We start from the raw sequence: 89,616 nt of genomic DNA, 5'->3' as shown, positions 1-89,616 counted from the left end.
GGTGACCTTGGTCTCATAAACTGTTGTGGTCGCTGACGCGTATACTTGACCCTGGACGAGACTCGCGATGGATGTTGATCAATCGGTTACGAGGCCGACCAGCATTCCACTAGGGCAGATATTATTTGCCAGGGTTTTGGGATATCGTGAAAACATTTTTTATCGATAGCGCAACCCCTCGTCGGTAAACTCCTTGTCTATTATTACTTTTCCGGAGCCTACAGAATGGATCATGTCATTTCAGGTGTCGCTAAGTTTCAGAGCGAAGTCTTTCCAAAAAACAAAGCGATTTTTAAAAAATTGGCTAACGGACAAAATCCACAGGTGCTTTTCATTACCTGCGCGGATTCCCGTATCGATCCAAACATGGTGACTCAGACCGGGCCTGGTGATCTGTTTATTTGCCGCAATGCGGGGAATATTATTCCGCCCCACTCGAATGAGACAGGTGGTATGACAGCATCTATTGAGTTTGCTGTCGCGGCATTAGGCATCAGTGAAATTATTGTGTGCGGTCATACGGACTGTGGTGCGATGAAGGGCGCTTTGAATCTGGATAAGCTTGATCATCTTCCCCATGTGCGCGAGTGGTTAGGTCATTGTCGCGTCGCGACGGAGATTATCAAAGAGCGTTGTGGTTGCATCAATGAGTCACATATCGATGATCTCACGAAAGAGAATGTCGTTCAGCAGCTCCAACACTTGCGAACGCATCCTGCTGTGGCGGCTAAGTTAGCGACCAAACAAGTGCGACTGCACGGTTGGCTTTACGAAATAGAGACTGGGAATATTCTCTGTTATGACCAAGTGCAAGAGACTTTTGTACCTATGTCGGAACTCTATAGCGACAAACCTTTCCAAAGTGATTCTGCTCAACAAGAATCCACTGAATAAGTTCATTGATCTGCGAGTTTTAATGACAAATTTTCTTGGCCTGTGAACAGGCCTTTTGTTTGCGCGAGGTTATCACAGCAGATTGAGAACACGTAACGTTTCTCAGTGCCTTGCGTTTCACCCAAGATTGGCGCCCATCACGATATGTTCGAAATTCCTACAATAAATGTTATCGGAGCAAGGCGTGAATTTGATACGATGGGGTAGGGCTTCTGGTGTTTGCGTAAATGAATTGCCGGGCGGAAAAAGCAATTGGCGACGCAGCCCTGCGAAAAATCGCATGGAGCACGAGTGCTACCTGCCTGCTGTGGCGCTTGGCATATATTCTTGTGTTGGGCGTGAAGAGTGTTGTCCTATCACGTACCGGGCGCCAAGCGTCTAGGGAAGCTGGAACTGCTGCATGAAGATTTCAGGAACCTTTGAGGTTAAGTTGGATCCTCTGGATTTCTACACCCGTGGTGAACAGGGGATTAAATTCAGTCGCAAGTCATTGCGGAAACGCTTTTATGGTGAACTTAACGCGACCAGCAAAGGGGAAATGTTGAGTGCAATCGCGCCAGTCAAAGGTTCTGCTGGCTACGTCGCCATAGAGCAAGTGGTGGGGACGCTCGCCGGCCGCAGAGGCAGTTTTGTGCTGCAACACTATGGGATACGTGAGCGGGGCAGCGAGCTGGTGATTCTCGATGTGCTGCCGGATTCTGGGACCGATGCCCTCAGCGGAATCTGCGGCACTATGACCTTGGAATCCAGAGACGGAGGCCATTTCTACGAGCTCGACTATGAGATCAAACCTCCTGCACCGGAAATTGTTGACACTCTCAGTGCGGATTCGCAGCCGCCTTTGTCTCAAAGTGGTTAGCCTCAAAGTGGATAACGGGTAGACGGGGGCGTCATAAAGGAGAATAATTCGTCTTGATGTTGTCTGAGGGAAAGTGCAGCGGCATCGTCTTTCCTTAAGACAGGTCAGTGAGCTCTTCGATGCTAGCTTACGGCACATTGAGTTGATGCGAGTCAATCCGTTTGGGGATACAACGGTCAATCTGTCGGTCATTAAGAGTATTCTTGTTTCGATAAGCTCCGCTGAAGCAGTGTTTTTGTTTCGGATTAACGGCTCGCAGCGGACAAATAGCTACTATAATGTCGTATGACAGGCTGCTGGATTCTGGCTGTTGTTATTGTCGAGTTCTCTTGAAAAATCTGTCTGCGTGATCCGCACTGACCTGACATCGAAAACACCGGATGTTAACTCCATAATTTATCGCTACTTCATACAGTTACAATGAAAAGACTCTTATCTCAGTTATTGTTGACCTCTATTTCCTCCTATCAGGCAAAGTTGGCGCCGGTACCGAAAATCCGAAAGAGAAAAGCCTATGTCTACCACTGGGATAGAATACTCTTGGCATCATTTGCGGTGGTGTTCGTTGCCGTGACTCTGGCTTATGCGTTGCGCCTGGTATTTGTTGATCAGTCCTCGACAGATACAGTGTTAGACCCGACGAATATCGTGCAAGAAGAGGCTCCGCGGCCTGAACCCCTGGTCGATCAGCAGCTGGCTGTCGCGGCTGAGGAGCAGCAGCTTGCTGACCAAGTCGAAATGCGGTCGCCTGAGCAAGACGCTGCGCCTGAAGTATCGGAGCAGGGGCTCAATAGCCCAAGTGACAGCTTGCTGAAGGAATCTCTCGCTGTGGCGGAATCCAAGCCGTCTGCACCAGCCGTTGAGGATCCAGCTGTTGATGATATGGCTCAGAGCGAACCCCCTGAACCTCAATTGGCACAACAGGAGCCTTCTGATCAAGACTCAACCTCTGTAGCAGCAATGAATAGCAAAGCGTCGCTGTCTGATGATGCGTCTGAGGCTGAGGAAGCTACTGCTATGCAGAGCAGTCCGGCGGAAGAGCCCTCGGTCGCGAGCGATCTCAGTGAGGCGGGGGCAACTGAAGACTTCGCGGAGGTTGCGCCGCAGAGCACAATGCCGTCTTCTTCTGTACCGTCATCTCCTCAGCCCGCCAGCGAAGTAGACGCTTCTGCGTCTCCAGGGACCTTTCGCGAAGATTATGTGGATGTGGTTTCTGAGCAGATCTCCCGCTTTGTGCTCGCATCTGGCGTGAACGATCTAGAGCCTGAAGGGGATTTAGCCGAAGTAGAGGTGCCTGCTGCAGCTGCGCCAAAACTCTATGTTTTCTCCGACGTTCGTGACATGAAAGATGCCATGCTTCATTATGTTTGGAAGCATGAGGATCAAACCATTGCAACCGTCGATGTGGGCGTTTGGTCAGACCGCTGGCGGTCTTATTCCAGCAAATTTATTGAGGCGCGCATGACCGGCGCCTGGGAAGTCGAACTGCGCGATCAGGAGAATAACCTGCTCGCGAAGGCGGGCTTTACATACTCTCCAAATTACTGAGCAAGCTCACCATAAGGGGTGAGCACGCATACTTGGCGTGGTCACTCCCTTCGTTGTTCATCGACCCTGGCAGAAGCCTCTTACCAACATTCAAATTTCGCGCTTAGACGCAACCCGTTTATAATCGGCATTCACTGACAGAAGAATTCCGGATTTATGCGGTATGCGGATTTTCGACAGCCATTTTCATATTTTTGCCCCCTCGTTCCCTCTGCAAGGCGACGCCCCTCAGCTGCCTGCAGCCTTTCCCGTCGAAGAGTACAGGCGTCAGGCAACCCGTCTTGGCATTGACGGCGGCGTTTTGGTGTCTACTTATCTGCAGGGCGTAGATCAGACCTTTCTCTACGATGCTTTGCCTCGCTTAGGCCCAAATTTTGTCGCCGTCACACAGTTACCGAATTCTGTGTCAGACAGCGAAATCCATGAGCTGAATGGTGTTGGTGTGCGAGGCGTGCGCTTTAATCTTCAGCGTGGCGGAATGGAGAATACCCGTGAGTTGTATACATTTGCGCGTCGAGTGTACGACCTGGTGGGGTGGCATGTGGAGTTATGTGTCGACTCCAGGCACTTGGAAGCGTTGATGCCGGTCATTCTAACCTTGCCCGCGATAAGTATTGATCATATGGGGATCTTCGCTTCCGGTTTAGACGCTATCTTTAAGCTGGCTTCTGAGAATGTAAAAATCAAGGCTACCGGTTTCGGCCGGGTTAACTTTGACGTCCTTCCCGCGATTAAGAAAATTGCTTATTTCAATGAGGAGGCATTGATGTTCGGGACAGATCTTCCCTGTGCGGGGGCTTCTCGCCCCTTTACGGATGCCGATATCTACCTCATTAAAGATGGGTTAGGCGAGCCGCTGGCCGCAAAGGTTCTTTGGCAGAATGCCCGTCAATTCTATCGGCTTGAGCCTTATTGATAACGAATTTGACGACAATTTGTCGCGATTAAAAATTCCTGATTTCTGACTGGCGAAGCGCGCATTTATAGACAAAACTAAAATTCCGACCCGGAGAAACTCTTCCACTGCTGTGTTCTTCGGGCGGGTGCGTTTCCTTACCTGCCGGGAGTCAAATCATGGTTTACAAGAGTGGTGCTAGCCGTCTTAGAATTCTATCTTCCACTCAGTCTGCCTCCTTACAGGTCGAGTTTTCCCAAAAAACCTGCATGCGTCTGTTTCGAGGTGAATCTCTAAAGCTGAATGGCCGCGCTGGAACAAGCCGCAATACACTTTGGTATTTCAATCAATCCAGGCCAGGCTCTATCCTTATAACCAATCGTGAGGGTAAAGAGCTTTTCCGAGGTTGTTTTAACCAGCCACGAGTGGAGATTACCCATGATCCAGCGCCTGAAAAGCCTTTGCGGGACGCGTCACATCAATTTTATAAGCGTATCGCTACCTGGTATGTGGCGTTTACTGACGAATCGACAGATGACGGTGTCACTTCCTCAGAGTTCGTGATTGAGACATTGACCACTAAGCGGCCTAAGTCTGAGTTGGTCACCGTGCGCCGTCTTTATCGGTGGAATGATGTTCGGGCCTTTATTCATCGCAATCGATCACTCATTCATCAAATGAAGCAGCACCACTGACCATTCATTAAATCTCAGATTTCAGCTCATGGCCTTTGGATGTGATTCGAAGGCTCTCAAAACGTCTCATGGTCCATTTATTGTGTGGCTGCTGTTGTTTCACTCCTGCAGTCATCAACTGTTTTCCTTCTGCGTCATCGCGCCCTCTAGTCGTAAAAAAAATAACCCTCGTTTCATAACCTTTCATTTCAGACAGCATACGTTTGTGTTCAGCGATGTCGTTCTGGAGCGAATATTGCCAGTTACTTGTTATGCGTACGTTAGTTTGCATAAAAAAGCTGCTGAGGGGTGTTATTTCTGTAAGAGTTACATCCACAACAGAATCAATTACACCAAATTACAGCCGCAACGGCTGAATAGATGATCAGAGAGGAACGTCCAATGTCGGTTCGTATCGGAAAGCTGAGTTTTAAAACCGTCCGTGTACTGTTGTTAAGTGCCTTGTTTGCAACTCTGGCTGCCTGTGCCAGTAACGGCGAGATGCCAACATCATTAATGGCGCAAGCAAAAACAAATTTAGAAACTGCGAAAAGTATGAATGCCGCAGATTTTGCGCCTTTGGAATACAGCCAAGCTGAAAAATTCTTTAATCAGGCTGAGTCAGCTGCAGATGAAGGACAGTACACTGTTGCAACAAATCTTTTAGAAAAGTCGCTGCTAGAGTCACGCTTGGCAACGGTAAAGGCGGATGCGGCTAAAGCAGAAAAAGCGGCAGAAGAAATTGAACAGAACTTAGATACCTTGCGACAAGAAGCGAGTAATCAGGCCACTGCGCAGTAATCACGTCGCAACAACATCGTTTGAATATTGAGGAAAGAGAGATGAATAATTCTACACATCAGGGTTTCATTAAAAAGCCATTAACCGCAATGATTGCGACAGGCTTGGCGACGGCGATTCTTGCTGGCTGTGCGTCGGCTCCGCAAAAGAATGCTGAAGTTGAGCAGCTCAGAAGCAACTATGAGCAATTGGCGGGAACTGAGGGAGGGCAGCAGTATGCACCTGTCGTCCTCAAAGAGGCGGAAGATTCTTTAGAAACGTTGGAAGGGTTGGTCGCCAAAGGGGCGGAACCTGATGCAATTGCCCAGCAGCAATACGCCACAGAAAAGAAAATGGATATCGCTCGGGAAACGGTGCGCATGAAAAAGGCTGAAGAAGTTGTTTCTAATGCTGAAATTGAGCGCAAAGATTTATTGCTGACTCTGCGGGAGCAAGAGGCCGATGAGGCGAAACAGCAAGCTGCCGTTATGAGTGCGAAAGCCGCTGCGGCGGAAGAGTATGCGGAAATGATGGAAGACAAAGCAAGCTCGCTGGAAAATCAGGTGTCTGATCTGACAACTGAACAGACAGACCGCGGTCTTGTGTTGACATTAGGTAGTATTCTCTTTGAATTTGATTCAGCTGATTTAAAACCGGGTTCCAAAAGAACGCTTGAGAAAGTCGCGAGTTTTCTAAACGATTACGAGCAGCGCGATATTCGTATCGAAGGGTTTACTGACAGTACTGGCGCTGAGAACTATAACGAAAAGCTTTCACAGGATAGGGCCCAGGCGGTGAAAGATGTTTTGGTCGACAGTGGTGTTGCAGATAATCGGATATCTGTGAAAGGTTATGGCGAAGAATACCCCGTCGCCTCAAATGATTCTGATGCTGGCCGTCAGGAAAACCGTCGTGTTGAGATCATTGTCTCGAATCAAGACGATACACCGGTAGAAGAGCGTACGGCAGGCGTGTTTTAAAAACCTCTGAACGTTTGGAAGACGTGAAATGTTGTTTTGCGGCATTTCGCGGCAGTGGGGGCCAACTCACATCTCTGGGTTGGCCCCTTGGTTTTATCTGAATGTTAAGGTCATTCGTCGGCAGGTCGAAGTCTGAGTAATTGGCCGCTATCCGTGCCCAGATATAACCAGCCTTCAGGGCTTTCTAGAAGTGAGCGTATACGTTCTCCCCGGTCTTTCAGCAGTTGTTCTTCGCCGATGATTTTGCCGCTATCGTCTAGCTGTAGACGATTGAGGTGGGTCATCGCCAGCGCTCCCGCAAACAGGCTGTTGTCCCAGCCGGGAAAGGCATCGCCATCGTAATACAGCAGGCTGCTGGGGGCGATGGAAGGAATGTAGTACCACTCCGGCTGATCCATACCCTCTTTTTCTGTGCTCTCACCGACAGCGGCGGGAGACGTGTATTCTTTGCCGTAGGATATCACCGGCCAACCGTAGTTGTGTCCAGCACTGATCAGGTTGATCTCGTCTCCACCTCGCGGCCCGTGTTCAATTTCCCACAGTTGTTTGCGCTCAGGATCATACGCCAACCCCTGAGGGTTGCGATGACCATAACTCCATATCTCGGGAAGGGCGCCCTGGGTGGATGCGAAGGGATTCCCTTGAGCGGGACTGCCATCCATTTCAAGGCGTAACAGACTACCTGCATGTTGCGAAAGGTCTTGGCCATTAGGCCTCACGCCACGTTCGCCGACAGACATAAACAATTTATCGTCAATGAATAACAGCCGGCTGCCGAAATGGCGGCTGGTGTCTGTGCGCGACTCGGTCTCAAGCAGGTCACTCCAATCCGTTAACGTAGATGGGTTAGTCCCTGGTTGGTAGCGAGCCCTCGCTAGGACAGTCGCAGCCTGTCCATCAATCGATTTGCTGTAAGTAAAATATAGCCAGCCACTGTCTTTGAAGTCAGGTGCCTGCACGATATCGAGGAAGCCGCCCTGGCCAATAGCCCAGACGTCTGGAACCCCGCCAATTTCAGAGACAGCCCCCGTGTCGAGATCAATGCGATTGAGTTTGCCCACACGATCGGTCGCCAGAATGGTCTTGTCGTCAATTTGAGTCAGCCCCCACGGGATACCAAGCCCATCGGCGACGGTATCGACGGTATAGTTAACGTTTGAGGTCACCTCTGGGCGGGGCTCTGCACTACAGGCGCTGGCAAGACTTATCATTAGCGTCGCAGCCAGTAAGCGGTGCATTGTTTTCAAAATGAAACTCCGGTCATAGTTTGTGGATTCGATGCGTGATTCCTGATCTGCCGCGGCTAGCGACCTTTACGAAACAGCGCTTTCACGAGGCTTTTAGCGAGACGTCTTCCCAATTGTGAGCCGACGCTTCTCAAAACGGACTTCCCCAAAGCTTCCGCGTAACTCTGTCGATTGCTACGCCGCCCTGATGAGGTTTTTTCCTTCGGTTTTGGGACTGCCTCAGACGGTTGTTCCGTTGGTTGCTGTTGGCGCTGATTTAGACGCTCGTGAGCAGATTCGCGATCAATGCTCTTGCGGTACAGGGATTCCATCGCAGAGCTATTAATTAAAGCTGAACGTGTTGCTGGATCAATCGGCCCGATTTGCGAATGCGGCGGACTCAATAATGTCTGTTCCACCGGGGTTGGAATCCCGCTTTCATCCAGTACGGACACCAGTGCTTCGCCAACGCCCATGCTGGTAATTGCTTGCTGTACATCGATCTCAGGGTTGGGGCGAAAGGTTTCCGCCGCTGTGCGAACGGCTTTTTGATCTCTAGGAGTAAAGGCACGCAGGGCATGCTGGACCCGATTGCCGAGTTGTCCGAGAACATCGTCCGGGATGTCTGCGGGGCTCTGAGTGACGAAATATATACCAACGCCTTTTGAGCGTATTAAACGGACAACTTGTTCAATACGCTGTAAGAGCGCCGGTGTTGCTCGGTCAAACAGAAGATGGGCTTCATCGAAAAAGAAGACTACTTTGGGCTTTTCGGCATCACCGACTTCGGGCAGTTGCTCGAATAAAGCTGACATTAACCAGAAAAGAAAGGTGCCGTATATATCGGGTTGCAAGATAAGCTTGTCACCCGCCAGAATGTTAACGATTCCTTGGCCATTGGCGTCGCAGCGCAAGAATTCGGAGACATCGAGAGCGGGCTCGCCGAAGAATTGGTCTCCCCCTGATTCTTCTAGCGTCAACAGGCGGCGCAATATGGCTCCGACACTTTGGCTAGAGACGCGACCGTAAGACTCCATCACTTGATCGCGATTGTCGTCAAGCCAATTTAACATGGCGCGCAGATCTGTCAGGTTCAGGAGTGGCAGCTCTCTGTCTTTAGCAACTGCGAAGGCGATTGCCACCACGCCAGCTTGGGTGTCGTTGAGCCCAAGTAGGGTAGAGAGCAGCAGTGGACCCATGTCAGCCACCGTTGTTCGTATCGGTGTACCCAAGGCGCCGAAAACATCCCAAAACTGAACCGGGCAGGCCTGGAATGCAAATTGATCTAGCCCGATTTTGTCTGCGCGTTCATCAATTTTTGCATGAGGACTCCCCGACGCTGCAAGACCAGATAAATCCCCTTTGACGTCGACGAGAAAGACGGGGGTCCCAATCTGAGAAAACTGCTCTGTCAGCACTTGCAAGGTTACGGTTTTGCCGGTGCCCGTGGCTCCAGCAATTAACCCATGGCGATTCGCCATACGGGGATAGAGTAAGATTTGGCGCTGGCCGTTGGTGCCGATAATAAAAGCGTCTGTCATGAGGGCTGCCGCGGCGACGTATTGATGCGGAATGCCCTGGCGAGTCAGTTTGCATGACTTCGCCAGGCGTGAGTGTCCCGAGTTATCCGAGAGGGAAGATGCGGATAAGTGGTCTAAAAGAACTTGCCAAAAAGTTTGCCGGCAGCGCCGAGAAGTTGTGTTTGCAGCTCGCCACCACTGCTGGCTTTATCGACCAGGTCGGGAATCATATCCGACAGTCCAGAGGCGGCTGTATCGGTGTTGAGTCCCAGCTGGCTGGCAAAATCAGCGACGCGACCTTCTCCAAAGAGATTGAGTGTTTCTGCAACGGAAAAATTCGCGTTGGCACCATCGCCGAGCCAGGAAGAGGCGAGGGCCGCTAAGCCACCACCTTCTCCGGTGAACTGGCCAATTAAACCTTGAATGTCGAGCTCGCCGTTGTTTGTGGGGAGTAAACCCTGCAGGCTGCTGACAATACTGTTCAGATCAAGGTTACTGCCCTCGGAACCAAGTTTGTCTTTAAACAGTTGCGCTGCGATGTCGATAAGGCTCATAGATGCTCCTTGCTTGCTAGTGGCTCTGGGCCGTGGAATCTCGCCCATACCGTCAGGTTCATGCTGGGCGAAACAGGTCGTCACTGCTGTTTGTTTCGCTACGAACTGACGTGCTAGGCGAAGAAGGGGCCTCGAGACAAGAAGCCCTACGTTTTTGGTGTCTGGGCAGGATAAAAGTGCCAATCATCAAAATCAACTGGCAAGTTGTTATTTGGATTCATCTCGAACAGATGATCATTGTGGTTCGTTTAATGCCTCTGCCAGTGGAGGTAACTGCGAGAATCCTTCAAGCAGCTTGGCGTTCCATGTTTGATTCAATTGCTGCAGATACTGGCTGTTGTCGCCAAGGTGATAGTAGTTGCCGAGCTGCAGAGAATCCTGTTGATAGAGCTGGACTTCAATGGGTGGGCCGACCGTCAGATTACTGCGCATGGTGGAATCCATAGAAACCAGACAGCAGAGTGCCGCGGTGTGCAAGTCGGTTTCCGGTCTCACAATGCGATCCATCATTGGCTTGCCGTATTTGCTCTCACCGATTTGTAAAAACGGAGTGTCCAGTGACGTGGAAATATGGTTGCCCTGGGGGTAGATCAAATACAGTCCGGAGGGTCGCCCGGCGATTTGGCCGCCGAGAATAAAGCTGGATTCGTACATAGGACCGCCGCCGGTGCGGGATTGCTGGGCGACACTCAGCTCGCCGAGATAGTCGGCAGCTTCCAACATATCTGTCACGGTATTGAAATTGATTGGCGCGCCGAGCTCGATGTCTTTTTGTGCGCGAGCGATGACGCCCTGAGTCGTGGCGAGATTGCCAGCGGACAAAATCACGAATTGCCGTTGGCCGTCGATTCCAAAACGAAACATTTTGGAGTAGGTATTTATTTGATCGACACCTGCGCTGGTGCGGGAATCCGAGCAGAAAACAAGGCCTTGATTGACGGCGACGGCGACACAATAGGTCATTGGCATATCCTGAAGCTTTGAGGGGATTATCCGGTTCTGTGCCCGGTTGCAGGCGGCACTTTACCGGTGTCGGCAGCCGGGGACAAGCGTCTCAGGGGGCCGTCACATCGGGTGTTGTTTCGGCGCTAGGCAGGCAGGTCAAAGGCTGTATGGAATAGTGTTGCAGGTAGTCAACGATTGGTCGAATTTGTGGCAGTCGATTGGCGTCCAGGTTGATGACCGCATAGATTTCACGGCTGATGCTCTCCACATCGATGACGGGGTGAAGCGCGCCAGATTGAAGATGAGGCTGTACGACATTGCTGGGCAGAAAGGCTGCGCCGCCATGACTCAGCAAAAATTCCAGGGCGATTTGACTCTGGCCGGTATGCAGCACGGGGATTGCCGGTTTGGGCAACAGGCGCGCCAACGCCAGATTGAACGCTGTGCCCCAGTCTACATGGATATAGCCTGCGGTCTCGAGCTCCGATAACGTGAGATGAGGGTGATTGCTGACCAGTTGCAGCTCAAAAGCGCCGATTTGCTGAGCTTCCAACTCGCTGGTACCGGGAGGGTCCAGTGTGACCGCAAGATCCAGATGGCCAGATAATAGGCCTCCCACGAGCTCCTGCGAGGAAGTGATCTCTGTTCGCAAAAAAAGGTTCTCAAAATGTTCTGCCAACGCTGGCAGCATGGCTCGCATAAAGTTTTCCCAAAGGTTGGAAGACGCGCCCAGCGCCACTTGCAGTTCGTTGTTGTTCGAGATGGCGACTTCGTTGAGAGTGAGCTGCCAGGCAGCGAGGATATTCTGTGCGTGTGGAATCAGGCGCTCGCCAGCGGGCGTTAACATCAAGTTGCCACGCTCCCTCACAAACAGTGAGGTGGCAAAGGTATCCTCTAACTGTTTTATGCGAAGGCTGATCGCAGACTGGGTTAGAAATAGGTTTTGCGCCGCGCGACCAAAGTGGCGGGTACGGGCAACTTCAAGGAATGTTCGCAGCAGTTCAGTGTTCACAGGTGGCGATAAAATTTATTCATTGGATTCACAAGAATTTCTCATTGTACTGAGATTGACACCCTAAAGATAATCGGCCTTTACTGAATTTGCTACGGTTTACGAGGTAATCATTCGACATGGAAACTGCAGATTTCGATCAGGGTAATCGCGTCTTCTTTGATGCCCAACACTTTCCTTACGGACTTGGCCGCAGCGGGGAGTTTTCCCGCGATCAAGTGGCATTGTTGGAGGCACATGGATTTGCTTATAAAGCACTGGCGTCTGGTGATCGTTCACCAACGACGCCTTTGGAAGAGGAGTTTTTGGAATTCTGCCGCGTTGGCCGTGACGCCAGAAACTCCCATGAAAAAACGTGGCAGAGATACTGCGCCAAACTGAATAAGCCGCCGAGTTTTACCTTGGGCAGTTCCGCCAGTTACGGTGATTCTGATGGTGAGGTGGTTATGGATGTGGGCGATTTCGACGAATAAGTGATGGCTTTTTAAAACGCGACACGGGAGATATTTCGTGGCGCGAAAATCACTTGTTGATTCCTCTCTGCTGAACCCCAGAGCATGGTCTCTATGTTCTGAGGTTTTCCCTCGTTTTATGCATGATTTCGTATTCTTATCTCTTTCATTTTTCTCTCTTGCGAGTCTTGGTTAAATCATTGTAATAAGCATCGACTTTTCTACACTTCTGTGCATACTCACGCAATTTCTTGATCCCCACCGTTACGCTAACCGCCTTGTTCAGGCCGCACTTTTTTTGATGTCTCGGAGCATACTTTTTTGGTCGCCCAAACCCTAATTATTACAGACGCTGAAACCGATGAATTCGCAGGTATCAGCAATGTTGCCACCTTGACCTTTGAGCGTTATCTCAAAGAATATCCCAAGCTCAATGAGCCCAAGACCCGGGTCATCAATCTTTGCGACATTAATCTCTATCTCAGTAGAGGCTACTACTGCTCTCTGTTGGGTGAAGCGCGCCAGCATCGAGTGCTGCCAAGCGTTAAAACCATCAATCAACTACGGGGTGCAGAACAACCCAGGCACCTACAGCGATTGATGGACGTTCGGGAGGGGGATCTGGATGGTCTGCCGGAGACCGCTGAATTGGTTGTGTGTTTCGGCGCGGTGGAAGATCCTACCTTTCGACGACTGGCGGCACGGGTTTTCCGTAGGCATCCAGCTCCGCTCTTGCGAGTAGGACTCCAGAAGCAGGAGGGGGGCTGGTTTATCAGCTTACAGCGCATGACCCTCGCTGAGCTGGATGATTCGCAAAAAGCCTTTTTTGTCCAGGAACTGGCCCGCTTTACTCAGCAGGTTTGGCGCACGCCCGCGTCCAAGAAACGCTATCGCTGGGATATGGCGATTCTGGTAAATCCTGATGAGCCGACACCTCCCAGCAATACGGGTGCGATAAAACGCTTTATCAAAGCTGCTCGAAAATTCGGTATCTATGCGGAAGCCGTCAGCGCGACAGACATTCTTCAAGTCAGCAACTACGATGCGTTGTTTATTCGTGAAACCACATCGATTAATCACGTGACCTATGACCTAGCTCGTCGGGCAGAAGATGCCGGATTGGTGGTTATCGATGATCCTGATTCTATCCTGCGGTGTTGCAACAAAGTGTACTTGCACGATGCGTTCAGTTATCAGCATATTCCGAGTCCGAAAACGCGTATCGCGGTCGATAGCAGTAAAGACACTCTTGCGTCCCTGGAGGCTGAATTAGGCTATCCGATGGTATTAAAAATTCCTGAAAGCTCTTTTTCTAAAGGGGTTTTTAAGGTGGCTGACCGGGCTGAATTGACAGCTAAGTTGGGGGAACTGTTTGAGGAAACAGCACTGGCCTTGGTACAGGAGTTTCTCTATACCGAATTTGATTGGCGCATCGGTGTTTTAAATGGCAGAGCGATCTATGCCTGCCGTTATCATATGGCGCGCAATCACTGGCAGATATACAACCATGGGGCGAAACGTTTCTCCTCTGGTGGCTTCGAAACGCTGCCGACTTTTGAAGTACCAAAGCGCGTTCTGGATGCGGCGGTGAAATCTGCGCGAATTATTGGTAATGGCCTGTATGGGGTAGATATCAAGCAAAAAGGCCAGAACGTCTATGTGATTGAAGTTAACGACAATCCGAGTATTGAACACAAAATTGAAGACGCCTATCTGGGTGATGAACTCTATATGTTGATTATGGCGGAGTTTCAAAGACGCCTTGAATTGCGAGGCCGTTAATTGCGCGCATCTGCAGATGGAATAACACTGCGGGCTGCAGTCTTGGCAGACCTCTCCGCTTTGACACGTTTGGAGGAGCGCAGTTTCAGTGGCGATCGGTTAAGTCGCCGCAGCTTTCGGCGTTGGATTGATAGCGACAAGGGGCTGCTATTGGTGGCTGAGCGAGAGGGCAATTTGCTTGGCTATGGTTTGGTTCTGCTGCACCAGGGCACGCGTCTGGCTCGCTTGTATTCGCTGGCTTTGGATGCCTCTGCGCGGGGCTTAGGGCTTGGCAGCAGGCTGTTAGAGGCTCTGGAGGCGGGAGCGAGTCAGCGACATCGCTTGTACATGCGGCTGGAAGTCGAGGAGGGCAACCAGCCGGCAATCGCTTTGTATGAGCGTTTTGGTTACCGTCAGTTTGGTGTTTATCCCGATTATTACGAGGATCACGGGACAGCGTTGCGTATGCAGAAATGCATTCGCAAGCCCAGTCAACAGCAGGTGTTGCATCCCGCCCGTTGGTATCAACAGACTACGGAGTTTACCTGTGGACCGTCGGCATTGTTGATGGCGATGTGCAGCCAGAGAGAAGCCTATGTACCAGAGCGACGTGAGGAACTGGATATCTGGCGTCAGGCGACGACAATCTTTATGACAACAGGTAACGGTGGCTGTCATCCAATCGGTTTGGCATTGGCCGCGCTCCGGCGTGGATTCTCAGCAGAAGTCATCGTCAATACGGCGGAACCGCTCTTTATCGATGGGGTAAGATCCAGCGATAAAAAGTCTGTGATCGAACTTGTGGACCGAGAATTCCGTTCGGCGGCAGCGAAAGATGGGATTCCCGTTACCATTGTGCAGCTCAATGTGCAGCACCTGCGGGATTGGTTTCTGCGTGGTTTCGCCATTTTACTATTGATCAGTACTTATCGTTTGGCTGGGCGCAAAGCGCCTCATTGGGTCACGGTAACCGCCATGGATGACGAGTGTCTCTATGTTCACGACCCAGATGTCAACGATGATGAGGACGCTCTGGACTGCCAGCATGTCCCCATCGCACTGGAGGATTTCGCCAGTATGGCGAGTTACGGTGCCAACAAAATGCGCACGGCGGTGGCGATTAAGTCCACACAGTGAAATCCTTTGGCTCACTTTAGAAACGCGCGAATATCAGCAATAAAACGATCGGTTTGGTCGTGGTGCAGCCAGTGTCCGGCTTTAGCGTAAGTTTTAACGTCCGCTTGTTTGAAATAGCTGGCTCGTCCATCTTCCAGGGGATTGGGAGCCCAGCTTTCCTCGCCCCAGAATAACAGCGTCGGACAGTCAATGGCTTGATACAGTGCCATCACTTCATTGTCGAGAAACCCGTTTGGCGCCATAAAGCGGGTGTAATTGTCGAACTTCCAGCTGTAAGTGCCGTCTTCATTTTGGCTTACGCCGTGAATGGTCAGATGTCGGGCTTGAGCTTCTGTCAGATAGGCGTTGGCTTCCTGCATTCTCGCCAAGGCTTCTTCAACCGATTCGTATTTTCGATGGCTGCGGCCTGATGCAACGCGTTTTTTGTCTACCCATTCTCGCCAGAGCTCACAGACACTCTTTTTTTCAAGCAGTTGTTGCATTTCAATGGGAAGCCCTGTGCCCTCAATCACTGCCAGGCGGCGGACACTCTCTGGATAAAGGCCTGTATAGCGTAGGGAAATAGCTCCACCCATGGAGTGGGAGACAATGTTGAGAGGTTCCAGGCCAAGTTGGTGAATTAACTGGGCAATATCGTAGACGTAGGACATCAAGGAGTAGTTACCGGCGGGAGCCCAATCACTGTCGCCATGACCACAGAGGTCTGGAGCAATAACATGATAGTCCTGACTTAAATTCTCGGCGATCCAATCCCAGTTGCGGCAGTGGTCCTGGCCGCCATGAATGAGTAGTAACGGTGGGGCGTCGGGATTTCCCCAGTCAACGTAGTGAAGATTCAGTCGTTGAGAAATATATCGGTAAGAGGCGGGACCTAAAGCCATCATGAATTTCCTTCTGTAAAACGTGAGGAGACCATGATGAATGGGATGTTTCTCACAGACTCCTCAGCCATTACAGCAGGAATCGGCCCGGCCGGCAATTTGTCGACCGGGCTCTTCTATGATCTGCTGTTAGTGATCCTGTGGAGCGAGTGACTCGCTGGGCGCTGTTTCTTTGTCCGCCTGAATGGGCACTTCATTGAGTTGAGAAGCGACAGGCTCTAGGCTGGCAAAGATCTCGTCCAATTCTGAATACACGCGATTGATCCAGATTTTTACTCTCTGCCTTTCCATTAACGTCAGGTGAGGAAGCTCGCCGCCGCGAATGTTTTGAGCCGCCCAAAAACTGAAATTCAATTCATCGATTCTGGCCATGGTGTCACTGTGCAGCGCTGGCAGACTCATGGCTTGTAGAGTGGCGCCCTGCAAGCTGGCGTCTTGAGCGAGGGTTGTGGTGTCATCAAAGTGTTTACCCCGGCCATGGTTTGAGACAGCCACGCAGTGGAGTCGTTGGCCATGTCGCTTGAGGAATCGACGCAGTAATTCCAAGGAATCTTTACCATCATCCAGCGTATACCAGTAAACGACGCCGATGTTCATTTCCTCACAGAGGCTTAAAACGCCACTTTCTTCCAGCCAGGTTTCGAGAAAGCGCTCGCTTTGTGCTGGCAGGTCGATGACAACATTAATGTCTTCTTCGACGGCGGTTTCAATAATTTCATCGGTGCTTGAAAAGTCATCGAGCCGAATGGTCCGCGTGAAGTCTCTGTAAAAGCGGCTCAGCGTTGTATGTGATTGATCGGCATCTAAACCCAGGTATCTCTGACCATTGTCGAGGAAGTATTGAGACAGCAGGCGGGCTACTACCGATTTACCCACGCCGCCTTTTTCACCCCCGATAAAATGTATATTGCTCATTCTTAAAGTCCTTATATAAGCTGGGGAAACTCTGATTAATGCTGGTAATGGCAACGCTCATGATTCATCTGAGCTTCCCGAGAAAAACAATGAATGTCTCTGCCCGTGAAGGCTAACGGGACAATGTGGCGAATAGATGACATCTTTTCACCAAACTAATAGTTAACATCTAATGGGAAATAAGAGGCTCCCGGAGCGGAAATGTATCGCAAAGCTGGGTGGCTAGACTAGGTGTAAAAAATTTTATTTTTGTGCTGCTGGTCTGAACATAAAAAGGCAGAGATTTTGATGCCAAGACCTGCCCCTCTGGCGTTTATCTCTGCATTGTTACCGGTTGAGGGGCGCTCAAGAAAACAATTATAAGAATAATCGTCGCCGGGCAACAAAGGAAAGAGTATGGGTGTTTTTCGTTGCGATTCACCGTTGATGCGTTAGCCGATGATCCATTCCTTTCCCGATGTCTGGTTTGCGATAAAGTTGTCAAGATTGCGTCCGGTAATCTGTGCAATTGCGGCGAGTGCTTCTCGCGTAAAAAATGCTTGATGTCCGGTGATCAGTACATTGGGGAATGTCAGCAGGCGGGCAAAGGTATCGTCTTGCAGAATGCTGTCGGAATTATCCTCGAAAAACAGGTCGGCTTCTTCCTCATAGACATCCAGCCCAACATAGCCAATTTTTCCAGTCTTCAAACCCTCAATGACCGCGGGAGTATCAACCAGACCGCCTCGGCTGGTGTTGATTAACATGACGCCAGTTTTCATCGTGGCGATGGCCTTCCTGTTGATGAGATGATGAGTCGCCTTAAGTAAAGGGCAGTGGAGGCTTATGATGTCGGACGCCTGTAGAAGCTGTGTTTGGTCGACGTAGGTGACAATTTCCCTGAGTTCTGTTGACGGGGTGGGGTCATAGGCGAGTACCTGGCAACCAAAGCCCGACATGATCTTGGCGAAATGAACGCCGATTTTACCTGTCCCCATGACGCCAACGGTTTTGCCATATAGATCAAAACCCATAAGGCCATTGAGCGCATAGTCGTTTTCCCGAATACGGTAGTAGGCTCGATGGATGTTGCGATTTAAATCGAGAATCATCGCGCAGGCGTGTTCGGCGATCGCGTGGGGTGAATATTCCGGGACTCTGGCGATACGAAATCCGAGGGCTTGCGCCGTGTCAATATCGATATTGTTGTAACCCGCACATCGCATCACGATGAGTTTTACATTTAGGGCGTTGAGCTTTTTCAGCACTGGGGCGGAAAGGGTGTCGTTGACAAAACAGCAAACGGCATCTACATCGGTGGCGAGAATAGCCGTTTGTTCGTTGAGGTGGGGCTCTAAAAAAACCAATTCGTGATTGTTTATGGCATCACTGAGATGTGACCGGTCATAGGGTTTACAGGAAAATACAGCGACTCTCATTGGCATCCCTTTAAACTGCTGTGGGTGGAAAGCAAGCACCTTGGCGACAATTGAAGCAGTTTTTCGAATGAGTTGATAGAAAAAGTGCCTGAATTGCGGGATTGCATGGCGTGATGTCTTGGTCTGAATTACACTTTCCGGGTGGTCGGAGACGTTTGCTTAGAGAAGATTGCAGGATGCGGACTCTGGCCTCTACCTTTACGGTTAAAATTCAAGGAAACATTTATGAAAAAACTTATCGCCAAGGTTGCATTTGTCAGCTCGTTTGCCTTCGCTTCAACCCAAGCTTTTGCTGTGGCCCCAGGTGGTCCAGATTGTGGTTGGGGCAACATGCTTTTTGAAGGTTCTTCAGGTCTGGGATCTCACATTGCCGCTTCCTTTACCAATGGCACCAGTGGTAATGCGACTTTCGGTATGACTTCCGGAACAAACGGTTGCTCACATCAGGGTACGCTGACCTACAGTGGCAAGGCGATGATCAATTTGTCTTCTGTGATGGACGAATTTATCAATGATGCGGCCAAAGGCGAAGGCGAAGCCATGACAGCCGTTGCCGTATCAATGGGTATCGAAGGTGAAGACCGCGAGCACTTCGCTGCGACCATTCACAACAACTTCGACGCAATCTTCGCGAGCGAAGATATGACCGCAGAAGAAGTTTACAGCAACATCAACGTCGTATTGAAAAACGACGCTCGTCTAGCTCGCTACGCAGTCTGACGTAAAATACCAATGGCGGCTTCAGCCGTCATTGGCCTCTCTTAGATTCTTCCCTCACTTTCTTCGAACTTCTCATCGCGTGTTTTTACGATTGTTTTTTATTTGTCTCTGTGCGATTTTGGCTACGGATGCCAAGGCTCGTGCATCGATTTCTCAACAGCAGCTGGCTGGCATAGCTAACTCACCAGAATGGTCGCGATTGCTGCATTATCGTGAGTCTGCCATCGGTGGCGCTCGCTCACAGGTGGATGGCGACACCTTTTTTCTGTCTTCTCAAGGCTATGAGTTACCAGATTCCGAGTTGTCAGCAACCTTGTCTGCATTACAGTTACCTCCGTCCGAAAACCTCAATGAGCATGCGGTGTGTCGTTTTCCTGAGCGTTGGCGATTTTTGAATGATCGTGTGGGGACGCTTGATACTGAGGTTACGCCAGCAGACTGTCCGGAATTTCAGGAGTGGTTAGGGCGTGTGAACCCCCACAGTGTCAGTTTAATTTTCGCCTCTTATTATCTGAACAGCCCTTCGTCCATGTTTGGGCATACGTTTTTACGAATTGACCCTGAAGATGTGGAGTCTGGCTCCACTTGGTTGTCCAGTGTTGCCAACTTTGGCGCTCAAGTGACACCGGGTGACAATTCGCTGTTGTATTCCTACCGTGGTCTCTTTGGTGGTTATCCGGGCTATTTCAGCGTAGTGCCTTACTATGAAAAGATTCGCGAATACAGTCGCTTGGAAAATCGTGATCTGTGGGAATATCGATTGAATCTTTCGGCGGAGGAAAGTCGGCGGTTAATTTGGCACTTGTGGGAACTTCGCGATATCCGGTTCGATTATTATTTTTTTAAAGAGAACTGCTCCTATCGCCTCCTTGAACTGCTGGAGTACGCTCGACCCTCGGTCGTCTTGACAGAAGACTTTCATGTACGAGCCATTCCAATCGATACGGTACGGGCAGTTGAAGATGCTGGTATGATCGCCGATGTTCATTATCGCCCCTCGGCGTCGGTAAAACTCAGTGCAGATTTGGCGTCTTTAACCTCAGAACAGCAGCAGATTGCCTATCAATGGGTTGAAACGGGCCAAGCGCCTGAGTCTCTATCCCGATCCAACCCCAGGACGCGAGCAAAAATTGCCAGAGCGGCCTATGGATATACACGTTTTCAGCAGTTGGATGCCCGTCGTGACTCAAGCAAGGCTCGATTGTCGCTGGCATTGCTGCGTGAAATCAATGCAGGTCCGGCGTTGGAAGATGCTGATATCGAGCGCCCTTCTAACCCAGAATCCGGGCATGACAGCCGCATGCTGTCATTGGCCGGTGGTTCGAGTGATCATAACGCACTCGGCGATTTGGAGTTTCGTTTTAGTTACCATGACCTTACCGACAATCCTCGTGGTTACCACCCTGGCGCAGCTATCAATCTGGGGCGTCTACGACTGCGGCAGCGGGAGGGGGAGTCCGTTAAAGTTGAACGCTTGGTGTTGGCGCAGATTGAATCTCATTCGCCGCAAACATTATTCTTTGACCCACTGACGTGGCGGGTAAAAGTAGGCGCAGAACGTCTCTACTCGGCGACGGACTCTGGATTGGCTCCTATGGTTGATGGTGGTGCGGGGATCACACTGCCCCTGTCGGACGAATGGTTGGGATATGGTCTGGGGATGGCAAGAGTTGAGCACCATCAGACTGATAGGTCGCGTTTTGCGCTGGGTGCCGGTGGTTTGTTGGGGGTATTGTGGACCGGTGAATACTTGTCGCTTCAAGCTGAATCTGAGTGGTTGGCGATGTCTGATGGCGATACACGAGGCCGGACACAACTTACTTTGTCACATCCCTTAAGTAAAAACCTGGCATTGCGATTTAATATCTCGCGCCATCGTCAATTTGGGCACGACTACAACGAAGGCCTACTGGAGATTCGACGTTTTTTTTAAGAGGGAGAGGGCGACAAATTGGTGTTAACAGGGGGGAGGATGTCTCGCATCAAGCGCAGGTTGGCGCAAACAGCGGTCACGGTAAGACTAGGGCTCTTTTCTCTGCGAATTTCACTACTCCTACTGGGTGCAATGATGCTGACGGGGTGTACTGGATTGTTTTTTTACCCCCAGTCCAAGTTGCTCCAAACGCCTGCTGCCTACGACATTTCTTGGCAAGATGTATGGCTAAAGACTGCCGATGACGTCAAGTTACACAGTTGGTGGCTGCAGGCCAAATCGCCCTCGAGGGGGGTGATATTGTTTTTACACGGCAATGCCGAGAACATCAGTACGCATATCGCGAGTGTCGCCTGGCTGGCCGATGCCGGGTTCGATGTGCTTGCCTTGGATTATCGCGGGTTCGGGCAATCGGAGGGGGATCCGTCTATACCGGCGGTTTATGCGGACCTGGATGCCGCCTATCACTGGTGTTTGGATTCTGCGGATAAACGCTCTCTGCCTGTCTTAGTGTTGGGGCAAAGCCTTGGGGCGGCGTTGGCAACCACTTGGCTAGGAAGCCTCCCAGATGATGCTCAATTGCCCAATGCTGTGGCGTTAGATGCTGTATTTTCCAGTTATCGTGGAATTGCCCGCCACGCCGTGGCTCAGCATTGGTTAACCTGGCCATTACAAGCTTTGGTGCCTGTTTTGGTGCCCGGTCGGTTTGACCCCATTGATTTTTCGAAAGATATCCAATCTCCGGTGCTTTTTTTTCATAGCCGGGAAGACCAGGTGGTGCCTTTCGATGATGGTCGCAGAACTTTCGATGCGGTGCGTTCTCAAAAGGTGTGGATTGAAACCCAGGGGCCTCATATCAGCACTTTTCACGATACCGTTAATCGGCAGCGACTAGTAGACTTTTGGATCGCTAATAGCTGAATGACTCAGACGTCTTATGCCGTAAGAGCAAAGACATCGAATCGATACCGGCAAAAAAGCGTAAAATTAACTGTCAGTGACTCAGTCTTTCGTATGGCAACTTTTGCGTCGCCCAATACGTAGATACCGCTATTGGTTGGAATCGACGCCAGGAACTACACACGATGATATTTGTCTCAGCAATAAATCTTTACGCAAGTTTACGTGTCAGGCAAGATGGCAACTTTTCGCTGAGAGACGCCTAATACTCTGTGATGGCGACAACCGATGCGTCTGACGCCCAGAAAAGATGGCGTTAGTTAGCGACATTACATTCCTCTGCGTTGCCGATGTCTGTGACGGCGCAGCATAATCAGGAGATTGTTGAGACACTATGTCGACGAACAAACCACTTTTTTCCTCCAATTACGATGCGCTCAGTTCACAGCTCTGTGCTTCCAAGAATTTATTGATTATTCAGGATCTGGATGGTGTCTGTATGGGGCTGGTCCAGGACCCTCTTTCACGCCAGATCAGTACTGACTATGTTTTGGCTGCGGCTCAATTGGATCGCCACTTTTTCGTCTTGAGCAATGGCGAGCACATTGGCCGCAGAGGTGTCAACGGGATCCTCGAGAAAGCCTTTAAGGATAGACGCAAACCCCGCAATTCGGGCTTGTTATTGCCGGGTTTGGGTGGTGGTGGTGTACAGTGGCAAGACCGCCACGGTACCGTGGCTCATCCCGGTGTCAGCAAGGAGGAGTTGGATTTTTTACGTTCTGTTCCCAAGACGTGCATTCAATTCTTCCGTCGCACACTTCATCGTGCGCCATACAACATTCCCGATAACGTTCTCGAATCATTGATCGCCGCCAGCATACTGGACAATTTGGTTTCACCCACGGTGAACATTAATAATTTCTTTATGCATTTTCAGGAATCGCCCGAACTGTATCGACATCTACAGAAAGATATGGAACAGCTCATGGCGAGCTTGCTGCAAAGTGCTTCACAGAGAGGATTAAATGACAGTTTCTTTGTGCACTATGCGCCGAATCTTGGCCGCGACGAGCACGGCGAGCGAATTAAATACTGTTCCGGTGAGGATTCCGGCACGACGGATTTTCAATTTATGTTACGTGGCGCGGTAAAAGAGGCGGGCGTTCTGGTTATCTTAAATCATTACTACTACGTGCATACCGGACATTACCCTTTGGGAAGAGAGTTTAATGTGCGTGTGGCTCCTTCGGATCCCGCTGAGCTACTCAAGCTGGTGCAGGATCATTTTGACCCTGCGGCCATGCCAACGATTCTCGCGGTTGGAGATACCATCACCTCTCAAGAGGTTGACCTGGGTGAAGGCAATCAAGTTTTACGCGGAGGCAGCGATCGTGGATTTCTGACGCTGGTACAGGACATTGGTATCAGTTTTGGTGCGGATAATGCTGTGGTATTCATTGACAGCAGTGGCGGTGAGGTTCGCCGACCATCAGTTGGCAAGCTGCCTTTCCCTGCCGTTGCAACAGAGTGGAGCGATAGCCACTGGCAATCTCTCAAGGGAATCAGCGATCCTGCTGATCCCTTGTGGGTTAATTATTGTTTCAGTGGTCACGAGCATTACGTTGACTGGTATTGTGGTTTTGCTGATCGTTTCGCAAGCGCCTAATCGATAAGTTTAAAAATTTCTACGTTAGGCAGTCTGCTGCTCATCGATGTCGTCATCCTCGTCATCGATGGGTGTTAAGTCCATTTCGAGTTCTGACGCCGGTTCATGTTGATAAGGTGTCAACTTATTCCAGGCATTGAGCGCGGCAACTTTGTAAGCTTCCGCAAGTGTGGGGTAGTTAAAGGCGGAGTTAATAAAGTAGTCCAGTTTGCCGCCTAGGGTTAATACGGCCTGGCCGACGTGGACTAGTTCTGTGGCACCTTCGCCCACCACATGTACGCCGAGCAGGCGTTGGTCTTCAATACAAAACAACATTTTTAACATGCCATCTCTTAGCCCAAGGATTTGGCCGCGAGCCAGTTCCCGAAAGCGCGCGACACCAGTCTCATAGGGAATGCCTTTTTCCTTAAGCTCTTTTTCTGTGGCGCCAACCATGCTGATCTCGGGTACGGCATAGATGCCGTAGGGGAAATAATCGAGCTGGTTAGTGTATTTGTGCCCAAACATATGACAAGCCGCCAGACGTCCTTGCACCATCGAGGTTGCTGCTAGACTGGGAAACCCGATGACATCACCAGCCGCATAAATGTTATCTACACTGGTTTGGAAGTAGTCATTCACGGTGACGCGACCGCGTGCATCGGCTTGTAAACCTGCGTTTTCGATGTGAAGTAAATCGGTGGCTCCCGATCGACCTGCGGCGTAAAGCAGCATATCTCCCTGAATTTTTTTGCCGCTGACAAGTGTGGTTACGACCTTTTTGCCTTGTCGCTCAATTTTGGCAACCTGTTCTTCCAATTGCAGAACCGTACCTTGGTCTCTGAGTTCGTGTTGAAATTCGTCGATGATTTCTCTATCACAGAAACCCAATATTGAAGATCGTTCTTCGACGAGTGTGACGGCAACATCGAGCGCTGAAAAAATAGTTGCAAACTCAACCCCAATGACACCGCCGCCTATAACGGTCAGAGAGCGAGGCATTTTTTCGAAATGTAGAATTTCATCGCTGTCGAATATCATTTCACCATCGAAGGGAACATGGTCGGGCCGATGAGGTCTCGTACCAACAGCAAGCAAAACATATTCACTTCTAACGTGGAAGGTCTCTCCGGAAAATCGTGAAATTTCCAATGTATGGGCGTCGAGAAAGCGCGCTTCTCCATTGATAACGTGAACACCATTGCGAGTCAGTTGAGTCCGCATGACCTCCACTTGGTTGTCCAGAGTGATTTTAACCCTTTCCAGAACATCGTGTGGTGTGATGATGTCTCGCTCACGATGGCTGATTCCGTAGAATCCCCGCTGTTTAAAACCAGTAAGATAGAGTACGGCTTCGCGTATGGTTTTACTGGGTATGGTGCCTGTATGAACTGATACGCCGCCCACTTGATAATTGCGTTCAACAATGGCTACGCGTTTGCCTAGCTTGGCTGCTTGTACGGCCGCGCGCTGGCCTGCGGGGCCGCTACCAATCACAACCAGATCAAAATCTTTCATTACCTTACCTCAACATGACACGGGTCACCTCTGGCGGGTTTAGTTGCAGAGGTGGCAATCACTGTGAGCCAGTAGGTCAACGACAGATCTTGGCTGACTCTAGAGATGCCTGAAAAATAAACACTTCTTACTTTATAGTAGCTTAGGCGTTGGCGTCGTGCTGAGCAGTTGGGGTTTTTGGGTGGTGGGTGCGAGGTTTCCAATCAGTTTAAGTGGATAAATTTGGCCGGTCGAGAAGTTGGCGAATATCATCGGCAGCATTTTGTGTATCAAAATCCAGAAAACCATGGCCCCATTGCGGCCGGTCATGGATAAACCCCAGTTGTAGATAGTCGGAAATCCGCCAGGTTGCTTTTCGCAGATCGTCGTTAGGATTTATAACGTCAATCCGTTGACTGAGTTGTCGAACAACGTTGGGAAAGTTCGGTGCGTATTCAAATGCAGCGTGATGACCCCATTCGTAATTTTCACCTCCGCGTAAATTTTCCGCAAAGGATTCGGCCATCATCTCAAATGTATTTCCCGGTGCGGCGTATTGTTGAACTTTTTGCCAGAGCGTGTGAAAGCGGGTGCCCTCTGCATCCAGGGGAATGGGAGCAAAATAGGTTTTTGCGGCGTCTAGTTCAGCCGATAAGAAGACCGGTGCGCCGATCATAACCATTCTCTCCACGGAGAAACCTCGCAGACGCGCCATTTCAGCGGCAACCAGTGACCCTGTGTGATAGCCCAAAATGTCGACGGTGGTAATGTCGAGCTGGTCCAGCAGTTCCCATATGCTTTGTGCGTAGTCGGTAATAGTAACTGCAGGCGATACCGGAGGTGGGTCTGACTCTCCGTAACCTGGATAATCCGGCGCAATAACGCGTCGATCAACGCCAGCCGCAGCCATAAAGCGAGCAAAGATTCGTCCTGATTTTGGGCTCATGTGCAGGCACAGAAGTGGACGCTTGGCCGGCTGGGTGCTGGCTACAGCTTCCGACAGCCGAACGTGAATTTGCCCGTAGTCATTGTCGAAAAAATATCGCCTGACATTAACCTTTGTTACCTGCGTCATTACCACCTCCGTTACTTGACTCTGGAGAGTGGCGTGTAATCAGATTAACGTCAAGCGGTTAGGCCTGATTAAAAATCAATCAGTTTGTTAACTAACGATAACTTGCAAGGCAGGGGTGAACTTTTTAAGCATCGCACGACTCTACGTCTCAACTTTCAGTATGGCGCAGATGTCCAGTCAGCTCGTCTGTCTGAGGCGTTCTTCTGCCAGGTCCCTGTAATCCATAACAGTAAGAAGAGGTGGATGCGGATGTTGGACGTCACTCAGCTTAGCCGTAAGTACGGCGACTTCACAGCTGTAGACAATGTCAGTTTTACCATTGGAAAAGGTGAAATCGTAGGGCTTCTCGGCCATAACGGTGCTGGCAAAACAACCATTATGAAAATGCTGAGCGGTTATCTGGAGCCCGATTCTGGTTCGGTCGTCGTGGACGACCTCGCTCTGCACCAATCTCCCGAAGCGGTACAAAAGCAGCTTGGCTATTTACCGGAAAGTCCGCCGCTCTATCCTGAAATGACGGTAGCCGATTATATGGATTACGCGGCCGAGCTCAAAGGTCTGCGTGGCGATACCAAGTTCGAAGACATCAAACACGCTTTGCGCGCTACCGACCTTCTTGAAAAAATACTGGAGCCTATTGCGACTCTGTCGAGAGGTTTCAAACAAAGAGTCGGCGTCGCACAAGCGCTATTGGGGCGCCCAAGATTATTAATTCTTGACGAACCCACCAATGGTTTGGACCCCGAACAGACGCGCCTTATGCGTCAGCTTATTCGCGATATTGCGAAAGAGGCGACGGTGATCCTGTCGACTCATATTATGCAGGAAGTCAGCGCCGTTTGTTCCCGGGTCTTGATTTTGAGATCCGGGAAACTGGTGGTGGACTCCCATTTGGATGATTTGCAATCCAGTGTCGGAATCTTGGTTGATACCAGCCTTTCGGCGACTGAACTGCAAAATATCATGGCCGGAAAAATCGGAGCGACAGTGACTCAAGTTGGGGGTGAGTCGAATGGCATTCGCAGCCTGCGAGTCATTCTCGAGGATGTGACCAACGTCACGGAGACTCGGTCACGTTTAGCTCAGCTCATTGTTGCTGCTGGTGGGCAGCTTTACGGATTGCGTTCAGAGCAAAAAGATCTGGAGGCCTTGTTTCGCGAGGTCACAGAAGTCGGCGGGCAGGAGGTCAGTCACCATGCAGCCTGAGGTTAAACCCGCAATCACTTCGCACAAAACTGCAATAGCTCGTATTGCGGCAAAAGAAATCGCATTGTTTTTTGCGTCTCCCATTGCTTGGTTATTTTTAGCGGCATTTGCCGCGGTGACTCTGTTTGTCTTTTTTTGGGGCGAAGCCTTTTTCTCGCGCAACATTGCTGATGTGCGGCCATTGTTTGAATGGATGCCGGTGCTATTGATCTTTCTGAGTGCCACCTTAACCATGCGACTGTGGAGTGAAGAACGTCGCTCCGGGACATTGGAATACATTCTGACGCGAGGGGTTCCTCTGTGGCAGTTCGTGGTGGGAAAATTTGTCGGGTGCTTGGCTCTGCTGGTGATCGCTCTTTTTATCACGTTGCCGCTGCCATTAACCGTCGCCAATCTTGGCGATTTAGATTGGGGGCCGGTGCTGGGTGGATACCTGGCTTCGTTGTTGTTGGGTGCGGCTTATTTATCGATCGGTTTATTCGTCTCTGCTCGTAGCGATAATCAAATCGTCAGTTTAATTTCTGCTACGGCATTGTGTGGGGCTTTTTACCTTATCGGTTCTCCTGCGATAACCGATTTGTTCAGTGGTAATGTGGCGGATGTTTTGCGCCAGTTCGGAACCGGCTCTCGGTTTGATTCCATTACCCGAGGCGTCATTGATCTACGAGATCTCTATTATTACCTGAGCATTATTCTCGTCTTTTTGACATTGAACGTGCTGGTTTTAGAAAAAGATCGCTGGATTAGCCAGCGTCGGCCAGCGCATCGTCGTTGGTATGCGATTTCGCTTCTGGTTATTGCCAACGCGCTTGGTGCCAATCTTTGGCTGGGGCAGATTTCCGGGTTGCGAGTTGACGCCACCCAGGGAAGCATCTATTCGATTTCACCAGCAACACAGGCATATTTGGACCAATTGAAAGAGCCGCTCTTATTGCGTGGATATTTCAGCAGTAAAACGCATCCGCTGTTGGCGCCACTGGTCCCGCAACTCAAAGATCTTTTACGAGAGTATGAGGTCGCCGGGCACGGAAAAGTTCGGGTTGAGTTTGTCGATCCGCAATCGTCACCAGAATTAGAAGAGGAGGCTTCCAAAACTTACGGTATTCAACCCGTGCCTTTTCAGGTTGCCGATCGCTATCAGTCTTCGATAGTAAGTTCCTATTTTAATGTTCTTGTCGAGTATGGCGATGAGGATAAAGTACTGGGGTTCCAAGATCTGATTGAAGTTCAGGCTCGTAGTGAGTCCGATTTAGATGTCCAGTTGCGCAATCCAGAGCATGACTTAACTCGGGCTATTAAGTCGGTGATGAACTCGTGGCAAGGCGGTGGCAACCTATTTGATACTGTCAAGGGAGATATCACGTTTAATGGCTATTTTTCCAGTGACAGTGAACTGCCGGAAGCGTTGGTTACATTGAAGAAAGATATTACGAACGAGCTAGATACCATGGCTGCAGAGGCGAACGGGCGCTTTAAGGTGAATCTGGTTGACCCTGCCGCTAACGGTGGTGCGGTCGCGCAAGAGATTGAAGAGAACTACGGTTTTCGACCCATGGCGACCAGTTTGCTCAGTGAGGATCAGTTCTATTTTTATATGACGCTGTCTCGTGACGACCAGGTCATTCAGGTACCTCTAGATGATATGACTGCTGAAGGATTTCGCCGTAACCTGGAATCTGGTGTGAAACGTTTTGCCAGCGGCTTCACAAAAAATGTCGCTCTAGTGGTTCCAAACTCGGGTGCGGCTCAGGATCCTTACGCGCAAATGTACGGACCTACGGGGCCGCAGTTCAATCAGTTGCAGAGCTTTCTGGGTGCAGATCTGAATGTGGTTCAGGAAGATCTTTCCGACGGCAAGGTTAGCGGTGATGCCGATATTCTGATGTTGGTTGCACCAGAGTCTATGGATGAAAAATCCCTGTTTGCTGTTGATCAGTTTCTGATGCAAGGGGGGACTGTCATTCTGGCGACTTCGCCTTTCAGTGCAGATCTTACTCAGCAGGGTTTGTCCTTGGCAGAAAAAAACAGTGGATTGGATGACTGGTTAAAGCACAATGGTTTGACCATAAGCCCGCAGCTGGTGATGGATCCACAAAACGCTGCCTTTCCTGTACCAGTAACACGGGATGTTGGTGGCTTCCAAATGCAGGATATCCGTATGTTGGATTACCCCTATTTCGTGCAAGTCCGAGGGCAAGGGCTGAATGGTGAGAATTTAATTACCTCTGAATTGCCTGAGGCAACGTTGGCTTGGGCGTCACCTATAGACGTTAGCTCAGAGCAGAACTCCCAAAGGACGATTACGGAGCTGTTACGCAGCTCCAATGATGCTTGGTTGTCGGAGTCGCTCGATGTTATGCCCAAGGTTACTGATCAAGGGCTTAGCGCGTTCTCGCCAGAAGGTGAAACCGGCAGCCAGCTGTTGGGTGTAATCAGTCAGGGCAAGTTTGACTCTTTCTTCGCTGGCAAAGCATCGCCATTGGCGGCAGCGGCAGCTGCTGCGAACGACAAGGCAGCCGAAGACGGTGCAGAAGAGGACGCTGAAGTCGATGCGCCGACCGAGGAGGGGGGCTTGCAGGTTAATCGGGTTATCGATCATTCGCCGGAATCCGCACGCATTATTCTGTTCAGTTCCAATGATTTTCTCCGGGATCAAATATTACAGCTGGCGGGATCGGCGCAGCGGTCTGAGTATCTGAACACGGAGCAAATGATGGCCAATGCGGTGGATTGGTCGCTGGAAGATTCTGGCTTATTGAGCATTCGTTCTCGTGGACATTTCAATCGTACCCTGGTGCCGATGGAGCGCGGGCAGCAGATGTTTTGGGAGTATTTGAATTATGGTTTGGCGATTGCGGCCATTGTGATCATCGCATTGTTCGAGAGACGCTATCGCCGTGGAAAGGCACGCCGCTACGCGGCACTGCTGGCTGAATGAGCGGAGGAGTAGTTATGCCAACAACCGTTAAAGTTTTGAGTGGTGTATTGATTGTACAGATCTTGCTCGCGGCGATCCTGTTCTGGTCCGATCAGCAGGCAGAGTTTTCAGAACAAAACCAAGCTTTGGTAGCCTTCGATGCTTCGGCAGTCGATCGGATGGTTATTGGTGGTGAGGGCAGTGATGTCACGCTTGTTCGCCAAGGGGGGATTTGGCTGGTGGATGGAGAAACCCAACTACCGACTCCGACCGGTAAAGCAGCTGCGGTAGTTACGCAGTTGGCTTCTGTGCAGCGGGGTTGGCCAGTGGCTGCCACCGAATCCAGTCAGTCGCGTTTCGAAGTGGGGGATGATTCCTTTCAACGGCATATTCAAGCTTACCAGGGCGACAAGGTGTTGGCGGACGTGTTTCTCGGCAGTTCTCCTTCTTTTCGACAAGTTCATGCCCGGCTTGCTGGAGAGTCGGACATTTTTTCAGTGAAGCTGGCGAACTTTGATTTTCCGAGCGCAGCGGATGACTGGCTGGATCACAGTCTGCTGGCGGCTCCCCAGCCCGTCGAAATTCGAGGTTCTAAATTTACCCTATCGAAAACCGATGCTGGCTGGCAGGCAATGACTGTAGACGGCGTTAAGGTTGAGGCGGATTCCAGCAGCTTACAGCAGTGGGTGGATCGATTTAAAAACCTGTCTGTTCTAGGCGTTGCCGCGAAAGCACCGGCAGAATCAGAAAGTGTTGAGTATGCGTTGACGGATGCTGACAACAAGGTCGTGAATTACAGTTTCGCCCACACGGGAGATCAGTATCTGGTGCGCTCTGGAAAGCGGCCAGAGTGGTTTACCATCGATAAAGTGATTTTTGACGCCGTGCAGATGCCAGCATTTGCTACCGATGACACGACGAATGAGGTATCTACACCCGAAATCGCTGTACCCGCGAGCTCAGATGAGTCTGCAGAACCTCAAGACCCAGAGGCGGAGTAAACTGTCGTTCAAAACACTGTTGGCGCCGATGGAGAGCTTGAATATCATTCCTCGCTCCCCCACATAATAAGTAAATAAGATGTGGGAGCGACAATGAGTCATCTGATTATTACCTGCCCGTCCTGCTTGCAGAAAAATCGCGTCAGCAATGAGCGTTTGAATGACAGTCCTCGCTGTGGCGGTATTGCTGGATTGTTGGGCTCCCTGGTGCGGACCTTGTCGCAATTTCGCACCCGTCTTTGCTCAGGCCGCCGCTCGCTACGAGCCCCGTTTACGTTTTGTGAAACTGAATACCGACGAGAACCCTCAGAGCGCGGCTCGATTTGCGATACGATCTATACCAACTTTACTGTTATTGCGCCAGGGGCGGGAAGTTGCTCGTGTGAGCGGTGCCCTGGCTCCCTCACAGCTAGATCAGTGGTTGGCAGAGCAGTCTGTTCTCGGAAAAGCAGCGTAGCTTTTTCGCCCGCGAAGCGAATCCAGCGCTAAACTTATGAGAACAATAAACTCTCAAGGGGCGTTGTCAACGGCTCCGTACTATGAGCGAGGGGATAAAAAAATGACCATCTACAAAACACCGCTGGATGACCTGTTATTCCAGCTGGAACATGGCCTTCCATACCAACAGATCGCGTCGCTACCTGGTTATGAGGATGCGGATTTCGAAACCGTCAAAGCGATATTGTCGGAAGCCGCGAAGTTTTTCGAACACGAAGTTGCGCCGACCAATCATCCCGCCGACAAGCAGGGCAGTCAGTTGGTCGATGGGAAGGTTGTGGTTCCCGATTGCCTGCAAGGAGTCTACCAGAAAATGGTTGAGGGTGGCTGGTTAAGCATCGGTGCGCCCACCAAGTATGGCGGCGCAGGCTTTCCAGAGGTCATCAATGCGGCAGTGAGTGAAATGCTGCAATCGGCCAATCTTTCCCTGGGTTTATTGCCACTGCTCACACAGGGGGTGGTCCATGCGTTGGATCTCTATGGCAGCGACGAGCAGAAAAACGATTATCTACCAAAACTGGTGAGCGGCCAATGGTCCGGTACGATGAATCTGACCGAGCCTCAAGCGGGAACCGATCTCGCTGCGGTAAAAACACGGGCAGAGAGAGAGGGGGATCACTACCGAATTACCGGACAAAAAATCTTCATCACCTGGGGTGACCATCAAGAGGCGGAAAACATCATTCATCTGGTTTTGGCCAGAACCCCGGACGCGCCAGAGGGCGTAAAAGGCATCTCCATGTTTTTGGTGCCGAAATTTCTGTTGGACGCTGACGGTAACCCTGACGCTCGTAACGACATTAAAACAGTTGGGGTCGAACATAAGCTGGGTATTCACGCGAGTCCGACGTGCGTGTTGCAGTTTGGTGACAAAGGCGGCGCCGAGGGCTACCTCGTAGGGGAGGAAAACCAGGGCTTGGTGTACATGTTCGCCATGATGAACGCCGCCAGGCTGGCGGTTGGGCAGCAGGGGATCTCCGTCAGTGAGCGAGCCTATCAGCAGGCGGTGATCTACGCTCAGGAACGTCTGCAGGGAAATCTTCCCGGTTCACCTGATCGGGTAGCGATTATTCAGCACCCGGATGTAAAACGCATGTTGATGACCATGCGTGCGCTAACTCAGGCTGGACGCGCTATGGTGCTAGAGGCCTATGCAGCTGCGGATATCGCGGCGCGTCATGAAGGCGCAGAGCAGCGAGCGGCCGCTAACACTCGGGTTGAAGTCATGACGCCTCTGGTGAAAGGCTGGTGTACCGAAGTTGCCCAGGAGGTGACCTCCTTGGGCATTCAGATCCATGGTGGAATGGGGTTTATCGAAGAGACGGGGGCAGCACAGCATTATCGGGATGCCAGAATCCTGGCGATTTACGAAGGCACCAATGGTATTCAGGCGTTGGACTTTATCGGCCGTAAAACACTGCGGGACAAAGGCGCCGGTGTGCAAGCTCTGCTTGCGAGTATTGCGACAGATACCGCTGAAGCCGGTAAGGTCACTGAGCTGGGAACCTTGGCAAGCCGTATGAACGCATCAGTCAGATTGTGTGAAGAAGCGCTGTCACTCTTGGCACAAAAACCTGAGCAGGCAACGGCCGTTGCCTTTCCCTTTATGATGTTGTTTGCTAATACCCTGGCAGCATCCTTACTTCTCAAAAGTGCCGCTGCTGCGACTTCCTCACCAGATATTCCGCACAGTCAAATCAAGCGTGAGGCGGCCAGATTTTTCGTCGAGCAACTGCTACCGCGTAACGAATCGGCGATTGCTTCCGTGAGAGCGGGTGCAGAAAGCTTCCAGGCGTTCACACCGGAAGCTGATCTGAACGTTAACTAAAAAGGTAATGATGGCTCGACAGCGGCGATTGTCGAGCCTGTTATCACTCCTGGAAATTTCTTCACGTACCGCATATGGCTTTCCTATTAATTGAAGGCCTTAATTAAATGTCATCCCCCGCAAGGTAAAGAGACAGAGGTGGCACGCCAGCAGGGCTAATACTCCTGTCCCATCCTTTTTTGTAGGGAAAATTCTATCTCAGGCTCGGTTAACATAAACAATTGTTTGTGAATGTTAACAGGCGCTTACCGCACTTCTATTGTTTCACCGAGTCCTAACGAAAGAAGGGGCTGTGAGCCAAACATACAGCCCATAAAAACGAATACAGAGAGGTCAGGTTATGTCGAGTCTTAATGGAAAAGTTGCTTTAGTAACTGGGGCTGCCGACGGTATTGGCGCAGCCAGTGCTCGCGCTTTGGGTAGCGATGGCGCCATCACAGTGGTGACGGATATTAATTTGGATGGCGCGCAGCAAGTGGCGTCGAGTATCGGTGACAATGCGCTGGCGTTACATCTGGATGTTTGCGATCGAGCCGCTTGGAAATCGGTCATGGATGAAATTCGTGAACGCTATGGGCGCTTGGACATTTTAGTCAACAATGCTGGCGGTGCCGGAGCTGGAACTATAGAAGATACCGATATCGATTTTTACCAGCGCTGCATGGCCTTAAATGTGGATAGTGTTTTTATTGGCTCACAATTGGCGATTGAGCTGATGAAATCTGAGGGTGGCAGTATTATCAATGTTTCGTCGATCCATGGGTTGCGAGCGGCACCTCACGCTGCGGCTTATACTGCTGCAAAAGGTGCGGTTACCATGTTGAGTAAATCGATTGCTCGCTATTGTGCCGATAAGGGTTACAAAATTCGCTGCAATTCGGTTCATCCCGGTTATATTCTGACGCCACAGATGGAAAAATGGGTCAGTGAGCAAGACGATCCCGAGGCAATGATGCAAGGTCTGGTCTCTCAGCATCCCATTGGGTTTCTCGGTGATCCAAAAGACGTTGCCCATGGTGTTCGTTATCTTGCCGGTGAAGCCGCTCGATTTGTCACCGGATCAGAATTGGTGATTGATGGTGGTTTTTGCCTTTAAGGGCGCGTCAAGAAAAAGTGATTTTGAGGTTCTGGCAAGGAAGGGGTGAGAGCGCTCAGCCCTGCTGACGCCAGAATGCAGAAGTTGTATTTTTGAGATGCCAGCGTCAATCAACAATCGACTGAATAAGGTCAGTGTCGAAATAGAAAGGAACGATCTCCAGTAATTTGTCACCTTCGAATTTGAAGGTCTCGATCATTTGGGTATTGATGGTTTTACCGCTTCGCAAACCGGTCATTTTCATGTTTACCCAAACCATCACATAGCCGTCACCTTCACATATCGCCGTTGGAGTCGGTTCGAATTCACTGAATTGACTGAATACGATTCCTACCAGTTCTTTTAATCCGTCCATTCCGTGAAAGGTTCCCTTGTACGGTATGCTGTCAGCTTCGATAACGCGAAAATCAGGGTGTAAATGGCTGGCATAGGTTTCCCAATCCAACGTGGGCAGGGCGTTGTATAGTGTATTAACGATTTCTGTAAGTGATCTGCTCATAATCCAGTCCTTATCGAACTTCAAATATTTACGCATAAGCAAACAAGGTTTGCTTATTGGCATCTATCCAGGCGGTTGGTTTTCAATCTACATGGCCTCTATGGCGTTAAAAGCGGGCTTAATTTGGCCTTTCCTCACACGTAGATTCTCTTGTTTTTCTGGTCTTGGCCTTACAGAACCTGGCTCGAAAATGAAAATCAATGGACCGCTAGGGGTTGTTAAGCTATCTCATTCGGTAACCGTGGGTAAGTGTTCAGGCGGGGCACCTATATAAAATGGTAGGCAGGCAGTATGCCTGGGTATTGCGAGAATAAGATGTCATTTTTGAAGATGCTGTGCTGTACCCATAATAAAAATCAGAGAGCTAATCGACAACGGAGCTGCAATGAAGACCGAAACGGCCGAGCGCGTGCGCAAACAGATTCAAACGGAGCTCATTCGAGATCACCATCCCGATGGCTTTCCAACGCTCCCCGAAATTCCAGGCGCAAGATACACGAGCTCGACTTTCTATGATCTGGAAATGGCAGAACTCTGGAAAAAGTCCTGGCTTTGTGTGTTCCGCGCTGACGAACTTCCAGAGCCGGGTTGCTATAAACTGGTCAAGCGTTTGGGGCATTCCGTTGTCATAACCCGGGGACGAGACCACACGATTCGAGCTTTTCATAACGCTTGTCGTCACCGTGGCGCGCCAGTGGTGACCGAAGATGGCAAGCGTAACCTACTAATGTGTAAATACCATATGTGGAGTTACAATTTGAACGGCGAGCTGATTCGTGTACCGGAAGAGCACGATTTTGGTGATTTTGATCGCTGTAGCCACAGTTTATTGAGTGTTCGTTGCGAAGAATGGCAGGGCTGGGTTTTTATCAACTTTGACAGTGGCGCCGAAACTTTGGCGAAAAGTTTGGAGTCGGTTACAGGGGATCTAACGTCACTTGGCATGAACGACCTGACGTTTAAAGGACGTTTGCACTACAAAATTCAGTGTAATTGGAAGGCGGCATTAGACGCATTCAGTGAAGCGTATCACGTGCCCGCTATCCATCCACAAACGGTCGATACGTTATTGGATGGCAAAGGAACTGCTATTGCTCTGTTTAAGGGCGGGCACAGTCGAATGGCGATGCCCAAACGGTTTAACACGGGCGGTGGCACTTGGGCTGAGGGCGCCGATCAGTATGATGTGGCAGGCGCTCATGACATCTTTCGAACGGAGAGTTTAGCCTACGGATTCTTCCCCAATTTTGTCTGTCCTTTCGACCCTTCAGGTTTTCCATTTATTATCTTTTGGCCCGATGGGAAAAGTCGGTGTGACTGCGAGGTTATATTTGTCGGTGGAGGAGATCCTTCAGAAAATTGCATCAATTCCGCTTATTGGAAAGAACTGCTCGAAGGTTACGATGCCATCATGCAGGAAGACATTCAGTTTTTAAGTGGGATTCAAGAGTCGCTGGAGTCGGGCGCGTTTCCGGGTATGACACTTTGCCACCAAGAGCGCAGAATTTACTGGATGCACGAAGAAATTGATCGTCGAATTGGCCGAGAGAAAGTTCCTGCTGAGTTGCGCGTCGAACCGGTGCTTTCACAATTTGTCGAGCGTTGATCTTTTGGCCTCCGTGCAGTTTTTTGTAAAAAGGATTGGCAGCTCTTATCTGAAAAACGCGCGTGCTTATGGTATCGAGACAAGAGCTGTATAAAGGCCGACTGAGTTACCAGTAGATACCCGCAATATGCCAAGCTCCGACGACGGCAAACAATAGTGCTGCAATAACACGAGTCGCGTTAAGTGGCAGCCTTTGCATGATGTATTCACCGGCAAACACTACCGGTACATTTGCGGCGAGCATCCCCAACGTTGTACCCATAGTTACCAAAATGATCGAGTCAAATTGCGCCCCTAGTAGCACGGTGGCAACCTGCGTTTTATCACCGATTTCTGCGAGGAAAAAGAGTACGGTGGATACGACCAAAGCACCGTACTGGTCAAATCGTGTATCCGCCTCTTCGTCTTTATCGGGAATCAAAAGCCACAGGGCGAGGGCAATAAAACTTCCTCCGACCAGCCAGCGTCCCAATTCGCTTTGAAAAAATTGGCCAATCCAATTGCCGATCCACGCAGAGACCCCGTGATTCAACAGTGTTGCCAATAAAATGCCAAGGATAATTGCCCACTTATTACGGAATCTAGCTGCGAGCAACAGAGATAATAGCTGAGTTTTATCGCCGATTTCGGCCAGGGCAACGGTAAACGTAGAGGTAAGAAAAGCATCCATAAACAGGCTCCGGTGGGCAAACAAACCAATAAGGCAAACACCAGCCGCCCACCATAGGGACTGTTGTTTGCCTCAGGTCTTGCCAATGCAGCTGGGGGCTGCACGAAACCGCCATAAGCCATTGTGGGCTCAAGTATGTTGACGATCTCTCTTCCGGATCGGAGAAGACTACTCCCCTAAGACGTGGCGCAGAGTATCGTTTTTTGTCGGTTGGGGCAATAGAGTTGCCACGATGCACGATGCACGATGCGTAGACGGCAATCATCGGTAAAAACAGTTGATTGTATTGCTATCATTGAATTGTCAACATCCCACCTCACTGGCCACCGGTTCCCCAGATCGGTTTTTCAACATAAAACAAATCAAAAGAGCGCTGGCTGGCATCAGTGCGGCCAGCCAGGGCAGCGACTGTACTGATAAGCCTGCGCTTAATAACCAGCCTCCTGCAGCAGCCCCCACCGCGTTGCCGAGGTTGAACGCGCCAATATTGAAACTGGCAACCAACGGACGAGTGTTCGGGGTTGCCTGGTTAAGTAACCAGCTTTGCAAGGGGGCAACCGTGGCAAAGGCGGTAAATCCAAGCAAGAGACAGCCACCGAGCATCGCTGCTTTAAATGACATCAAGACTGGCAGAGCGACCAAGGTCAGCGTTAGGGCTGCCAGCGTCTGTATCAGTGCTCGATAGGTGTTCTTATCGGCAAGTCGTCCTCCGATAGGATTTCCCAAGACCAGGCCGATACCAAACAGTAGCATCGCGTAGGGCAACATGCTTTCGGAGAATTGCGACACCTGTGTAAGCATGGGCGCAATATAAGTCAAGGTTGCAAAGGTGCCTCCGAAGCCGAGGGCTGTCATGGTAAATCCGCTCAGAATGCGCGGCGATGTTAAAACCGATTTTACATCCTTCCATGGAATCACAGGCATGGGGCCATCACCTTTTGGCAGCCACAGATTTAGAAGCAGCAGGGCGATAAGTGCGAGGGCGAAGACCGCAACGAACAAGCTGCGCCACCCCCAAGTCTGGCCTACCCAGGTACCAAGCGGTACGCCCAGGACATTGGCCAGGGTGAGTCCGGCGAACAGAAAAGCGATGGCCGATGCTTGGCGTTCAGGGCCGACGAGTTTTGCAGCGATGACGGAACCTACCCCAAAGAAAACCCCATGACTGATCGCTGCGATGACGCGGGTCATGACGAGCATTGAAAATGGATCTGCGATGGCAGACAAACCGTTGCCGACGACGAAGATTGTCATCAGGGCGATGATGAGTGTTCTTTCACTGCAGCGGCCAGAGAGTAGTGGAATAAGCGGTGCACCTAATACGACACCCAGTGCGTATCCCGAGACGACCAAGCCGGCATCACTAACGGATACGTTTAAATCCCTTGCAATGTCGAGCAACAGACCTACGGGTGCAAACTCCGTGATCCCAATTGCAAAGGCACCGAGCCCCAGTGCTAATAATGGTAATTGCATGCTTTTCATTGAGTGGCCTCCTGTTGAGTAAACAGGGGCTGCGTTGCCAGATAGTCTGCCATTGCGCGATAGCCGGTATCGTTGGGATGCAGAAAATCGTCCGAACGATAGATCTTCCGGAGTCGCTGTGGATACGCTGGATCTTGCATAAGTTTGTCAAAATCGATCACTAAATCCACGGGGGCGTCTTCTCGCAGCCATTGGTTAAAAGTCTGCCGCTGTTGTTCTTTGGCGCTTGAGTAATAGTCTTTTACATAGGTATTTTCCAGCGCACCCGCAAAGGGGGTTAGTGTGCTGGCGATGACTCGCACACCTTGAATTCTGGCGCGGCTCGCGAGTTGTCGGTAGACAAGTTCCATTTCGGAAAGATCTGCTTTCGATGCATCGGGTGCGTGCAGTGTGCCGGGCCAGCCAATATCGTTGATTCCCAGCATAACCAGCACACTGTCGACATTGGGCAGTGATAGTAAGTCACGGTTCAGTCGAGCGAGCGCATTGTCGCCCATCTTGGAGTTGACCAGCTGCGCGCCTGAAATACCCGCGTTGATAATGGCGATATGGTCCTTGACCAGCAGATTATTCAAGTGGTCTGTCCAACGATTGTATGTATTGGGAGTGGACGCGTTGCCATCGGTGATTGAGTCGCCCAGGGCCACCAGAGTTTTGATTGGCTTATCGCTGGAGATCAATAGAGCTTGTACAAACAGTTTGACGTCCAACTCGCTCGCCGACGTGAGTGTTTGGCTGCCCGTTTGGTCTCCTGTAGCGAGATAGCTGGTTTGAATTCCGTCCCAATGAAAGGTCGAGGGCGTGGTGGGTTCCGGGAGATAAAGATCCAATGCTAGGGGGGTGAGATCCGCAATCTTCTGGTTTAGAGCGTCTGAGATAACATCCGCCCCCGGAGGAATCGTCACCTGAGTCTCGCCAGAAAACGTCAGTGTCACAGAGGATTCCGGATCGATTTTGCCATTGTGCGTCACCGTCGCAAGACTGGCGGCTCCGATCACCAATGGCTGCGTACCGTAGCGATTTGAGAGGATGATCCGCGCGTTGTCTCCGCCAATACTGCTGCGAAAGATTTGTCGTAACGTTTGATCTCGCAGCTGAAAAGGCAGTTTGGTGGGAAGAGAAAAATTTCCATCCCAGGTGGGTTGAACACTGCTCATCCAGCTGGTGTACCAATCCGAGCGCTGGTTTGGTGGCTTAGTATCTGCGTGCAAGGCGCCGCTGGTGATGAAAGGTATGACCAGCGCCAAGGCCAGCCATAGCTGTCGATATCGAGACATTGTCTGTTCCTGTGAGGTATGAGGTGCACAGTGTGTCTGGATATCCTTAGGCTGATAATATAGATTTTCTATAAAATAGATTTTTGGAAATATTGAAAATGTCTCAACTCGACGATTTACGCCTTTTTGTGGCAGCCGTTGCCGAGGGCAGTCTGTCGGCGGCGGGCAGGCGTTTGGAGCGCTCCCCGGCGGTGGCCAGCGCCGGTCTTAAACGTTTGGAGCTGACATTGGGGGTGACGCTCTTTGCTCGTAATACCCGACGTCTTCGACTTACACCTGCCGGTGAAATCTACTATCGACGAATTGCGCTGGCACTGAATGAAATTGATCAGGCGGCGATGGAAATCCGTGATGATAGTGGGCCGCTGAAGGGTAATATCGCTGTTACCGCGCCGGTCGATTTTGTGCATTTGTACTTGGCGCCAGCAATACAGCATTTTCGAGAAGTGCACTCTGAGGTTCGTTTTTCAATCATTGCCAGTGACGGCCCCATGGATCTTGTAGATCGACCTTTGGATATGGCTGTACGCTATGGGGTGCTTGCAGATTCCGGACTGGTTGCCAGTCGCCTGTGCGAAAATGCCAGGGTGCTGGTGGCATCTCCTGATTTTATCGAGCGCTTCGGTGCGCCTTCAACCCCTCAGGACCTGGTTAATTTCGCTTGTCTTACCTATGTACGTAATAACGTCGCGCAGCGCCGCTGGCAATTTGAACGTGATGGAGAAACCACAGTAATTTCCATTGCTCCCGCTGTGGTTTGCGATAACGGCGCCATTGTTCGGGAGATGGCTCTGCAAGGTGCGGGCATTGCGTACAAAAGTGAAATTGATGTTCGCGGAGAATTGCAGGAGGGGCGATTGCAGCGCCTGTTGCCGGATTGGCGGGGCGAATCGTCACCAGTACAGCTGGTTTATCCTACCGCAGGGCCGCGACCCCGTCGTGTTTTAGAGTTTGCGGCATTTCTGAAATCAAGGATCCAATCATAACCGCCATCGTTTTTGACGTGCTGATCTCCATGCTGGCGCTTAAAATATTATAGGATTTAGAAAACCCTCATGATAAAAAATCTTTACCTAATCAATCTTTTTCTGGTGCCATGAATTCGCTATGTTTAGCGAAGGTTTTTCATTCACGAGGGGCGTCTGATGAATGCCGAAACCGGCAAATTGAATTTGCGTGCGCCACTGTTTTTGCAGCAGCCGGTGACGCTGGCTCAGCTCGAGATTTTCTACGCTCCGGCACAGGACCTCGCCCCCGTAATTTCGAAGCTGCAACAGCGCCTGCAGCCAGATTTCGACGAACTCGTCATCGCTGAAGATACGCGTTTATCACCAGATTACGAGTCCGATCAAAGTGTCTCCGAAATCGCCCCGGGAAGTTGGACGTTAATTCACTCGTCTCGTCAAAGCGCGATACAGTGGCGACGCGGCTATCTGTCGGTGTTTTCTTCAAGCTTTGAAGATCCTTTTGAATTTTGTGATATCTGCGCCACAGCGATTCAACAGACTCGAGAAACTCTCCGGCCAGATCATGTGTTTGGTCTCGGCTTGCGCCAGAGTAATTTGGTTGTAGGATCGTCTGAAAAAGCTGCACGTCAATTGGTACGATCCTTTGCGCCGGATATCACTCCAGTCGCACAGAGTGATACCACAGAATCAATGGTGCGAGCATCAATTCCAGAAGGCAGCCTGGTGTTGAGATGCGCGTCCGGACAGCAGGGGTGGCTCGTCTACCCAGATCGCCAAGGGGCGCCTTTATCCTCGATTGCTCCGAGCTGGGCGAGAGACAACAAGGACCGAATTCTTATCGACATCGAATGCCTTTGGCAGGCGGGCATGTCAAGTGATGAACTTGTAAAGTCGATGGATGACGAATCGATATTGCCGTGGATCTTGAGCGCCGAGCGACGCTCCAGTGAGGTTTTTCAACGCTTGCTCAGCGACGCAGGTATTCGGCGCTATCAATTGGTGGAATTGTCATCGCAGTCGAATTGACTCGGCGCTCAGACAGATTCGTCCATCAGTGCAGCAAACAGGTTGACCAGTGCCATTTGCTCTGGGGTGGCAACTGGAGTTGCGGCCAGTGCCGGATTGGCGACGACGATTGCCAGGCTTTGAGCCCTAGACAGGGCGACGTTGAGTCGGTGTTTATCGAATAAAAATTCCAGCCCTCGGGGGGATTCGCCTGCGTCGCTGGCACACATACTCAGGAAAACGATGGGTGCTTCCTGCCCCTGAAATTTATCTACGCTGCCCACTTTGGCGTCATCACCCAAGGCCTGCTTTAACTTGCTAACCTGATGATTATAGGGCGCCACAAATAATATGTCTGACCAGTCAATCGGACGGGTCAACTCTTTTTGAGAGCCAGCTTTGCCCGTTTGGAAGGTGCGCCCAAGTAATTCCTTGGCCAGCGTCTGAATGATGTCAACTTCCTCCTCTGCCGCCTGGGTATTGCCCTCATGTACGACAGGAATAAAAATAATCCCCGCCTCTTTATCGAGCAGCCCTTGGTAGTCGCTAGGCACAGCAATCGTACGTAAATCATTACTCGGATGAGCAGTCAGCTTACTGTCGTAGATGTAGTTGCTGACAAATCGGTTCACCCGCGAATGCATGCGGTAGGTGGTGCCGAGAAACACCCCCATTGTCGATGGTATGGTTGGAGAATCGTGCAGTAAATAATCCAGTACTGACAGCCCGCTGTCAGCTGGATGGGTGCCCTGAGAGGGCTGTCCGAGCTGCATCTGGTCGCCCATCAAAATCAGGTTGCGACAGCTGCGGCTAATCGCCACCAGATTCGCGACAGCGACTTGTCCGGCCTCATCGACAAACAGATAGTCTAATTGGTCGGCCATATCGTCGCGGGCAAAACCCCAGGCCGTAGTGCCAATCACGCAACCGGGCTTGATAGCGGCCGCCAATTGATTATTTTTAAGAATCTCAACGTTGAGCTCGGCAAGTTCTGGATCTGTATCTTTGGTACAGGCACAAAAAACCGAGAGCTGTTGTTCCTGGCAGTAGCGCGCCGTACTGATCAGCAGATTATTGATCGCTTTGTGGCTGTTGCTGGCGATACCCACTTTGGCGCCGCTGCTAATAAGCGCCGCGATGATGTGCTTGCCTGTATAGGATTTTCCCGCGCCGGGCGGTCCCTGAATCGTCAGATAACTGTTATCGATATGGCTTACCGCTTGAATGATTTGCTGCAGGCGTTCGCCGGGATCGCTCGCTGGCGCGATATCACCGCTGGTGCTTGGATGAGAGTAGTCCGAGCGAAATCGCGGAGGTGAGCGTTGCAAAAAGTCGACGATCGCTGAAACCACAGGTTGGGGGCTGTCGGCGTAGTGGGCGACGACCGCGTCGATGGCGTCAGGAATGGGCGCAGGATTGACGAATTCATAAGGCACCAGCGAAAGATGGGCGGGCGGCTCCTCTTTCGCCTGTAACATAATTAAACCCTGCTCAAGATCGCTTTCCTCTTTCATAAAGTCAACTTTGAGAGGCGTACCATTCTCCGTTTCTTCGCCCAGAACAAAGAATTGCCGTGCGGCCCCTTTGAATTCTTGGGTAGGGTCAAAGCGATATTCGTAGCCGAGGTTACGGGTGCGAGCCGAGCGTTTAAAGGGTTCCCGTTCGGTACGATCGCAAAAGGCGAGGCAGTCAAGGTCGTCGAGCAACTCTTCTGGAGATAATCCCAGGCGTTCAAACATTTTCCAGAACACCGGCTTGGCTTCGCGTCGATGAAATTCCAGCAACCAGGCGAGGTTTTCACTGAGTCTTGCGGCAGGCGATTGCTGTTCACCTTCTGTGGCCGCTCGCTCTAATAACCGATCGCGCAGGCGTGTGCGCTCGGTGATTTCCTCGGGGATCTCAGGTTCGGTTATGTCACTTTTCCCGAGGTAGGCGATGCCTTTGGCGGTTTGTTGTTCACGCAACCAAGCGACCAACTCCTGGGTGGAATCGCAGTCGTCGATATTGTAATCGCGAATGCTGTTCAGGGTGGGAGACGTCTGCCAGCGGTCACCTTCTTCACCGCGTGCCAGGCGTTCTCGCCATTGTTCGTAGACCACGACGGAATCGCCGCCGGTGCCCACGTCGGTCTCGCGTTTGCCTCGGTACAGGTGCTCTACATTTTTAATGGAATAGCGGGGCTCACCCAGCAAAATGCCACTTCGCACAATGTTATACAGGTCGACAAACACGTCATTGCGGAGCAGTTGATCGACTTCGTCCTCGCAGCAGCCAAAACGCCCCATGAGCTTGCGACAGGCGGCGATTTCATAATTGGCATAGTGGTAAATGTGCATACCAGGATGGGCGCGCCAGCGTTGGTAGACCCATTGAATAAAATCGACGAAGGCTTGTTTTTCCTGCTCTCGATTGTGTGCCCAGAAGTCTCTGAATTGACGCTCGCCCTGGTCGTCGAAATAGGTACAGCCCCACAGGTATTCCAGCCCCCCCTCATCCAGCGGAAAACCTTCGATATCGAAAAACAGATCGGCGTTCGAATGGGGTGGCAGGAGCGCCAGGCCGGATTTTTCTCCGGCGGCTGGCATTCGAATTTCCACGCAGGGAGGGGCATCAGGCTGTTGTTGCTGCAATGTTTGGGTTTGCTTTTGAATACGAGCCTGAGACTTCAGACGCTGTAAAACCAATGGATTGATACCACTGACATAGTCCCTTGGGGTGTTGGCCAACGCCTGCATGCTGGTAATATTCGCCTGAATGAGCTTTTTGATTTGACCGCGGCTGATGCCCGCGACCTGAAACAAATGATCTCGCGCCAGCAATTGCTCCTTGGCGACGTTGCTCCAGTTCCCCCAGTTCGGCGAATCGGCTGGGTCGGGCATTTGCTCTGGATGAAAGTGGGCTTGTTGTTCTAGAAATCGCTGTTTCTGTAAGCGGTAGTAAGACAGGTATTGGCGTGTTTGAAAACGCTTTATCTCGCCATTGCCGAGTACCAAGGTCACAAAGTCGGCCTCTGCGTCTTGCATGCTGGCGAGCATTTCTGTGTAGCAACACAGTTGTATCAGGTAGCGGGGATCGGCGCGACTGGCGAGTTTGGTGTCCCACACTTCGTAGTGATAGTCGCCGAGCTTGCTGGGGCCTTCAACCTTGACAAGAAAGTCGCTGTAACCGGCGAAAGGTCGTTGTTGTAAGCGCGCCTGAACAATGACATCCACGCCATCTGCCATGGCTTTCCGCGTGCTCTCCAGGCACTGATTGGCGTCATGTCCGTCAATTTTCAAAACCAGCAGTCCTTGTTCACGAAAACGACCTTCCTGCTCAGCCTCGTGGGCATAGCCTTTTTCAGACAAGGTGGCAGACAGGCTGTCTGCGGGATCCTTTTCCGGCGCTAGCTCCGGGTGCTCTCTGGCCAGTTGATCCATCCACGCAGCAAAGGGACTCTCGATAAATTGGGTCAATTGGGTTGGGCTGTACAGGGGGCTGTCGCTGGTGGAGGGCATTACAGAGATCCAGAGTTCTTCATTCGGTGATGACTGTCGATAATTCGTCATCTTCTGGGAGTAGTGTACAGGAATCTTAAATCAGTGAGGGGAAGGGCTCAGTATGGGTGATATTGGAAAATCCTTGCCGATGTCGGCCATTTCCGCAGAGCGTCAACGCTTGCGAATTGGCGAAGCCGTAAAAGACGTTAAAAGCGCGCTGTTTAATATCAGCTATACCCACCAGGTTAACGCCGACCCGCTGATTCGTCAGGCGTTGGTTCGTGATGCGGTGATCTGCTTCAGTAAGGCGTATAGCATTGTGGATAAAGATGACGTCTTTTTGTCATTTCGTCTTTTGGAAAAAATTCTGGAAGCCAAACACGAACAGACTTTAAAAGAGATATTTTGCTACCGTTCCAGAATGTTATCTGCCTATAACTCCGCCAGTGAAGAGGATGATGAACCACAGGTCGCTGATGGGGGGAGCTCGTCTCTGGATACACGGTTTCGCGATAATCTTAGCGCTCTGTGCCGTCTACTACTGGAACAGCTGACGTTGGAGATTAACGATTTGGATATCAAAAAGGACGCTCAGCAAGAAATTCATTAGGGCATCCTAATTGCGTGTTTGAGCGTTCTGTTCGGTCAGTAACGCCCCCGCGGATTGCAGGGGCGCGTCATACCTTTAGTGCTTATTCAAACACTTCAGTACGGAAATATGGCTCAGGACGTTCGTCCATTACCTCAAACGTTTTCGTGGTTTTGTAGTATTTGCCGTAGACGTCTCGGGTCATGATTTCCAACGTGTGAATGCCGTTTTCCAGATCTGCAGGGATGGACATCTTCCAGATGTGGTTGGAGTTTTCGGCAAAGCTACCGGATTGCGGCTGCGGATCGGCCGTACCGTATTGTGAACCGTTATAGAGCTGGTAGCCTTGAGTATCCGGATTTCCTGATTCGCTCTTGGTAGCGTAACGGTATACGTACAACTGCTTTTTCAGGGCAAAGGGATCCAGGGATTCGATTTTGCCTTCTCCGGTGCCGGATTGGGTGCGCTCGATGAGTGCAGGAGCCTGATCATCCAGCTTCACCCACACTTTGCTGTCACGTGAGCCGTTCCAGACGTTAACCATCAACTCAGTGCCACCTGCCAGGTCACTGGCGGTAAGTATCGAGGTGTCACCCAAATCCGCAATACTAACCGGTGGCGTGTCTGTACGGGCTTCAGCGGGAGTTTCATACCAGCTTTTCATCGCGTAATACCAATCCAGGAAGGTGGGCGACAAGAAGTCAGCATGCATCTGTTCCCGCGGCGATTTGGCGGCGGCTTTGAATTGGGCGTTGAAGTCACTGCCGAAAAATTCGAAGATCAGGTAGCCGCGAGGAGCGCCCTGACGCTGAATCGCCATTGGCAGGTTGAATTCATCAATGTCACCATTCCACCAGGCTCCTGACGTCGCACCAGTAACGATTTGTGGGAATGGGGTGGAGCCCAAGCCAAGTGCGGTATTCCAGCCTTCAAAGGATTCGCCAGGCAGGAAGTTTTCCAGGGAGTGAGTGTGACCCGACAACGCCAGTGCAGGGCGATCGCCGATTAAATCGTAAAGCCACTGGGTGTTGTCAACCTGATGTTTGGTCGAATCCATATCCGCATAGGATACGAGTGGCACGTGCATGTTGAGCACAATCAATTTGTTCTCTGGGACCAGTGACAGATCGTTGGTCAACCATTCCATCTGAGCCGAATCAATCACACCGTTGTAGGTCGGAGCATTTTCCGGATCAGCACAAAAGTCGTGCAAGCCATCAGCGTTATCAATGTCTGGTGTACACGGGTAGCGCATGTTATCGAGAACAACAAAATGCACGTCGCCCATATCAAACGAATAGTAGGTGGGACCCCATTCGCGCTTGAAGGTATCCAGACTGTTGGCATCCGTAGGCGCGTCAAAGTCCAGATCGTGGTTGCCGGGAACAAAGTAGATCGGCTTGTCGACAGCGCTCATGATCTTTTTCATGCGAGGATACAGGCCCAGGTCATCACCCATAACATCGCCTTCGATCAAGACCAGTTCCAGATCATCGCGACCAACTAACTCATTCGCGAGGGCTTCGCGTACATAGCCGACTTCATTGTTGGAGTAAGGCTGTGGGTCACCGGAAACCGCAATCTTGAAGTTCTTTTTGTACTCGCCTTTAATCATTGGAAAGCTGATAAATCTGGGCTGATCGCCAGTGGCGTCTAAACCTCCAAAACGCATTTCTGGAGAGCCATTGGGTGCATGGTGATAAAAGAACTGGGGGATATTGTCTTCATCGGTTGGCAGGTCCCAGCCGGCGGGCTTGGTGATAAAAACGGTAAAATCTTCCAATCCCCGTTTTGCTACCGGTAGCTTATAAAAGCCATTTTTGTTGGTTTTAACGACATCGTAGCCATTTGAAACCAAGACCCCGGCGACGCCTTGTTCTTCCTCTCCTTTACAACCATCGCGATCTACGTCGTTAAAGACAAAACCTTGAACATAGTCACGAGTTTGTTCGCCATCCTTTGATGCAAAAATTTGAGGTCCACCGATATAGGACGACCGCTCATTCTGGGTACTTTTCCACTCACTGGCAGATATAGAGCTGTTCTCAGCAAGCGCCATGTTGCTGATTGGTACAATACTGATAGCAATTGATAAAAGTGACTTCCTGGTACTGATCTTCATCGTATCTTCTCCATTTGATGACCGACGATTTTTGCGCCGGAAGCCTGAAGGTAGAGGACAATCTTTGCCAGTAGAGGACAGTTTGGTAAAAGATTTTTAACAGTATTGTGGCAGTCGTAAAAACAGTCTGCTGTTATTTCGTATTTGAATTGTTTTGGTTCACAAATTTCGCAGGTCTAGCCTGGCTTGTAGGGGTATCGCTAGGTAACTCTGACGTTGGCCTTAAGTCCTCTTCAATGTCATAGTTGATGTTGTAGCGTTCAAACAGCGCTTCCTCTTGCTTCGCCATGGCTCTTTGGTTGTGATCCTGGCGCCAGTCTCTGGCTATTTGATGACGTAGATCTTCAAAGGCTGGGATGGTGCCGGGATATACCTCTCGTATATTGATCAGGACATTACCATTGCGCACCGGCAGGATCTGCCAAATGTTCTCATTGCTTTTCAGCAGGCGATCAGAATTAATGCCATATCTGCCTCGATAATAGGCTGCGGTTTTTTGTGGAATTATTTGACTGTGAACCTTAAGTGTTTCAGGGATTGATGTTCCGTAGGGTTTATTCGTCAATTTCCGCGCGTTTAAAAGGGATTTACTGTCGTCAAGTGGAATAATCTCAAGCGTGTATCGAGGTTCGACCTGGTAGAGTTCGTTATGAACGCGATACCAAGAACGAAGTTCCGATTCGCTGGGAATAGCCTCTGGCAATGAAGCGCGACTAATTTCTTTCATTTGTGTAATTATGAGACTGCGAACATTATCGTCAGACTTGTCAATCCCCAGTCGCAGTCCTTCGCGATAATAGATTTCGTTGTGTGACCAGCGCGCAATCATCTGGCGCATTTCTCGGGAGTTCGGCTGTCTTCCTCGAAGTGATTGAAAACTTTCTGAGAAGCCTTGCAAGCGATTTTCGTCGATGTTCACGGTATTGGGCGTGTCACGATTCATGGAAATAAAGGCGTCAATAGCAAACAGCAGCGAGCCAATTATCAAAAAGTGAACAAGTGGCTCTTTGTGCCAAGATTGAGGTTTTTTCTCTGAGGAGAGGGGGATTGGATTGCGATTTTGCATAACTCTAAAGATTTCGATGATGGCAAATCCGAGCTTAGGACATTTAGGCGTCGATTTTATGTCAACGACGAAACCGCATTGTTTCCAGTGATCTTTCTGAAACGATCGCGCATTCTCGATGCCGTCATGCTTCTGTAAGTTTGGTACGTTAGTGTATGGGCCGGATTTTAGAAATCAGGGAAGGGCGGTAGTATGAAATGGTCTGCAGCAGAAGTGACAGGGTCCTTTAGCCGGGACGTCACTAGATCAGTTCCCGTGTTGGGTGAGCGTGAATTGGCCGTTATGAAAGTGCTCTGGCAAGACAGTGAACAGACCGCTCAGCAAGTGTTAGAGGCATTAACAGAATCACCCATTCCCAGTTTGAGTACGGTGCAGAGCACATTAGAAAGGCTTTATAGAAAGGGCTTGTTGAATCGTATAAAAATTGAACGGTCTTATTGTTACCGTGCGCAGATTTCCCGCAGTGCGTTGATTGGCTCTTTGGTTGCAGATATTGCCGAGCGAGTGGGTGATGGCCAAATGGCACCGATGGTTTCAGGGTTTATGACGTTTATGGACGCAAAAGCACCTTCTTCAGATGCGAATGCCGGTTCTACGTCTGCAACGCTCTGGTCAGACGTGCGCAGTATTTTTGAGCGTTTAAAAAGCGCCATAGATCACCGGTAACATAATCTTAATGGCGCCGTGCTAATGTGTCGGGTTATTGTGAATGGATTTTTCGGTTGACCTGCCCTTGTTGTGAAAAATTGAGCGTTATGCAAATTGAGAACCTGTTTCCCACGCCCGTCATGCGTGTCGCAAATTTTGTCGACGATTCTCTGATCAACCCTTTACTGGCGCGTATCGAAAGTCAGCCTCAGGTGGCCAATACGCAGACCAACTTACTGACCCACACCAAGCCTCTATCGGCGGAAGCATTAAAAGACCATAAAGAACTGCTCGACAGGTTGCAGCCGTTACTCAGGGATTTTGGCTTCTTGCTGTTTGGTGAGAATCTAACCTGGTCCGTTAAGGAAATGTGGATGAACGTTTCTTCCACTGGCGGGCACCAATTAATTCACTCCCATGCGAACAGTTTTATCTCAGCAGTGATCTACCTGACGGATGTTCATGAGTCGGCCAGAACCATTTTTCATCGCCCAATGGGTGGGGCTGACTATGTGTTCACCAATAAGCATGCTGACAGTGCCACGACGCCCTACAATGCGGATCGTTGGGTTCCGAATGAGTTAAACAAGGGGGATCTGTTATTGTTCCCCAGCTATCTGCTGCACGCTGTACCGCCAAACCAGGGTGGGCAACGTGTCACCATTGCCATGAACGCGCTGCCCAACCGGTTGCGGAGCTGGGACTACGAAGTCAACTTTTCGTCGACCTAAAGCGGTGTTTACTTTTTTGACTATCGCGCAATGGGTATCTTAGCGGGCTCGCGAAGAGGCGTAATCTGCCCATCGTAATCTGCTTTATCGATCTGTTTGTATGACAGCGATCATCATCACCGATCAAAAAAGTACATAAATCGGACTCGTCGAGTATTTGTGACTTTTCCTGGTTGCGCGTGTAATTCCCTGGTCCTCACGTCCCCTGTGAAATGCCATTACATTTCGTTGGTAGCGGGACCGCTGACAATAATGATAGAGATAAAACGTGTGCTAGCGAGATCTTTTGCCGGATGTTACCCGGCGTTCTAACCCTCTGTTTTTCATCTATCGGTGGTGTTTAAACACTCGCGCAGTGAGTGTGATGACGCGACCTTCTGTCAATGAGAACACCTAACCGAGTCTGGCGAATGGCAGCGTAATGGCTGTTTTCGTGAGGCTTTGAGAAAAAAGACAATAACGTTATTTGGATGCATGACGATGACTTCGCAAACCAATCTATCACGGAATCTTTCAGGGGTCTTTTCTCCTAAACAAACCGCATTTCCCGAGCAGTCGCTCAGCCGTTCGGTCGCCAATGCCGCCGAGTCCAACGCCTACGGTTGGGGGAAACCGTTATTGGCTCGGTTGACCGCAATACTCGGTCTAACGATGCTCACATCGGCCGCTGTCGTGGCTGAGGGGGTTGACCCAGATGATTATATTACCGGAGATTGGGGAGGTTTGCGGTCCGAACTGGCCGATAACGGACTTAAATTACGCCTGGGATATTTTAATGAGGCGGCACACAATCTTGAAGGTGGCGAGGATAAGGATACTGTCTATGCGGATCAGTTCTTCCTTGGAGCCTATCTGGATTTAGAGCAAATGTTGGGGTGGACTGGTGCTGAATTTAAGATTGAGGTTACCAATCGAAATGGTGAGCTTATTAACGATACGGCGGATATGCCGTTTCTGTTACAGTCCCAGCAAATCTACGGTCGCGGCAATGTCACCCGACTGACGCAGTTTTCACTGACCCAGCATTTGTTTGACGACCAGCTCAGTATCAAACTTGGTCGTCTCTATCCCAGTGCAGATTTTTTTGCGATGAGCTGCGCCTTTCAGCATCTGACGTTCTGTAGTGGTGGTTCATCGAATTATATTAGTGGTAACTGGTATGGTGATCCGCTCAGTGCGCTGGGCGCTCAGGTGACGTATACACCTACTGAGAATTGGTCGTTCAAACTGGGAACCTATGACGGTAATCCGAATAATGCTTCAGAAGATCAAGGGCTTAAACTCAGTACCAGTGATGGCGAGAGTGGAAACCTACTCGTCGGTGAAATTGAATACAAGGCCGATTATGGAAATGGCTTAGATGGCGACTATCGATTCGGTATCACCCGCAGCAGTGTGGATAAGAGCAAAATCGTCAACTTGGCGGGATTTCCTACCGGGACGACCATAGATGCCGCTGAGGTAGACGACAGTGATCAGGCGTTCTACGTCAATCTCGAGCAGCAAATCACCTCCAACGAGGCGGGGGGAGGCTTGCGCCTGTTCGCGAGCCTGATTAAGCCGGATGATGAGTACAGTCAGATCGGTGAAGTCTTGGCGGTGGGCGGCTTTATTACGGCTCCCTTTGCCAGCCGGCCCCGCGATCGCGTTGGTTTGGCGTTTGGGCGCAACAGTGTCAGTAGCGAGCTGACCGACGCTCAACGTCGTTACAATGCCGTACCGGGTAATTCCGAAATTGTTGTGCAGGAGCATGAGTATCCGGTTGAGTTAAACTACAACTTTGTTCTGACTCCTGCGATAGAAATTATGCCCAGTGTGCAGTATGTGATGAATCCCAATGGGGATGATGATGCAGATGACGCGCTGGTGTTGGGCGTTCAATTAAGCCTTAACTTCTAGAGAATTTCTCTATATGTAAAGCGGCCACTGTTTAGGTGGCCGATTCTTCGAGCACCGGCTTTTCCATATAGAGTCCGGACAGCGACGTTTTTCGATATTCGCTTGGCGACATGCCTTTGAAATTGAAAAAGCGCCGATTGAAGTTCGAAATATTGTTAAAGCCGACAGAAAAACAAATTTCTGTGACGGGCATCTCACTGTGGGCTAAAAACTCGCACGCTTTATTGATTCGCATGCGATTGACGAAATCGATAAATCGATGACCTGAGGCCTTTTTGAAGTACTTGGAAAACTGGGTTTCACCCATCGCCATGTACTCGCCCATCTCTTCTAGCGTTAAGCTGCGATCGTAATTATCAAAGATGTAATTGACGGCGCGGTTGAGCCAGGAAATACTCTTTTCATCGATAAGAGGGGTGTGGTGTCCGCTGGAAAGGATGCGATAATCGTCTGTCATTGCCAGCAGTTCGAGCATCTGAAAAAACAACACAATACGTTGCAATTCATTGGCTACCGCCATGTGTTCAAACAGTGTTTCGACTCGGCTTATGAGCTTCTGATCAAGAAATTCCACTCCAAAATGGGAGTGTTCCAGCAGTGGCCGCAGGCGGTTGAATTCAGGCATTAAGGCTTGGCATCTGCCGATAAAGCTCGGCGAGAACTGAACCACTTGGTCACGTAGGGGCACGCTTTCTCCTTCCTCCATCTGGCTAATCCAGTTGTGGGGAAGATCAGGACCGGCAAGCACCAGATTGCCCGGACTGAAGTTGCCAATATAGTCACCGACGAACATTTTACCGGAAGTGCTTTTCACAAAGTGCAACTCATACTCTTTGTGGTAGTGCCAGCGAATTAACTTGCTGGGAGCTCCGTGCTCGAGATAGCGTATTGACTGATCATCCTGCTGTTGTACCCATTCAAACTCGGGCTTTATCCGTTGCTTTTCGTTGTAAATTATTTTTTCTTCAATTTCGCTCTGTGACATAGCTGGCGTTATTATCGTTGTCTTAGTTAGCCGTTTTACTTTACCCTCTCTGTCGCCTGATATAAATACTTTTTTGGCCTCTCTTTAAGACTATATTTCTCGTGATCGCTATTAAAATAGGGAATTAGGAGGAATTCATGATATTTCGAAAGTTTATGATGCGGCAAAATAGTATAGAAACGGGGCGTGATATGTATTTGCTCCAGTCGCCTGATTCGCGTGGAATAGAGACTTATCCATGAGCCCTTGTCGGCCTGGTTGCGATGGTCTACGGATCATCTTGAAGATCCTTTTATTAGAAAAATAAAGAGAAATATTCAATGAAAATGAAGCATATTCTCCCGGCACTGATCGCCACCCAATTATCTTTTGCGGCCCCTTTCACCCACGCTGCCACTACGGTAACCATAGGTACTGTTAATAACAGCGATATGATTCGTATGCAGGGTTTGTCTGAGGCGTTTGAAAAAGAGCATCCAGACATTGATCTCAAATGGGTAGTACTTGAAGAAAATGTCTTACGCCAGCGGCTGACGACAGACATTGCAACCCACGGTGGACAGTTTGATGTCATGACCATTGGCATGTACGAAGCACCGATATGGGGCGCTAAAGGTTGGCTTGCGCCCGTTAAAGATCTCCCAGATGGTTATGATGTTGACGATATATTTCCAGCGTTAACCGATGGCCTTTCGGTCGACGGTACACTCTATGGTTTGCCGTTCTATGCCGAAAGCTCCATGACTTACTACCGCACGGATTTGTTTCAGGAAGCGGGTTTGGAAATGCCCGTACAGCCAACCTGGGAGCAAATTAAAGAATACGCCGAAGTGTTGAACAAACCCGAAAACGGCCAATACGGGATCTGTCTGCGAGGCAAAGCCGGTTGGGGGGAGAATATGGCTCTCCTGACAACCATGGCAAATGCCTTCGGTGGTCGTTGGTTTGACGAAAACTGGAAACCAGAATTTGACGGGGAGGCCTGGAAGAAAGCCATCAGCTTCTACGTTGATCTGTTGGGCAAATACGGTCCACCGGGAGCGACGTCAAACGGCTTTAATGAAAACCTTGCCATGTTCAACAGTGGCAAGTGTGCCATGTGGGTAGACGCCACGGTTGCAGGTTCGTTTGTCACGGACACCTCTCAAAGCTCGGTTGCCGATAAAGTTGGATACGCGCTGGCGCCGTCTCAGGTAACTACTAAAGGTGCGGGATGGTTGTGGTCGTGGGCTCTGGCAATCCCCAGCACGTCAAATGCGAAAGACGCGGCAATGACCTTTGTCACCTGGGCGACCTCGACCGAGTACAGTGATCTGGTTGCTGAAACCAGCGGTATCGCCAATATTCCACCGGGTACCCGTAAATCCACATACGCCAATGAGGCTTATATGGAAGCGGCGCCTTTCGCAGAGAAAACCCTGGAGGCGATGAGTACAGCAGATCCACAGGATGCGACTCTCAAGCCTAAGCCATATATCGGGGTTCAGTTTGCGGCGATTCCGGAATTCCAAGCTATTGCGACTCAAGTCGGCAAGCTGTTTTCGGGGGCATTATCTGGTTCCATGTCGGTTGATTCTGCGCTCGATCGCGCTCAAAAGGTTACTGAGCGTGAAATGAAGCGTGCTCGGTATTACGCGAAAAAATAAATTGTGAGCAGGATGCGAAGATGCTTGGTCGAGTGTGAGCTCGGCCTGCTCTTCGAGGCGCCACCCGTTTCATGTTGATGGATAGGCAAAGGGTGGCGGTTCTTATTATCGATAAGATGAAGCGCGGTACAACGCGCCAATAACGCTATGAATACGACAATTCTTAATTCTGATCGGCCTGCGGCCGCCTCCCCGTCGGAAACGCCAGCAAAAGCGAAAGCAAAACGCCATTCGGTTTTCAGCCGCTTGTTGGTTACCCCGTCGGTACTGGTTTTGCTTTTGTGGATGATTGTCCCCTTAGCGATGACGATTTACTTTTCTGCCATCCGCTACAATTTATTGTACCCCGGAGAAAATGATTTCGTCGGTTTTGAAAACTATGTGTTCTTTCTGACGGACGAGAGCTTTATCGCCGGTATCGGCAATACACTCAGTTTAGTCGGCAGTGTACTGCTCATCACCATCGTCTTTGGCGTGTTGATTTCTGTATTGGTGAATCAAGCATTTTGGGGCCGTGGTCTGGTGCGGGTTATGCTCATTTCTCCGTTCTTTATTATGCCTACGGTCAGTGCGCTGGTCTGGAAAAATTTATTGTTGCATCCCGTTTCTGGCGTGTTGGCGGAAGTCTGGACCTTCTTCGGCGCTCAACCCATTGACTGGTTTACCGATTTTCCGCTGTTTTCAATCATTGTGATCGTTTCCTGGCAATGGTTACCGTTTGCCATATTGCTCCTAATGACTGCGCTGCAATCCCTGGATCAGGAGCAGCAGGAAGCGGCTCGTATGGATGGGGCCGGACCTATCGCTGTATTTTTCCATTTAACCTTGCCACATCTGGCTCGGCCGATTGCGGTTGTCGTCATGATCGAGACCATCTTCTTGCTCTCGATTTTTGCCGAAATCTTTACCACAACCGGTGGTGGTCCAGGCTATGAAACCACAAATCTCGCGTACCTAATTTACAGCCAAGCACTGTTGCAGTTTGACGTAGGTTTAGCGTCGGCCGGTGGCTTGATCGCTGTGGTTCTTGCCAATATTGCCGCTTTCTTCCTGGTTCGTTTAATCGGCAAAAGCCTGACCACCAACTGAGTCCTGACCGAGATTACATCATGCTGAGATTACAACAAAAACGTCTCATCAACGCCTGGGTTATGGGGGCGTTGGCTTGGGCAATAGCGCTGATCATTTTCTTCCCCATTTTGTGGATGTTTCTGACCAGCTTTAAAACGGAAATTGATGCCTTTGCATCACCTCCGCAACTGATATTCTCTCCAACGTTGGAAAATTATGCGCTCATTAATGAGCGCAGCGATTATTTTCACTTCGCCTGGAACTCAGTTGTGGTGTCTTTTAGTGCGACCATCGTAGGTATGTTGTTTGCCGTACCGGCCGCTTATTCGATGGCGTTTTTTGAGACCAAGCGTACCAAATCAACGATGCTGTGGATGCTGTCGACCAAGATGTTGCCGCCGGTCGGTGTTCTGGTGCCGATTTATCTGCTGTTTAAAGATCTGGATTTGCTGGATACCCGAATAGGTCTGGTGATTATCTACACGCTGATCAATCTGCCTGTGATGATCTGGATGGCTTACACCTACTTTAAAGAGATTCCATCGGAGGTTCTGGAAGCCGCGCGTATGGACGGCGCCAGTTTGCTGCAGGAAATTTGGCAAGTGCTATTGCCAATGAGCAAGGGCGGTTTGGCATCGACGATTTTGCTCTCGCTCATCCTCAGCTGGAATGAAGCCTTCTGGTCGTTAAATCTCACTGCCTCTAAGGCTGCGCCACTGACGGCACTGGTGGCATCTTATTCGAGTCCCGAAGGACTCTTCTGGGCCAAGCTCTCCGCTGTATCGACGTTAGCTTGTGCCCCTATTCTTATTCTTGGCTGGATCAGTCAGAAACAGCTGGTTCGTGGACTGTCCTTTGGTGCGGTCAAATAATCGAGGTTACCGATGGCTAAATTACAAATAAAAAATCTACGAAAATCCTACGGCGATGCTGAAATCCTCAAAGGCATCAACTTGGACATTAAAGACAATGAGTTTGTTGTATTTGTCGGCCCGTCCGGTTGTGGAAAATCGACGCTGTTGCGTTCCATTGCCGGGTTAGAGGACGTTACCGGTGGTCAAATTCGCCTCGATAATAACGATATTACAGAACTCGCTCCCGCGAAACGGGATTTGGCCATGGTGTTTCAAAGCTATGCGCTTTATCCCCATATGTCGGTGGCTAAAAACATGTCTTTCGCCTTGAAACTGGCTGGTGAATCCAAGTCGTCGATCGATCAGAAAGTTTCTGAAGCGGCGCGGATTCTTGAATTGGAACCGCTGCTTGAGCGCAAACCGAAAGATCTCTCTGGTGGTCAGCGCCAGCGGGTTGCCATAGGTCGAGCCATTGTTCGACATCCCAAAGTCTTTCTGTTTGATGAGCCCCTGTCGAATTTGGATGCGGCCCTCCGGGTACAGATGCGTCTTGAACTTGCGCGACTGCATCACAGGTTAAATGCCACCATGATTTACGTTACCCATGATCAGGTTGAGGCAATGACCCTCGCTGACAAGGTCGTGGTGTTAAATCAGGGACGGATCGAGCAGGTCGGCTCTCCTATGGAGCTCTATCATCACCCCGCGAATAAATTCGTCGCCGGTTTTATTGGCATGCCCAAAATGAGCTTTCTGGCCGCGCAAGTTATTTCGGCGGATCACAGTGGCGTCAGGGTCGAATTGCAAACGGGGGCGCAGCTGCACATTCCCGTGGCGGGCGATAACGTCGGGACTGGTTCAGCGGTCACCATCGGTGTCAGACCAGAGCATATTCACTTTGCGAATGGAAATGATGGCGGTCTTCAGGGGCGTCTCGAAGTCGCCGAACATCTGGGCAGTGATACCTACCACTATGTAAAAACCGATGCGAATGAAAGCTTAACCGTACGAACGGCAGGTGACTTCGGCGGTCATTTCGGCGACAGCGTTCATTTGACTGTCGATGTGTCCCAATGCCATGTCTTTGATGTCGCTGGCCAAGCGCTGCATAGGCTGGTGCGGGCAGCGGCCTAAACGGTCGATTTAAAAACTCTGCCTGGAGACAGCTCCAGGCTTTGTTCTCCTGATTTTCTCAGCTTTTGGAATTTTCGCCAGAAAGGCGTCGATAGGACGCATAAAGGTTATCTATGAAATTAAACAGTACAACCCTGACACAATTGACGGGGGCACTGAATCCACCTGAATATCACCGGCAGGACCTGAAACATGGCATTGTCCATATCGGCGTTGGAGGTTTTCACCGGGCTCATCAGGCGGTGTACACCGAGAGGTTATTACGTAAGCCTGGCAGCGACGCATGGGGTATTTGTGGCGTTGGATTGCGGGATGCGGACAGAGCCATGCAATCGGCCATGGCGAAACAGGATTGTTTGTACTCAGTGGTAGAGCTCGACCCGGAGGGCAACCACTCCGTCAGCGTCATTGGTGCGATGACCGATTTTCTGTTTGCGCCGGAGGACCCTCAATCCGTGCTTGCCAAGCTTGTAGATCCGGATGTGCGTATTGTGTCTTTGACCATCACCGAAGGTGGTTATAACGTGGATGACCATACCGGTGCTTTCAACGCATCGCACCCGGACATACTCCATGATTTAGAAAATCCTCTGACACCAAAGAGCGTATTCGCTTTCCTTACAGAGGCGCTTGACCAGCGTCGCAGTAAGGGAATTCCACCGTTTACGGTGATGTCCTGTGATAATTTGCCGCACAATGGTGATGTCACCCGCAAAGTTATGTTGGCCTATGCGGGGCTTCGAGATACACAGTTGCAGGAATGGATCGCGGAACATGTCACTTTTCCAAATAGTATGGTTGATCGAATCACCCCCGTGACTAGTGATAGCCAGAAGCAGTGGTTGAGTGACGCGCACGATCTACAAGATGAATGGCCTGTGTTCTGCGAGCCGTTTATTCAATGGGTTCTTGAAGACAAGTTTTGTAGCGGGCGCCCTGACTGGGATACCGTAGGTGTGGAATTTACGGATGACGTGATGCCCTTTGAGCTTGCCAAAATTCGTTTGCTCAATGGCAGTCACCTGTCAATGGGGTTGCTCGGCGTCCTCGCAGGCTACCGCTATGCCCATGAGCTTATGGACGATTCGGTTTTTCTCGATTTTGTCAGAGACTTTATGGACCAGGATGTCAGTCCATTGTTAAGCCATATCCAAGTTGTTGATATTGACGCTTATAAGCAAACGCTGATCGAGCGCTTTAGCAACCCACAGATTGCTGATCAACTGCAACGTCTTGCGCTGGATGGATCAGGGAAAATGCCGAAATTCATTATTCCTACCATTCACAGTCTGATTGCTGAAGGGCGGCCTTTAAACCGTGTCGCATTGATTATTGCGGGTTGGGTTTACTATTTGAGTGGCCAGGATGAACACGGAAATCTCTATGACATTCAGGATCCAATGGTTGAACGCTTGCAAGAATCTATACGTGATTCCGATCGTTTGAAAGAGAACTTTTTGGGAATGACGGACATTTTTGGTGATGAAATTCTGGGTTCGTCTCAGTTTGTTGAATTGTTTGAGCGGAGCCTCAATGCGTTGGAATCTCAAGGCGTTAAGCCTACGCTCAAACGGTTACATGAAACCGGTAGCGTTGGTTAAGGACCTCTGATTAATTACCTGCGTTGCCATCGCTGACAGTAATTAGAAACTCCTTAAGTGTTCAGGTATTACGGATTGGAATCTGTCGAATTATGACGAACCATCAATTGTACGGCGGTGTTGAAGCCGGAGGAACCAAGTTTAACTGTGTGATCGGCAGCGGTCCAAACGATATTGTCGCGCGGGCCAGCTTTCCTACTGCGAGTCCTGCTCAGACCCTCGAGCAGGTTCGCGGCTTTTTCGACACAGAAACGGCAAAGCACGGATCTATGCTTGCGATGGGCGTGGCAACCTTTGGACCCGCTGATATTAATCCATCGTCACCCACCTATGGCTTTATTACATCGACACCCAAGCAGGGCTGGTCTAACACCAACATGTTGGGATATTTGAAATCCCACTATGACATTCCCATTGGGTTTGAAACAGACGTTAATGGTGCGGCTCTTGGGGAGGGCGCCTATGGGGCCGCTGTGGGGGTGGATAACTTTATTTATGTTACGGTGGGTACTGGTATTGGCGCCGGCGTCGTTTTGAACGGCGCTTTGATTCATGGCGTAACTCATCCTGAAGTTGGGCATATGCTGATTCCCCAGCGATCGCAAGAACCGCATGTGGAAGGGTGCTGTCCTTTTCACGATGGTTGCCTGGAAGGTTTGGCAAGTGGCCCTGCTATTCAAAAACGCTGGGGGATATCTGCGGATAAATTGCCTGAGAATCATCCCGCTTGGGAGGATCAGGCGAGACATCTGGCGATCATGTGCCACAACTTGACGTTGTTTTACTCCCCGGAGCGAATTGTCTTGGGGGGCGGAGTGATGACTCAACGGCATCTCTTCAAGAAAACACGGACAGAATTCGCATCGTTTTTTAATGATTATGTGCCGCTGCCCCATTTGATGGACTTGGACAGCTACATTGTTCCCACGGGATTAAATGGCAGTGCAGGCGAATTAGGGGCTTTGGAACTGGCCAAAGCGACCCATGACGCGTCGTTGAGTCAGTCTTAATGTGTTTTAGGGACGGCTATTGAATCCGGGTTGTTGAGCTCTGGTAATGATGGCCGTGCGCATTTGAGCCGCCCAAGGCACAGCTGGATTTGCCCGATCGAGATTGTCGAGCAGTTGCAACGCTTCACGCGGGTCCGTTTGCGCCAGTGAGTTGGCCATTTGCAGCAATGGTTGATAGGCCGGGGTAAAGTCTGCGCTGAGTCTGACAGCTTCGAGCAGAGGTTGTTCGATTTCTGTCAGTAATCGCTTGATGTTATCGTCTGGCTTAATGCCGATCCCGGCATTCAGGAACACATCTCTCGCTTGCCAATAGGCCTCTAATCGTCGGGCAAATTCTGCGTCTTTCGCGCTGCTATCTACCAAGGATATTGCCTCGCTATGATCCAGATGAGTCAGTAGATCTTTTAATCGCTGGGCCGGTAACTTGGGAGTGCCATAGACGAAGTTCGGTGCGCTATAGGTTACCAAGGGCCTGTCATCTGTGTTTAGGCTTCCTGTCCCCGCGAATTTGCTCAGTGCTTTTGATCCTCCGAGGTAGCCACCCAGCAATGCAAAGTCAGAGTTCAGTCGCAGCTGCACCAATTGCTGTTGTAACGATCGGTCGTGAATCCGTTCGACAAGCCAGTTGGATTCAAACACAAGCGGATGACGACTTCCCAATAGGCAGAGCAGTGGTTGGCCCAGACTGAAGTGCGCCAGATGCAGTTGTGCATCAGGAAAGACGGACAGAAAACTTCGTGTAATGGTTTTTAGCGTATCGGTTTCGAGCTGGAAGAGAGGCAACCACTGGCAGAAGAGTCCATTCTCGGTGAGTCGGTTTTTCACCGCTTGAAAGTGTTCAGTCGTATAAAGACTGCCTGCGCCATCCCTGGAAGGATGAAATACTTCAGCGATAATGACATCGTAGCGGTTCTGGTCGGCGACGACGAAACGTCGAGCGTCCGCATTGATGACATGAGGCTGACGCTGCCAGTGTTCTCCCGACAGGTTTACCCCAAAATAAGGCATAAGCGCTGGTAGCTCAGGCAGCAGTTCGACCGCGGTGACCTCCAGATCGGGATAATATTGAGCGGCTTGCAAGGTAATACCTGTGCCAATACCGAGGTAGAGTGCCGACTTAGGGGCGCCATGCCACAAAAGCGGTAGGTGGGTTTGGCGGTGATCCGAAAAGCGACTTGCCGTGCCGCCCATTAAAAAGTGATTGTTTACAGCTAGGTGCCGGCTGCCATTTTCCTCTTCGATAACGGCGACGGCAGCCATGGTTCCTTCTTGATAGTCCAGCACCTTGGCGTTGCCGCTATCCGGGACAAAGCGCAATGGGAAAGGTGTCGCCGCAGCGAGAGCCATAACGACGAGAAGGGTTGTAGACGTCATCGATAACCGCTCGCGCTGATAAACGAACAGCTGAATGAGTAGATAGCCAAGACTGATCGCGATCAGCGACAGTTTGGCGCCTATCGCAGGCAGCCCCAGCCCAAAGACGATGGGTGCAAAGGCGCCACCAAGGGTGTTAATGCCTATGGCTGTACTTAACTTCCCGTAAGATTCCGCTGCGCTTGCCAGATGGCTGAACAACGCGCCCATGACTATCGTCGGCAACAGAAAAACACAGCTCGCTACTGTAAGTTCTGCAATTAAGCCCGCCAAGATACCGGGAGGAAGGTGATTAAAGGTTGCTGAATATACCGTTTCCGTTCCCCAAAGTGTGGCGCTCCCCAATAAGGTGGCAAACGTCAGCATTTGCAGGAGCAGGGTGCTGCCTTTCTGCCAAGTAACCAGGTTGTGCTTGCGATAACGGTGGTAAAGAGTTGCTCCGACGCTGGTGCCCATCAAGTAAATCGTAAGTACCGCTGCAAAGCTGTAAACCGTTCCCTCCAGCACCTGAGAGAGCACTCGAATCACCAGCACTTCATAGCCCAAGCCCAACAGGCCAACGGCAAACATCATTGGCAGAAGAGCTCTCGCTGCCGGTGGCCGTCCGACTGAGCCTTTGAGGTTCTGAGTATTTAATTCTCCGCTGCGGACCTTCGGTAGTGAAACGATCAAGAGTGCAACGCCGATATTGATCGCTGCAAAAAGAACTAAGACTCCGCGGATCCCCAGGAACGGAAGTAAAAAAAACGTGGTGACTAAGGTTCCGAGTGCAGCACCTAGGGTATTCGCCGCGTATAGACCAGGCAGTCGTGATGTGTTGGACCGCCATTGTTGTCCTAATTTTGCGGCTGCTGGCAGCGTTGCCCCCAGAGCCAGGGTTGCAGGTAATAAGACCCAAAAGGCAGCGAGAAAGGCGATGGTCCAGTGCCGCAGTGCACTGGGTTCGGCGCCTATCCAAGTGGGGATCCCATGATTCAGGCTGGGCAAAAGAACAACCAAGACTAGAGCCCAAAGCCCTATCAGAGTTTCCAGTATTGCGTAGCAAAGACCGGGGTTGCGGGTATTTTTCAACCAGCGCTGGACGAGAAAACAGCCTGCTGCCATGCCGGCAAAAAATGCCGCCAATACCGCCAGTGTTGCGACTATCTCATGACCCAGAGAAGTCGCCAGCATGCGGGTCCAGGTCATTTGGTATCCGAGACCGGCAAACCCCGAAGCGATTAAGAGTCCATAAAGTCGGATGGGGTTCGGTAATTGCTCCGCCGTGGTCGACAACTCCGTCGGAGTGCCTAGGGTTTTGGTGGAATCAGACACCGCTGGCGCCAGTGAGCGTAAAGCCGGTATAAATCATTCCTATGGCAAGAATCCAGCTACCCAAAGCTCGAATGCCAATTCTACCCCATGGATAAGCCTGAACTTTTATTGCGCTAGAGCCGAGTAGAGCCACCAGAATGTAACCCGCCAGAGCCACACCGCTCATATACAACAGTGTTGCGCGTGTACTGAGATCCGCCAGTGTGTTGGCGTAACCGTGAATTAATCCACACGTAATCACCAAACATAGAAAGAGTGATCGTGGTAACACACGGCCCAGGGCAACACAGAGGCCTAGAATAAGAAACGAGCTCAAGGCTAGCATTGTCGCCCACTGGCTGGGTGGAATTGCCAGCCCCATGGCCATGCCGATGACTAAGGTCATGGGAAAGGTTATCAGCGAATCCCGCGTCCCTTGTTTGCCCTGTAGGGCGGCCAATAAAGCCAGCGCAATCCACGGCACCAGATGCAGCAAACTGGTCACAGGATGTAGCATGCCGGCATAAAATTCGCCGAACCGTGTGGAAACCAAATGTGCCTGGGCGTTTGCACTGACCAGTAAACAGGCGACGGGTAGAAGTAACAACCGCGGTGTCATACTTGTGGTGCTCTTACAGCAGTTGGCTGGCAGAGAGAACATAGTAGACGCCTACAACCGCGATGACGGCTCCGCAAGCGCGCACTGCCAAGGCGCCCTGTTGCCAGTGGTTGAGAGTGCCCAGCAATATGCCACATAAATGAAGCAGCCCTGTGGCGATAACAAAGCCTATGCCGTAGGACAGAGCGTTGGCAGCATGCGGCAATTCTGTCCCGTGTGCATGGCCATGGAAGATCGCGAAGAGCCCGACTAAAACGCCGGTGATCCAGAGGTTAGCCCTGAATTTAATCGCAATGGCAGCTCCAAGCAGGAGAGCAGAGAAGGCGATTCCCATTTCAATATGAGGAATGGGGACACCCAGGATGCCCAGTAAACCGCCCAACGCCATAACGACGGGAAATACAATTGGTAGTATCCAGATGGCAGGGTTGCCCAGTTGAGCCCCCCAGAGGCCAACGGCAACCATGGCAACCAAGTGATCTGGTCCTAAAAAAGGATGTAGAAAACCGCTCATGAGTCCTCCGGCAACGCCAGTTTCTTCATGAGCAAATGCCGAAGGTGCCGCTGTGCAAAACAATAGCAACAGCAGGCTGTTAACGTAAGGCCATCTCTGAGTTAAAAGGGCGTTCCGGCGCATCGTAGTTCTTCCTGTTCTGTCAAGGGCTGACTAACATAAATAAGCGTGAAATAAACCAGTAGCTGGCAATAGAGCCCATGCCATAAATACCAATCTGACTGCTCCAGCGAGGGGCTTGGAATTCCAAAATCTGGTGGGCCTTATACAGCCCTAGTAACGTCAGAACGAAACCAATCTGTCCGATTTCCACGCCGACATTGAAAAAGAGTAGGGCCGCCGGAAGCGCCTCTGCGGGAAGACCGATGTCATTCATGGCGCCCGCAAAGCCAAAGCCGTGCAGTAAACCGAATCCGAAGGCGATGGCCCAGGGAATGCGCGCGCTGAGGCAGGGCTCTCCGCGACGGTATTTTATAATCTCGACGGCAAGAATAACGATGCTGAGCGCAATGGTGGCATTGACGGTTTTTTCAGGCACGCCGACCCAACCTAACGTCGCCGCTGCCAGTGTAATACTGTGAGCCAGTGTGAACGACGTTATGGTGGCAAACAGCGAGCGTAGGTTCGCAACCAGCAGCATCAGTCCTATGACAAATAGCAAATGGTCAATGCCAAGCATGATATGTTCAATACCCAGTGGAATATAAGACGCCGCGATTTTCTGCCAGGGTATTTTGCCGTCGGCGGTAATCACCATGCGAGGATTGCCGCCAGTCAATGTGTAGCTGTGTGTGGGTTGATTACGGTATCGGATCTGAACGACGGCCGCAGAGTACTTCTCGCCAATCTCCGGCATCACGACTTCGCCCAACAAACCATCGCCGGTACATACTAAGCGTGGGTAGTCTTCTTGGCAGTTCTCAGGCCACTCTACGCCGGGAGGGGTGTCGGAGCGAGACGAATAATAAGTCCATTCCAGCCAGTAATCCTGGTTGCTGCCTTCATTGATGGTCAGTAGAGCGACAGGGGTGTCGTGTGCGACAGCGCCCTGACTAAGGGTCAATAAAAGAAGAAAGATACAGGCAAAAACAGGGCGGTAAAACCCGCTCTGCAGCGTGTCTGAGATAAACATCAATCTCCCCCCGTCTGTGCAACCCCGGCTCTGGCTTTCAGTGTCCGGCTGCGAGCAGTCAGGGTCTCATCGTCTTCAGCGTGGTTACTGGCTGCCAGTATTTCGGTGACGTCATCGGTTGAGAGCTGGATATCCACGTGATACTTGCGGGCGATATCCTCGGCCATTTCACTGACCTGCAAACCACTTGCTGCGCGCTTGTAGTCTCGCGCAACCTGGGATCTGACCGCTTGGTAGTCTGCTGGCACAGCATCAAAAGTCTCCGTGATACGGGCGCCCAGCCATTGATCCCCGCGCTGAAAGGCAACCCATTGACCAGGCGTCGCTGTGAATAGGCTGGCTCCGGCATCTTGACCAAACATGCGAATTAAATTGTCTTTACTGCGGCGTTGATAGCGGCGTATTTGTGTCGATTCTGAATCGAGCAAAGGGTAATTTGACACGGTCAGGGCCGCGATGGCTTCAGACTTCGTGGTGGCCTCATCCAAAGAGGTATATTCAACCGAGTAGCGTGCTGGCAGGTCATAAGAGGCGCGGTTGAGTTCGAACCATTGCTGTAGGGAATCCTCTGTCGCGGGCTCTTCTATAACGCGATTAAAGATGATGTTGCGCATTTTTAAGATCAAGCGACTGCGCATCATATCATCGCCTTGATCCAAACCCATGGCGACAGCCTCACGATAAAATATCTCGTTTTGGCTCCATTTAACGATAAGGTTTTCAATTTCTTGTTCTTCGGGAAGGCGTCCCTGGCCTTCACGAAAGATGTCGATCAATCGTGATAGTTGTCCCTCGTCGACAATGATGAGTCTTGGGTCATCTTTTTGTAAAAACAGCAGACGATCGATACCAAATACGATGGCTCCGATGAGAAGGAATTGAACAAGAGGCTCTTGTACTATTTTTCGTAGTCGACCATTCATGAAGCGGAGACATCTGTAGCAGAGGTTGTTTGACAGAGCGCATATTGTCACTGTGGTCCGCTAACTTACAAAAATTATATGACATAAAAGTGACGAATCGAGCGGGAGTCTTAACTACATTAGAATCGTTGGCTGCCGTTTTTGGCGTGCAAATTTAAATGTCAATAAATTGAAATAAAAATTACAAAAAGTAAACATATTTACTTAATACAAAGGTCATCGGCGTTTCACGGTTTTTTGGTTTTCTGTATGGCGCGCATTTGCGTAATTTGCTGGCTTGATTCATTCATTGATTTGCCAGCAGGGGACTAGACGATTTATGTCATACAAAAGCCATAGGGAATAGCAACTATGAAACCAAATGTTATGTCCACTGCGCTGGCTGCGGCAGTGGCGGCAGTATCTGGAAGTGCGGCGGCGGGTGAGTACCTGTCGGGCGACTTTCATAACCACACGACCTGTTCGGATGGATCGACCAACGTTGAGGTTCTGACGGAAAAATCTCTCTCGTATCTGGACTGGTTTATTCACGTAGGGCACTCAGGTTCTGGTGAGCGTGATTGTCGGATATCCGACTTTGTCGGCTTGAACCGAGACAGTGCGTTCAACGGTGGACTTTGGGCTAACACCGTCGGTAATGGGCCTGGCACTGATTCAGATATGATCAAAGGCGATTATGTTGAATCCAGCTTGAACGGTGGCACAGTTGAGCGGATGTGGCGCTGGCAGTCACTGCAGGAATATAACCTACCAAGCATCGTCACCGCTCGTGAGCTTCCCGGTAACGAAGATAAAGAAGCGTTTCTTGGACTCGAATGGGTAGTTCCAGGGCATGAGCATTCTTCAAACTCAATCGCTACCGGTCAATACCTGGAAGCACCAAACTCCGATGCAATTGCTCAATTCGAATATTGCTTTGCCCGAAACTCTGACGATACCTCACAAGGTGGCGGTCAGGGCTGGACTTGCGAGCTTTCAGAAGCGAGCAATGAGAAATTGAAAAAGCTGTTTAAGGGTCGCCCGGAAGAGGGCATCGCCGACTATAACAGCACACTGGTTGGTGGCGTCAATATTGAAGACGATGGCGATCATGTGAAATCTACGGCTGCTGTTCTTTGGATGCAGGAAAATTTCCCCGGCGATAGCTTTTCAGTTGGCTCTCACGTTGAGCGCCAGGGTGCTTTCATCGAAGACAGCAACGAAGGTTATAACGTGGAGCACTTCCGCGATTGGAATACTATTGCTCCGGATGTTGCTTTTGGTTTTGAATCAGAGCCAGGTCACCAGGCAAATTATGAGCGTGGTAGCTACAACGCTGGCCGTCCTTCTTCAGGGCTTTATACCTATGGTGGGGTTGGCTGCTATGCGGCGGCAGAAGCGGCAAAACCAGGTATGGATTTTGATGGCTCTCCCTTAACTCAGGAAGATTTTATCATTGGTGGTAAGTACGAAGAAGTGGATGACGATCAAGATCCCGCTCAGGTTACGGTTTGTCGTCCCGGCGTTCGTACTATGTGGGACGCGATGTTGTCTGAAGGTCGTCACTTCTGGTACTTCGCCTCGTCTGACTGGCACTCTCGCGGAAGCTTCGGCCCCCTGGACTTTGAAACCGACAACGACTTTTGGCCAGGTGAATTTCAACAGATTTTCACCTATATCGATGACTATGACAGCGATCCAGCCCGCAACATCGTCGACAGCTTGCGCAGTGGTAATTCTTTTTCGGTACAAGGTCAGTTGATCAACAGCCACTTCACCTTTGAAGCCTGCTCAGAAGGGCGTTGTGCAACTATGGGTGAGACCCTTGAAGTACGTAAAGGGGCAATGGTCTATGTGAAGCTGAAAGCTCAGGACCCTAAGGGTGAAAACAACAGTCCGTATTTCTTTAACAATCCGTCACTGTTGCAGGTTGGTATTGAGGAACCCATCAATCAACCGTCTTTGCGTCATGTGGATATCATCACAGGTACGGTGAAATGCCTGTTAACCCCGAAAGACGACGACTACTTCCAGCCAATGGCCCCTGCGACGACTAAGATCGCAAAAACTGTGACGTTTGAGCCCAGCTACGAATACAATGGCGACGGACATAAAAAGAAATGGCAGGGTAACAATCCTATATTCGCTGGGTATAGCTTCAAGGCGAACAATGACATGTATGTTCGTGCGCGTGGTACTAATATCCCTGCGGGTACACCGAATGTCCGTGACATGTACGGTAATCCACTCATGGATAAACTGAACGATAATATCGCTTGTACCGATCCTGCCTGCCCGCCACACATTGAAGGTGTATTAACAGCAGATGTTGAGGCTTGGGCGAATTTATCGTTTACTACAAATCCGATCTTTATCGAAATTAAAGGTCACAAGAAGACGCATCAGGCGAGTAACAAAGGTAGCAAGAGCGAAAGCTAACGCTTTGACAACCGTTGCTTAGGTGTTGTGTCAAGCTAAGGCCCCAGCGATGGGGCCTTTCTTATGGAGAATATTTATTGTGCGGCGACAAGATCTGCCGGAAATACCTCTCCATTATTGTCCGTATCCAGAGTTTCTACTGCGCGTTTAAGGTGAGCTCGAAACTCCAGCACGCTGATAGAACCGTCATGGTTTTTATCCGCGAGTTCAAAGGTAACATCGCTCAGATGGTTGTCACTGAATTCCTTGGCGGCAAAGAGCTCTTCTTTTTCAATAGAACGTGATTGATCTTTATCAAGACGATTAAAAATCGTGTAGAAGTGATCGAGTGCTTCTCCGGGCTGCACATAGCCCAAATGTTCACAATCAAGCTCAATAAAAAACGGCTTTACGAGCTGTGCCGCCGCCGCGTGCGTATCTTGCGAAGAGGTTGATTGGTTGAGGTCACCACTGTAAGCATTAACCGCCATCAATGGCGCTGAGATAAGAAAAATAGCGTTGAGAATTGTCGGCTTCATATTTCAGAAATCTCTGTGCAATAGAGTCGCTTACTAGGCTAGCGTCACACTGTTGCAGTTCTGTGGCGTCACGAAAGATTTAAACAGGAGTGTGTCGCATGCGCGTATCCTTTCGCTGTGAGCAGTTTATGGTGATCGATGACTTTTTGCCTGAGGAGCACGCCAAGCAATTGTGGTATTGGTTTCAGGTGGCGCCGTTTTTCCCAAATGACAGTCGGGGGCTTCATGGGGCTTGGCGGCTTGATGATGGCCGTGTCTTTCGCGGACCGGATGTTTATTACGGGGTATTGGCGAACGAGATTGCCGAGGCGCATGAAGGCGCCTTTGCTCATCCAACCGGAACGGCTTTGGATCTTTTGGCGGATGCCTTTGCCGCCAGTGAAGAACACTACCAACGCCTTGTCGGATGTCAGGGGCGCGATTGGCGAACCATCGCCATGGCTCCGAGGCTGTATGAACGCCACAGTTCGCTGTACTGGCACCGAGATACCCCCTCGGTCGTTACCGGTAGCGTGACTTACTATGCGCACCCTGAATGGAATGTTCAGTGGGGCGGTGAGCTTTTTGTTGCACATCCCGACGCCTTGAAGATTCCTCCCAGCCATGGTCCCTCTATGCGCGCACCTCAAGACGTGATGGGTAAGGGGCCGACGCAAATATCTGGTCATCTGGATAGTGAAGAGATTAATAACGCGTTGATGGAAATGGGGATGGGCTACTATGTTATGCCGAAGCCCAATCGGCTGGTGATCATGAGAACCGGCAATCCGCATATGATTTCGACGGTAAAGGCGGCCGCCGGTGACCATGTTAGAGCCAGTGTCACCTTGTTTCTGATCCGTCCCGGACAAGAAGGTGTGAGCGGTCTTCGTTAACACATCTTTGAAAGCGTGAAATCCTACAGGGTAGAATTCGTCATCTTCTTACACTGAGATATTTTGGTCTCGATTTCGGTAACGTGATGACACCTTCGCATAGACATCTGACATTAGACGAGCGTTTTGTGGCGCTAACGTCGTTACTGTCGTGTTTTTCACATTTTTGGCAGGCAACACCTTTCACTGATCGACACCCAGACTGGCTTGAGCAATCCCCTGAGCTTGCTCGTGACCTTTTGGCCTTGAGTGATGCCGACGTGTTTAGGCTCGGTCGAGAGCCGGACCGGCTGCTCGATTGGATGGCTGAGCGTGTTTTGGGGCTTGGTGAGTTAGATGCTTTGCTGGCATTACCCGTGGCTGCGCCTAATGTGTCTGCGCAATTTGAGTTTTCATCCCATTTTCAAACCCATATTCCGGGACGCAAATGGCAGCAAGCCAAGCGCTTTATTCATGCCTTACCTGATTCAGCCTTTGTTCCGACGACCTGGGTTGATTGGTGTGCTGGCAAGTCTCACCTGGGACGGGCGTTAGCCTGGGTGAGCCAATCGGCATTGAGGGCGGTAGAGCGGGATTACTCGCTTTGTGAGCAAGGTTTCGCTTTGGCAAAGGATCACTTGTCTGAGGTTCGCTATGACTGTTGTGATGTGTTGCAACAAGACGTTGCGTTTGCAGCCGATGAGCAGGTTGTCGCTTTGCATGCCTGCGGCGATCTGCATCGAACCTTGATTCGTCAGTGGGCAGAAAGCGACAGTCTGCTGTTGACGGTGTCTCCCTGTTGCTATCACCTTTGGTTGGCAGAGGCTTATCAACCTTTGTCCTCTCTGGCGAAACATCACGACTTGGGGCTCTCGCCCCAACAGGTACGCCTTGCCGTTCAGGAGACAGTCACATCTTCGGCGCGTGTACAGCGGCAAGTTGATGAAATGAAGTGCATTCGTTTGGCATTTGATGTGTTACAGCGAGAGTTGAGAGGCGTTGATACTTACCTATCGACGCCTTCGTTACCCTATTCATGGTTATCCAAAGGCGAAGACGCAATCATACGGGAGCTTGCAGATCGAACTGGGGTTCACCTGCCGAAATCCATCGACCTGAAACCCTATCTGACGCTTGGGCGAGCCGCCTACCACAGAGTGTCTCGATTGCAGTTGGCGGGGCAGGTCTTTCGTCGAGGAATTGAGTTATGGTTGGTATTAGATCTCGCTTTATTTCTGCAAGACGCCGGTTGCGAGGTGCGTCTGCAGACATTTTGCGATCGTGACTTAACCCCGCGAAATCTTCAGCTGATTGCGATGCGCTAGCCTGTTCAGGTTTCCGCTGTTTTGTGCCGTTTCAGTCGCGCGCTGAGACGATGAAAAAAGCGGTGTTTACCTTTTGCCCGTTCGCTGGTGAGGAAATTAATTTGCACTGAGCGCCGCTGTCCTTCAAAGCTGGGATAACCGTGCCAGCCGTTATCCTGCACTTTAAAGGCGAGTAGGGTTCCTGGTCCGGGAACGATTTCTTCGGCGAAGTTCTCCATGTTTTTACCGTCACGTAAAATCCGTAGGCGTCCGTCAGCGTGGGGCCAAGCTGGATTTAAATAAATCAATATGGTTAGCAGTTTGGTTTTTGAGTCGGTGTGAATGCGTCCATCTTTCGCGCGGGAATATCCTCGCAGCGTCGTCATCATGGGAGCCTTCATGACATCGACGGAAAATTTATCACCCATCAGTTGTCGAAAGTTGTCAGAATTTAAAGAGGCGATGAGCTTCCCAAAAGCCGGACCATATTGAACATCATCTTGATTAAAACTTCCGCCACTGCGAATGTCTGGAAAGTCTGCCATGACCTGCTCAATCTGCTCTTCGCAAATACTGTTTTCCAGTGCGAAGTAGGTGTATGGATCATGTTTAACCGTTGCGGCCTTGAGTGCAGGAAAGTCCAATAAGTTCACTGTTTATTTCCGTATTAATTTTATCGAATGTTAGATTTTATCGGTATTTAGCATATGTATCATAACGCAATGATAGGAAGGCATTGTTAAGGTGCCCTTAAGACATTGGTATGAGGTTTTCGTGAGTCAAGGATTTGCCCGCCAAGTCGTGCCCTGTAACACACGGTTGCGGCTGGTTAAGCGATGTGCCTTTGTGATAATTTTTATTACTAATAAAGTACTATTGCCAGGAAAAATTACAAAAATTGCGCCATCTGGTCAAAAAATGACTAATGCATAAAACGATCAATTGTTTACACTGCGCGCAACCTCGATGACAAGGATGAATCATGCGTAAAACTCTTTTGGCTCTCTCGTTACTGTCTGCCGCGGCCTCTTCTCAGGCGGCTATCGATATCTACAATGTTTGCGATAACGGCTCTTTGTACTGCACGGGCTCGGCCTCCTATGCCGGTTATGTGCGTGACGATGCAGTGGTTACTGGTCAGGGGCTCGAATGGATTAACTGGGGTGCAATGGCGAATATGCACTTTGGTGGTATTGAAGCCTCTTATGTTATGACAGAGGAGTACCCGGATTTCCGTCTGGCAACCACGTCAGAAATCAGTCAGCTGATGAGTGATTTTGAAGGCCAGGCCTATCTGTTTACCGAAGTGTTCGGGTACACCTATTCCGAGCTCGACCTTCCCTATTATGATTATCCATATGCCTACGCGGAATCTTATGCTCTTTATGACACAGGTTACGGTTGGGGGCACGCGGGTATGACGTTTGGTGGGATCGGCACCGATGGTTATATTTGGCCGAATTCCAGTAGCTTTGGTCCAGCTCGTGATCAGTCTCCGGACCCACTGGTAGGTGAGGGGCGTTCCGCTCTGGCATTAGTGCGGTCAATTAACGTTCACAGTGCTCCAGAGATTAGCACAAGTTCTATGGGACTGGCTGGAGGACTCCTGCTTGCGTTGATGGCCGTATTCCGCGAGCGCAAAGTACAGAATCATTAATGGAAAACCGCTTCGCTGGATAGAATTTATTCCGGCGGTTCACAGAAAAGCCACATGCCGCTTCATCGGCATGTGGCTTTTTTTTGTGAGTGATTAATTAAAACGATAATTCACAGCAAGCGTATAGTTTCGCGGTGTTCCGTAGCGAAAGGTGCTGAACTGGCCGACTTGGGTGTAGTAGGTCTCGTCAGTCAGATTGGACGCGTTAAACTGAAGACTCAATGCGTCAGTCAGATCGTAGCGAACCATCGCATTGACCAAGGTGTAAGCGTCTTGCGTAAAGCGATCTGCGATACCTGCTGGATTGGTTCCTGAGGAATAGGTTTCGTTTTGCCAATTGGCCCCGCCACCAATCATTAACCCAGAAAGCGTTCCATCAAATTCGTAGGATGTAAACAGCTTGAACGTCTTTGTCGGGAGGTCCGTGTTCAGGTCGCTGCCGTCGGCATCTTCGATATTAAACTGGGAGTAACCCGCACTGATATTCCAGCCGTCGATGGGCTGTCCTACAACCTCAATTTCAAAGCCTTTGCTCTCCGCTCCTTCTGCGGCGATATAAGCGGACATTTGATTGGGGGTTCCAACAAAGTCCGTGTCTGTCTGAGCGAGGTTGTCTTGCTGAATATCAAACAGGGCGATGGTCGTGTGCAGGCGGTCGTCCAGAAAGCGGCTCTTCAGACCAATTTCTGTGCTCTCACCGACTTCCGGATCAAGGAAATTCCCGTTGGCATCCCGGTTATTCTGAGGTTTGAATATCTCAGTATAGCTGGCATAAACACGGTGATTTTCGGTAAGGTCGTAAAGCGCCCCAGCATAGGGGATGAATTCATCACGGTTGCCATAATCGACGGTGCCGCTCCAGTCGAAACCGGTACGCAACCGACCACCGACGATAAACTTAAGTCTATCGGTGGCAGCAATACGCGTAGCGACATAGTAGCCTCGTTGTTCGGTTTCGATGTCTTGAGTTTGGACCTTCTCGTCAACCCATGAGGGTTCTTCCAGGCTGCCCCATTCGTAAAAATTGCCGGCCGGTACACTGTCGTAACCGCCACTCATGTCGCCGCCAATTGGGTCTTGAGTAAAGGTCTCTGCAGATTGTTTGCTGTAGAGGGCACCAACCACTAATTCATGGCTACGATCAAAGAGTTCATAGCTGCCTTTCAGTTGGATATCGAGACTGTCTTGCTCGGACTCGCCATTGCTGCGATATCTCTGTGCTCCCAAACCCTCGCCGGTTTCTCTGTCCAAAGAGCCGCTAAGGTAGAGTAATTTCGTGTCCGTTTCGTACATCAGCTTGTTGTAGTTTGCCGTTACTTCCCAGCCGTCGCCAAAACTGTGATTTATCGTCGCGAAATAATTGGTATTGGTTGTTTCCCAACGGTTCCAATCCATGGCTGTGGTTTTTGATTCGTCCCAGTCAGTCCTTGTTCCGTCAGAGAAAAACGTTGGCAGCGCTCCCCAAATGGTGCCTTTGGGATCATTGTGTTGATAACTGGCACCCACGCGCAGCAGGGTATTGTCGGTGATGTCGGATTCTAGTACGCCGTAAAAGATCGTCTTGTCGTCTTCATAGTAATCAACCTGAGAGTCGCCGGTTGCATAGCGACCAACGACACGACCGCGGATGCTGCCACTCTCATTTAAACCTGAGGAGACGTCGGCAGTCAGACGGCGCTGATCCCAACGGCCAGCAGCGACATCGACGAAGCCGTCCAACTCGCGACTGTCGGCGTGTTTGCGGACGAGGTTAATCGATGCAGAGGGGTCGCCCACGCCGGTCAAAAGGCCTGTGGCGCCACGGACGATTTCGATGCGCTCATAGATCGCAGTGTCGGCGACAGTCTCACCGGAATCACCTCCGAGGCTCCAAGAAGTCGGGACACCGTCGATCTGATAGCTGTCTATGGTAAAGCCGCGCGCGGAGAAATTGTTACGGACGTTGTCGACTTCTTCGGTAGAAACCCCGACGGAGTTGTTTACCGCATCCAGGATGGTGGTAATGTTTTGGTCCTGCATGCGCTCAAAGGTCAGCATAGAGACAGATTGAGGTGTCTCTTGTAACGACAAGCCAAGTCCCGTCGCGGTGTTGAGGCGTTGCTCTACCGTGTATTTCCCGACAACCAGAACTTCTTCGATGGTGTCATTTTTCTCATTATCCGAGGGCTGGATTGTCGTGGCCGCTTCCTGTGCCAGGCCGTATTGAGCTTTGGTCGCCAGCAATACCGCTGCAGAAAGGGTGGCTATCTTAAACTTCACAAGGGGTCTCCAAGATGATTGGTGTGACAAAAATCGTATGCGTAAGGTAGCGTAAATACTAACTATTATCATTAACTTTACAGGGGTGCTGGGAAAAAACCTCCTTGTCGGGATGGCTGTATGGGGTGGCGATTGGGGTTGGCTGTATTGACGGGAGAGCTCATACGTTACGATCTTTCCGGTCTGGCCTATAAGCTTTAGGTTTGTCCGCAAAAACGCTTTTGCTGTTGCCGCCATTGGTGATCGTCCGGTAGAACGGGTATTTCGACATAGCGGGGGAAAATACTGCGCGAGGAGTTTCACGAGGTGTTTTGACGGTGGTCTTATCCTGGTGAAAGGATAGGTGCTTTTTGAAAGCGGGTTCTGCCATCACGTTGGCGGTTGCCAGTAGACTAGCAATAAAAACGGCTGTGCATTTTGTGTTCATGTGGTTCTCTTGTTTTGAAATCGTCACGTTACTAAAAGGTATGAGCGTTGATGCTCACCGAGAGCTTAGAGAGAACCCGAGGTAGAAAGCGTTGCGGAATGCGTTGTATTTGCGAGGTCTTTCGTTGAAATTCATACCCATGAGGAAATAACTGACAAATGCGCAGCGCCCTTGCCCACATAATGATTTTTTGCTGGGAGTCAAGGTGATATTACATTGTTTCGTCAGGCCACTAACACTACCATTATATAATGTTCTCAATGGCGTCTACGTCGTCTGCGGTTGGCACCGTTCGCATGGTTACGGTATCACTGGGCCCCGGCGCGAGTTCTTGTGTTGAGATATCGTCATAATATCCGTGAGCGCTCCGCTTGCGGAAATTTAACTATTCACGCTTTGCGACGACAGAATTGTTGCTATGGACATTTGCATAACCACATTAGGTGAATTTTCCGTTCGTCGTGATGGTGAACCGGTTAAGCTGCCCGCTTCGAAGAGAACACGGGCTCTGCTGGCGTTTCTAGCGCTCACTGGCCGTCCTCACCGGAGAGACCGGTTGTGCGAAATCTTTTGGGAAATTCCCGACGATCCACGCGCGGCTCTTCGATGGTCGCTGACAAAAATTCGCCCGCTGGTGAATGATGACGAGTGCCAGCGATTGTGTGCAGATCGCGAACGAGTTTCTCTGCTCACGACAGATGTCGATATTGACGTCAGTAGGCTGGCACAACGGATCGAGTTCCCCGGTGTGACTGTCGACGAGCTGATAAAACTCGCATCCGGATTTAGCGAGCCTCTGCTGGCTGGGTTGGATCTACCCAGTCAGGATGCTTATCAACAGTGGCTGGAGGCGGAGCGACTGGCCATGGATCGATTGCGAGGCAAGGTTTTTCAACGCTTGGCGTCGCACTCAGATTTGTCGCTGGACGAGCAGCTGCCTTATTTGCAGTCGTGGAGTGAGCTGGAGCCTTTCAATCCTAAGATTGCAACTCAACTGATCACTCATCTGGAGCGCCTGGGGCGTACCCTCGACGTCTCACAGTTGACCGTGAATTATGTTTCCCGTTTTCGCAATGCAGGCATTGACTGGTCTCCGGATGCGCGAACGCCGATCGGCGAGGATGATAAGCCCCAGCGTAAAAAGATGGATGGTCGAGAACTCTTATCTCGCCAGAAAATCCAGTTTTGCACGTCATCAGATGGCGTGCATTTAGCGTACGCCTCTGTCGGCAAGGGGATGCCTATCGTAAAGGCCGCCAACTGGCTGTCGCATTTGGAGCACGATTGGGAGGCACCGATTTGGAGTCCGCTTTATCGCGAGCTCGCAAAAAACCATCACTTCATTCGCTATGACGAGCGAGGGAATGGGTTATCCGATTGGGATATTAGTGATATCTCATTTCAGTCCTTCGTCGAAGATCTTGAAGCCGTTGTCGACGCTGCCGGTTTAGAACGTTTTGCCTTGATGGGGATTTCCCAGGGGGCTTCCGTCTCTATTGAATATGCCGTGCGTCACCCGGAGCGGGTCACGCACTTGATATTGTTTGGTGGTTACGCAACAGGCTGGCGTCATCTCGCCGATGAAAGTTTGGCTCGGGAGCGAGAGGCGATTATGACGTTAACGGCATCTGGGTGGGGGCAGGACAATCCGGCATATCGACAAATTTTTTCATCAACGTTTATGCCCAGTGCGAGCCCAGATGTGTTGGCATGGTTTAATGAATTTCAGCGGTTGACGACGTCACCTGAAAATGCTGTTCGATTTATGAATGTGTTTGCGGATATCGACGTACGTGAACGGCTCGCGGAAGTTTCGGTTCCAACTTTGGTTATGCACTCTCAGGGGGATCAGCGTGTTCCTGTTGATATCGGGCGCAAGCTCGCTGCGTCCATAAATGGCGCAGAATTTATCGGGTTAGAAAGTGATGGACATTTACTCCTCGGTGACGAGCCCGCGTCGGAGGTGTTTGTTCATTCCGTCAATCAGTTTTTGATGGAAAATCCATCAATTACGCGTTATAGCTTGCGGAGTTCCCCCTATATCGCTCAAGGTCTTCGATAGGTAATTACTATTTTGCTGGAAGTCTTTGTCTGTTCGGCAGCATGATGTCGCTATGCCTTGCTGTGGCTGGGTTTCAGGCTGTTGCATTGATAGGGCACTGCATTTTCTATTAAAAATGATCCGTTTCATTGGGATGATTGCCTACTTTCGTAGCATAAAAATGAGTCCTATTGCTGAGTTTTCGGCGGAAACTTTTTCAAGTATCCCGTTGTAATAACTTATGTGCACGACTTTATAAAAACATTGACCATTGGAAACTGCTATGAAAGCTGCTGTCGTTAATTCTTTTAAAAGCGCCCTCGAAATTAAAGACGTGCCTCGTCCTGAGGTAAAAGCGAAAGATATTTTAGTGAAGATTCACGCCTGCGGTGTTTGCCACACCGACCTGCATGCCTGTCATGGAGACTGGCCGGTCCAGCCGAAAATGCCACTGATTCCCGGTCACGAAGGCGTGGGGGAAGTCGTAGAAGTGGGCAGTGAGGTGTCGCATTTGAGCGTGGGTGACCGGGTGGGTGTGCCATGGCTTTACAGCGCGTGCGGTCAGTGTGATTACTGTTTGGAAGGTCGGGAAACCCTGTGCCTTGATCAGCATAATGCGGGTTATTCCGTAGATGGAGGCTATGCAGAATACTGTTTGGCACACGGTGATTATGTGGTCAAAATCCCGGAAGAGCTCAATTATGTTGAGGCTGCGCCGCTCTTTTGCGCCGGTGTCACGACCTATAAAGCGCTGAAAGTGACGGATGTAAAGCCCGGTCAATGGGTTGCCGTTATCGGTGTTGGTGGTTTGGGCCATTTGGCTGTGCAGTATGCTGTCGCTATGGGGATGAACGTTATCGCTGTCGATGGTGGGGATGCAAAAATGGCGCTGGCCAAAGAATTGGGGGCGCGTCATTGCATCGATTTCACTAAAGTGTCTCCTTCTGCAAAAATTGCTGAGCTCACCAACGGCGGTGTACACGGTGTCGTATGCACAGCGGTTTCCAAGCCAGCCTTTGCGGAGGCCTACAAATCCATTCGCCGTGGTGGCGCATGTGTCTTGGTTGGACTGCCTCCGGAAGAAATGCCTATCCCAATCTTTGATACTGTCTTGAATGGCGTAAAAATTATTGGTTCTATTGTTGGCACGCGTAAGGACCTGAAAGAGTGTCTGCAGTTCGCCGCCGATGGCAAAGTGAAAGCGACCATCGCAACCAAAAAGTTAGAAGACATCAACGAGATTTTTGCCGATATGGAAAAGGGCGAGATCACAGGTCGGATCGTAATGGAAATTGGTTGATCCAGACCTAGTCAATTCCGTTCAGGCTATTTGACATGCGAGCTTCCGCTGTGGGCGGAAGACTTGCAATCGGTCAATCCAAAAAGCGTGGTTGTACGTATTTTAACCACGGCGAATTATCTGGATTTGATCGAGGTGTCCATTGGCCTTAACCATTTTCTATGACAGTCAATGTCCGCTCTGTGACATTGAGATGACGGCGCTCAAAGCAAGAGACGTTAACCATCACTTATGTCTTGAGGATATATGGCAAGACGACTTTTCTGAGCGTTTCCCAGCGATTAATGTAGCAGAGGCTAATCGGGTTCTGCATGCCTTGGATGATAATGGGCAATTGTTGTTGGGGCTTGATGTGACGGCTGAGGCTTGGGCGCAGGTTGGCGTTACGCGGTATCGATTGTTGCGTTGGCCAGTCATCAAACCTGTTGCAGATTTCTGTTATCGGCGTTTTGCGAATCACCGTTACGGACTGTCCAAGTTACTGACGGGCAAAGCGCGTCTGTGCTCCGATGGTGTCTGTACGAAAAAGTGATCGTAACCTGTGGCGAAAAGCTGTTTGTTGTGACGATCTTATCTCAAAAGTGCTTGGTTGTGTCTGAGGTTTAGGAATCGCTATTGAGAGTGAACCAGCTGGTTCACTCTCTCTTTAAAGGGTTATTCCTGCGGCTTGGCAATGACCATTTCGATTTCGATCAGCATTCCTGGGCCTCCAGCCAAACCAGCAATCTGGATGGCAGAACGTGCCGGTAGATTAGGCTGTTCTTTGGTGCCGAAATATTTGGTATAGGCTCTCATGAAACCGTCGAAATCCATCTCACCATCCATCTCTGGATCGCCAACCATAAAGACGGTCATCTTGACGACGTCGCCAAAATCTACACCCAGGTCTTTAAAGGATGATTCAAACTTCTTAAAGACACTCATCGCTTGGGTTTCGGTGTCACCATAATATTCTCTGCTGCCTTCTTCCGCTTCTTCATTTTCTGCTGAAGGAACCTGGCCACTGTGGTAGATCAACTGAGTATCAGGGCTTACTTCAACGGCTCTAGCAATAGGGAAGGTGCTGTTATTGGGAAGAGGGTGGCGGATGACTTCTGCAGAGGCTTGTGCCGCAACGGTTGCTACGGCGAGCGACGCCAACACTTTTTTCATAGGTTCTTTTCCTTCTGTTGCACTTGCGAGTTGTATTTGAGATATGTAGGCAACGACTTGGTCAATTTGTTCGTCGGTGAGGGATTGCGCTGCCGCTTTCATGGATGCGGCGTAAATATCTGCACCCTTGGCACCACGTTTACCATCGCGATAATACGCGAGTTGGCGTGCAAGATACCAGTCACTTTGAACCAGCAACGAGGGAGCGCCCAGTTGCTCATTACCTTTGCCGTCCTCACCGTGACAGGCAGCGCAAGGGGTATAGACATCTTTACCTGCCGCCGAGAGATCTGCGCTATAGGTTGAGCGTACTTCTGATTCACTATTGGCAATCAGCTCCAGGGCATCTTTAACCAGTTCCGGTGATAGATGTTCCACCGCACCGCGCATCTCGTTACCACTGATATCGCTGGTTTCGTAACCACGCAGTCCTTTTTGAAAGTTTTCCAGCTGGCGCTTCGCATACCAGGGATTCAAGCCACTCAAACGTGGTGCTCCGGTGCTGGGATTGCCTTTCAAGTTGGTGCCGTGACAAACGGTACAGTATTCAACATCTTTAATGTTGGTATTAACTTCTGCTGCGCTGGCGGTCAGGGAGATGAAACCAGACAAAACCAGGAATTTTGAGATTCTTGCAAACTTCATTGGGGGCCTCCTGTTAAGCCTTTAGCACCATGTCATTGAACACACCTAAAGCGTGTTCCGCAGAGGCGAAGGCGCCTTCCTGCCAGCCAGGATGGTGACTGATCTGATCGCCGATCATAAAGTGACGACCCTCTGCAGCCTGCAAAGTGGCAAAGTTCCCATCCCAGACGTCTTCTGGCATATGAGAGCCGCAGCCCATCATGTGATTCATGCGTGTCCAGGGAACACTGGCGAAAGCTTCAATGTTGCTGGTGTAACCGGGGTGGATCAGTTCGCCGCAGCGAGCAGCTTCGTCGGCACGTTCTTGCAGGCTCATTTGCGCAACCCGTTCGTTGGTTGCGTCATCCCACGAGTAGGCTCCCAACATGACACCTTTCTTGGCGTAGATATCGTGGGAGGGATACCAGAGTTGTCCGGCAGACTGGTCGGTGAAGCTGATACCGCCATAAATATCGTCGTCTTCCCAGAAGCGAGTCTTCATTTGGAAAGCGATTTTATAGAGGTTGCCGCGCTGCAAACTTTCGAGCGCTTTCATATACGGAGCAGAGAAGTTGTTATCAATGCCTGGGAGGAAGTGGGCCGGAATGTTGTTAAAGCAGTAGTCGGCTTTGATGGATTCCATTTTGCCTTTATTGCTGTACTGGATATCGACGCCATCATCGTTCAGTGCAATAGATGCAACCTGGGCGTGTAAGATAATCTTCGCATCAACATTGCGTTTAAAGCCTTCGACCACTTGGTCCATGCCGCCGATGGGCTCCATCAACGGTGAATCCCAATCGTAATCTTCAGGAGTCAGCGCTGCGATCATGCCGACCTGGCTTTGCATGATATCTTTAAACTTGAGAGGGTCTTTGACCAGGATATGCTCAAGCATACGGTCCTTTTTAGAACCTGCGCGCTCAGATCCAACATACTTACCTTCGTTTAGGTCGCCATAAAAGCTGCTGAACGCGATGAGCTTTTCCAAGTCTTCTTTGGAAAATTCTTCTGAGTAGGCGTCTTTATTGATAGCTTTATTGACTAACTCTGCCATAAAGCCACGGCTATCTGTGATGTACTCACCAATGCGTACCGGCTTGCCACCAAAGTGCTTGCTGTCATAGATATAGGCAAGGCGATTGCTGTTGGCCTTGATGTGTAAGGGAACTGAAAACTTCTTGCAGTAAGTCAACAGGCGGCGATGGTGTCCGGGGATACGTGCAGGACCGGCGTTGAAATACAGGTTGGGCTCATCGTCAAACTGGCAGATGTTGGGGTTGCCTAGTTCGTCGATTAAATCGCCGTGACGCAGGGTTAGGTTTCTTCCTCCAACCCGGTGAGAGGCTTCCAATATCGTGCACTGATAGCCGGCTTGTTGTAAGTGATAGGCAACACTTAGGCCAGCCAGGCCTCCACCTAAAATAACGACCTTGTTCTTGCCATCCCCTGCTGGACGCAAGTTTATAGTCTTTGGGTCACCGGTGTCTGCGACTAAACCCAATGCTCTACTAGAGGCATACATGGCAGCTGCGCCACCCGTGGCGGCTATTATGTCTAGGAACTGTCTGCGCGAAAGGCCGGACATTAACATCTCCCTCAACTGAATGATTATCTTCGTGTGAAACTGATTATGAGTTCCAGGCGCTTGGCCGAAAGCAATTCCTACGCCAACAACCCGATTGGCGTCACATTGGGTCTCTGGTTTGGGGGCCAGCCTACATTTAACCTGTTTAAGGATGGCCGAGCCGTTTAAAAAAACGATTTTTTTAAAGTAATTTTTTGAGGCTACGTTATCGAGAACGATTATTAACGAGCAAAAGAATTTGCACCATTGAGGTTCATGATTTTGGTGGTTGCTCGAAAATGCGCCCTAAGTGAATATTTTTTTGAGCCTGGTGATCTAAACCCAGTTGTTATACGCTCGCCGAAGATTAAAAACTATACTTATTTTCAGGATTGGTCAGGTTTTGGTTGGGGTGATTGATCCAATCAATAAATATTTTTGGTGCGGGTGTTAAAAAATGGTGCGGCCCGATATTGCTGGCTGTAATTTGGGACTATAACTGCACTGAATTTATTGCCGTAGTGAATCTATTTCTTGTTAATAAACGAATGGCTTTCGTTTGATAAAAAGCAAATATCCAATATCGGAAAAAATATTTGAGTTGGTTGGCTGCAACTTCGTCTGAGTCGTTTAAGGTCTTGATTGCCCTCGGTATCGGCGCACTGCTTGGTTCTAGCAGAACTGCAAATGCTTGCAATTCCATGCGCATTTTTAAATGAAATTAACAGCATCTAACTATTTTTTTGTCAAGATTCAAGTTGCTAGTCGTTTAAATTGCCTCCTACTTTAGTCTATTTTTTGTGGTTGCTTTTCAAGCGCCCTAAATGACCGTCACGACGCCACTCGCTGTATTTCGTTTTAACATTGTCCTGTCTAGTTCCTTTTTTGCAGCGCCTTTTGTCTATTTATTACCACAACGCTTTTTTTAATTTAGCTGTGAACGTTTACTGTCGAAAGCATGGCGTTTCAGTTGTGGTGCGTTTTAAGTGTTATGGATTTCCAAGTTGCACCATTTTAGAGTTTTAGGTTGTGGCGTGGTGCATTTTTGTGCGCAGCTCTAATTTGCATTGTCGTCCAGCATCAGAGGATGCCTCAAATTATTTTATAAATCATTGGGAATCAGTTTTCGTTCGGCAAATATGTACTCTTTTCTTGAGCAAAAAGTACTTATTTTTTTGTGGCATGTAAGTTGCTGTCGACTGCTCGCTTATCATAAATCATTCGAGCCGAGTTTCAGTGGTGAGTGATACACATTAAAGACTCTACTTAATAGAGCCACCATGAAAAGCAGTTTGAGAAGTATCTGTGCTAATTTGAGGAAGTCAGCATGAAAAACAGTTTAAAAACATTCTGCTCTGTATCTGTGCTCTTAAGCGCCTGTCCTGGCGCTTGGGCACAGGAAGAAGAGCCTGTTATGGAAATGGATGAAGTGGTCGTAACGGGTACTCGTGGGCAGCCCAGAACAGTTTCAGATTCCCCTGTTCCGGTCGATGTTTTTAATGCAGACGCTATTGAAGCCGTCTCCTTTACAGACACCAACGACGTATTGAAGACGCTTGTTCCTTCTTATAATGTCGGTCGCGCACCCATTTCTGATGGTGGTACTTTTATCCGTACAGCTGAGCTGCGGGGAATGCCCACCGATAAAACATTGGTTCTGGTGAATTCTAAACGTCGTCATCGTGCGGCCTTGGTTGAAATTGGCGGTTCAGGAACTCAAGGCCCAGATGTTTCAACTATTCCAAGTTCAGCCCTTAAAAATGTAGAAGTTTTACGTGACGGTGCTGCGGCCCAGTACGGTTCCGATGCGATTGCTGGCGTAATTAACTTTATCCTTAAAGATAATTCTGAAGGCGGCAGCCTCTCTATCAATACCGGCGAGTACGTTGAGGGCGACGGTTTTCAAACGACGGTTACTGGTAATATCGGTTTCCCGATGGGTGACAATGGCTTTTTCAGTTTGTCTGGTGAATATTCTAAGGCTGATTTTACTGATCGTTCAGAACAGTATTGTGAAGACTGGTGGTGTGTTGAAGATCAGACCGACCCAACCTATTTGGCTGCTGTTGGCAGCGCCTCTTTAGAAAGTGACCACGTACAGCCATGGGGTCAGCCTAACAGCGAAGCGGTTCGCTTGTTCTACAACAGTGGTTATCAGATTTCTGATTCCCTCGAGTTTTACTCCTACGGTAACTATTCCGAGAGTGAGGCAGATGGGGGCTTCTACTATCGTTATCCTGGCAACGGAACTATCGAAGATCTGCGAGAAGAAGATGGTTCTATTTATTCTCCTCTAGAGAAATTTCCTGGTGGTTTTACACCACGTTTCTTCGGAGAGATTACGGATTATTCTTTCTTGGCTGGATTGAAAGGGGATATTGGCGGTAGCATCTTTTGGGATGTGAGTGGACGTTACGGCTACAACGAAATTTCTTACACCTTGAAAAATACCATTAACCCATCTATGGGCGCTGATTCTCCAACTTCCTTTAAGCCGGGAGATCTGAGCAACGAAGAGATTCAAATCCAGGCGGATTTCTCCCAGGATCTAGACTTTGGTCTGGCTAACCCAGTGCTCTTTGCCTACGGTGTTAGCTATATGGAAGAAACCTATGAGCTGACTCAAGGTGATGCTGCTTCCTATGAAGCGGGTGATTACTCGGTTTCGGATCCATACGGTTTCTGTAGTGGCACAACTGCGACCGCTGCCGGACTCGCTGTCATCGCCAATGGCTCGACCTTGGACTGTGCGAATCCTGATGATCCTGTCTACACTGTTGTCGGTGTTGGCTCCAACGGTTTCCCTGGCTATTCTCCTGAATATTCCGGTGAATACTCGCGGGACTCTTACGGCGCTTACGTTGATTTTAGTACCGACATCACAGATGACTTGTTCTTACAATTTGCTGCTCGCTATGAAGATTACTCAGATTTCGGCGATGAGCTAGTTGGTAAGGCTGCATTTAAATATACTTTGACCGATAGCCTGAATCTTCGAGGTTCTATTGGTACCGGTTTCCGTGCTCCGACTCCTGGTCAACAAGGTACCACCAACGTTTCAACACGTTTGCCTAATGGTCTTCCGGTCGCAACTGGCCTTTTTCCAGCGTCCAGTGCTGTTGCGCAAGCTTTGGGAGCTGAGGATCTTGCGCCAGAAACTTCAACAAACTACTCCTTGGGTCTCTCCATGGAGTTTGACAAACTCAGCATGACGTTGGACTTCTATCGTATTGCTATCGAAGATCGAACCTATGCGGTTTCTACATTGGATGTTTCATCAGATCCTACATCGGGTGATGACTACGCCAATTATCTTGCTCTGGTAAACGCAGGGGTCGTGGGTGCTGAATCTATCGGCGGTGTCTTCTATTTTGCTAACGCTTTCGATTCCATCACCACCGGGATGGATTTGGTTGCTACTTATCCTGTGACTTGGCCTAACGATTCTGAAACCTTAGTGACGGCATCATTGAACTACAACAAGTCTGAGTTGGATTCTGATGTTACTGGAATTTTGGACGACGAGGATGCCTTCGATTTTGAAAACATGAGTCCGGATTGGCGCGGAATCATTACCGCAGTCCATGATTTTGGACCTGTTTCGGTAACTGCACGTGCCAATATCTGGGGTGCTTTCGAAAACGGTAATTTAACAGATGTTGAAATTAATGGAGAAACTGTCGAGGTACTGGAAAAGCAAAAATATGATCCAACTGTGACTTTCGACTTGGAAGCTACTTACCGCTTCACAGATTCCCTTTCTGCGAAAATCGGTGGTCGCAATATTTTTGACGAATATCCTGACAAAGACGAACTCGGTGATGAGTGCTGTGGTGCACTTTACCTCTCTGATTTGGATGTCGACTGGCAGGGTGGCTATTATTACTTAGGGTTGAACTACAACTTCTAAGCAAATCGTTTTACGCATTGTGCAGGCTCGCAAGAGCCTGCTTTTTTATACCCTTCTTATTTCCTTCCCCACGTTTTTTTGCGTTCAGAACTCTCTCCCCAAAAGCTTCAATCACCTGCGCTTGTTTTCAGGTATCTGTATATCAATCTGGTATTACTGTTGCTTTACTGGGTGACTTCACTTCCATTAATTGGATACTCTCGCAGGCGCTTTCTCATGCCAGTGTCCTGTAATCGTCAACGCGAGCAGTCCTGCTACCAGGCCCCAAAATGCGGCGCCAATACTGAACAGTGTGACGCCCGAGCCTGTAATGAGAAAGGTGATGAGCGCGGCTTCTCTTTCGCTCGTGGTTTCCAGTGCTTTATGTAAACTGGTGCCGATGGTAGGAAGTAGGGCGAGGCCAGCGATACCGATGACCAATGCTGGGGGCAAGGCATCAAACAAGGTGCCGATTGATCCGCCGAAAAAGCCTGCGATCAAATAAAATCCACCTGCACAAATGGCGGCGGGATATCGTTTCGCTGGGTCTGGATGGACATCTGAGCCCATACAAATCGCAGCGGTAATCGCAGCAATGCAAACGGTAAAAGCGCCAAAGGGAGCCAATATGAGTGCGACGAGCCCGGTCCATATCATCAATGGGGAAATCGGGGCCTTGTAACCGGCGGCCCTAAGCGTCGCCACTCCGGGTGCATTTTGCGATGCCATGGTGACTACAAACAAGGGCAATCCTACGCCGATGAGGCTGGCTATAGAAAAGCTCGGCCAAATCGGTGCGGGAACCGTGACAGACCATTGAGTGTTCGTAAAATGCGTTTGGCCGCTGCTTACTGCTATTGTTAGGCCGACGATCAGCACCAACAAAATGGTATAGCGAGGCAGCCAGCGCTTGGTGAGCAGGTAGGTCATCAGCATCGACAGTACCAGTGCGAGATCCTTTTCCAGGCCTGCAAATGCCTCCAGGCCGAATCGAAGCAGAACGCCGGCCAGCATCGCTGAGGCGAGCGATTGCGGAATCAGCTGCATCAGGCGGGCAAACCAGCCGGTCACGCCACAGATAACGATCAGCAGGGAGCAAAACATAAACACGCCGATGGCTTCGTTGAGCGAAACACCGGGCAGGCTGACAGCGAGCAGGGCTGCTCCCGGTGTAGACCAGGCGGTGAGAATGGGCTGGCGGTAACGCAGTGATAAGCCGATGGTTGTCACACCCATGGCCAAACCCAGGGCGGCCAACCAACCTCCGATTTGAGCTGGCGTCGCACCTGCGGCGGCAGCTGCCTGAAAGACAATCACCGCTGAACTGGTATAGCCGACCAGTACCGCAACGAAGCCTGCGGATAGGTGAGAGGCGCTGAGTGTTTTCCAGAAGGGAGGTGAAGATGTCATGGTAGACCAGTCAAGATAGGGGGTGGTATTGTGCGTTATAACGTACAATGCAAAAAACAGCAATGTGCGTTATGACGCACGCGTGTGTTCATTACTATTTCGTGCAACATTCAATTGGCTGAGGAGTGCTCGCCAGAATGACAGAAAGCATGGTGTCGATTGGTCGGCACTTAAAGCGAATCCGTGGCGAGCGAAGGCTTAGTCTGGATAAAACCGCTCAGATGACGGGAGTGAGTAAAGCCATGCTTGGTCAAATCGAGCGGGGCGAGTCAACGCCGACGGTTGCCACTCTGTGGAAAATTGCCAGTGGATTGCAGGCGCCGCTGTCGCACTTTCTATTGCCAACCTGCAGTGAATCTTTGCCGATAGCGGCAGTTCAACACAGTGACAGTGTTGGTATGGCGATCCAGACGTTATTTGCGTTCGATCCTGCGTTAGGTTTTGAGATGTATTCGATTGAGCTTGCTCCCAAGGGCATCAGCGAATCCACGCCCCATGCGACAGGTGTGGTTGAGCATGTCGTCGTGATCGAGGGTGAATTAGAACTTTTTGTCGATGGCAAATGGCATAAGCTAACAGCCGGCGCCGCTATGCGATTTCCAGCAGACCAGCCGCACGCCTACCGAAATCAGAGCAAGCGAGTCGTGCGCTTCCACGACTTAATCCACTATCCGATGTAGGCAGATCGTGTCTAGCAAGAATATCTTGTGTTAAGCCGATCAAGAAAAAATGTGAATTTATGATGGTCCGAGAGATCGACTATTGAACTCTGTGGGGTTGTAATTGGATCGAGGTGGGCTGGTTACCAACCAATGACAATTCCCCGAGATAGCGGCGATCCCCCGTTACCGTAAATTCAAATTCATACACTCTCTGCCAGCTTAGGTAGCCCCGGGTATGGCGCTTTGGCCGCATTTTGATCAACGAGACTGTCTCGTCCAGCAGTTGAACCTGTAGGCTCTCGCAGCGTTGCTTTGCCAGTTCCATGGCTCTTTCCCGCGCGCCGACGTTTTGCCACAGCGTCCAGGCGACAAAGGCGAAAATGAAAAACAGAATGACTTGAGCGAGCGTGTAGATGGTGGAAAACCTCTTCTTATCGGGGAGCTGCGTGCAGATTGTTAAGTAAATTGAGGAAGGGAGCAACTCTAGTGTGAGGCTCTTTAAGATTTCAATTATTCCGAAAGAATAAGAAAGGCGTCAAATATTGCGCTTGCTACTGTTTATAAGAG

74 protein-coding genes, 1 pseudogene and 1 riboswitch are annotated in these 89,616 nt (G+C 50.2%); of the genes and pseudogenes, 43 read left to right on the top strand and 32 right to left on the bottom strand.

Annotated elements, in window-relative coordinates:
• Positions 1-225 precede the first annotated feature (225 nt).
• The 5 genes from ACXAFR_RS23415 (at position 226) to ACXAFR_RS23395 (ending at position 4,891) form a co-directional block, all read left to right on the top strand.
• Entirely contained in the window at positions 226-894 is a 669-nt protein-coding gene (locus ACXAFR_RS23415) for a carbonic anhydrase (RefSeq protein WP_475181624.1), read from the top strand.
• A gap of 400 nt (positions 895-1,294) precedes the next feature.
• The gene (locus ACXAFR_RS23410; protein ID WP_475181622.1) at positions 1,295-1,753 is read left to right on the top strand and encodes a DUF3224 domain-containing protein; all 459 of its coding nucleotides are present in this window, start codon (positions 1,295-1,297) and stop codon (positions 1,751-1,753) included.
• 420 nt (positions 1,754-2,173) lie between these two features.
• Positions 2,174-3,301, top strand: a complete 1,128-nt coding sequence (locus ACXAFR_RS23405; RefSeq protein WP_475181620.1) for a DUF2914 domain-containing protein — start codon at positions 2,174-2,176, stop codon at positions 3,299-3,301.
• A 163-nt stretch (positions 3,302-3,464) separates the two neighbouring features.
• Complete coding sequence (locus ACXAFR_RS23400; protein ID WP_475181618.1) at positions 3,465-4,217, top strand: amidohydrolase family protein; 753 nt, start codon at positions 3,465-3,467, stop codon at positions 4,215-4,217.
• Between the two features lie 158 nt (positions 4,218-4,375).
• A complete protein-coding gene (locus ACXAFR_RS23395; RefSeq protein ID WP_475181615.1) occupies positions 4,376-4,891 on the top strand; it encodes a hypothetical protein in 516 nt (171 codons plus the stop codon).
• Between the two features lie 7 nt (positions 4,892-4,898).
• Here the strand turns inward: ACXAFR_RS23395 and ACXAFR_RS23390 are convergent, their stop codons facing one another.
• Complete coding sequence (locus ACXAFR_RS23390; RefSeq protein WP_475181612.1) at positions 4,899-5,207, bottom strand: hypothetical protein; 309 nt, start codon at positions 5,205-5,207, stop codon at positions 4,899-4,901.
• 65 nt (positions 5,208-5,272) lie between these two features.
• On the opposite strand from ACXAFR_RS23390, the gene ACXAFR_RS23385 reads away from it, so the two are divergent.
• Both ACXAFR_RS23385 and ACXAFR_RS23380 read left to right on the top strand, forming a co-directional pair.
• Positions 5,273-5,671 (top strand): DUF4398 domain-containing protein, encoded by a 399-nt coding sequence (locus tag ACXAFR_RS23385; RefSeq protein WP_475181610.1) that lies wholly within the window; start codon positions 5,273-5,275, stop codon positions 5,669-5,671.
• Positions 5,672-5,712: 41 nt separating this feature from the next.
• On the top strand, positions 5,713-6,630 hold the full coding sequence (locus tag ACXAFR_RS23380; RefSeq protein WP_475181609.1) for an OmpA family protein: 918 nt from the start codon (positions 5,713-5,715) through the stop codon (positions 6,628-6,630).
• 110 nt (positions 6,631-6,740) lie between these two features.
• Here ACXAFR_RS23380 and ACXAFR_RS23375 read toward each other — a convergent pair whose 3' ends face one another.
• The 5 genes from ACXAFR_RS23375 to ACXAFR_RS23355 form a co-directional block, all read right to left on the bottom strand.
• Complete coding sequence (locus tag ACXAFR_RS23375; protein WP_475181626.1) at positions 6,741-7,868, bottom strand: PQQ-dependent sugar dehydrogenase; 1,128 nt, start codon at positions 7,866-7,868, stop codon at positions 6,741-6,743.
• A gap of 65 nt (positions 7,869-7,933) precedes the next feature.
• Complete coding sequence (locus ACXAFR_RS23370) at positions 7,934-9,397, bottom strand: helicase HerA-like domain-containing protein (RefSeq protein WP_475181606.1); 1,464 nt, start codon at positions 9,395-9,397, stop codon at positions 7,934-7,936.
• Positions 9,398-9,510: 113 nt separating this feature from the next.
• A complete protein-coding gene (locus ACXAFR_RS23365; protein WP_475181603.1) occupies positions 9,511-9,930 on the bottom strand; it encodes a YidB family protein in 420 nt (139 codons plus the stop codon).
• 234 nt (positions 9,931-10,164) lie between these two features.
• Positions 10,165-10,893: a proteasome-type protease gene (locus ACXAFR_RS23360; RefSeq protein WP_475181598.1), complete on the bottom strand. Its 729-nt coding sequence runs from the start codon at positions 10,891-10,893 to the stop codon at positions 10,165-10,167.
• 91 nt (positions 10,894-10,984) lie between these two features.
• Positions 10,985-11,887, bottom strand: a complete 903-nt coding sequence (locus tag ACXAFR_RS23355; RefSeq protein WP_475181596.1) for a LysR substrate-binding domain-containing protein — start codon at positions 11,885-11,887, stop codon at positions 10,985-10,987.
• Positions 11,888-12,006: 119 nt separating this feature from the next.
• Here ACXAFR_RS23355 and ACXAFR_RS23350 point away from each other — a divergent pair, with 119 nt between their 5' ends.
• From ACXAFR_RS23350 to ACXAFR_RS23340, 3 genes are all read left to right on the top strand, one after another.
• On the top strand, positions 12,007-12,360 hold the full coding sequence (locus ACXAFR_RS23350) for a MaoP family protein (protein ID WP_475181594.1): 354 nt from the start codon (positions 12,007-12,009) through the stop codon (positions 12,358-12,360).
• Between the two features lie 300 nt (positions 12,361-12,660).
• Entirely contained in the window at positions 12,661-14,121 is a 1,461-nt protein-coding gene (locus ACXAFR_RS23345; protein WP_475181593.1) for a RimK family protein, read from the top strand.
• Positions 14,122-15,237: a peptidase C39 family protein gene (locus ACXAFR_RS23340; protein ID WP_475181591.1), complete on the top strand. Its 1,116-nt coding sequence runs from the start codon at positions 14,122-14,124 to the stop codon at positions 15,235-15,237. It begins immediately after the preceding gene.
• Positions 15,238-15,248: 11 nt separating this feature from the next.
• Here the strand turns inward: ACXAFR_RS23340 and ACXAFR_RS23335 are convergent, their stop codons facing one another.
• The 3 genes from ACXAFR_RS23335 to ACXAFR_RS23325 form a co-directional block, all read right to left on the bottom strand.
• Positions 15,249-16,121, bottom strand: coding sequence for an alpha/beta fold hydrolase (locus ACXAFR_RS23335; RefSeq protein WP_475181590.1), 873 nt, complete (start codon positions 16,119-16,121; stop codon positions 15,249-15,251).
• Between the two features lie 126 nt (positions 16,122-16,247).
• Complete coding sequence (locus tag ACXAFR_RS23330; RefSeq protein ID WP_475181588.1) at positions 16,248-17,033, bottom strand: nucleotide-binding protein; 786 nt, start codon at positions 17,031-17,033, stop codon at positions 16,248-16,250.
• Positions 17,034-17,464: 431 nt separating this feature from the next.
• Positions 17,465-18,451 carry a 2-hydroxyacid dehydrogenase gene (locus ACXAFR_RS23325; RefSeq protein ID WP_475181586.1) on the bottom strand — a complete coding sequence of 329 codons (987 nt, stop codon included), beginning with the start codon at positions 18,449-18,451 and terminating at the stop codon, positions 17,465-17,467.
• A gap of 225 nt (positions 18,452-18,676) precedes the next feature.
• Between ACXAFR_RS23325 and ACXAFR_RS23320 the strand changes: the two genes are divergently transcribed.
• The 4 genes from ACXAFR_RS23320 to stpA all read left to right on the top strand — a co-directional run bounded on the left by ACXAFR_RS23320 (position 18,677) and on the right by stpA (position 23,670).
• The gene (locus ACXAFR_RS23320) at positions 18,677-19,171 is read left to right on the top strand and encodes a DUF3015 domain-containing protein (protein ID WP_475181584.1); all 495 of its coding nucleotides are present in this window, start codon (positions 18,677-18,679) and stop codon (positions 19,169-19,171) included.
• Between the two features lie 118 nt (positions 19,172-19,289).
• Positions 19,290-21,104: an Lnb N-terminal periplasmic domain-containing protein gene (locus ACXAFR_RS23315; protein ID WP_475181582.1), complete on the top strand. Its 1,815-nt coding sequence runs from the start codon at positions 19,290-19,292 to the stop codon at positions 21,102-21,104.
• Between the two features lie 39 nt (positions 21,105-21,143).
• Positions 21,144-22,025: an alpha/beta hydrolase gene (locus ACXAFR_RS23310; RefSeq protein WP_475181581.1), complete on the top strand. Its 882-nt coding sequence runs from the start codon at positions 21,144-21,146 to the stop codon at positions 22,023-22,025.
• 373 nt (positions 22,026-22,398) lie between these two features.
• Positions 22,399-23,670, top strand: a complete 1,272-nt coding sequence (gene stpA / locus ACXAFR_RS23305; RefSeq protein ID WP_475181579.1) for a glucosylglycerol 3-phosphatase — start codon at positions 22,399-22,401, stop codon at positions 23,668-23,670.
• Between the two features lie 24 nt (positions 23,671-23,694).
• On the opposite strand, the gene sthA is transcribed toward stpA, so the two are convergent.
• Positions 23,695-25,167: a Si-specific NAD(P)(+) transhydrogenase gene (gene sthA / locus ACXAFR_RS23300; protein WP_475181578.1), complete on the bottom strand. Its 1,473-nt coding sequence runs from the start codon at positions 25,165-25,167 to the stop codon at positions 23,695-23,697.
• 208 nt (positions 25,168-25,375) lie between these two features.
• Positions 25,376-26,221 carry an alpha/beta fold hydrolase gene (locus tag ACXAFR_RS23295; RefSeq protein ID WP_475181575.1) on the bottom strand — a complete coding sequence of 282 codons (846 nt, stop codon included), beginning with the start codon at positions 26,219-26,221 and terminating at the stop codon, positions 25,376-25,378.
• A gap of 249 nt (positions 26,222-26,470) precedes the next feature.
• On the opposite strand from ACXAFR_RS23295, the gene ACXAFR_RS23290 reads away from it, so the two are divergent.
• The 7 genes and pseudogenes from ACXAFR_RS23290 (at position 26,471) to ACXAFR_RS23260 (ending at position 34,767) form a co-directional block, all read left to right on the top strand.
• Positions 26,471-27,427 carry an ABC transporter ATP-binding protein gene (locus ACXAFR_RS23290; protein ID WP_475181574.1) on the top strand — a complete coding sequence of 319 codons (957 nt, stop codon included), beginning with the start codon at positions 26,471-26,473 and terminating at the stop codon, positions 27,425-27,427.
• Positions 27,417-30,365, top strand: coding sequence for a Gldg family protein (locus ACXAFR_RS23285; RefSeq protein ID WP_475181571.1), 2,949 nt, complete (start codon positions 27,417-27,419; stop codon positions 30,363-30,365). Before ACXAFR_RS23290 ends, ACXAFR_RS23285 begins: the two co-directional genes overlap by 11 nt.
• Positions 30,366-30,379: 14 nt before the next feature.
• Complete coding sequence (locus ACXAFR_RS23280; protein ID WP_475181569.1) at positions 30,380-31,345, top strand: DUF4340 domain-containing protein; 966 nt, start codon at positions 30,380-30,382, stop codon at positions 31,343-31,345.
• 93 nt (positions 31,346-31,438) lie between these two features.
• Positions 31,439-31,495: pseudogene (locus ACXAFR_RS23275) on the top strand (hypothetical protein); the annotation flags it as partial.
• A 10-nt stretch (positions 31,496-31,505) separates the two neighbouring features.
• Entirely contained in the window at positions 31,506-31,802 is a 297-nt protein-coding gene (gene trxA, locus ACXAFR_RS23270; RefSeq protein ID WP_475181567.1) for a thioredoxin, read from the top strand.
• Between the two features lie 102 nt (positions 31,803-31,904).
• The gene (locus ACXAFR_RS23265) at positions 31,905-33,671 is read left to right on the top strand and encodes an acyl-CoA dehydrogenase (RefSeq protein ID WP_475181565.1); all 1,767 of its coding nucleotides are present in this window, start codon (positions 31,905-31,907) and stop codon (positions 33,669-33,671) included.
• A 340-nt stretch (positions 33,672-34,011) separates the two neighbouring features.
• Positions 34,012-34,767: a glucose 1-dehydrogenase gene (locus tag ACXAFR_RS23260; protein WP_475181564.1), complete on the top strand. Its 756-nt coding sequence runs from the start codon at positions 34,012-34,014 to the stop codon at positions 34,765-34,767.
• Between the two features lie 106 nt (positions 34,768-34,873).
• Here ACXAFR_RS23260 and ACXAFR_RS23255 read toward each other — a convergent pair whose 3' ends face one another.
• Positions 34,874-35,266 (bottom strand): nuclear transport factor 2 family protein, encoded by a 393-nt coding sequence (locus ACXAFR_RS23255; RefSeq protein WP_475181561.1) that lies wholly within the window; start codon positions 35,264-35,266, stop codon positions 34,874-34,876.
• A 385-nt stretch (positions 35,267-35,651) separates the two neighbouring features.
• Between ACXAFR_RS23255 and ACXAFR_RS23250 the strand changes: the two genes are divergently transcribed.
• Complete coding sequence (locus ACXAFR_RS23250) at positions 35,652-36,872, top strand: aromatic ring-hydroxylating oxygenase subunit alpha (protein WP_475181559.1); 1,221 nt, start codon at positions 35,652-35,654, stop codon at positions 36,870-36,872.
• A 106-nt stretch (positions 36,873-36,978) separates the two neighbouring features.
• Here the strand turns inward: ACXAFR_RS23250 and ACXAFR_RS23245 are convergent, their stop codons facing one another.
• From ACXAFR_RS23245 to ACXAFR_RS23235, 3 genes are all read right to left on the bottom strand, one after another.
• On the bottom strand, positions 36,979-37,542 hold the full coding sequence (locus ACXAFR_RS23245) for a TMEM165/GDT1 family protein (protein WP_475181558.1): 564 nt from the start codon (positions 37,540-37,542) through the stop codon (positions 36,979-36,981).
• An 84-nt stretch (positions 37,543-37,626) separates the two neighbouring features.
• A riboswitch (yybP-ykoY riboswitch) is annotated at positions 37,627-37,731 on the bottom strand.
• Between the two features lie 114 nt (positions 37,732-37,845).
• The gene (locus ACXAFR_RS23240) at positions 37,846-39,027 is read right to left on the bottom strand and encodes an MFS transporter (RefSeq protein WP_475181555.1); all 1,182 of its coding nucleotides are present in this window, start codon (positions 39,025-39,027) and stop codon (positions 37,846-37,848) included.
• Positions 39,024-40,304 carry an SGNH/GDSL hydrolase family protein gene (locus tag ACXAFR_RS23235; RefSeq protein WP_475181554.1) on the bottom strand — a complete coding sequence of 427 codons (1,281 nt, stop codon included), beginning with the start codon at positions 40,302-40,304 and terminating at the stop codon, positions 39,024-39,026. The genes ACXAFR_RS23240 and ACXAFR_RS23235 overlap by 4 nt, the downstream gene beginning before the upstream one ends.
• A gap of 98 nt (positions 40,305-40,402) precedes the next feature.
• Here ACXAFR_RS23235 and ACXAFR_RS23230 point away from each other — a divergent pair, with 98 nt between their 5' ends.
• Together ACXAFR_RS23230 and ACXAFR_RS23225 are read left to right on the top strand one after the other, a co-directional pair.
• Positions 40,403-41,290 carry a LysR family transcriptional regulator gene (locus ACXAFR_RS23230; RefSeq protein WP_475181552.1) on the top strand — a complete coding sequence of 296 codons (888 nt, stop codon included), beginning with the start codon at positions 40,403-40,405 and terminating at the stop codon, positions 41,288-41,290.
• A gap of 159 nt (positions 41,291-41,449) precedes the next feature.
• Complete coding sequence (locus tag ACXAFR_RS23225) at positions 41,450-42,298, top strand: hypothetical protein (protein WP_475181551.1); 849 nt, start codon at positions 41,450-41,452, stop codon at positions 42,296-42,298.
• A gap of 8 nt (positions 42,299-42,306) precedes the next feature.
• On the opposite strand, the gene ACXAFR_RS23220 is transcribed toward ACXAFR_RS23225, so the two are convergent.
• Positions 42,307-45,774: a TM0106 family RecB-like putative nuclease gene (locus ACXAFR_RS23220; RefSeq protein ID WP_475181548.1), complete on the bottom strand. Its 3,468-nt coding sequence runs from the start codon at positions 45,772-45,774 to the stop codon at positions 42,307-42,309.
• A 103-nt stretch (positions 45,775-45,877) separates the two neighbouring features.
• Here ACXAFR_RS23220 and ACXAFR_RS23215 point away from each other — a divergent pair, with 103 nt between their 5' ends.
• Positions 45,878-46,366, top strand: coding sequence for a hypothetical protein (locus ACXAFR_RS23215; RefSeq protein WP_475181547.1), 489 nt, complete (start codon positions 45,878-45,880; stop codon positions 46,364-46,366).
• Between the two features lie 82 nt (positions 46,367-46,448).
• Here the strand turns inward: ACXAFR_RS23215 and ACXAFR_RS23210 are convergent, their stop codons facing one another.
• Positions 46,449-48,467, bottom strand: a complete 2,019-nt coding sequence (locus tag ACXAFR_RS23210; RefSeq protein WP_475181544.1) for a calcineurin-like phosphoesterase C-terminal domain-containing protein — start codon at positions 48,465-48,467, stop codon at positions 46,449-46,451.
• Between the two features lie 133 nt (positions 48,468-48,600).
• The gene (locus ACXAFR_RS23205) at positions 48,601-49,533 is read right to left on the bottom strand and encodes a hypothetical protein (protein ID WP_475181542.1); all 933 of its coding nucleotides are present in this window, start codon (positions 49,531-49,533) and stop codon (positions 48,601-48,603) included.
• Positions 49,534-49,725: 192 nt separating this feature from the next.
• On the opposite strand from ACXAFR_RS23205, the gene ACXAFR_RS23200 reads away from it, so the two are divergent.
• From ACXAFR_RS23200 to ACXAFR_RS23190, 3 genes are all read left to right on the top strand, one after another.
• On the top strand, positions 49,726-50,199 hold the full coding sequence (locus tag ACXAFR_RS23200; protein WP_475181541.1) for a BlaI/MecI/CopY family transcriptional regulator: 474 nt from the start codon (positions 49,726-49,728) through the stop codon (positions 50,197-50,199).
• An 89-nt stretch (positions 50,200-50,288) separates the two neighbouring features.
• Positions 50,289-50,912 carry a putative 2OG-Fe(II) oxygenase gene (locus ACXAFR_RS23195; protein WP_475181538.1) on the top strand — a complete coding sequence of 208 codons (624 nt, stop codon included), beginning with the start codon at positions 50,289-50,291 and terminating at the stop codon, positions 50,910-50,912.
• 480 nt (positions 50,913-51,392) lie between these two features.
• Positions 51,393-52,811, top strand: a complete 1,419-nt coding sequence (locus ACXAFR_RS23190) for a carbohydrate porin (protein WP_475181536.1) — start codon at positions 51,393-51,395, stop codon at positions 52,809-52,811.
• A gap of 31 nt (positions 52,812-52,842) precedes the next feature.
• On the opposite strand, the gene ACXAFR_RS23185 is transcribed toward ACXAFR_RS23190, so the two are convergent.
• Entirely contained in the window at positions 52,843-53,796 is a 954-nt protein-coding gene (locus ACXAFR_RS23185) for an AraC family transcriptional regulator (protein ID WP_475181534.1), read from the bottom strand.
• A gap of 320 nt (positions 53,797-54,116) precedes the next feature.
• Between ACXAFR_RS23185 and ACXAFR_RS23180 the strand changes: the two genes are divergently transcribed.
• The 6 genes from ACXAFR_RS23180 (at position 54,117) to ACXAFR_RS23155 (ending at position 61,112) form a co-directional block, all read left to right on the top strand.
• Entirely contained in the window at positions 54,117-55,442 is a 1,326-nt protein-coding gene (locus ACXAFR_RS23180; protein ID WP_475181532.1) for an ABC transporter substrate-binding protein, read from the top strand.
• Positions 55,443-55,589: 147 nt separating this feature from the next.
• Positions 55,590-56,531, top strand: coding sequence for a carbohydrate ABC transporter permease (locus tag ACXAFR_RS23175; protein WP_475181531.1), 942 nt, complete (start codon positions 55,590-55,592; stop codon positions 56,529-56,531).
• A gap of 20 nt (positions 56,532-56,551) precedes the next feature.
• Positions 56,552-57,385 carry a carbohydrate ABC transporter permease gene (locus ACXAFR_RS23170; protein WP_475181529.1) on the top strand — a complete coding sequence of 278 codons (834 nt, stop codon included), beginning with the start codon at positions 56,552-56,554 and terminating at the stop codon, positions 57,383-57,385.
• Positions 57,386-57,397: 12 nt separating this feature from the next.
• A complete protein-coding gene (locus ACXAFR_RS23165; RefSeq protein ID WP_475181527.1) occupies positions 57,398-58,501 on the top strand; it encodes an ABC transporter ATP-binding protein in 1,104 nt (367 codons plus the stop codon).
• A gap of 113 nt (positions 58,502-58,614) precedes the next feature.
• A complete protein-coding gene (locus tag ACXAFR_RS23160) occupies positions 58,615-60,102 on the top strand; it encodes a mannitol dehydrogenase family protein (protein ID WP_475181523.1) in 1,488 nt (495 codons plus the stop codon).
• Positions 60,103-60,194: 92 nt separating this feature from the next.
• Positions 60,195-61,112 carry an ROK family protein gene (locus ACXAFR_RS23155; RefSeq protein WP_475181522.1) on the top strand — a complete coding sequence of 306 codons (918 nt, stop codon included), beginning with the start codon at positions 60,195-60,197 and terminating at the stop codon, positions 61,110-61,112.
• A 6-nt stretch (positions 61,113-61,118) separates the two neighbouring features.
• Here the strand turns inward: ACXAFR_RS23155 and ACXAFR_RS23150 are convergent, their stop codons facing one another.
• Genes ACXAFR_RS23150 through ACXAFR_RS23130 form a run of 5 tightly spaced genes read right to left on the bottom strand, consistent with a single transcriptional unit; the run spans position 61,119 to position 66,967 of the window.
• Positions 61,119-63,800: a spermidine synthase gene (locus tag ACXAFR_RS23150; RefSeq protein ID WP_475181520.1), complete on the bottom strand. Its 2,682-nt coding sequence runs from the start codon at positions 63,798-63,800 to the stop codon at positions 61,119-61,121.
• Positions 63,793-64,398: a HupE/UreJ family protein gene (locus ACXAFR_RS23145; protein ID WP_475181518.1), complete on the bottom strand. Its 606-nt coding sequence runs from the start codon at positions 64,396-64,398 to the stop codon at positions 63,793-63,795. The genes ACXAFR_RS23150 and ACXAFR_RS23145 overlap by 8 nt, the downstream gene beginning before the upstream one ends.
• A gap of 13 nt (positions 64,399-64,411) precedes the next feature.
• The gene (locus tag ACXAFR_RS23140) at positions 64,412-65,035 is read right to left on the bottom strand and encodes a HupE/UreJ family protein (protein WP_475181516.1); all 624 of its coding nucleotides are present in this window, start codon (positions 65,033-65,035) and stop codon (positions 64,412-64,414) included.
• 19 nt (positions 65,036-65,054) lie between these two features.
• Positions 65,055-66,044 (bottom strand): HupE/UreJ family protein, encoded by a 990-nt coding sequence (locus tag ACXAFR_RS23135; RefSeq protein WP_475181514.1) that lies wholly within the window; start codon positions 66,042-66,044, stop codon positions 65,055-65,057.
• A complete protein-coding gene (locus ACXAFR_RS23130; RefSeq protein ID WP_475181512.1) occupies positions 66,044-66,967 on the bottom strand; it encodes a peptidyl-prolyl cis-trans isomerase in 924 nt (307 codons plus the stop codon). Before ACXAFR_RS23130 ends, ACXAFR_RS23135 begins: the two co-directional genes overlap by 1 nt.
• 351 nt (positions 66,968-67,318) lie before the next feature.
• Here ACXAFR_RS23130 and ACXAFR_RS23125 point away from each other — a divergent pair, with 351 nt between their 5' ends.
• Entirely contained in the window at positions 67,319-69,385 is a 2,067-nt protein-coding gene (locus ACXAFR_RS23125) for a hypothetical protein (protein ID WP_475181511.1), read from the top strand.
• A gap of 74 nt (positions 69,386-69,459) precedes the next feature.
• Here the strand turns inward: ACXAFR_RS23125 and ACXAFR_RS23120 are convergent, their stop codons facing one another.
• Entirely contained in the window at positions 69,460-69,903 is a 444-nt protein-coding gene (locus tag ACXAFR_RS23120) for an EF-hand domain-containing protein (protein WP_475181510.1), read from the bottom strand.
• Between the two features lie 98 nt (positions 69,904-70,001).
• On the opposite strand from ACXAFR_RS23120, the gene ACXAFR_RS23115 reads away from it, so the two are divergent.
• Positions 70,002-70,778 carry a hypothetical protein gene (locus ACXAFR_RS23115; RefSeq protein ID WP_475181507.1) on the top strand — a complete coding sequence of 259 codons (777 nt, stop codon included), beginning with the start codon at positions 70,002-70,004 and terminating at the stop codon, positions 70,776-70,778.
• Between the two features lie 86 nt (positions 70,779-70,864).
• Complete coding sequence (locus tag ACXAFR_RS23110) at positions 70,865-72,082, top strand: methyltransferase (protein WP_475181506.1); 1,218 nt, start codon at positions 70,865-70,867, stop codon at positions 72,080-72,082.
• Between the two features lie 5 nt (positions 72,083-72,087).
• On the opposite strand, the gene ACXAFR_RS23105 is transcribed toward ACXAFR_RS23110, so the two are convergent.
• A complete protein-coding gene (locus ACXAFR_RS23105) occupies positions 72,088-72,714 on the bottom strand; it encodes a 2OG-Fe(II) oxygenase (protein ID WP_475181503.1) in 627 nt (208 codons plus the stop codon).
• Between the two features lie 329 nt (positions 72,715-73,043).
• On the opposite strand from ACXAFR_RS23105, the gene ACXAFR_RS23100 reads away from it, so the two are divergent.
• Positions 73,044-73,718 carry a hypothetical protein gene (locus ACXAFR_RS23100; RefSeq protein WP_475181500.1) on the top strand — a complete coding sequence of 225 codons (675 nt, stop codon included), beginning with the start codon at positions 73,044-73,046 and terminating at the stop codon, positions 73,716-73,718.
• A gap of 93 nt (positions 73,719-73,811) precedes the next feature.
• Here the strand turns inward: ACXAFR_RS23100 and ACXAFR_RS23095 are convergent, their stop codons facing one another.
• Together ACXAFR_RS23095 and ACXAFR_RS23090 are read right to left on the bottom strand one after the other, a co-directional pair.
• Positions 73,812-75,977, bottom strand: coding sequence for a TonB-dependent siderophore receptor (locus ACXAFR_RS23095; RefSeq protein WP_475181499.1), 2,166 nt, complete (start codon positions 75,975-75,977; stop codon positions 73,812-73,814).
• A 160-nt stretch (positions 75,978-76,137) separates the two neighbouring features.
• Positions 76,138-76,404: a hypothetical protein gene (locus ACXAFR_RS23090; RefSeq protein WP_475181497.1), complete on the bottom strand. Its 267-nt coding sequence runs from the start codon at positions 76,402-76,404 to the stop codon at positions 76,138-76,140.
• Positions 76,405-76,822: 418 nt separating this feature from the next.
• Between ACXAFR_RS23090 and ACXAFR_RS23085 the strand changes: the two genes are divergently transcribed.
• The 3 genes from ACXAFR_RS23085 to ACXAFR_RS23075 all read left to right on the top strand — a co-directional run bounded on the left by ACXAFR_RS23085 (position 76,823) and on the right by ACXAFR_RS23075 (position 80,277).
• Entirely contained in the window at positions 76,823-78,466 is a 1,644-nt protein-coding gene (locus ACXAFR_RS23085; protein ID WP_475181494.1) for a bifunctional AfsR/SARP family transcriptional regulator/alpha/beta hydrolase, read from the top strand.
• A gap of 262 nt (positions 78,467-78,728) precedes the next feature.
• Entirely contained in the window at positions 78,729-79,745 is a 1,017-nt protein-coding gene (adhP, locus tag ACXAFR_RS23080) for an alcohol dehydrogenase AdhP (protein WP_475181492.1), read from the top strand.
• 142 nt (positions 79,746-79,887) lie between these two features.
• Positions 79,888-80,277, top strand: a complete 390-nt coding sequence (locus ACXAFR_RS23075) for a thiol-disulfide oxidoreductase DCC family protein (RefSeq protein ID WP_475181489.1) — start codon at positions 79,888-79,890, stop codon at positions 80,275-80,277.
• A 122-nt stretch (positions 80,278-80,399) separates the two neighbouring features.
• On the opposite strand, the gene ACXAFR_RS23070 is transcribed toward ACXAFR_RS23075, so the two are convergent.
• Both ACXAFR_RS23070 and ACXAFR_RS23065 read right to left on the bottom strand, forming a co-directional pair.
• On the bottom strand, positions 80,400-81,542 hold the full coding sequence (locus ACXAFR_RS23070) for a c-type cytochrome (RefSeq protein WP_475181487.1): 1,143 nt from the start codon (positions 81,540-81,542) through the stop codon (positions 80,400-80,402).
• A 13-nt stretch (positions 81,543-81,555) separates the two neighbouring features.
• Positions 81,556-83,109, bottom strand: a complete 1,554-nt coding sequence (locus tag ACXAFR_RS23065; RefSeq protein WP_475181484.1) for a flavin monoamine oxidase family protein — start codon at positions 83,107-83,109, stop codon at positions 81,556-81,558.
• 1,306 nt (positions 83,110-84,415) lie between these two features.
• Between ACXAFR_RS23065 and ACXAFR_RS23060 the strand changes: the two genes are divergently transcribed.
• The gene (locus ACXAFR_RS23060) at positions 84,416-86,998 is read left to right on the top strand and encodes a TonB-dependent receptor plug domain-containing protein (protein WP_475181482.1); all 2,583 of its coding nucleotides are present in this window, start codon (positions 84,416-84,418) and stop codon (positions 86,996-86,998) included.
• A 186-nt stretch (positions 86,999-87,184) separates the two neighbouring features.
• On the opposite strand, the gene ACXAFR_RS23055 is transcribed toward ACXAFR_RS23060, so the two are convergent.
• On the bottom strand, positions 87,185-88,387 hold the full coding sequence (locus ACXAFR_RS23055; protein ID WP_475181479.1) for a benzoate/H(+) symporter BenE family transporter: 1,203 nt from the start codon (positions 88,385-88,387) through the stop codon (positions 87,185-87,187).
• 137 nt (positions 88,388-88,524) lie between these two features.
• Between ACXAFR_RS23055 and ACXAFR_RS23050 the strand changes: the two genes are divergently transcribed.
• Positions 88,525-89,067: a helix-turn-helix domain-containing protein gene (locus ACXAFR_RS23050; RefSeq protein WP_475181477.1), complete on the top strand. Its 543-nt coding sequence runs from the start codon at positions 88,525-88,527 to the stop codon at positions 89,065-89,067.
• 79 nt (positions 89,068-89,146) lie between these two features.
• Here ACXAFR_RS23050 and ACXAFR_RS23045 read toward each other — a convergent pair whose 3' ends face one another.
• Complete coding sequence (locus ACXAFR_RS23045) at positions 89,147-89,530, bottom strand: DUF3301 domain-containing protein (RefSeq protein WP_475181476.1); 384 nt, start codon at positions 89,528-89,530, stop codon at positions 89,147-89,149.
• Positions 89,531-89,616: the final 86 nt, after the last annotated feature.

This window comes from Pseudomaricurvus sp. ABR4_320 (assembly GCF_056159445.1).
This window is presented reverse-complemented; position numbering and strand designations above follow the sequence as displayed.

Coding starts and splice junctions, on each gene's coding strand:
- ACXAFR_RS23415 (WP_475181624.1), top strand. CDS start 226: ATGGATCATGTCATTTCAGGTGTCGCTAAGTTTCAGAGCGAAGTCTTT.
- ACXAFR_RS23410 (WP_475181622.1), top strand. CDS start 1,295: ATGAAGATTTCAGGAACCTTTGAGGTTAAGTTGGATCCTCTGGATTTC.
- ACXAFR_RS23405 (WP_475181620.1), top strand. CDS start 2,174: ATGAAAAGACTCTTATCTCAGTTATTGTTGACCTCTATTTCCTCCTAT.
- ACXAFR_RS23400 (WP_475181618.1), top strand. CDS start 3,465: ATGCGGATTTTCGACAGCCATTTTCATATTTTTGCCCCCTCGTTCCCT.
- ACXAFR_RS23395 (WP_475181615.1), top strand. CDS start 4,376: ATGGTTTACAAGAGTGGTGCTAGCCGTCTTAGAATTCTATCTTCCACT.
- ACXAFR_RS23385 (WP_475181610.1), top strand. CDS start 5,273: ATGTCGGTTCGTATCGGAAAGCTGAGTTTTAAAACCGTCCGTGTACTG.
- ACXAFR_RS23380 (WP_475181609.1), top strand. CDS start 5,713: ATGAATAATTCTACACATCAGGGTTTCATTAAAAAGCCATTAACCGCA.
- ACXAFR_RS23375 (WP_475181626.1), bottom strand. CDS start 7,868: ATGCACCGCTTACTGGCTGCGACGCTAATGATAAGTCTTGCCAGCGCC.
- ACXAFR_RS23370 (WP_475181606.1), bottom strand. CDS start 9,397: ATGACAGACGCTTTTATTATCGGCACCAACGGCCAGCGCCAAATCTTA.
- ACXAFR_RS23365 (WP_475181603.1), bottom strand. CDS start 9,930: ATGAGCCTTATCGACATCGCAGCGCAACTGTTTAAAGACAAACTTGGT.
- ACXAFR_RS23360 (WP_475181598.1), bottom strand. CDS start 10,893: ATGACCTATTGTGTCGCCGTCGCCGTCAATCAAGGCCTTGTTTTCTGC.
- ACXAFR_RS23350 (WP_475181594.1), top strand. CDS start 12,007: ATGGAAACTGCAGATTTCGATCAGGGTAATCGCGTCTTCTTTGATGCC.
- ACXAFR_RS23335 (WP_475181590.1), bottom strand. CDS start 16,121: ATGATGGCTTTAGGTCCCGCCTCTTACCGATATATTTCTCAACGACTG.
- ACXAFR_RS23330 (WP_475181588.1), bottom strand. CDS start 17,033: ATGAGCAATATACATTTTATCGGGGGTGAAAAAGGCGGCGTGGGTAAA.
- ACXAFR_RS23325 (WP_475181586.1), bottom strand. CDS start 18,451: ATGAGAGTCGCTGTATTTTCCTGTAAACCCTATGACCGGTCACATCTC.
- ACXAFR_RS23320 (WP_475181584.1), top strand. CDS start 18,677: ATGAAAAAACTTATCGCCAAGGTTGCATTTGTCAGCTCGTTTGCCTTC.
- ACXAFR_RS23310 (WP_475181581.1), top strand. CDS start 21,144: ATGTCTCGCATCAAGCGCAGGTTGGCGCAAACAGCGGTCACGGTAAGA.
- stpA (WP_475181579.1), top strand. CDS start 22,399: ATGTCGACGAACAAACCACTTTTTTCCTCCAATTACGATGCGCTCAGT.
- sthA (WP_475181578.1), bottom strand. CDS start 25,167: ATGAAAGATTTTGATCTGGTTGTGATTGGTAGCGGCCCCGCAGGCCAG.
- ACXAFR_RS23295 (WP_475181575.1), bottom strand. CDS start 26,221: ATGACGCAGGTAACAAAGGTTAATGTCAGGCGATATTTTTTCGACAAT.
- ACXAFR_RS23290 (WP_475181574.1), top strand. CDS start 26,471: ATGTTGGACGTCACTCAGCTTAGCCGTAAGTACGGCGACTTCACAGCT.
- ACXAFR_RS23285 (WP_475181571.1), top strand. CDS start 27,417: ATGCAGCCTGAGGTTAAACCCGCAATCACTTCGCACAAAACTGCAATA.
- ACXAFR_RS23280 (WP_475181569.1), top strand. CDS start 30,380: ATGCCAACAACCGTTAAAGTTTTGAGTGGTGTATTGATTGTACAGATC.
- trxA (WP_475181567.1), top strand. CDS start 31,506: ATGACAGTCCTCGCTGTGGCGGTATTGCTGGATTGTTGGGCTCCCTGG.
- ACXAFR_RS23265 (WP_475181565.1), top strand. CDS start 31,905: ATGACCATCTACAAAACACCGCTGGATGACCTGTTATTCCAGCTGGAA.
- ACXAFR_RS23260 (WP_475181564.1), top strand. CDS start 34,012: ATGTCGAGTCTTAATGGAAAAGTTGCTTTAGTAACTGGGGCTGCCGAC.
- ACXAFR_RS23255 (WP_475181561.1), bottom strand. CDS start 35,266: ATGAGCAGATCACTTACAGAAATCGTTAATACACTATACAACGCCCTG.
- ACXAFR_RS23250 (WP_475181559.1), top strand. CDS start 35,652: ATGAAGACCGAAACGGCCGAGCGCGTGCGCAAACAGATTCAAACGGAG.
- ACXAFR_RS23245 (WP_475181558.1), bottom strand. CDS start 37,542: ATGGATGCTTTTCTTACCTCTACGTTTACCGTTGCCCTGGCCGAAATC.
- ACXAFR_RS23240 (WP_475181555.1), bottom strand. CDS start 39,027: ATGAAAAGCATGCAATTACCATTATTAGCACTGGGGCTCGGTGCCTTT.
- ACXAFR_RS23235 (WP_475181554.1), bottom strand. CDS start 40,304: ATGTCTCGATATCGACAGCTATGGCTGGCCTTGGCGCTGGTCATACCT.
- ACXAFR_RS23230 (WP_475181552.1), top strand. CDS start 40,403: ATGTCTCAACTCGACGATTTACGCCTTTTTGTGGCAGCCGTTGCCGAG.
- ACXAFR_RS23225 (WP_475181551.1), top strand. CDS start 41,450: ATGAATGCCGAAACCGGCAAATTGAATTTGCGTGCGCCACTGTTTTTG.
- ACXAFR_RS23220 (WP_475181548.1), bottom strand. CDS start 45,774: ATGCCCTCCACCAGCGACAGCCCCCTGTACAGCCCAACCCAATTGACC.
- ACXAFR_RS23215 (WP_475181547.1), top strand. CDS start 45,878: ATGGGTGATATTGGAAAATCCTTGCCGATGTCGGCCATTTCCGCAGAG.
- ACXAFR_RS23210 (WP_475181544.1), bottom strand. CDS start 48,467: ATGAAGATCAGTACCAGGAAGTCACTTTTATCAATTGCTATCAGTATT.
- ACXAFR_RS23205 (WP_475181542.1), bottom strand. CDS start 49,533: ATGCAAAATCGCAATCCAATCCCCCTCTCCTCAGAGAAAAAACCTCAA.
- ACXAFR_RS23200 (WP_475181541.1), top strand. CDS start 49,726: ATGAAATGGTCTGCAGCAGAAGTGACAGGGTCCTTTAGCCGGGACGTC.
- ACXAFR_RS23195 (WP_475181538.1), top strand. CDS start 50,289: ATGCAAATTGAGAACCTGTTTCCCACGCCCGTCATGCGTGTCGCAAAT.
- ACXAFR_RS23190 (WP_475181536.1), top strand. CDS start 51,393: ATGACTTCGCAAACCAATCTATCACGGAATCTTTCAGGGGTCTTTTCT.
- ACXAFR_RS23185 (WP_475181534.1), bottom strand. CDS start 53,796: ATGTCACAGAGCGAAATTGAAGAAAAAATAATTTACAACGAAAAGCAA.
- ACXAFR_RS23180 (WP_475181532.1), top strand. CDS start 54,117: ATGAAAATGAAGCATATTCTCCCGGCACTGATCGCCACCCAATTATCT.
- ACXAFR_RS23175 (WP_475181531.1), top strand. CDS start 55,590: ATGAATACGACAATTCTTAATTCTGATCGGCCTGCGGCCGCCTCCCCG.
- ACXAFR_RS23170 (WP_475181529.1), top strand. CDS start 56,552: ATGCTGAGATTACAACAAAAACGTCTCATCAACGCCTGGGTTATGGGG.
- ACXAFR_RS23165 (WP_475181527.1), top strand. CDS start 57,398: ATGGCTAAATTACAAATAAAAAATCTACGAAAATCCTACGGCGATGCT.
- ACXAFR_RS23160 (WP_475181523.1), top strand. CDS start 58,615: ATGAAATTAAACAGTACAACCCTGACACAATTGACGGGGGCACTGAAT.
- ACXAFR_RS23155 (WP_475181522.1), top strand. CDS start 60,195: ATGACGAACCATCAATTGTACGGCGGTGTTGAAGCCGGAGGAACCAAG.
- ACXAFR_RS23145 (WP_475181518.1), bottom strand. CDS start 64,398: ATGACACCGCGGTTGTTACTTCTACCCGTCGCCTGTTTACTGGTCAGT.
- ACXAFR_RS23140 (WP_475181516.1), bottom strand. CDS start 65,035: ATGCGCCGGAACGCCCTTTTAACTCAGAGATGGCCTTACGTTAACAGC.
- ACXAFR_RS23135 (WP_475181514.1), bottom strand. CDS start 66,044: ATGTTTATCTCAGACACGCTGCAGAGCGGGTTTTACCGCCCTGTTTTT.
- ACXAFR_RS23130 (WP_475181512.1), bottom strand. CDS start 66,967: ATGAATGGTCGACTACGAAAAATAGTACAAGAGCCTCTTGTTCAATTC.
- ACXAFR_RS23125 (WP_475181511.1), top strand. CDS start 67,319: ATGAAACCAAATGTTATGTCCACTGCGCTGGCTGCGGCAGTGGCGGCA.
- ACXAFR_RS23120 (WP_475181510.1), bottom strand. CDS start 69,903: ATGAAGCCGACAATTCTCAACGCTATTTTTCTTATCTCAGCGCCATTG.
- ACXAFR_RS23115 (WP_475181507.1), top strand. CDS start 70,002: ATGCGCGTATCCTTTCGCTGTGAGCAGTTTATGGTGATCGATGACTTT.
- ACXAFR_RS23110 (WP_475181506.1), top strand. CDS start 70,865: ATGACACCTTCGCATAGACATCTGACATTAGACGAGCGTTTTGTGGCG.
- ACXAFR_RS23100 (WP_475181500.1), top strand. CDS start 73,044: ATGCGTAAAACTCTTTTGGCTCTCTCGTTACTGTCTGCCGCGGCCTCT.
- ACXAFR_RS23090 (WP_475181497.1), bottom strand. CDS start 76,404: ATGAACACAAAATGCACAGCCGTTTTTATTGCTAGTCTACTGGCAACC.
- ACXAFR_RS23085 (WP_475181494.1), top strand. CDS start 76,823: ATGGACATTTGCATAACCACATTAGGTGAATTTTCCGTTCGTCGTGAT.
- adhP (WP_475181492.1), top strand. CDS start 78,729: ATGAAAGCTGCTGTCGTTAATTCTTTTAAAAGCGCCCTCGAAATTAAA.
- ACXAFR_RS23070 (WP_475181487.1), bottom strand. CDS start 81,542: ATGAAGTTTGCAAGAATCTCAAAATTCCTGGTTTTGTCTGGTTTCATC.
- ACXAFR_RS23065 (WP_475181484.1), bottom strand. CDS start 83,109: ATGTCCGGCCTTTCGCGCAGACAGTTCCTAGACATAATAGCCGCCACG.
- ACXAFR_RS23060 (WP_475181482.1), top strand. CDS start 84,416: ATGAAAAACAGTTTAAAAACATTCTGCTCTGTATCTGTGCTCTTAAGC.
- ACXAFR_RS23055 (WP_475181479.1), bottom strand. CDS start 88,387: ATGACATCTTCACCTCCCTTCTGGAAAACACTCAGCGCCTCTCACCTA.
- ACXAFR_RS23050 (WP_475181477.1), top strand. CDS start 88,525: ATGACAGAAAGCATGGTGTCGATTGGTCGGCACTTAAAGCGAATCCGT.